The sequence below is a fragment of the Vibrio sp. VPAP30 genome (assembly GCF_001188205.1).
GTDB lineage: Bacteria > Pseudomonadota > Gammaproteobacteria > Enterobacterales > Vibrionaceae > Vibrio > Vibrio bivalvicida.
This window is the reverse complement of the sequence record NZ_LBLS01000013.1, coordinates 115343-229151: the sequence shown is the minus strand read 5'-3', so window position 1 is coordinate 229151 and position 113809 is coordinate 115343. Positions and strand designations below refer to the sequence as shown.

General features: G+C 43.7%; 119 protein-coding genes (2 of these 119 cut by a window edge). 66 read left to right on the top strand and 53 right to left on the bottom strand.

Going from position 1 to position 113809, the window contains the following annotated elements; genetic code table 11:
• Both ZX61_RS02965 and ZX61_RS02960 read left to right on the top strand, forming a co-directional pair.
• Nucleotides 1-639, top strand: partial view of a substrate-binding domain-containing protein gene (locus tag ZX61_RS02965; RefSeq protein ID WP_049843222.1) — the 3' portion only. The gene continues 366 nt to the left of window position 1, outside the view; only the last 639 of its 1005 coding nucleotides appear in the window; its start codon lies beyond the left edge, outside the window; its stop codon occupies nt 637-639.
• Nucleotides 640-763: 124 nt separating this feature from the next.
• A complete protein-coding gene (locus tag ZX61_RS02960) occupies nt 764-2308 on the top strand; it encodes a DUF3369 domain-containing protein (protein ID WP_049843221.1) in 1545 nt (514 codons plus the stop codon).
• Nucleotides 2309-2319: 11 nt separating this feature from the next.
• Here the strand turns inward: ZX61_RS02960 and ZX61_RS02955 are convergent, their stop codons facing one another.
• A complete protein-coding gene (locus ZX61_RS02955) occupies nt 2320-4263 on the bottom strand; it encodes a PAS domain-containing sensor histidine kinase (protein ID WP_200904207.1) in 1944 nt (647 codons plus the stop codon).
• A gap of 118 nt (nt 4264-4381) precedes the next feature.
• Between ZX61_RS02955 and ZX61_RS02950 the strand changes: the two genes are divergently transcribed.
• Both ZX61_RS02950 and ZX61_RS02945 read left to right on the top strand, forming a co-directional pair.
• The gene (locus tag ZX61_RS02950) at nt 4382-5347 is read left to right on the top strand and encodes an ABC transporter substrate-binding protein (RefSeq protein WP_049843219.1); all 966 of its coding nucleotides are present in this window, start codon (nt 4382-4384) and stop codon (nt 5345-5347) included.
• A gap of 148 nt (nt 5348-5495) precedes the next feature.
• Complete coding sequence (locus ZX61_RS02945) at nt 5496-6479, top strand: chemotaxis protein (RefSeq protein ID WP_049843218.1); 984 nt, start codon at nt 5496-5498, stop codon at nt 6477-6479.
• A 77-nt stretch (nt 6480-6556) separates the two neighbouring features.
• On the opposite strand, the gene ZX61_RS02940 is transcribed toward ZX61_RS02945, so the two are convergent.
• The gene (locus ZX61_RS02940) at nt 6557-8200 is read right to left on the bottom strand and encodes a methyl-accepting chemotaxis protein (protein ID WP_049843217.1); all 1644 of its coding nucleotides are present in this window, start codon (nt 8198-8200) and stop codon (nt 6557-6559) included.
• A 370-nt stretch (nt 8201-8570) separates the two neighbouring features.
• Between ZX61_RS02940 and ZX61_RS02935 the strand changes: the two genes are divergently transcribed.
• The 4 genes from ZX61_RS02935 (at nt 8571) to pstB (ending at nt 12141) form a co-directional block, all read left to right on the top strand.
• Complete coding sequence (locus ZX61_RS02935) at nt 8571-9392, top strand: phosphate ABC transporter substrate-binding protein (protein WP_049843216.1); 822 nt, start codon at nt 8571-8573, stop codon at nt 9390-9392.
• Between the two features lie 105 nt (nt 9393-9497).
• The gene (pstC, locus tag ZX61_RS02930; protein WP_049843215.1) at nt 9498-10427 is read left to right on the top strand and encodes a phosphate ABC transporter permease subunit PstC; all 930 of its coding nucleotides are present in this window, start codon (nt 9498-9500) and stop codon (nt 10425-10427) included.
• 50 nt (nt 10428-10477) lie between these two features.
• A complete protein-coding gene (gene pstA / locus ZX61_RS02925) occupies nt 10478-11341 on the top strand; it encodes a phosphate ABC transporter permease PstA (protein WP_049843442.1) in 864 nt (287 codons plus the stop codon).
• 50 nt (nt 11342-11391) lie between these two features.
• Nucleotides 11392-12141, top strand: coding sequence for a phosphate ABC transporter ATP-binding protein PstB (gene pstB / locus ZX61_RS02920; RefSeq protein WP_049843214.1), 750 nt, complete (start codon nt 11392-11394; stop codon nt 12139-12141).
• Between the two features lie 160 nt (nt 12142-12301).
• Here pstB and ZX61_RS02915 read toward each other — a convergent pair whose 3' ends face one another.
• The 5 genes from ZX61_RS02915 to ZX61_RS02895 all read right to left on the bottom strand — a co-directional run bounded on the left by ZX61_RS02915 (nt 12302) and on the right by ZX61_RS02895 (nt 16826).
• Entirely contained in the window at nt 12302-13411 is a 1110-nt protein-coding gene (locus tag ZX61_RS02915) for a GGDEF domain-containing protein (RefSeq protein ID WP_049843213.1), read from the bottom strand.
• Nucleotides 13395-13877, bottom strand: coding sequence for a molybdopterin-dependent oxidoreductase (locus ZX61_RS02910; RefSeq protein WP_049843212.1), 483 nt, complete (start codon nt 13875-13877; stop codon nt 13395-13397). The genes ZX61_RS02915 and ZX61_RS02910 overlap by 17 nt, the downstream gene beginning before the upstream one ends.
• 163 nt (nt 13878-14040) lie before the next feature.
• Complete coding sequence (locus ZX61_RS02905; RefSeq protein ID WP_049843211.1) at nt 14041-15411, bottom strand: YjiH family protein; 1371 nt, start codon at nt 15409-15411, stop codon at nt 14041-14043.
• A 239-nt stretch (nt 15412-15650) separates the two neighbouring features.
• A complete protein-coding gene (locus tag ZX61_RS02900) occupies nt 15651-16316 on the bottom strand; it encodes a YoaK family protein (protein ID WP_049843210.1) in 666 nt (221 codons plus the stop codon).
• Between the two features lie 102 nt (nt 16317-16418).
• A complete protein-coding gene (locus ZX61_RS02895) occupies nt 16419-16826 on the bottom strand; it encodes a GFA family protein (RefSeq protein ID WP_049843209.1) in 408 nt (135 codons plus the stop codon).
• A 71-nt stretch (nt 16827-16897) separates the two neighbouring features.
• On the opposite strand from ZX61_RS02895, the gene ZX61_RS02890 reads away from it, so the two are divergent.
• From ZX61_RS02890 to ZX61_RS02880, 3 genes are all read left to right on the top strand, one after another.
• Nucleotides 16898-17509: a hypothetical protein gene (locus ZX61_RS02890; protein WP_049843208.1), complete on the top strand. Its 612-nt coding sequence runs from the start codon at nt 16898-16900 to the stop codon at nt 17507-17509.
• Nucleotides 17510-17615: 106 nt separating this feature from the next.
• Nucleotides 17616-17915 carry an isoamylase early set domain-containing protein gene (locus tag ZX61_RS02885; protein ID WP_049843207.1) on the top strand — a complete coding sequence of 100 codons (300 nt, stop codon included), beginning with the start codon at nt 17616-17618 and terminating at the stop codon, nt 17913-17915.
• A gap of 204 nt (nt 17916-18119) precedes the next feature.
• Nucleotides 18120-19373 carry a peptidoglycan DD-metalloendopeptidase family protein gene (locus ZX61_RS02880; protein ID WP_049843206.1) on the top strand — a complete coding sequence of 418 codons (1254 nt, stop codon included), beginning with the start codon at nt 18120-18122 and terminating at the stop codon, nt 19371-19373.
• Nucleotides 19374-19434: 61 nt separating this feature from the next.
• On the opposite strand, the gene ppsA is transcribed toward ZX61_RS02880, so the two are convergent.
• Nucleotides 19435-21804 carry a phosphoenolpyruvate synthase gene (gene ppsA / locus ZX61_RS02875; RefSeq protein WP_049843205.1) on the bottom strand — a complete coding sequence of 790 codons (2370 nt, stop codon included), beginning with the start codon at nt 21802-21804 and terminating at the stop codon, nt 19435-19437.
• Between the two features lie 174 nt (nt 21805-21978).
• Between ppsA and ppsR the strand changes: the two genes are divergently transcribed.
• The gene (gene ppsR / locus ZX61_RS02870) at nt 21979-22812 is read left to right on the top strand and encodes a posphoenolpyruvate synthetase regulatory kinase/phosphorylase PpsR (protein ID WP_049843204.1); all 834 of its coding nucleotides are present in this window, start codon (nt 21979-21981) and stop codon (nt 22810-22812) included.
• Here ppsR and ZX61_RS02865 read toward each other — a convergent pair.
• Genes ZX61_RS02865 through ZX61_RS02835 form a run of 7 tightly spaced genes read right to left on the bottom strand, consistent with a single transcriptional unit; the run spans nt 22809 to nt 28170 of the window.
• Nucleotides 22809-23600 carry a substrate-binding periplasmic protein gene (locus ZX61_RS02865; protein WP_235431285.1) on the bottom strand — a complete coding sequence of 264 codons (792 nt, stop codon included), beginning with the start codon at nt 23598-23600 and terminating at the stop codon, nt 22809-22811. The genes ppsR and ZX61_RS02865 overlap by 4 nt on opposite strands.
• A gap of 17 nt (nt 23601-23617) precedes the next feature.
• Nucleotides 23618-24400, bottom strand: a complete 783-nt coding sequence (locus ZX61_RS02860) for a heme ABC transporter ATP-binding protein (RefSeq protein WP_049843203.1) — start codon at nt 24398-24400, stop codon at nt 23618-23620.
• Nucleotides 24400-25437: a FecCD family ABC transporter permease gene (locus ZX61_RS02855; protein ID WP_049843202.1), complete on the bottom strand. Its 1038-nt coding sequence runs from the start codon at nt 25435-25437 to the stop codon at nt 24400-24402. The genes ZX61_RS02860 and ZX61_RS02855 overlap by 1 nt, the downstream gene beginning before the upstream one ends.
• Nucleotides 25438-25449: 12 nt before the next feature.
• Nucleotides 25450-26295 (bottom strand): heme/hemin ABC transporter substrate-binding protein, encoded by an 846-nt coding sequence (locus ZX61_RS02850; protein ID WP_049843201.1) that lies wholly within the window; start codon nt 26293-26295, stop codon nt 25450-25452.
• 11 nt (nt 26296-26306) lie between these two features.
• On the bottom strand, nt 26307-26720 hold the full coding sequence (locus ZX61_RS02845) for an ExbD/TolR family protein (protein ID WP_049843200.1): 414 nt from the start codon (nt 26718-26720) through the stop codon (nt 26307-26309).
• Nucleotides 26717-27418 carry a MotA/TolQ/ExbB proton channel family protein gene (locus tag ZX61_RS02840; RefSeq protein WP_049843199.1) on the bottom strand — a complete coding sequence of 234 codons (702 nt, stop codon included), beginning with the start codon at nt 27416-27418 and terminating at the stop codon, nt 26717-26719. Before ZX61_RS02840 ends, ZX61_RS02845 begins: the two co-directional genes overlap by 4 nt.
• A complete protein-coding gene (locus tag ZX61_RS02835; protein WP_049843198.1) occupies nt 27418-28170 on the bottom strand; it encodes an energy transducer TonB in 753 nt (250 codons plus the stop codon). The genes ZX61_RS02840 and ZX61_RS02835 overlap by 1 nt, the downstream gene beginning before the upstream one ends.
• A gap of 170 nt (nt 28171-28340) precedes the next feature.
• On the opposite strand from ZX61_RS02835, the gene hutW reads away from it, so the two are divergent.
• From hutW to ZX61_RS02815, 4 genes are all read left to right on the top strand, one after another.
• Nucleotides 28341-29711: a heme anaerobic degradation radical SAM methyltransferase ChuW/HutW gene (gene hutW / locus ZX61_RS02830; RefSeq protein WP_049843197.1), complete on the top strand. Its 1371-nt coding sequence runs from the start codon at nt 28341-28343 to the stop codon at nt 29709-29711.
• Nucleotides 29712-29722: 11 nt separating this feature from the next.
• Complete coding sequence (gene hutX / locus ZX61_RS02825) at nt 29723-30226, top strand: heme utilization cystosolic carrier protein HutX (RefSeq protein ID WP_049843196.1); 504 nt, start codon at nt 29723-29725, stop codon at nt 30224-30226.
• A 40-nt stretch (nt 30227-30266) separates the two neighbouring features.
• A complete protein-coding gene (gene hutZ / locus ZX61_RS02820) occupies nt 30267-30797 on the top strand; it encodes a heme utilization protein HutZ (protein WP_049843195.1) in 531 nt (176 codons plus the stop codon).
• 84 nt (nt 30798-30881) lie between these two features.
• On the top strand, nt 30882-31403 hold the full coding sequence (locus ZX61_RS02815) for an ATP:cob(I)alamin adenosyltransferase (RefSeq protein WP_049843194.1): 522 nt from the start codon (nt 30882-30884) through the stop codon (nt 31401-31403).
• A gap of 45 nt (nt 31404-31448) precedes the next feature.
• Here ZX61_RS02815 and ZX61_RS02810 read toward each other — a convergent pair whose 3' ends face one another.
• Both ZX61_RS02810 and ZX61_RS02805 read right to left on the bottom strand, forming a co-directional pair.
• Nucleotides 31449-32000, bottom strand: a complete 552-nt coding sequence (locus tag ZX61_RS02810) for a DUF924 family protein (RefSeq protein ID WP_049843193.1) — start codon at nt 31998-32000, stop codon at nt 31449-31451.
• Nucleotides 31997-33436: an aminotransferase-like domain-containing protein gene (locus tag ZX61_RS02805; protein WP_049843192.1), complete on the bottom strand. Its 1440-nt coding sequence runs from the start codon at nt 33434-33436 to the stop codon at nt 31997-31999. The genes ZX61_RS02810 and ZX61_RS02805 overlap by 4 nt, the downstream gene beginning before the upstream one ends.
• Before the next feature lie 99 nt (nt 33437-33535).
• Here ZX61_RS02805 and ZX61_RS02800 point away from each other — a divergent pair, with 99 nt between their 5' ends.
• The 3 genes from ZX61_RS02800 to ZX61_RS02790 all read left to right on the top strand — a co-directional run bounded on the left by ZX61_RS02800 (nt 33536) and on the right by ZX61_RS02790 (nt 35645).
• The gene (locus tag ZX61_RS02800; RefSeq protein WP_049843191.1) at nt 33536-34450 is read left to right on the top strand and encodes a DMT family transporter; all 915 of its coding nucleotides are present in this window, start codon (nt 33536-33538) and stop codon (nt 34448-34450) included.
• A 98-nt stretch (nt 34451-34548) separates the two neighbouring features.
• Nucleotides 34549-34794 (top strand): hypothetical protein, encoded by a 246-nt coding sequence (locus ZX61_RS02795; protein WP_049843440.1) that lies wholly within the window; start codon nt 34549-34551, stop codon nt 34792-34794.
• 74 nt (nt 34795-34868) lie between these two features.
• Entirely contained in the window at nt 34869-35645 is a 777-nt protein-coding gene (locus tag ZX61_RS02790) for a substrate-binding periplasmic protein (RefSeq protein ID WP_049843190.1), read from the top strand.
• A gap of 27 nt (nt 35646-35672) precedes the next feature.
• Here the strand turns inward: ZX61_RS02790 and ZX61_RS02785 are convergent, their stop codons facing one another.
• From ZX61_RS02785 to ZX61_RS02775, 3 genes are all read right to left on the bottom strand, one after another.
• Complete coding sequence (locus ZX61_RS02785; protein WP_049843189.1) at nt 35673-36221, bottom strand: MSHA operon transcriptional regulator; 549 nt, start codon at nt 36219-36221, stop codon at nt 35673-35675.
• A gap of 282 nt (nt 36222-36503) precedes the next feature.
• Complete coding sequence (locus tag ZX61_RS02780; protein ID WP_049843188.1) at nt 36504-37103, bottom strand: hypothetical protein; 600 nt, start codon at nt 37101-37103, stop codon at nt 36504-36506.
• A gap of 126 nt (nt 37104-37229) precedes the next feature.
• Nucleotides 37230-37523: a YfcZ/YiiS family protein gene (locus ZX61_RS02775; protein ID WP_049843187.1), complete on the bottom strand. Its 294-nt coding sequence runs from the start codon at nt 37521-37523 to the stop codon at nt 37230-37232.
• A gap of 482 nt (nt 37524-38005) precedes the next feature.
• On the opposite strand from ZX61_RS02775, the gene ZX61_RS02770 reads away from it, so the two are divergent.
• Entirely contained in the window at nt 38006-38467 is a 462-nt protein-coding gene (locus ZX61_RS02770; RefSeq protein ID WP_049843186.1) for a TetR/AcrR family transcriptional regulator, read from the top strand.
• A 62-nt stretch (nt 38468-38529) separates the two neighbouring features.
• Here the strand turns inward: ZX61_RS02770 and ZX61_RS02765 are convergent, their stop codons facing one another.
• Nucleotides 38530-40086, bottom strand: a complete 1557-nt coding sequence (locus ZX61_RS02765; protein WP_049843185.1) for a methyl-accepting chemotaxis protein — start codon at nt 40084-40086, stop codon at nt 38530-38532.
• 225 nt (nt 40087-40311) lie between these two features.
• Here ZX61_RS02765 and ZX61_RS02760 point away from each other — a divergent pair, with 225 nt between their 5' ends.
• The 22 genes from ZX61_RS02760 (at nt 40312) to ZX61_RS02660 (ending at nt 58393) form a co-directional block, all read left to right on the top strand.
• On the top strand, nt 40312-41226 hold the full coding sequence (locus ZX61_RS02760; RefSeq protein WP_049843184.1) for a protoglobin domain-containing protein: 915 nt from the start codon (nt 40312-40314) through the stop codon (nt 41224-41226).
• 17 nt (nt 41227-41243) lie between these two features.
• Complete coding sequence (locus ZX61_RS02755) at nt 41244-41609, top strand: STAS domain-containing protein (RefSeq protein WP_049843183.1); 366 nt, start codon at nt 41244-41246, stop codon at nt 41607-41609.
• On the top strand, nt 41599-42021 hold the full coding sequence (locus ZX61_RS02750; protein WP_049843182.1) for an anti-sigma regulatory factor: 423 nt from the start codon (nt 41599-41601) through the stop codon (nt 42019-42021). The genes ZX61_RS02755 and ZX61_RS02750 overlap by 11 nt, the downstream gene beginning before the upstream one ends.
• 1 nt (nt 42022) lies before the next feature.
• Nucleotides 42023-42607 (top strand): SpoIIE family protein phosphatase, encoded by a 585-nt coding sequence (locus tag ZX61_RS02745; RefSeq protein WP_049843181.1) that lies wholly within the window; start codon nt 42023-42025, stop codon nt 42605-42607.
• Nucleotides 42600-45752, top strand: coding sequence for a hybrid sensor histidine kinase/response regulator (locus ZX61_RS02740; protein WP_049843180.1), 3153 nt, complete (start codon nt 42600-42602; stop codon nt 45750-45752). Before ZX61_RS02745 ends, ZX61_RS02740 begins: the two co-directional genes overlap by 8 nt.
• Nucleotides 45745-46875, top strand: coding sequence for a response regulator (locus ZX61_RS02735; protein WP_049843179.1), 1131 nt, complete (start codon nt 45745-45747; stop codon nt 46873-46875). Before ZX61_RS02740 ends, ZX61_RS02735 begins: the two co-directional genes overlap by 8 nt.
• A 127-nt stretch (nt 46876-47002) precedes the next feature.
• Nucleotides 47003-48007: a response regulator gene (locus ZX61_RS02730; RefSeq protein ID WP_049843178.1), complete on the top strand. Its 1005-nt coding sequence runs from the start codon at nt 47003-47005 to the stop codon at nt 48005-48007.
• A complete protein-coding gene (locus ZX61_RS02725) occupies nt 48007-48444 on the top strand; it encodes a PAS domain-containing protein (protein WP_049843177.1) in 438 nt (145 codons plus the stop codon). Before ZX61_RS02730 ends, ZX61_RS02725 begins: the two co-directional genes overlap by 1 nt.
• A 75-nt stretch (nt 48445-48519) precedes the next feature.
• On the top strand, nt 48520-50019 hold the full coding sequence (locus tag ZX61_RS02720; RefSeq protein ID WP_049843176.1) for a bifunctional ADP-dependent NAD(P)H-hydrate dehydratase/NAD(P)H-hydrate epimerase: 1500 nt from the start codon (nt 48520-48522) through the stop codon (nt 50017-50019).
• A 211-nt stretch (nt 50020-50230) separates the two neighbouring features.
• Nucleotides 50231-52159 carry a threonine--tRNA ligase gene (thrS, locus tag ZX61_RS02715; RefSeq protein ID WP_049843175.1) on the top strand — a complete coding sequence of 643 codons (1929 nt, stop codon included), beginning with the start codon at nt 50231-50233 and terminating at the stop codon, nt 52157-52159.
• Nucleotides 52160-52162: 3 nt separating this feature from the next.
• On the top strand, nt 52163-52714 hold the full coding sequence (gene infC, locus ZX61_RS02710; RefSeq protein WP_071881323.1) for a translation initiation factor IF-3: 552 nt from the start codon (nt 52163-52165) through the stop codon (nt 52712-52714).
• Nucleotides 52715-52820: 106 nt separating this feature from the next.
• A complete protein-coding gene (gene rpmI / locus ZX61_RS02705; RefSeq protein WP_004411425.1) occupies nt 52821-53015 on the top strand; it encodes a 50S ribosomal protein L35 in 195 nt (64 codons plus the stop codon).
• Between the two features lie 41 nt (nt 53016-53056).
• On the top strand, nt 53057-53410 hold the full coding sequence (rplT, locus tag ZX61_RS02700; RefSeq protein ID WP_004401084.1) for a 50S ribosomal protein L20: 354 nt from the start codon (nt 53057-53059) through the stop codon (nt 53408-53410).
• Between the two features lie 153 nt (nt 53411-53563).
• Nucleotides 53564-53770 (top strand): GDCCVxC domain-containing (seleno)protein, encoded by a 207-nt coding sequence (locus tag ZX61_RS24685; RefSeq protein WP_082173356.1) that lies wholly within the window; start codon nt 53564-53566, stop codon nt 53768-53770.
• Nucleotides 53771-53838: 68 nt separating this feature from the next.
• Nucleotides 53839-54336 carry a DUF2231 domain-containing protein gene (locus ZX61_RS02695; protein WP_049843174.1) on the top strand — a complete coding sequence of 166 codons (498 nt, stop codon included), beginning with the start codon at nt 53839-53841 and terminating at the stop codon, nt 54334-54336.
• A gap of 112 nt (nt 54337-54448) precedes the next feature.
• Nucleotides 54449-54931: a hypothetical protein gene (locus ZX61_RS02690; RefSeq protein WP_049843173.1), complete on the top strand. Its 483-nt coding sequence runs from the start codon at nt 54449-54451 to the stop codon at nt 54929-54931.
• Between the two features lie 3 nt (nt 54932-54934).
• A complete protein-coding gene (locus ZX61_RS02685) occupies nt 54935-55309 on the top strand; it encodes a nuclear transport factor 2 family protein (protein WP_049843172.1) in 375 nt (124 codons plus the stop codon).
• A gap of 61 nt (nt 55310-55370) precedes the next feature.
• Nucleotides 55371-55862 (top strand): GNAT family N-acetyltransferase, encoded by a 492-nt coding sequence (locus tag ZX61_RS02680; RefSeq protein ID WP_049843171.1) that lies wholly within the window; start codon nt 55371-55373, stop codon nt 55860-55862.
• A 60-nt stretch (nt 55863-55922) separates the two neighbouring features.
• Complete coding sequence (locus ZX61_RS02675; RefSeq protein ID WP_049843170.1) at nt 55923-56525, top strand: class I SAM-dependent DNA methyltransferase; 603 nt, start codon at nt 55923-55925, stop codon at nt 56523-56525.
• A 37-nt stretch (nt 56526-56562) separates the two neighbouring features.
• A complete protein-coding gene (locus ZX61_RS02670) occupies nt 56563-56976 on the top strand; it encodes a nucleotide triphosphate diphosphatase NUDT15 (protein WP_049843169.1) in 414 nt (137 codons plus the stop codon).
• Between the two features lie 102 nt (nt 56977-57078).
• The gene (locus tag ZX61_RS02665) at nt 57079-57561 is read left to right on the top strand and encodes a YbaK/EbsC family protein (RefSeq protein ID WP_049843168.1); all 483 of its coding nucleotides are present in this window, start codon (nt 57079-57081) and stop codon (nt 57559-57561) included.
• A 34-nt stretch (nt 57562-57595) separates the two neighbouring features.
• Nucleotides 57596-58393 carry a PhzF family phenazine biosynthesis protein gene (locus ZX61_RS02660; protein WP_049843167.1) on the top strand — a complete coding sequence of 266 codons (798 nt, stop codon included), beginning with the start codon at nt 57596-57598 and terminating at the stop codon, nt 58391-58393.
• Between the two features lie 56 nt (nt 58394-58449).
• Here ZX61_RS02660 and ZX61_RS02655 read toward each other — a convergent pair whose 3' ends face one another.
• A complete protein-coding gene (locus tag ZX61_RS02655; RefSeq protein WP_049843166.1) occupies nt 58450-59343 on the bottom strand; it encodes a cation transporter in 894 nt (297 codons plus the stop codon).
• Between the two features lie 189 nt (nt 59344-59532).
• Complete coding sequence (locus ZX61_RS02650; protein WP_049843165.1) at nt 59533-60411, bottom strand: LysR family transcriptional regulator; 879 nt, start codon at nt 60409-60411, stop codon at nt 59533-59535.
• Nucleotides 60412-60555: 144 nt separating this feature from the next.
• Here ZX61_RS02650 and ZX61_RS02645 point away from each other — a divergent pair, with 144 nt between their 5' ends.
• On the top strand, nt 60556-61134 hold the full coding sequence (locus tag ZX61_RS02645; protein WP_049843164.1) for a class I SAM-dependent DNA methyltransferase: 579 nt from the start codon (nt 60556-60558) through the stop codon (nt 61132-61134).
• Nucleotides 61135-61187: 53 nt separating this feature from the next.
• Here ZX61_RS02645 and ZX61_RS02640 read toward each other — a convergent pair whose 3' ends face one another.
• Entirely contained in the window at nt 61188-63188 is a 2001-nt protein-coding gene (locus tag ZX61_RS02640) for an acetoacetate--CoA ligase (protein WP_049843439.1), read from the bottom strand.
• Nucleotides 63189-63413: 225 nt separating this feature from the next.
• On the opposite strand from ZX61_RS02640, the gene phhA reads away from it, so the two are divergent.
• Both phhA and ZX61_RS02630 read left to right on the top strand, forming a co-directional pair.
• A complete protein-coding gene (gene phhA, locus ZX61_RS02635) occupies nt 63414-64205 on the top strand; it encodes a phenylalanine 4-monooxygenase (RefSeq protein ID WP_049843438.1) in 792 nt (263 codons plus the stop codon).
• A complete protein-coding gene (locus tag ZX61_RS02630) occupies nt 64198-64527 on the top strand; it encodes a 4a-hydroxytetrahydrobiopterin dehydratase (protein ID WP_049843163.1) in 330 nt (109 codons plus the stop codon). Before phhA ends, ZX61_RS02630 begins: the two co-directional genes overlap by 8 nt.
• A 61-nt stretch (nt 64528-64588) precedes the next feature.
• On the opposite strand, the gene ZX61_RS02625 is transcribed toward ZX61_RS02630, so the two are convergent.
• The 3 genes from ZX61_RS02625 to ZX61_RS02615 form a co-directional block, all read right to left on the bottom strand.
• On the bottom strand, nt 64589-64903 hold the full coding sequence (locus ZX61_RS02625) for a hypothetical protein (RefSeq protein ID WP_049843162.1): 315 nt from the start codon (nt 64901-64903) through the stop codon (nt 64589-64591).
• A 137-nt stretch (nt 64904-65040) separates the two neighbouring features.
• On the bottom strand, nt 65041-67368 hold the full coding sequence (locus ZX61_RS02620; protein ID WP_049843161.1) for a bifunctional diguanylate cyclase/phosphodiesterase: 2328 nt from the start codon (nt 67366-67368) through the stop codon (nt 65041-65043).
• Between the two features lie 174 nt (nt 67369-67542).
• Nucleotides 67543-68079, bottom strand: coding sequence for a hypothetical protein (locus tag ZX61_RS02615; RefSeq protein WP_235431284.1), 537 nt, complete (start codon nt 68077-68079; stop codon nt 67543-67545).
• 94 nt (nt 68080-68173) lie between these two features.
• On the opposite strand from ZX61_RS02615, the gene ZX61_RS02610 reads away from it, so the two are divergent.
• The 4 genes from ZX61_RS02610 (at nt 68174) to secF (ending at nt 72259) form a co-directional block, all read left to right on the top strand.
• Complete coding sequence (locus tag ZX61_RS02610; RefSeq protein WP_082173351.1) at nt 68174-68842, top strand: hypothetical protein; 669 nt, start codon at nt 68174-68176, stop codon at nt 68840-68842.
• A gap of 99 nt (nt 68843-68941) precedes the next feature.
• The gene (locus tag ZX61_RS02605) at nt 68942-69424 is read left to right on the top strand and encodes a hypothetical protein (RefSeq protein ID WP_049843159.1); all 483 of its coding nucleotides are present in this window, start codon (nt 68942-68944) and stop codon (nt 69422-69424) included.
• Nucleotides 69425-69506: 82 nt separating this feature from the next.
• Entirely contained in the window at nt 69507-71354 is a 1848-nt protein-coding gene (gene secD, locus ZX61_RS02600) for a protein translocase subunit SecD (protein ID WP_049843158.1), read from the top strand.
• A 2-nt stretch (nt 71355-71356) separates the two neighbouring features.
• Nucleotides 71357-72259 carry a protein translocase subunit SecF gene (gene secF, locus ZX61_RS02595; RefSeq protein WP_049843157.1) on the top strand — a complete coding sequence of 301 codons (903 nt, stop codon included), beginning with the start codon at nt 71357-71359 and terminating at the stop codon, nt 72257-72259.
• Between the two features lie 209 nt (nt 72260-72468).
• On the opposite strand, the gene yiaY is transcribed toward secF, so the two are convergent.
• The 4 genes from yiaY to ZX61_RS02580 all read right to left on the bottom strand — a co-directional run bounded on the left by yiaY (nt 72469) and on the right by ZX61_RS02580 (nt 75823).
• Nucleotides 72469-73617, bottom strand: a complete 1149-nt coding sequence (gene yiaY, locus ZX61_RS02590) for an L-threonine dehydrogenase (RefSeq protein ID WP_049843156.1) — start codon at nt 73615-73617, stop codon at nt 72469-72471.
• A 291-nt stretch (nt 73618-73908) separates the two neighbouring features.
• Complete coding sequence (gene elbB / locus ZX61_RS02585; RefSeq protein WP_049843155.1) at nt 73909-74559, bottom strand: isoprenoid biosynthesis glyoxalase ElbB; 651 nt, start codon at nt 74557-74559, stop codon at nt 73909-73911.
• Between the two features lie 69 nt (nt 74560-74628).
• Nucleotides 74629-74763: a hypothetical protein gene (locus tag ZX61_RS24640; protein WP_268808134.1), complete on the bottom strand. Its 135-nt coding sequence runs from the start codon at nt 74761-74763 to the stop codon at nt 74629-74631.
• Between the two features lie 127 nt (nt 74764-74890).
• Nucleotides 74891-75823, bottom strand: a complete 933-nt coding sequence (locus ZX61_RS02580) for a LysR family transcriptional regulator (protein ID WP_049843154.1) — start codon at nt 75821-75823, stop codon at nt 74891-74893.
• Between the two features lie 95 nt (nt 75824-75918).
• Here ZX61_RS02580 and yjjG point away from each other — a divergent pair, with 95 nt between their 5' ends.
• Nucleotides 75919-76593 carry a pyrimidine 5'-nucleotidase gene (yjjG, locus tag ZX61_RS02575; protein WP_049843153.1) on the top strand — a complete coding sequence of 225 codons (675 nt, stop codon included), beginning with the start codon at nt 75919-75921 and terminating at the stop codon, nt 76591-76593.
• 65 nt (nt 76594-76658) lie between these two features.
• Nucleotides 76659-76874, top strand: a complete 216-nt coding sequence (locus tag ZX61_RS02570; RefSeq protein WP_049843152.1) for a cold shock domain-containing protein — start codon at nt 76659-76661, stop codon at nt 76872-76874.
• A gap of 8 nt (nt 76875-76882) precedes the next feature.
• Here ZX61_RS02570 and ZX61_RS02565 read toward each other — a convergent pair whose 3' ends face one another.
• The gene (locus ZX61_RS02565) at nt 76883-77569 is read right to left on the bottom strand and encodes a helix-turn-helix transcriptional regulator (RefSeq protein WP_049843151.1); all 687 of its coding nucleotides are present in this window, start codon (nt 77567-77569) and stop codon (nt 76883-76885) included.
• A 72-nt stretch (nt 77570-77641) separates the two neighbouring features.
• Nucleotides 77642-77962, bottom strand: a complete 321-nt coding sequence (locus tag ZX61_RS02560) for a hypothetical protein (protein ID WP_049843150.1) — start codon at nt 77960-77962, stop codon at nt 77642-77644.
• A gap of 195 nt (nt 77963-78157) precedes the next feature.
• Here ZX61_RS02560 and ZX61_RS02555 point away from each other — a divergent pair, with 195 nt between their 5' ends.
• Complete coding sequence (locus ZX61_RS02555; RefSeq protein WP_049843149.1) at nt 78158-78751, top strand: DUF1294 domain-containing protein; 594 nt, start codon at nt 78158-78160, stop codon at nt 78749-78751.
• Between the two features lie 59 nt (nt 78752-78810).
• On the opposite strand, the gene phnX is transcribed toward ZX61_RS02555, so the two are convergent.
• The 3 genes from phnX to phnW are packed head-to-tail and all read right to left on the bottom strand — an operon-like array spanning nt 78811 to nt 82195.
• Entirely contained in the window at nt 78811-79626 is an 816-nt protein-coding gene (gene phnX, locus ZX61_RS02550; protein ID WP_049843148.1) for a phosphonoacetaldehyde hydrolase, read from the bottom strand.
• Nucleotides 79627-79686: 60 nt separating this feature from the next.
• Nucleotides 79687-81066 (bottom strand): aspartate aminotransferase family protein, encoded by a 1380-nt coding sequence (locus tag ZX61_RS02545; RefSeq protein ID WP_049843147.1) that lies wholly within the window; start codon nt 81064-81066, stop codon nt 79687-79689.
• A 25-nt stretch (nt 81067-81091) separates the two neighbouring features.
• The gene (gene phnW, locus ZX61_RS02540; RefSeq protein ID WP_049843146.1) at nt 81092-82195 is read right to left on the bottom strand and encodes a 2-aminoethylphosphonate--pyruvate transaminase; all 1104 of its coding nucleotides are present in this window, start codon (nt 82193-82195) and stop codon (nt 81092-81094) included.
• Between the two features lie 283 nt (nt 82196-82478).
• Here phnW and ZX61_RS02535 point away from each other — a divergent pair, with 283 nt between their 5' ends.
• From ZX61_RS02535 to ZX61_RS02505, 7 genes are all read left to right on the top strand, one after another.
• Nucleotides 82479-83489: a putative 2-aminoethylphosphonate ABC transporter substrate-binding protein gene (locus tag ZX61_RS02535; protein ID WP_150114952.1), complete on the top strand. Its 1011-nt coding sequence runs from the start codon at nt 82479-82481 to the stop codon at nt 83487-83489.
• 460 nt (nt 83490-83949) lie between these two features.
• Nucleotides 83950-84354, top strand: coding sequence for a GNAT family N-acetyltransferase (locus ZX61_RS02530; RefSeq protein ID WP_049843144.1), 405 nt, complete (start codon nt 83950-83952; stop codon nt 84352-84354).
• 156 nt (nt 84355-84510) lie between these two features.
• Complete coding sequence (locus ZX61_RS02525) at nt 84511-85623, top strand: putative 2-aminoethylphosphonate ABC transporter ATP-binding protein (RefSeq protein ID WP_049843143.1); 1113 nt, start codon at nt 84511-84513, stop codon at nt 85621-85623.
• A 25-nt stretch (nt 85624-85648) separates the two neighbouring features.
• On the top strand, nt 85649-87361 hold the full coding sequence (locus tag ZX61_RS02520) for a putative 2-aminoethylphosphonate ABC transporter permease subunit (RefSeq protein ID WP_443083315.1): 1713 nt from the start codon (nt 85649-85651) through the stop codon (nt 87359-87361).
• 8 nt (nt 87362-87369) lie between these two features.
• Nucleotides 87370-88074 (top strand): phosphonate utilization transcriptional regulator PhnR, encoded by a 705-nt coding sequence (gene phnR / locus ZX61_RS02515; RefSeq protein ID WP_049843141.1) that lies wholly within the window; start codon nt 87370-87372, stop codon nt 88072-88074.
• A gap of 79 nt (nt 88075-88153) precedes the next feature.
• The gene (locus tag ZX61_RS02510) at nt 88154-89056 is read left to right on the top strand and encodes an EamA family transporter (protein ID WP_049843140.1); all 903 of its coding nucleotides are present in this window, start codon (nt 88154-88156) and stop codon (nt 89054-89056) included.
• A 368-nt stretch (nt 89057-89424) separates the two neighbouring features.
• The gene (locus tag ZX61_RS02505; RefSeq protein ID WP_049843139.1) at nt 89425-89781 is read left to right on the top strand and encodes a DUF3316 domain-containing protein; all 357 of its coding nucleotides are present in this window, start codon (nt 89425-89427) and stop codon (nt 89779-89781) included.
• Nucleotides 89782-89863: 82 nt separating this feature from the next.
• On the opposite strand, the gene ZX61_RS02500 is transcribed toward ZX61_RS02505, so the two are convergent.
• Nucleotides 89864-91339 carry a peptide MFS transporter gene (locus ZX61_RS02500; protein WP_049843138.1) on the bottom strand — a complete coding sequence of 492 codons (1476 nt, stop codon included), beginning with the start codon at nt 91337-91339 and terminating at the stop codon, nt 89864-89866.
• 277 nt (nt 91340-91616) lie between these two features.
• Between ZX61_RS02500 and ZX61_RS02495 the strand changes: the two genes are divergently transcribed.
• The gene (locus tag ZX61_RS02495; RefSeq protein WP_049843137.1) at nt 91617-92741 is read left to right on the top strand and encodes a M14 family metallopeptidase; all 1125 of its coding nucleotides are present in this window, start codon (nt 91617-91619) and stop codon (nt 92739-92741) included.
• 911 nt (nt 92742-93652) lie between these two features.
• On the opposite strand, the gene ZX61_RS02485 is transcribed toward ZX61_RS02495, so the two are convergent.
• From ZX61_RS02485 to ZX61_RS02455, 6 genes are all read right to left on the bottom strand, one after another.
• Nucleotides 93653-94009 (bottom strand): hypothetical protein, encoded by a 357-nt coding sequence (locus ZX61_RS02485; RefSeq protein WP_049843135.1) that lies wholly within the window; start codon nt 94007-94009, stop codon nt 93653-93655.
• Between the two features lie 73 nt (nt 94010-94082).
• Entirely contained in the window at nt 94083-94253 is a 171-nt protein-coding gene (locus ZX61_RS24220) for a hypothetical protein (protein WP_160316782.1), read from the bottom strand.
• A gap of 50 nt (nt 94254-94303) precedes the next feature.
• Nucleotides 94304-95089, bottom strand: a complete 786-nt coding sequence (locus tag ZX61_RS02475) for a hypothetical protein (RefSeq protein ID WP_049843133.1) — start codon at nt 95087-95089, stop codon at nt 94304-94306.
• Nucleotides 95090-96155: 1066 nt separating this feature from the next.
• A complete protein-coding gene (locus tag ZX61_RS02465; protein ID WP_049843131.1) occupies nt 96156-96503 on the bottom strand; it encodes a hypothetical protein in 348 nt (115 codons plus the stop codon).
• 21 nt (nt 96504-96524) lie between these two features.
• Nucleotides 96525-96839, bottom strand: coding sequence for a hypothetical protein (locus tag ZX61_RS02460; RefSeq protein ID WP_049843130.1), 315 nt, complete (start codon nt 96837-96839; stop codon nt 96525-96527).
• Nucleotides 96840-97546: 707 nt separating this feature from the next.
• Entirely contained in the window at nt 97547-98917 is a 1371-nt protein-coding gene (locus tag ZX61_RS02455; RefSeq protein ID WP_049843129.1) for an L-serine ammonia-lyase, read from the bottom strand.
• 189 nt (nt 98918-99106) lie between these two features.
• On the opposite strand from ZX61_RS02455, the gene ZX61_RS02450 reads away from it, so the two are divergent.
• Complete coding sequence (locus ZX61_RS02450; protein ID WP_049843128.1) at nt 99107-99943, top strand: YdcF family protein; 837 nt, start codon at nt 99107-99109, stop codon at nt 99941-99943.
• Between the two features lie 61 nt (nt 99944-100004).
• On the opposite strand, the gene ZX61_RS02445 is transcribed toward ZX61_RS02450, so the two are convergent.
• A complete protein-coding gene (locus tag ZX61_RS02445; RefSeq protein WP_049843127.1) occupies nt 100005-100256 on the bottom strand; it encodes a putative hemolysin in 252 nt (83 codons plus the stop codon).
• 197 nt (nt 100257-100453) lie between these two features.
• On the opposite strand from ZX61_RS02445, the gene ZX61_RS02440 reads away from it, so the two are divergent.
• Nucleotides 100454-101386, top strand: coding sequence for an exopolyphosphatase (locus ZX61_RS02440; protein ID WP_049843126.1), 933 nt, complete (start codon nt 100454-100456; stop codon nt 101384-101386).
• A gap of 52 nt (nt 101387-101438) precedes the next feature.
• Here ZX61_RS02440 and ZX61_RS02435 read toward each other — a convergent pair whose 3' ends face one another.
• Both ZX61_RS02435 and ZX61_RS02430 read right to left on the bottom strand, forming a co-directional pair.
• Nucleotides 101439-102455, bottom strand: coding sequence for a GGDEF domain-containing protein (locus tag ZX61_RS02435; RefSeq protein ID WP_049843125.1), 1017 nt, complete (start codon nt 102453-102455; stop codon nt 101439-101441).
• Between the two features lie 192 nt (nt 102456-102647).
• Nucleotides 102648-103583, bottom strand: coding sequence for a chemotaxis protein (locus ZX61_RS02430; protein WP_049843124.1), 936 nt, complete (start codon nt 103581-103583; stop codon nt 102648-102650).
• A 195-nt stretch (nt 103584-103778) separates the two neighbouring features.
• Between ZX61_RS02430 and ppiC the strand changes: the two genes are divergently transcribed.
• Nucleotides 103779-104057, top strand: a complete 279-nt coding sequence (ppiC, locus tag ZX61_RS02425; RefSeq protein WP_045955815.1) for a peptidylprolyl isomerase PpiC — start codon at nt 103779-103781, stop codon at nt 104055-104057.
• Nucleotides 104058-104105: 48 nt separating this feature from the next.
• Here ppiC and ZX61_RS02420 read toward each other — a convergent pair whose 3' ends face one another.
• From ZX61_RS02420 to ZX61_RS02410, 3 genes are all read right to left on the bottom strand, one after another.
• Entirely contained in the window at nt 104106-104417 is a 312-nt protein-coding gene (locus ZX61_RS02420) for a c-type cytochrome (protein WP_049843123.1), read from the bottom strand.
• A gap of 68 nt (nt 104418-104485) precedes the next feature.
• A complete protein-coding gene (gene ltaE, locus ZX61_RS02415) occupies nt 104486-105493 on the bottom strand; it encodes a low-specificity L-threonine aldolase (RefSeq protein WP_049843122.1) in 1008 nt (335 codons plus the stop codon).
• Nucleotides 105494-105504: 11 nt separating this feature from the next.
• Nucleotides 105505-106029 carry an NUDIX hydrolase gene (locus tag ZX61_RS02410; RefSeq protein ID WP_049843121.1) on the bottom strand — a complete coding sequence of 175 codons (525 nt, stop codon included), beginning with the start codon at nt 106027-106029 and terminating at the stop codon, nt 105505-105507.
• Nucleotides 106030-106301: 272 nt separating this feature from the next.
• Between ZX61_RS02410 and ZX61_RS02405 the strand changes: the two genes are divergently transcribed.
• On the top strand, nt 106302-107966 hold the full coding sequence (locus ZX61_RS02405; protein ID WP_049843120.1) for an ATPase RavA domain-containing protein: 1665 nt from the start codon (nt 106302-106304) through the stop codon (nt 107964-107966).
• Between the two features lie 9 nt (nt 107967-107975).
• Nucleotides 107976-109421: an ATPase RavA stimulator ViaA gene (viaA, locus tag ZX61_RS02400; protein ID WP_049843119.1), complete on the top strand. Its 1446-nt coding sequence runs from the start codon at nt 107976-107978 to the stop codon at nt 109419-109421.
• A 44-nt stretch (nt 109422-109465) separates the two neighbouring features.
• On the opposite strand, the gene emrD is transcribed toward viaA, so the two are convergent.
• The 3 genes from emrD to ZX61_RS02390 form a co-directional block, all read right to left on the bottom strand.
• Complete coding sequence (gene emrD, locus ZX61_RS02395) at nt 109466-110674, bottom strand: multidrug efflux MFS transporter EmrD (RefSeq protein ID WP_049843118.1); 1209 nt, start codon at nt 110672-110674, stop codon at nt 109466-109468.
• A 210-nt stretch (nt 110675-110884) separates the two neighbouring features.
• Complete coding sequence (locus ZX61_RS23525) at nt 110885-111193, bottom strand: DUF1289 domain-containing protein (RefSeq protein ID WP_074181731.1); 309 nt, start codon at nt 111191-111193, stop codon at nt 110885-110887.
• Between the two features lie 80 nt (nt 111194-111273).
• Complete coding sequence (locus ZX61_RS02390; protein ID WP_193395095.1) at nt 111274-112209, bottom strand: DMT family transporter; 936 nt, start codon at nt 112207-112209, stop codon at nt 111274-111276.
• A 145-nt stretch (nt 112210-112354) separates the two neighbouring features.
• On the opposite strand from ZX61_RS02390, the gene ZX61_RS02385 reads away from it, so the two are divergent.
• Nucleotides 112355-112816 carry an Lrp/AsnC family transcriptional regulator gene (locus tag ZX61_RS02385; RefSeq protein ID WP_049843117.1) on the top strand — a complete coding sequence of 154 codons (462 nt, stop codon included), beginning with the start codon at nt 112355-112357 and terminating at the stop codon, nt 112814-112816.
• Here the strand turns inward: ZX61_RS02385 and ZX61_RS02380 are convergent.
• Nucleotides 112803-113809, bottom strand: partial view of a GGDEF domain-containing protein gene (locus tag ZX61_RS02380; RefSeq protein ID WP_049843116.1) — the 3' portion only. It continues 52 nt past the right edge of the window; only the last 1007 of its 1059 coding nucleotides appear in the window; its start codon lies beyond the right edge, outside the window; its stop codon occupies nt 112803-112805. The two genes, ZX61_RS02385 and ZX61_RS02380, sit on opposite strands and share 14 nt — an antisense overlap.

Sequence of the window (113809 nt, the reverse complement as noted above, 5' to 3'; positions counted from 1 at the left end):
TGCTCTTCACTCGAAGGTGAGCGTTTAGAAGTCTTTGAGCAATACCAAGACATTCCAGTCGTTGTTATGGATTGGGGGCCGATGCTGTTTACCAGTGACAAGATTCAAGACAACTCATTGCGCGGTGGTTATCTAGCGGCGAAGCATTTAATCGAGTCTGGTCATAAACAGATTGGTTGTATCACTGGTCCATTGGTCAAACACCAAGCTCAAATGCGTTATGAAGGATATAAACGGGCTCTGAACGAGGCCGGACTTGTGTTTAAAGCTAATTGGATCATAGAGTCGGACTTCGAGTGTGAAGGTGGCTATGATGCCTTTAACAAAATGGTGGCGAAAGGACCACTACCCAGTGCGATCTTTGTATGCAATGACATGATGGCGATGGGGGTGATCAACGCAGCTAACGAACAAGGTATTCGTATCCCCCAAGATCTCTCCATCATTGGTTATGATGACATCCACATTGCAAAATTTATGAGCCCATCTTTATCTACGATACATCAGCCCAAGTACCGCTTAGGGAAAGCAGCAGTAGAAGCTTTACTCAAGAAGCTGGATGGCAGCAGTACAGATACCCAAGTGGTGCAGCTAGAGCCGACCTTAGTTAAGCGATCTACGGTTGCTCAGCTTAGCTAACTCACCTATTTAGTTCCACTATACTGAGCAGTGGAATAATCATTTGCTTAGTGAGTAAGTAGTAAGTATTTGCAAATTTGTGCTAAACCTAAAGAATGAACTCATTTGCTATATTAGGTACTACATGGAGTTGTTTGCCGACAAAAGACAGCAAGAAAGTCCGGAGGATAACCCGGCCAATGAGACTATTCCCTCTGAACCGTGGCTAGTATTGTTGGTGGATGATGATGTTCAAATGCATCAAGTGACTCGTTTGGCATTGTCTGGCTTTTCGTTCGAAGGTCGTCAACTCAACCTAATCTCAGCGTACTCTGCGCAAGAAGCCAAGATTATTTGTCAACAGCATAACGATATAGCTTTAGCACTGGTTGATGTTGTGATGGAAACAGAGCATGCAGGGTTAGAGTTAGTGAAATACATTCGTGAAGATTTAGGTAACAGCTTGATGCGAGTTGTTTTGCGCACTGGGCAAGCAGGGCAGGCTCCAGAAGATATTGTTATCCGTGAATACGAAATTGATGACTATAAAGAAAAAACCGAATTGACGACCCAGAAGCTTAAAACCCTGCTTTATTCGATGCTTCGCTCATACCGTGATTTGTGTCTGATTAATCAGCAGAAGTCGGGTCTCAAAAAAGTCATCGAGTCCTCGGCGAAAGTTCAAAATACCACAACGTTACAAGCTTACGCTGCCTCGGTTTTGGAGCAACTCACCTCGTTACTTCAGCTTGAAAAGTCAGCCTTTTATTGTGTTGTTAAACCGCGTCCGAATGGAGAGGTCACACGCGCTCTTACGTTGGCGGCTACGGGCGATTATGTAGATTGTTACAGCGAATGTGCATTTAACAAGTTACCGGATGATGTCGCTGAGCGATGTCTGCAGGTATTGGACCAAGGACATTCGCAACATTTCGGTGACGCGTTTATCCTATATACTAGCGACGATCAGGGTGTTGATAGCTTATTGTATGTGAACTTCCATAAAGATTTGTCCGAGTTAGATGTTCAACTGCTCGAAATCTATATGCAGAATATCGGTTTGACCTTTGAGAACTTGAGCTTGCTACTGGATATAAAGGAAACGTCGAAAGAGTTGGTGTACAACTTGGCTAACGCGGTAGAGGCAAGAAGCCGAGAAACCGGCGCGCATGTTCAACGGGTTTCTTTAATCTGTGAAAAACTAGCCTTGCTGTATGGTCTAAATGAACATGAAGCCGGGATGCTTAAACACGCTTCTCCACTGCATGATGTGGGTAAAGTAGCTGTTCCTGATTCCATTCTTCATAAGCCCGGGAAACTCGATGCAGAAGAGTGGGAGATTATGAAGAAGCATGTCGATTATGGTGTTGAGATATTGAGCCGCTCCAAACGCCGCTTAATTGTCATGGCAAAAGAGATTGCTGCTTATCACCATGAAAAGTGGGATGGCTCAGGTTACCCCAACGGGCTTAAAGGCGAAGATATCCCCATTAGCGGACGTATTGCCGCACTAGCCGATGTTTTTGACGCACTTGGTGCTAAGAGAAGTTATAAAGAACCGTGGAGCGATGAGGACATTCGCGCCGAGATACTGAAGCAAAAAGGGGCACATTTTCAGCCGCAGCTTGTTGATTTGCTCATTGGCCATTGGGAAGAGTTCATCGAAATACGCAACTCCTTGCCTGATTAAATGGTGTAATCTCAATGGTGGTCAGGAACATCATTTGTTGGCAAATTTATTGGTAGTTTTAGCTCGAATCGAACCCCTTTGCCAGGTTCAGAGTTAAAGCTAAGTTCTCCCATAAGTTTCTGTTTCACTAGATTAAAGACTAAATTTAATCCCAAGCCAGACCCTCCTTTACCACGTTTGGTCGTAAAGAAAGGTTCAAAAATTTTCTGATGTAAAGACGCCTCTATACCACTCCCGTTGTCGCAGTATTCAATCATCATCATGTCCTCTTCTTGGTGGAACTGGATCGAAATACTTGGTGTGGTCTGTTCATTGAACGCGTGATTAATACTGTTCATAATAAGGTTTGAGATTACTTGAGTGAGCACTCCTGGGAGGCTATTCATCGCCAACTCGGTATCGCCTTTCAGTTCAGGAACCACAGGCACTTTTCGCGTTTCAGGATGTAAGCTAGCGATGAGGGCATCTAACACTTGATACACCTGAAAATGGCTACGACTTTCAGACACTTGATCGACAGCGGTTTGTTTGAAGTCTCTAATCAATTTCGCTGCTCTATTGAGATTGTGTTCGAGCATAGTGCTGCTGTCTGACATTCTTTCCATGATCGATTTAAATTGATCGGTTGTTAGGGTTTGATTGGTGAAGGCTTGGTTAGCTTCTTGGGTGATGTCACGAATCACCGAGGTAGCAGTGACTGCGATTCCCAACGGAGTATTGACTTCATGGGCAACACCAGCGACTAGCCCTCCAAGAGCGGCGAGCTTTTCTGATTCGACCAGTTGTTCTTGGGTATGCCTCAATTGCTCCATGCTTTGTTTTAAATCTAAGGTACGTGTGGCCACTGTGTGTTCTAAGTTCTGGTTAAGCTCTTCAAGTTCAATCTGAGTCAGCTTCAATTCGGTTATATTGATGGCAGTGCCGCGAAACCCAAGGAAACGATCACTTTCATAACGCGCTTTGGCTTGAAAAAGCAAATATTGGGTAATGCAGTTGAGTGTGATGGTCTCTTCACACATTGAAAAGGTGCTTCGTTGGCGGAGTTTTTCATGCAGTGACGCACAATGCTCTAAAGCCGAAAGCTGATTCATTACTGGTTTACTGATGTTGTCTATGCCAAGCGCTTCTCTCATGCTATCTGAACAATAAACAAGATGCCCTAACTCATCAGTCTCCCATAGCCAGTCTGAAGAGACGTGGGCGAACTCTTTAAGGCGCTCTTGCTCTTGCTTGATATTGTCATATAGACGAGTGACGTTACTGGTTATTTTATTGGCTTCTTCGGCAAGCCAGTCCAACTCGTCATCCTTTTCAGAGATCCAAGCTTGATGTTCAAGTTCCAAAGGATCGGCGGGGTGGCGCGGGTTGTATTTACGAAGGTACTTAGCGATTGCGAAGATCCTTTGATTGACACTGCGATGGAATACCATCAACACCAGATAACACACCAGTAACGTCTTACCTGCATTGAGAAGTAGGGTGTAAACTGCTTGCCAGATCAGGTAGTCGTAGATCTCTTGTGCATCAGACTGAACGTAAATATGACCGATTTCCTCAACGCGCGAAGTATTTGGATGCTTGTATATCAAAGGATACTTTTTGGTGATTGCGTTTTCGATGACTTCTGTGCCAGCTTCAAAAGTGTAGCCGCCACTTTCGACTCTGAGATAGTCCACTCTCGGCAAGTTCACCAAGCCATCAATCTCTTGCTGAAGAATTAAAAGGTCAAAGTCCCAAACTGAAGAGGCAATGATTGGAGCGTGTATATCGCGTATCTCAAATTGACGCTGTTTAACGGTATCGAACTCTTTCCTGTAGTCCCACGATAATTGCAGTAACGTGGTAAAAACAGTAATTAAGCCGCTAAGTAAAACCATGATAAGAATGATTCGCCGCCCGATCCGGCTGTATAAAGGACTGTTTTGGCTATCTTCTATGTCTTTACTACGAGTCATGGCATTAATTCGAAAGTTTATTTTTGAGTATAGACGTTCAAATGTTGTTTGATGCGGAAAGCGAGTGGAGAGTTTAGCTAAGGCAACTACACTAAAAGAAAAGCGAGAGGAAAGACTGATGCGATGGATATTGCTTTGCCTTATTTTTTCGTCCCCAGCATTTGCTACAAAAGTTTTACTGATTGAGAGCTATCACTCCGAGTATCCTTGGGATCAGAGCTATGTTGAAGGGATAACCTCGACACTGATCGACACCGTTGAGTTCGACACTTTTCAGATGGATACCAAACGTGTTCCTAAGGCTGACTACGCAGAAAAAGCAGACCAAGCGTATGTAAAATACCAAGAGTATCAGCCCAACATTGTCATCTTAGGTGATGATAATGCATTATCCTTTATGTTGCCGAAGCTATTTAATGAGCCGATTTCAATTGTGTTCTTAGGCATAAATTCCAACCCGAGAAAGTTACTGTCAAAATATCGTGGTCAGGCCAAAGTAACAGGGGTATTAGAGCGCCCTTTGTTTACCAAATCGTTAGGGGAGCTAGACAAACTATTTGATGTTCAGAACTTTAAAGTAAAGATTCTGTTTGATTCAGGAGTGACTTCTCAGATAGCCAAAAGCTACATCGACAAGCAATATACCTTGATAAGAGACAACCTCGGCATTGAGGTCGATAGCCAGGCGATTACCACCCAAGAAGAGTGGCAGGGTCAAGTTCTTGGGGCTAAGCAGGATGAGTTCACGGTGATCATCGTTGGACTATATCAAACGCTTGTTGATGCACAAGGTAATAATGTTCCCGCAGAGCAAGTGATTAATTGGACCAATCAGCACTCTGAGCTACCGATTTTTGCCTTTTGGGATTTCGCTGTGGGCAAAAACAAAGCAATGGGCGGTGTAGTGTTATTTGGCTATAGCCAAGGAGAGCAAGCAGCCAAGTTAGTGAATCAGATTATTGAACATGGACACAACAAACCAATCCCGATCGTAACAGGTAATCAAGGTAAAGCGATCTATTCTGAGCCAGAGCGAATGCGATGGGATTTGACTTTGCCTTCATATTGGGACTCAATTGATTAATTTGTCACTGGTTTGGGCATCTATGCGGAGAAGTTTGAACTGTGTCGGAGCAATTGATTTACAAATCACGGGATTACAGATAAAAAGAGCAAAAGAATTTGTAATTGATGACGATAATATAAAGTGATCAAACTAAGAAAGTAGAATTATGAGCGGATCAACCAGTACGATTTTAACGGAAAGTGGTACCAATGAACTTGAAATTATTGAGTTTCATTTGGTTAAGGAACTGCCTGATGGCAGCAAAAAGACGTGCTATTACGGTATCAACGTCGCTAAGGTGAGAGAGGTTATCCAAGTACCTGATACAACGGATTACCCAAATGCGCAGCCTCACATGGTGGGTGTGTTTTCATCACGTGACATCTTGACCCCGTTGGTCGATCTTGCTGGCTGGTTAGGTGTTCCGACTTCGAAAAACACAGATAAGAAGTTTGTGATTGTCACTGACTTTAACAACATGACTAATGGTTTTTTGATTGACAGTATTAGCCGTATTCACCGAATCTCTTGGAATGATGTTGAATCACCAAGCCAGTTCTTGGAAGCGGGAGAGCAAGATTGTGTTGTTGCTGTAGTACGTAAAGATGGCAACCTGATCATGATTCTCGATTTCGAAAAGATTATCGCAGATATCAACCCAGAGCTGAGTATGGAAAAATACGACGTTACTTTAGACAAGAGTGTCGATTTAAATCAGCGTATGGTGACTAAGCGAAATGCGAAAACGATCATGGTAGTGGATGATTCTGCATTTATACGTTCTATGATTCAAGATACCCTGAGTTCTGCTGGTTACAATATTATTGCTTGTAAAGACGGCGGAGAGGCTCATGATAAATTAATGAGTCTAATCGAGGTTGCCAAGGAAGAAGGGCTTCCAGTTAGCGAGTTCGTTGATGGTGTGGTTACTGATGTTGAAATGCCACGTATGGATGGCATGCACTTAGTTAAACGCCTACGTGACAGTGAAGCTTATTCAACCGTACCGATTGTGATGTTCTCATCTCTTATGAGTGAGGATAATCGTACTAAAGCACTGGCTTTGGGAGCGAACGATACGATCACCAAACCTGAGTTAGGTAAAATGGTGACCATGATGGACAAGTATATCTTTGGTAAAACCGCTTAGGTTAACCTTCTTATTTTCCAGTTAAGAATTAAGAGGCTCTTCAGGAGCCTCTTATTATTGTTAGTAGTCGTGAGTAATTAAACTTTAAAGAACCCCAGTTGCTGTTTTTGGCTCTCTGCTAAATTTGAAAGTTCTTGGCTTGCAGCAGCAGACTGAGTGATGCCCGTTACATTCTGGCTTACTAACTCGTATATATTGCCAAGGTTTTTATTAATGTCTGAGGTTACCTGACCTTGCTCTTCTGAAGCGACCGCGACTTGTGCATTGAGCGTTGTTAGCTCTGAAATAGAAGCGCTGATGTGACTTAAAGCTTCACTCACTTTAGCAGCCTGCTGTTGGTTTTGAGAAAGCATCGCAAGGCTAGAGTCCATACTGTCATTTGCGCTGCCTGATTGGCTTTGTAACTCTTCGATAATGGTTTGAATTTCTTTGGTCGACTCTTGAGTTCTTGCGGCGAGCATACGTACTTCATCTGCAACTACCGCGAAACCACGTCCGCTTTCACCAGCACGCGCCGCTTCAATAGCAGCGTTCAATGCTAGCAGGTTAGTCTGTTCTGAAATGCTTTCAATTACTTCGATAACTTTACCAATCTGCTCTGATTGGTCTTTTAGTGAATTTACGACACTTGCTGCTAGCGCTAGTTGGTCGGCCATTTTCGCGCTATCACGAGTGTTTTGTTCAAAGATAGCAAGGCTTTCACGCGCAAGTTTATCTGCATTACTAGAGGCTTGATCTGCAAGGTTGGCATTTTGCGTTACTTCACAGGCGGTACTTTCCATCTGGTTAATCGCAGAGGCAACTTGCTCGACCTCGTTTTTTTCTTGGTCAGAATTTGCACTGGATTGGGTCATTACAGCGGCGAGTTCAGTTGATGCAGATGCCACATCGACACTGATGCGAACCAGTGAGTCAACCGTCATTTTGAGTTGAGCTACCGTTGAATTGAAATCTTTAGATAACGCCGTGATTTCGTTATTACCTTCTTCGGCAACAGTCACCTTTAGATTACCTTGGGCAAGCTCTTGCATTGCGTTTTGCAGCTTGCGAATTGGAGTGACGATAATACCGGCTAACGCCCAGCTAATTGCGAATGCACCGAGTAAGACAAAGCCTAAACCAATAACAGAGTTCATCATTACACCAGAGTGAACCTGCTCATTGTATTTGACTTCAGCCATCGCAAGGGCGTTAAGTTTGTTGGACAGTGCTTCGATGGCTTTAACCATTAGGTTGCCTTTGTCACGGTACAGAGAAGATGCTTGATCGTACTGACGTTGAAAGTCCGCAGATATGCTCATCTGGCCGTGTTTCGAGTTGAGTAGTGGTACCATGGTGTTGATTGAGTAGCTCACGTAGCCTTCAATCGCTTCTTCCATTTGTTTTACTTCATTTTGTAACCCCTCGACCTCACGTAGTGAATCAAGTAGACGCAAATTATCGCTTTGTTTAGCAATGAGAGTTGATTGAAGCTGAGCGACATCTTCAGCACGGAACAAGCTATAAATGGCCTTGATACGCATGCCATAGGTGTTATCTATAATCTTGGTCAGGTTATCTTTGTGCTCTACCACGTTTTCGGTGGAAGTCGTCACCTGATTGAAAGCTGCTTTCAAGCTGTTAGTGCTGTATGTGATACCGATGATGAGTAATAGCAAAGTAAATACTACAGGTACGACAACCTGCAGCTTAATAGATAAGCCGTTTAGTAACTGGCGCATTTTGAGTCCTCTCCGATGAAATATTAATAGATTTATTATTGTTATAATGAGAGTGATTCTAATTCCTTTAGTTCATAAATCAATGATGAAATATCTTGCGCTTTTTCAAACTTTGAACAGGCGTTATGCAACTAAATATATCAATCTTTTCATCAGGTTAAAAACCAATCAATTGTGTTACATAATTTGTCAATCGCGAGTTACTGGCCGAAAAATATCTAAGTGGTATACCTCTTCCTATGAAGGAAAAGAAAAAATCATCTGTCATACAGGCTTCAACGAAGTGAAACACAACTGTCATATTCGAGTCCTAAAGTGGGCAGCGTTCAAGTGAAACACAACGGCAATAAAGCCACTTAAGGAAATTGTGATGAAAAAGACAGTAATCGGTGCAATCGCACTTCTAGGCGCAATGGCAGTGACTTCAGTTTCTGCTAAAGAAACGATCTCTGCTGTGGGTTCTAGCAGCGTAACTCCACTGATGGAAGTTTTCTCTGAAACATACATGAAGACGAACTCAAACGTATTTATCGAGGTGCAAGGGCCTGGTTCTTCGGCTGGTGTTAAAGCTGCGAAGAACGGCAGTGCCGACTTAGGTATGTCTTCACGTAACCTGAAAGACTCTGAAAAAGAGCCTGCGCTTAAAGAACTAACAGTTGCACTAGATGGTATCGCAGTCGTTGTTAACCCAAAAAATGGTTTAGACAAGCTAACGGCTGAACAAGTAACTGCGATTTACAAAGGCGACATCACTAACTGGAAAGATGTTGGTGGCGCTGATAAGCCAATCGTAGCAATCACTCGTGATACTGCTTCTGGTACTCGTGGTGCATTCGAAGACATCATGAAGCTTAAGAAGAAAATCTCTGGTAAGAAGGTTTCTGCAATCTCTCAACGTGCTCAAGTTGCAAACGGTAACGGTGCTCTAAAAACAATGGTTGCATCAAACCCTTACGCTATCGGCTACATCTCTTTAGGTACAGTTGATAACTCTGTAAACGCGCTTTCAATCGACGGTGTTGCTGCGAATGTAAACAACGTTAAGAACGGTTCTTACAAAGTTGCACGTCCATTCCTTGTTCTTTTCAAAGAAGGCAAGCCATCAGCTGAAGCTCAGAAGTTCCTAGATTGGATGGTTTCTGCTGAAGCACAAACGCTTGTAGACAATAAAGGCTACATCTCAGTTAACTAATATCAGTTAACCCTACTTACTAACTTTGCTCAGCCCACCTTTTCGGGCTGAGCGTTTTCAATCCATTTCGACTCTGCTTTGCAGCTCGAACTGTGAGATTTTCATATGACCATCGCAAATAGTGAAAAGCTTATGAATACTGAAGTGACTCAACTAAATAAGTCAGGTCTGCGTGCCCAAAAACGTGTAGATTGGAAAGAACGTATCTTTCACGGCCTATTTTTAACCAGTGCGGTTATCGGTATTGTCTCTCTAGCGGTTATCGCTTACTTCATTGTTAAAGAAAGTATCCCAGCGTTCCAAGAAGTGGGTGTTTCAGGCATCGTCTTCGGCCAAGATTGGTTACCGCCGGCGCTTTATGGTGTTGCTACCATGATTGTTGCCTCTGTGGTATCAACCTTAGGTGCGGTTGTAGTTGGTGTGCCAGTTGGCGTTCTAACTGCGATTTACATTGCTGAAATCGCGCCAAAACGTGTGGCAGACATTATTCGCCCTGCGGTAGAGCTTTTAGCGGGTATCCCATCGGTCGTATACGGCTTCTTCGGTCTGGTTATCATCGTTCCTCTGATTCAAAATATCTTCAATGTTCCGGCAGGTAACACGATTCTAGCGGGTATTATCGTGCTGGGTGTGATGATTCTTCCAACGGTTATCACGGTATCTGAAACTTCGATTCGCGCAGTACCAAGGACATATAAGGAAGGTTCGTTAGCACTAGGCGCTTCGAAAATTTTTACTATCTTCAAACTGTTAGTACCTGCTGCTCGAAGCGGTATTATGACCGGTGTGATTTTGGGTATCGGCCGTGCCCTTGGTGAAACCATGGCAATCATCATGGTAATGGGTAATGCGCCAGCGATGCCTGAAGGTATCCTTGATTCTGCCCGAACTCTAACGGCGAACATTGCGATTGAAATGTCTTACGCAAGTGGTGTCCACGCGAACGCACTTTACGCAACAGGTGTTGTTCTACTGGTGTTTATTATGTCTCTGAATGCGGTTCTGCTTTACCTTAACCGCGAGAAAGCGAGGTAATGACCATGTCTCAATTATCGCAATCACCTAGCCAATCAAAGGTCTCGCAAATGGATACAGCAAAGCTGAAAAAGGCACGTCAGACTAAAGACAATATCTTAAATGCATTTGTGTGGGCCTCTGCCGCACTAACGGTTGGATTTCTATTCTGGATTATTTGGTACATTTTATCGAATGGTCTTAAGCATGTAGATTGGGCATTCATTACCGATAACTATACAGCGACTGGAGAAGAAAAAGGCATCTTCCCAATGATTGTGTCGACCATATACATGGTTATCGCCTCAATTGCTGTTGCCGCACCTCTTGGCATCATGACGGCAATCTACTTAACCGAGTACGCTAAAGTGGGTAGTCGTTTGGTTAAGGTTATCCGTTTTTGTACTGAGTCACTGGCCGGTATACCATCGATCATCTTTGGCCTATTCGGTATGACTTTCTTTGTTGCGATTCTTGGCCTTGGTTTCTCGATTCTATCGGGTGCTCTAACACTAAGTATCCTTATTCTGCCAGTGATTATTCGTACCACGGAAGAAGCGCTTATGGCAGTACCACAAACTTATCGTGAAGGCTCTTATGCGCTAGGATCTTCAAAAATCTACACCATCTGGCGCCTTATCTTACCTAGTGCGACGCCAGGTATCTTAACTTCGGTCATTCTAAGTATCGGTCGTGTTATTGGTGAATCAGCACCAGTTTTTTTAACGGCGGGTATGGTTGCGCGAATTCCGGATTCGTTACTCGATTCAGGGCGCACGCTGACGGTTCATCTATATAAGCTAACAACCGAGCTGTTCACTATTGAAGAGTGGAATCAAGCGTACGGTACAGCAACAGTGCTGATTGTAGTGGTCTTATTGATTAATACGGCGACTAAGTTCATTGCTAGCCGCTTTAACAAAGCTACGTATTAAGCCTACTCAGCACAGTTAGACACGAATTATAGAATTAAGAGACTAAGAACATGAACAAGTTTAATATTGAAAACCTAGATCTATTTTATGGCGAAAACCAAGCACTTAAGTCAATTAACCTTCCAGTTCCAGAGCGCCAAGTTACCGCTTTGATCGGTCCATCTGGCTGTGGTAAATCAACGTTATTGCGCTGCTTGAACCGAATGAATGACCTGATTGAAGGTGTGAAGATAACGGGGCGTCTAGATATGGACGGTGACGACATCTACGGAAACATTGATGTTGCAGATCTGCGTATCAAGGTTGGTATGGTTTTCCAAAAGCCAAACCCATTCCCAATGAGCATCTATGAGAATGTTGCGTACGGTCTACGGGCTCAAGGTATCAAAGATAAAAAACACATCGACGAAGTAGTAGAGCGCTCGTTGCGTGGTGCCGCATTATGGGATGAAGTAAAAGATCGCCTTAAGTCTCATGCATTTGGTTTGTCTGGTGGTCAGCAGCAACGTCTGTGTATCGCTCGTACGATAGCGATGGAACCGGATGTTATCCTAATGGATGAACCCACCTCAGCACTTGACCCAATAGCAACTCATAAAATTGAAGAGCTAATGGAAGAGTTAAAGAAAAACTACACAATCGTCATCGTCACTCACTCAATGCAGCAAGCGCGCCGTATTTCTGACCGTACTGCGTTTTTCTTAATGGGAGAGCTTGTAGAGCACAACGATACTCAGGTGATCTTCAGTACACCGAAAGATGACCGCACTAAAGGTTATGTAAACGGTGACTTCGGTTAACCAGTTACTAAGAGAATATTATAACTATAAGCGATGGTACTTTGCCCCTCTTTATGAGGGGCTTTTTTATGTCTTTTAGAAGATGTATTCAGTTAGGGCTATCGCATTTGACTCAAACAAGAAGTGCTGCAAAGTATGCGCGTCAAATTCACCTAGTGTTTTAACCAACGGTGTTGGTAGCATCCACCTTCCTAGAAGCGTGCTTTTCTATGTACATTCGGCTGTCAGCGATGAGCATGAGTTCGTTGCTCTCTTCTGCGTCTTCCGGGAAATGCGCACTGCCAACACTCGAACTCATATGAATCGCGGTCCCATCCGTTACTATGATTGAAGCTCGCATTTTGTGGTGAATGTCATTGGTAATAGAGGCGATTTCGTTTTCATCGATTTTGTCACTTATCACAGCAAACTCATCTCCCCCTATACGGTAGCATATTGCATCTAAGCAACTTAACCTTTCAGCGAATGCTTTGAGTACCCTGTCTCCTGCTTGATGGCCGTGTTGGTCGTTCACTTCTTTGAAATCATTCAGGTCAAGCAAGAACAGGTGGAATGGGTAGTCGTTGTGAATTCTCCATTTCAGATCGTTAAACAACGCTAAGCGGTTTGCGATGCCAGTTAACGAGTCTGTTAGCGACTGTTGTCGATGGTATTCAGACTCTTTGTGGAGTATGAATGTGACTAGTACGACGCATACGATCAGCAAGAGCAAAGAAGTTAATTGGATCTGGTTTAAATTTTTTGCTGCTTGTTGTTGGTATTCATACAAAGGACTTTTAACACGAAAGTTGGTGTTCACATACTTAATCATCGAATGATAGAGGGCGTCTAACTCAACTGAAAGGGCATCTGCTTGTTGCTGTGAATTTAATTGCTCAAGCTTAGGCTCTAAAGATTGGAAGTGGGTAAATAGTGTTGTGAAAAACTCTCTTGCTCCTGGTAGCGAGATAAACGAGTCCGCTTCATCGCTTGTGAGTAGCAGATCAAAACGCGACCAAGTAAGCTCATATTTCAACAAAGCATTATCTAGATACTCATTATTGTTGGTCGAAAAGGGCACAATGGCTTTTAACTCGGTGAACTCTTTAGTCAACTGAAGCAAAAACCAGGTAGCTTGGTTTTGTTGTTCACTGTATGACTGGGCATGCTGTCGAGTTGCCGAAAGAAAGAATAGGTTGGCAGCAATCAACACAACGCTAAGGAGAAGCAGTAAATACTTTGCGCGTTTTAATAACGTAGAAGGATCACTTGTATTATTGAGTTTCCACATCTTCTTTTCTATGCACCATTATCTCATCAATTTGCCACACCATTTGTGAATGAAATACGGCATTATCGATCTCTGGGTTCTTATCTAAATCAAAGACCAGCCAATAAGGGCCTTTGTTTCGAACCTTCATTTTTTTGTCATTCATTTTGTATGCAACAATGGGTTCATATTGCAGAATATCTTCAATTTGAGAACTTGCGGCGTAATCGTTAAGTGCTATGAAAGAGATGGAGAAAGCATCGTCTATGGCTAGGTATTTCAATAGTTCGGTGACTTTGAAGCCGGTATATTTGTTTTTATTTGGATACCAAGGAAGATCGGTAGTGAATGAAGTTGGCTTTAAATGTGTGGTGATATCTGTATGGGAGAGAAATATGGGTTGTTGTTCTCCAACGCGGATAACGAGTGGGGCAGCGAGAATCTGAAAACTCGCGACTAGTGATAGAAATACTAGCAACCACCTCATAAGCACTCCTGCATCTAATATTATTATGCAATGTATCATTAATTATATGATGAGATGATTAGTTAGGTAGTTTTAATTTCTATTCTACCAATCAACTAGCCAATTAGTAGTAGAGGAATGTTAGGCACAAAAAAGCCCCCGAAGGGGCTCAAAGAAAAGTTGATTAGAATATGAGGTGAGCCACTCCGGCAATCACTGGTAAGGTAATCAAGGTACGCAAGATGAAGATTGCGAACAACTCAAAGATATTCACTGGAATACGGCTACCAAGCAGTAGAGCACCAACTTCAGACATGTAAATCAACTGTGTTACTGACATAGCTGCGATGACAAAGCGAGTCATTTCATTGTCAATTGAAGCGGCTAAAATTGCAGGAATAAACATATCTGCAAAGCCAACAACGATCGTTTCTGATGCTGCCGCCGCTTCAGGTACTCCTAGCAGTTCAAGGAATGGGATGAAAGGTTGACCAAGAACACTAAACACTGAAGTGTACTCGGCAATTACAAGTGCAATCGTACCTAAGCCCATAACGACAGGAAGCACGCCGAATACCATATCGACGGCATTACGTACTCCTTCACCAAAGACACCTTTAACCGACTTCACCTGAGCTGCTTTCTTTAGCGCCAGATCCAAACCCCATGAGAAAGCTGTGTGCCCTAGAGGAATCGCATCTGCATCTTTGTCTGGGGTTGAACCGTCGATGAAGGTGTTTTTCTTAAAGCTTAATGGCGGAAGGCGAGGGATGATAATTGCCGCAACTAAACCCGCTAAGCAGATAGCACCATAGAATGGCAGGAATAGGTGTTCTAGCTCTACCTGAGCAATGACGACTAAACTGAAGGTAATCGAGACTGCAGAAAAAGTTGTACCGACAACAGCGGCTTCACGTTGCGTATAGAACTTGTTTTCATACTGCTTACTTGTAAGAAGGATACCGACAGAACCATCACCAAGCCAAGACGCCATACAGTCAATGGCGCTACGTCCTGGTAGATTAAATACTGGACGCATCACTTTACTCAGTAATGTGCCGAATAATTCTAGCAAGCCAAAGTTAAGGAGTAGCGGTAACAGTAATCCCGCGAAAATGAAGACAGAAAATAGAGTAGGTAGTAGCCCTTCAAGAACAAGGCCACCTGTGTTTTCTTCCCATACGGCGTTTGGTCCTACTTGGAAAAATGTCATGGTGACAGCGGCGCCACCAATTAACCTTACGGCTAGCCAAAGTGGGCTTGGATTGAATAATCCATTTAGAAAGTCATTGCTAGCGATAAAAGCAGGTGTTTTGATCCGGCACAGTGCAGAGGCTACAGCCATAAATGCGATGATAGCCGTTATCATACCAACTAGGTGGTCACCAAAAATGGCTTGGATTGATTTCGCCAGTACTGCGACAGGAATAGTGATATCGCCTTCGTAGCTGATCGGAGCCATAAAAAGGAACAGACCGACTAATGAAGGAATAAAGAACATCCAAAAGTTACTTTTGCCCTTTGGCTGTTCTGTTGATTGAGCGCTATTTTGCATACGTTTCTCGAGTTACAACTAGTTAAATAGTATAGCCATTCCGAATGGCATATATATTCACTAAACATCCATATATTATCAAACTGGCGCAAGATTAATGACTTTTATGCATCCTTGCAATACTATTCAATAAATATCGTTAAATATTCACAATAAAGCGTTGAATATTTGTAATTTAGTGGTTGAATGTATCGAGGATGTTAAATTGTTTGCCTGTGTGTTTCAAGTGATGTGGCACATTATTTGTTCGTACTATGGTTGAAAAGGAAGCGCCAATAGGCAAGAGCGAGTATGAAAGCCAAAGCGACAGGTAGCAGTAATGCTGCTATTGAGTAAAGTGAAAACAACTTGGCGCCTAAAACACCACCGAATAAAAATCCACAGAAAATAAACATAAATAGTTTAGCTTTCCTATAGTCGAAGCTCTCCCCACGTAACTTTGCCCCAACCATCAGCCCTAAATCAGTGATGATCCCTGTCAGATGGGTAGTCCGAACAATCGCCCCGCTAAAAGTCGTGATCATCGCGTTTTGTAGGCCACATGCGGCTGAAGCGAAGTATTGCCCTGAAAGGTAGTTTCTATCAAGTAGCCAATACGCGCCTAGTAGTAACAAGCCCTCAACGCACAGTGCGACTCCGTATCTACGGCCTAGCTTAAGAGCAGTGCTCTCGATAAATAGCCCACTTAGTATGGCACCACATAGAAAACTGAATAGGATGAGAAACAGATGACTAGTTTGCGCATTGAGTTCTTTTATTGACGCCCCTAGTAAGGTTACTGTACCAGATATATGTGAAACCGCTTGGTGCTGGAAACCGAGCAACCCAATGGCATTGACAGTGCCTGCCAATAAGGCGAGTAGAAAAGCGCCATACTCTACCCAACGAGGAAGTTTGGTGATCAAAATTGGCTCCTTAGATTAGGGCGCAATTATAGAGCGACTATGCTTCCTTCGGTAGAGGGAAGTTACCGAGAAAATTGATCCGAAACAATGAAGCGAAAAGATCTAATGGTAGTGTTCCATCTGACAGTCAAACTTAACCCACCCATGTTTCTTCTCCTCATAAACTGAAAAACTTGGAGTGGGGAAATCTTGCTCGTTGAATACGCCGACAGGCACAACAATAAAATCGGGTGCAGCTTGTAGGCTGAGTAGCATAGTCGTACTGCATCTTGGACAAAAAGAGTAGGTCACTTGATTGCCAGAATCACTTATTCGAGTGTAATCCACCAGTTCACCGCTAAAGGAAACTTGCTCTTTTAAAAAGCGAGCTTGTACACCAAATACGCTACCAGTCCGTTTTTGACAGTCAAAGCAATGGCAAATAGCGGTACGGGTAGGCTCACCATGACAAACTAAGTTGGCTTGACCGCAACTGCAACCTGCTATTCGAACTTTCTTGTGCTGTACCATTTTAACTCCTATTTATACCCTGTTAACATGGTGGCGATTATTCTAAAGACTTCAACAAGACCTTAACTAAGATGAAAAAGCGCCTATTACCTGTTCCACTTATCCTTTTGATTCCTATCGTATTGCTAATAATAGTTTCTGTGGCAGGGGTTTACCGATTTAGCCTTAGTGATGAAGAAATTTTAGCCAAATTTCCTAGCCAAGTCTCGCAAACAGATCCCGTAATGCAAACCGTGTTTTCGATTAAAACTGCAAATCCTTGGACAGTCAAAATTCCTGAAAGTAGTGCCTTTACATTTATAGATGATATGGATCAGCTACCAATTGTTAAAGGAACATACGAAGACGGTGCTGAACGAGGTGTGGTTTCGACTAATACTGATTTTAATGTCCAGGTAAACGAGACGACCTATGTGTCCCCTTTTGCTGTGAGCAATCAAGGCTCCGGTACTTTCTATTATCTGCTTGTCTCTAAGTATGACGAATTTAGACAGCGCATGGTAACTAAGGGAGCAACTTACCTAGGGGACCGAATTCGTGTACAAGAGTTGTCGGTAGGAGGCTCTGTGGTGACCGTTAAACTCTTGGAACGTGATGAACATCAAGCCATGTCTGAGGAGCCTTCTAAATTAACCACTATACTTTTCAAGGTAACTGAGCAAGATAGCTTAGAAAAGCAATAGGGTGGAAGAACCCGATGTATCCGCATTGAATATGTGCGATAGATTGCTTATGATTTGACCTAGCAAGTTGTGAGATGGAATTGAATTGTCGTTAATGGAGTAAACTATGATTAATAAGCGTTTTTTTAAAACGAAAGATGAAGTTGAAGTTACCTTTGAACTTTCAGCTGATGAAGTAGGTCAATCAGTTGCAATTGTCGCTGACTTTCTAGACTGGCAACCTGCCGAAATGAAAAAAGTCGCGAAGTCTAAATCGTATAAATTCAAGACTCGTCTACCTAAAGATAGCCAGTTTGAGTTCAGGTATTTGGTAGACAAAGAAAAATGGGTCAATGATCCGCAAGCCGACCAGTATCGTCCGAACGGATATGGTGAAGATAACGGTTTAATCTCGACTTATCAGTAATACCGATAGGTCCAGAAATAAGCTCTAATCTAGATAAATAAAGGTGCATTCTGCGCCTTTTTTGATTTAAATCTGACAATTCGAAGGTGACAAGTTCTAGATAAATTCGTAACCTTATGCCTTTGTTTATATCAGGTAATAGGTCAAATTGTGCTAACTAGAAGTTTGAAGACTCGCTTCCAACAGTTGTCTAGACCCAAAAAGATGATGGTGGTGAGTTTACCTCTCTTGGCTGCAGTCGCTCTTTCAAGTGTTCCCAAGCATGGCAAATACCATCGCACTATTGATCTCTCCCTCCCTGAATCATCACTTGTATCAGATTTTCTGCTCGACAATGACGTTGTTCGTGATGTGCCTGATTATGAGTATGTGATACAAGCGGGTGATAACCTAAGTTCTATTTTCGAACAGTTAGGCTTCGGCTACAGTGAGCTTATGAAGATCATGGAAACTGATCTTAACTTCCTTGCCTTAGATACGCTAAAACCTGGAAACACACTTAGATTCTGGCGCGATGAAGAAACTGGTCATTTAGGCAAAATGGAGCTTGAGTTTAGTCTCGTTGAACGTGCGCTCTATAATAGGCTTGATGACGGTAGCTATGAGTTTGCAGATGTTAAGATTCCGGGTGTTTGGAAGTCGTTCCCTATGGTCGGAGAAATCAATGGTAGCTTTTCTCAGTCAGTCAACGCTCTGGGATTAGGCAAGGGTGAAATCGATCAAGTGGTGGGACTGCTCAAAGATAAGATCAATTTTGCACGTGATTTGCGTGCAGGCGATAAATTTGAAGTGGTTCAATCTCGTCAGTTTGTTGGAGAGCAGCTTACTGGTAACCAAGAGATTCAAGCGATTAAGATTTACAATCGTGGTCGTGTCCTTTCTGCGTATCTTCACAGTGATGGCCAGTATTACGATTACAGTGGTGACAGTTTACAACGTGCTTTCCAACGCAAGCCTGTTAATGGTCGATACCGGTTGAGTTCGAATTTTAACCCGACTCGTAAGCACCCTGTGACGGGACGAGTATCTCCTCACAATGGTACGGACTGGGCAACACCAACGGGTACTCCTATTGTCTCGACCGGTGATGGTGTGGTTATCATGACGCGCAAACACCCTTACGCGGGTAACTATGTGGTTATCCAACACGGGAGCCGCTACAAAACACGTTACCTTCATTTGAGTAAGATTTTGGTGCGCAAAGGTCAGAAGATTTCCCGTGGTCAGCGAATTGGATTATCTGGCGCAACAGGTCGTGTTACAGGCCCTCATATTCACTATGAGTTGATTGACCGTGGTAGACCTGTCAATGCAATGAAAGCCAATATCCCAATGGCAAGTTCAGTGCCGAAGAAGCAGATGGCATCATTCCAGTCTCATAGAGATGAGATGGATAAGATGCTCAAGCAAAGGGAAATCGAACTCGCTAAGCAACCGAGTGGTGCGAGTACCAGTTGAGTTTGACATGTGATAGTAAAAAGGCTTCCGTTATGGAAGCCTTTGCTCGTCATAAGTTTGATTACTTGTTTGCGTTGCCCAATTGTAACCAAGTATCGATAACTGTATCCGGGTTGAGCGAAACAGAGCTAATACCTTGCGCCATCAACCACTCAGCTAAGTCTTCATGATCCGACGGACCTTGACCACAGATCCCAACGTACTTGCCAGCTTTAGTTGCGGCATCAATGGCCATCTTGAGCATGGCTTTCACCGCAGGGTTACGCTCATCAAACAGGTGTGCAACATCCCCTGAGTCACGGTCTAACCCAAGAGTTAGCTGAGTCATATCGTTTGAACCAATAGAGAATCCATCAAAGTATTTCAGGAACTCATCGGCTAGTATCGCGTTCGATGGCAATTCACACATCATGATCACTTTTAAACCTTGGTCGCCACGACGCAAATCAAACTTGGCTAAAAGGTCGATGACCGAAGCCGCTTCACTTGGTGTACGAACGAATGGGATCATGATCTCGACATTTTTAAGACCCATTTGGTTACGAACGCGCTTGATCGCTTGCGTTTCTAACTCAAAGCAGTCTTCAAATACTGGCGAGATATAGCGTGATGCGCCACGGAAACCAAGCATTGGGTTCTCTTCGTGTGGTTCAAAGCTCTTACCGCCGACCAGGTTGCTGTATTCGTTAGACTTAAAGTCAGACATACGAACGATCACACGCTTAGGCCAGAATGCTGCACCAATTGTAGCAATACCTTCCGTTAGTTTACTTACATAGAAGTCGATTGGATCTTGGTAGCCACGGATACGCTGGTTGATTTCGGCTTTTAGCTCGTCACTTTGCTCGTCAAAGTTCAGTAGCGCTTTCGGGTGAATACCAATCATCTTGTTGATAATGAACTCTAGCCGCGCTAGACCTACACCTTCGTTAGGTATTTGTGCGAAGTCAAAGGCGCGATCTGGGTTACCTACGTTCATCATCACTTTAGTTGGAAGCATTGGCAGTTCATCAACAGCAGAGCGCTTCACTTCGAACTCAAGCTCACCCTGGTAAACGTAGCCTGTTTCACCTTCAGAGCAAGAAACCGTTACGGTTGTACCGTCATCAAGGCTAGTGGTTGCATTGCCACAGCCAACAATGGCCGGAATGCCTAGTTCACGAGCAATGATCGCCGCGTGGCACGTTCGGCCACCACGGTTGGTGACTATTGCAGACGCCTTTTTCATCACAGGTTCCCAGTCTGGGTCTGTCATATCAGTGACAAGTACGTCGCCATCTTGCACCAAAGACATCTGATCAAGTGAATCAACCAAGCGTACCGGGCCAGAACCAATGCGTTGACCAATAGCGCGACCTTCGACTAAAACGTCAGCTTTATTACTTAGCTCATAACGCTCAATCACGTTCTGCTCGCTTTGGGAACATACTGTTTCCGGGCGTGCTTGTACAATATAAAGCTTACCGTCGATGCCATCTTTTGCCCACTCAATGTCCATAGGACGCTGGTAGTGTTTTTCGATGATCATTGCTTGTTTCGCTAGCTCTTTGATCTCTTCATCGTTAAGAGAGAAGGCCTGACGCTCTTGCTCAGAGGTATCAATAATGTCGACCTGCTTACCAATCTCTTGGTTAGTTGAGTAGATCATTTTGATCAGTTTAGAGCCAAAGGTTTTCTTAACGATTGGGTAGTGACCCGCTTCGAGCATCGGCTTGTGGACGTAAAACTCGTCAGGGTTAACTGCGCCTTGTACAACCATTTCGCCAAGGCCCCAAGAAGAAGTAATAAAGACAACTTGGTCGAAGCCTGACTCAGTATCTAGGGTGAACATAACACCTGAAGATGCTTTGTCAGAGCGAACCATGCGTTGAATACCTGCTGAAAGCGAGATTCCGCGATGGTCGAAGCCTTGGTGAACACGGTACGAAATAGCACGGTCGTTGAACAGTGACGCGTAAACGTGTTTCGTTGCTTCAAGGACGGCATCGATGCCTTTCACGTTAAGGAAAGTCTCTTGCTGACCAGCGAAAGAAGCGTCTGGTAAGTCTTCAGCGGTGGCTGATGAACGAACAGCGACTGAAAGTTCATCATTGCCGCCAATAAGTTCTTGGTAATTTTCACGTATATCCTGCTCTAGATCAGCAGGGAAGGGGGCTTCTAAAACCCATTGACGGATGGTAGCACCTGTCTTACGCAGAGCGTCTACATCATCAACGTCCAGTTCATCCAGCAATTGGTGAATGCGGTCATCCAGTCCTTCAAAATCTAGGAACTGGTTAAACGCGTAGGAAGTGGTCGCAAAACCGTTTGGTACTGAAACGCCAGCATTGGACAGGTTTGAAACCATTTCACCAAGTGAGGCATTCTTACCGCCGACTTTGTCGACATCTTCCATGGATAGGCCATCGAACCAAAGGGTGTTATTTTGCATGTCTTTCTCCAGAAACATTGCAGCTTTGTAGGGATTGGGCAAACGATTACGTAAAAGCTTAAAAAAATTCGCAAGGAATTTTCAAAGCTGTGGGGGCCGTAACAGCAACCCGGGTTTTATTGTCTATATTATGGCTACTATCCTACTCAAAAGAATTTTAAAGTTTAAAATAAAATGCAAATTGATATTCAAAGTCGTGATGTATTCTATGTTTCTGACGGAACGGCCATAACATGTGAAACATTAGGGCACGTTGTTTTGGGTCAATTCCCGTTTAAAGCTAATGAAAAAACCTTCCCTTTTGTTGAAAGCCAAGACAAATTGACTGATTTGCTCAAGGAAATTGAAACTTCATACCAAAGCAATGGCATAAAGCCGTTAGTGTTTTTTTCGATGGTGATTCCTGAACTACGCCAAAAGCTCGTTGAATCAAACTCTTATAGTTATGACGTGTTAGAAAGCATAGTTCAGAAGGTGCAAGATGATATTCAGATGCAACCGAAACCAAAGTTGCAACGCTCTCGTAGTGTAGGCAGAGACTCTGATACCTACTTTGACCGCATTGCAGCTATCGAATATACCTTGGCGCATGATGATGGTGTTACCTTAAAAGGGCTGGAAGAGGCCGACATTATTCTGTTGGGTGTTTCTCGTAGCGGCAAAACACCAACCAGCTTGTACATGGCAATGCAGTTTGGTTTACGCGTCGTCAACTATCCGTTTATTGATGATGATTTAAAGAGAATGAAGTTATTACCTGAGTTTGAAATTCATCGCCATAAACTGTTTGGCTTAACAATTGACCCGCAGCGCTTAACCGAGATTCGTGAAAACAGACTGGCAGGGAGTGACTACGCGAGCAATGAGCAGTGTTTGCATGAGTTGCAAACGGTTGAAGCGTTGTTCCGCCGTGAAGCTATTCCTTACATCAACACCTCTTCTCTATCGGTAGAAGAGATTTCAACGAGGGTTTTGGAAAGAACGGGGCTAAGAAGACGCCTTCTTTAAATTTTAATTCGTTTCCGAATTTGGCGAAGGTGTTTATCTAAGTATTCTTTCAGTTGATGCCTTTGCTCTAACTGTCTCGAGATGAGCATATAGAATTTGGTTGCTTGCATATTCGGTACGGCGGTAGAAACTAACTCATCAGACATATAGTCGATACCCCAAATATCTTTCATAGCATGGATAATCTCCCGCCAGTTCAGATAGATATCGCACTCACCTTGTTTGACTTTCTCTAGGCAGTCATTAATAGAATGCCCCACGCGCACGATGTTGTTTAGCTGGAAACCAGAATAGTTATAGCCGTGATTGCCGCAGACATTGTACTGGGCAAGATCTTGGACATTTGAGATTTTCAATCCTTCAGGAAAACGTTTGGTGGAATATATATAGTGCGGTGTAATGGTGTAATACCAGTCAGTGTATAGGTAATCTTTGTTTCTTTGCTCGTTGAAAGATGCGCTTAGTGCTAAATCAAATTCACCATTTTTTGTGCCGCGCAGACACCGTGACCAAGAAGTCATAGTGATCTCATAGCTGATTCCCTTTTTAGTGAAAGCTTCGTTTAGTACATCGATATCATAACCCAAAGCTTTGTTATTATGTGTATAGGTGTAGGGAGGCCAGTCAATTGCATCTCCGCAAACGCGAATATGAGGTAGATTATCTTGAGGGGCTGCATGTCCTCCAAAACTGAGTAACAAGCTAAGAACAATAATTAAAGAATCAGTTATCCGAACCATCTTATAGCGTCCCTTAAGCACGATAACTTGAGTATAGCCAAGCTTCACCGCCCCATCTAAATTACCTAAGCTGCTGGATAAATGAGTGGGAAATCGAGCGTGGGATGTGGTGAAACAATAGAGTCGTAACCATATACACGCCTGATCATCTCGGGCTGTAAGGCTTCCCAAGGGGCATCGTCGCACACCAGTTTACCGTCATGGAGAACGATCAAACGGTCTGAGTATTGTGCTGCTAAGTTCAAGTCATGTAGAACCACAACAACTGCTGTATTGTGCTCATCCGCTAACCGACGAGCAATTTTTAATGTATTGTGCTGATGGGCAAGATCTAGCGCAGAAGTTGGTTCATCAAGCATGAGAATCTTATCCTCACCTGCGTGGTCAAGCTGTACTAAGACTCGTGCTAAATGAAGACGCTGCTTTTCGCCACCAGAGAGGGAAGGGTACAAGCGGTCACTTAAGTGAGTGACGTCCGTCATTTCCATGTACTTGTTAGCTAGCTTTTGTGCAGACTTGTTTGGCATGTTCAAAGGAATCGCCCCAAGTTCAACCACTTCATGGGCGAGAAATGGGAAGCTCAATGTACTGTGTTGTGGCAGCATTCCGAGGTGCTTAGCCAAATCAGCCGATTTCCATTGTTTTCGCGGCTGGTTGAAATAGCGAATGTCACAGCGTGACGGTATTTCTCCGCAAAGCAGTTTAAGCAATGTACTTTTGCCTGCGCCATTAGGTCCTAGAAGTGTGGTGACTTCTCCGGCTCGAATATCGATATTAATATCATCCAGTACCTTGCGAGCGCCGAACTTCATGGAAATATGCTTACCTGATAAAACAACTTTACTCATCAGATGATTTTTCCTTTTTGTTTGAAGAGTAGATAGATGAAGAAAGGCGCACCGATGAGTGCTGTAACAATACCAACAGGCAACTCCGCAGGAGCGACGGCAACGCGAGAGAACATATCGGCAAACGTAAGCAGTAAAGCGCCCATCAATGCCGAGATTGGTAATAGGGTTCGATGATCTGGGCCCGATAGTATTCTACCTAGATGAGGAATGACCAAGCCGATAAAGCCAATCATGCCAGAAACACTCACAGTGACACCAACACCAACCGCGGTTAACAGAATCAGCTGACGCTTCAAGCGTTGTACAGGAATACCCAGATGGTTGGCTTCCGCTTCACCTAGCAAAAGAGCGTTGAGTGACATCGCCTTACGCACAAATATGATCATCAATAAAATCAGCGTGATCGCACATAAGATGATGCTTGTCCAATTTGCGCCTGCCAATGATCCCATCGACCAGAGTGATAAGTCACGCAGCATTTGGTCATCGGCAATAAAGTTCATGTAACCGATCCCCGCACCAGATAGAGCACTAATCGCCACACCGGCTAACAGCATGATAGTCACAGATGTGCCCATCTTGCTTGTGCCTAGCTTATAGACAAGGATAGTCGTCAGTGCGCCGCCAAGAAAGGCGAATATAGGTACAGCGGCTAAATTCATGAACTGTGGGTATTGCTCACTGAGATCAGCAAACAGAACGATAGCTAACGCGGCACCCAATGACGCACCTGCTGAGACACCAATAATCCCGGGTTCAGCCAGAGGGTTGCGAAACAAACCTTGCATTACGGTACCGCAGATAGCAAGTATTGCACCTACCAGCATACATAAGATAGTGCGTGGAAAGCGTATTTCATGGATAACCAAATTCACATGTGGGGCTAATTGTTCTGAGCGGAACATAAGGCTTTGGACACTTTCCCAAAAGCCAATGTTCATAGGGCCAACAGTAACTGAACTGATCGCAGTAGCAACCAAGGCAATACCAAATATGGCAACAGCAGCGCTAAGCGGCAGGCGGCGTAAAAGCATAGTAGTGACTCGTTATTTGAGAATCTGGCTCAAGCGCTCAGCTTCAGACAGGCTTTTTAGTCCAAGCCCACCAACTAATGCGTGACCATCAATTTGAATAAACTGTTTGTTCTGTCCTGCTGGCGTTGCCGCGAGCATTGGCATTTTCTTCAATATTTCGTCGGCACCACCGAGTTTGTTGTAACTGCGCCCGCTGACCAAAATAATGTCTGGCTGCATTTCGACCATAGCTTCAGTTGAAAGCGGTTTATATGAACTTAACTGGCTAGCGGCTGGGTTTACACCACCTGCGAGTTCAATAATCGCGTTAGGTGTGGTATCACGCCCGGCAACGTTGGCAGGTCTACCTTCGTGAATAAGCAGGAACAGCACTTTTTTCGCTGATTTCCACTGGGATTTGTTCTTTTCTAAACGAGTAATCTGCTCTGTCACATGGTTTTTTAACTCGCTTGCTTGCTGCTCGGCTTGAGTCAGTGCAGCGATTTCGTCAATGCGCTCAATTAGGCCTTCTGGAGTTGGTTTTGTATTGACGATATCAACTTCTACACCTGCTGAGCGAAGCTGGCTGAGAGCCGTTTCTGGCCCCATCTCATCCGAGCCAATCAAGCGATTTGGGCCGAGAGCCAAAAGGCCTTCCGCTGATAAACGTCGGTGATAACCAATTTTAGGCAATTGCAATGAGCCTGGTAGTTCGCTAGTAACATCAACCGCGACCAGTTTATCTTGCTGATTTAAAGCGATAAGTAATTCTGTAACGGCACTTCCTGCACTGACAATTCTTTCGCTAGCGAATGATGTTGAAGCCATTAACGATAAAGAAATGGCTGTTACGGTTTTTAAAAAGGCTTTTTTATACATGTTGAACTCGATTAATTAGATTCTTCCGTGAGTAGCTGTGTCGCTTGAATACCGTTTTCTTGCAAAAAGGCGAGCAACTTCACTAGGTGCTGAACTTCGGCTGTTTTATCCGCACCTATCACGATGGGCTGTTTGTTAGATTTGTATTCTTCCAGTAACGCTAGGGTGAAATTCTCCCAGTCTATGTATTCTTTTCCATCAATTGCCCAGTGAGGTTCAGCCTCCAAGATATTGACGGTTAGGGATTTAGTATCCACTTCTGATACGACTTGAGAGTCAGTGGTCGGCAGGTCAACTTCAAGTGAGTCGAGCTTTACTGCTGCAGTGAGCATCAAAAACACCATCACAATAAAAATGATATCGAGAAGAGGTGTAAGATCAGGCGTTAATCCGAAGCGATTTTCTTCCTGCTTAACCTTGATCATGAACTCGCCTCAGTCGCTAAGTTCGATGATGGCTTTATTGTGGTTAAAGCGTTATCTGGCGACACATGCTGGAGGCTAATACCTTCCAACCATAGGTTTACGTAGTTAAGAGTGTGCTCTAATTTCGCCATGACTTTATCTGCCCATAAACCGAGAAGCTGGGCTCCGGCAATAGCGGGTAGTGCGATAAGTAGACCTGCGGCAGTGGTTCTCATTGCTAAGCCAAGTCCGTCTGCCAGATCATTAGGGGTAATGTTGCCTGTCGAGGCCGCGACGCCTTTAAACATCTCTATCAGACCTAATACTGTGCCTAGTAAGCCAATCAGTGGGCTAATTACCCCGATCAGTGTGAGCAGTCTTAGACCTGAATTTAGCTGGTGGCGTTTTTCCTGCAACCACATGCCCGCCGCGTCTTCACGCAAAGTCTTCGCAAATGAGTGGTGCGCAAGCAACATAGCCACACCTTTGTAGAGCAAAGGTCGGCGAGGTGAAAGTTTTTCAGCCAACGCCTCGATTTGATGGCTGTCTGTAGGACTAATTTGCTTTAGTTCGCTGCGAATGGCTCGTTTGCCAACACCTAGGCTAATCATGACTTGAAAAAGACGCTCGGCAATAATCATTAATGTTAGCGCTGAGCAGATGATCAATGGCCAAGCCATAAGACCTAATTGTTGTTGCAATTGCTGTAATTGTTCCATTATCGATCCAACTTAAAACGAACAGGGATTTGGACGCGATGAGCCATTTTTTGCCCATCGACAGAATGAGGTGAGAATCGCCATTTTTTGATAGCTGCCAATGCTGACTTGTCAAGCATGTCAGTGCCTGAAGATGAGATTAGGACTTGTTTAACCTGTTTACCATCTTCATCAAGCCAAATCTCATACAGGGCGATGCCTTCAATACCGCGTTTTCTCGCCAAGCGAGGATACTTGGGGGCTGAAGGGCGAGTGAGAAACGAAGGTCTGGTGACCATAACTGGTTGAGAACTTGCGCCCTGATTGACGAGTTGTGGCTGGGCTTTTGATTCGTGCTGTTTAGGCGCTTGTTTTTTTTCAACCACCTTTTGCGCAGTTTTTTCTTTTGGTTCGTCAGCCACAGGTTGTTTCTTCGGCACGGGTTTTGTTTTGGTGACCTTTTTTTCTACCTTGGGCTTATTCTTGACGATTTTCTTTTCAACTGACTTAGGTTGTTTTATTACCTTTTTAGGCTCATAAGGAGCTGGTTCTTTTTTACTCGGTTCTGGTTCAGCTTTTGGTTGTGATTGTGTTACCGGTTGTTCTATTGGCGTGGCAGGCTTTGTCGCGACTGCCTTAAAATTAATCGAAACAGAGCTTGATTGTGCCCCAGCTGGCATTGCAAAGGCTTTTGGCTCTTGTGCAACCAACACGAACGCAGCGTGGATAGCTAAAGAAATGCTACCTGCAATGGTGTATCGCTTGACGTTCACTAGAGTTCTCCATGATTCATATCGGTTACCAGACGGATTAGAATTATCACTCACAATGCAAATAAGATCAATTATCAATTGCATTATCATTACTGCCAATTTATGATCGCTACCAGTTTTTAAGAATTTAGCGTGAGGCTAGAGCTGACAAGCGCTGAGAGATTTATGAAATGCTAGATATTTATAAATTTGATGAATCAATTTTGGCGGCAGATACGCCTGATCCACTTCGATTTGCATTTGCCAAAAAGTCTTCCCCTCATGCAGGCGGTATGGCAGCCCCTTTATTGCCTGAACAGAAAGCTGAAATATTAAATAGACTCTATGCCTCACAAGGGAAAAAAAAAGATAAGCGCTGCTTATACATTCATATTCCATTTTGTCGAGTTCGCTGTACCTTTTGTAACTTTTTCCAAAATGCCGCTAGCCGAAAGCTTGTCGACGACTACTTCGAAGCCTTGATGGTTGAAATTAAGCACAAAGCAGCAATGCCTTGGACACAATCGGGGACATTTCACGCCGTTTATATCGGAGGTGGAACGCCCACAGACCTGTCGGCGGAGCAAATCGAGCGATTAGGCAAAGCCATTCGAGCGCATTTCCCTCTATCGACTGATTGTGAGATCACTCTAGAAGGACGAATTAATCGCTTTAGTAATGAAACGTTTGAGCGTGCTTTAGAGGGTGGTTTCAATCGGTTTTCATTCGGCATTCAGAGCTTCAATACTCAGGTTCGACGCAGTGCGAAACGCCTCGATGACCGAGATGCAGTACTAGAGCGTGTGAGCTCCTTAAGTGCCACTGACCAAGCGCCAATAATTTTAGACTTACTCTATGGTTTGCCTTACCAAACTTTAGAGGTGTTTGAGCAAGATCTGAACGATTTCATGTCGACAGGAGCTCACGGGTTAGATTTATACCAGTTAGTTGTTGGTGGTAACGCACCAATGTTAAACCTAGTGGAGAAAGGAAAGATCCCCGCGCCAGCAACAACGCCTGATAAAGCGTCAATGTACGAGCTAGGTTCCGCGTTTATGCAAAAACATCACATGCGACAGCTAAGCGTTAACCATTGGGCGGGAGACAGCCGTGAACGTAGCCAATACAACTCGTTAGCAAAAACCTATGCCGAGGTTTTACCTATTGGCTGCGGGGCAGGCGGCAACATCGGTGGCTACGGTATGATGAATCATCGAACACTAGAAACCTACATGACAGCAATGAAGTCTGGTGACTCACTAGTCGCGATGATGACTAAGCAGCACACGTTGGAACCGATTTTTTCTGTCCTGAAATCAGGCTTCGACCGCGGTGTTTTATCACGTGCGGCAATGCCACAATTCTTAGGCTTATCATCATTTGATTTCTTATTACCTTTATTCCACCACTGGCAAGAAAAAGGGCTAGTTCAAGTCGAAGGTGATTATCTCTCTTTAACTTTGGCTGGGCAATTTTGGGCAGTAAGCCTCGCTCAAGCTTGTATTCAAGTACTACAGTCAACGTATCAAGAAAAAAACGCGCTCGAATCAGTCGCGATGTAAACGGAAAAACTATGGAAGCACTAAAACAGCAGGTTGCTCAGCTTATCGAGCAAGAACCCACTCTATTACCCGCAGCCATTGCGGAGAAACTCAATGTCTCTGAATTTGAAGCGGTAGCGGCTTTACCTGAAGAAATGATTGCCCTAGTAGCTGGAGAGCAAGCTCAACATATCTTAGAGAGCTTGGTTGGATTCGGCCCTGTAACGACAATTGTTCATTCTTTTGGCTCAATCTTTGAAGTCAAAGCGCCGTTTCCTAAAGGGAAAGTAGCGCGTGGTTACTACAACTTGATGGGACGTGAAGGCGAACTGCATGGCCACTTGAAGCTAGATAATGTTAAGAACATTGCTTTAGTGAGCAAACCTTTCATGGGTAGAGAAAGCCACTACTTTGGTTTCTTCTGTGAAGCGGGAAATAACATATTTAAGATTTACCTAGGTCGTAATGAAAAGCGTGAATTGATTGAATCGCAGGTAGCGACATTCAAACAATGGCAGCAAGAGTTTAGAAAGTAATTCAGAATAATAATAGTAAGAGAAAGTTAGGAGCCTCAACATGGATCAACAAGTTAAACAAGAACGCCTTCAAGGACGTCTTGAGCCGGAAATTAAAGAGTTTCGCCAAGAGCGACGTACACTGCAACTGGCGACAGTCGATGAAAATGGTCGTCCAAACGTAAGCTACGCACCATATGTGCAAAACCAAGATGGCTATTTCGTGCTTATTTCTGAAATCGCTCGTCACGCGCGTAACCTACAGGTAAACCCGAATGTCTCGATCATGATGATTGAAGACGAAGACACCTCTAAGCAGCTATTTGCTCGTAAGCGTTTAACGTTTGATGCAGTGGCTTCTGTAGTCGAGCGTGATACCGAGCAGTGGACTCAAGTTGTTGCACAAATGCAGGGCCGATTCGGTGAAATCATCGAAGGTCTAAGCCAGCTACAAGACTTCGTTCTGTTTAACCTTAAAGCTGAGAAAGGCCTGTTCGTAAAAGGTTTTGGTCAGGCATATCAAGTTTCAGGTGATGACTTAGTAGATTTCGTTCATCTAGAAGAAGGGCATAAGAAGGTATCAAACGCTTAAATTTGTTTTAAATTTAAGAGCCTAGTAAGCTATTTCTATTCAAAGGAGCCACATTGGCTCCTTTATTTTTGCCAAGGATTTATAATGCGCCCTGTAAGTAAAGAGCATGGAGAGATCTGTTATCCGTTTATCTATGAAGATAGCCCTGTGTGTGATTTCGAAATTGCTGCTGATGAACTGTGTAGTCGAATCGGCTTAGTACTGACCATGGAATTAGACTCGCTGTGTCGTGATATTTTAAGCCGTATACAGCCAAATGTTTATCACTTGAACGGTTCTGTTCGAGGTAGATTAGCGATTGATGACCAGCAAGTCCAAGAGCTCTATCAAGACTATAACCTATTGCGAGATAAGTTAGATGGCGGGTTTCGAGGCTTTGTCCTTCCCGGCGGTCATCCCATTTCAGCAGAGCTGCACCTATGCCGAACTCAGGCAAAGAAAATAGTCCGCGCTTTGGTCGCTGTTGAACATTCCGGTAAAAAGTCCCCAGCGCCAATTTTATTCCGCTACGCTAACTTGCTCGCTAACGTGATGTACACATTAGCTTCTTACACCAATTTGCTTCATGAAGTTGAAGAAGTAGAGTTTGTCAGTCGCAGTTACTAAACGCAACATAAAGATAAGGGGAGGGGCTACACAGGCCCCTCATTGTTAGAAGCTAGAGCCTGGTTGTGTAAGGAACGCCACCTCTTCAGGACTGCTAGATCGCCCTAGAATGTCGTTGCGGTGAGGATAACGTCCAAATCTGTCAATGATCACCTTATGCTTCAGTTCAAACTCGTAATTGTTCTCCATTCCCGGGACGTTAAACAGCTCAACCGCTTGTTGATGGATGATCGCTGACTCACTGTGCATAAATGGCATATAGAGAAAGCTTCTTTGCTTGCTTTCTAACTCTTGGTCTAATCCGAGTGAGATTGCCTCTTGCGCGAGGGCGAGAGCCAAAGGATCTTGGGCAAATGCCCTGGGTGTATTACGATAGATATTGCGAGAAAACTGGTCTAGTACGATGACTTCAGCGAGTCGCCCTTGACTAGAGTCTCTCCACGCGAACAGTTCACTTTGGGCGGCACTATTAAGTAAATCTTCAAAGCGTGAAGTGATTGTCTTATCTAACTCTGAGCTGCTGACAAACCAGTCTTTTGGCTCTAATTCGTTGAACCAAAAATTTAGAACGTCTGTTGCATTGGGGAGTGTACTCATGATTCTATCCGTGTAATGAGGTGGGTCAACTGATGATGAATAAGAGTGGCGAGCTTTTCAACCCCAAGTTTCCAGTCTGGATTCGATAAAAAGTTGGAGCAGCTAAAGCGGATGCAATGTGAGTATTGTCCTGAGGTGTCAAAAATAGTTCCGGGTAAGATGCTGATTCCTAGCGATTTTGTTTGCTGATACAAGGCGTTGCTATCGAAACTACTTGGTAATGCGAGCCACAGTAAAAATGAACCTTGCGGCAAGAGTAACTTAAACTTTCCGTTTAAACTTGGGTATTGATTGAGGCAGTAGCTTAGCTGCTGATAAAACAGTTTAGTGTTACTTTGGTACAAACGCTTCATTCTTTGTACGTGTTGGCGGTACTTTCCTGAGCTAAGGAAATCAGCCACGGCAGATTGCATTAGATTCAGGCTGCCCATGTTGTCACACACAAGGAACTTTTCAATTTGCGCTTGGTATTGTCCTGCCAGTATCCAGCCGATACGCAAGCGAGAATCAAGCATCTTAGAAAGCGAATTCACGTAAATGACCCGATCTTGCGTATCAAGAGTCTTCAGTGGCGGGATCCCTTCATCAAATGCAAGTGCACCAAAAACGTCATCTTCAATAATGGGAATAGACCCAGTTACCTCTAGTAATTTCAAACGGTTGTCTAAAGGCATTCTCGCCCCGGTCGGATTGGTAAAGTTGGGGGTGACGAGCAGTGCTTTCACATCCCAGTTATCTAGTGCATCTTGCAATGACTGAGTATCGATACCAGTACGAGGACAGCTTGGAATCTCGACCACTTTCAGCCCTAATGATTCCATCAAAAGTAGGTTGCCAAAGTAACACGGTGACTCAACCGCAATGATGTCTCCTGCCTTGGTCAAAGCGCGAAGTGCTAAACTGATCGCTTGTTGGGCACCATGAGTAATGGCTATCTCATTTTTGCCAGCATTTACGCCGAGATCTTGGCTAATCTTAGTCAGGTGTTTGAGTAAAAGCTCGTTGCCAGGAGGCAGTTGATAGTGGCTTGGGGTATGGCTTTGACGTCGACTATGGCGACCTATTTCTGCATAAAGACTTTTAATCGCAGGCGTATCTATATTTGGATGAGCAGAACCTGTCGCCAAGAGCTCCTGTTGGTGTGAGTAAGTAAGGATCTCTTTGCAAACCGAAAGCAAATCAACGTTGTTCGGTGCATGTACCGACGGCGCTTGAGAGTGACGAGCAGACACGCGATAACCTGATTTAGGAACCGTATAGATCATGCCTTGTGCTTCGAGCTCTTGATAAGCACGAATGACGGTGTTTTTACTCACGGTTAATGTGTCGCTTAGTGAGCGAATCGAAGGTAGCTTATCTTCATCAGTCAACAAGCCAGTATCAATCTTCTGCCTGATGTATTGCTCAACCATCAGATACTTATTAGTCGCATTCATTAATCTGTACCCAAGAAATAATCCAAATCTGTATCTTTAAGCTTTTTCTGTACCTATTAAAGTAAACCTATATTAACAATTAGATCCAGAGGAAAGTTCATGTTAGTACGGCTCATCCCATTTGTGTTTGTTGTTCTTTGGGCTTCAGGCTTTGTTGGCGCAAGGTTTGGGCTTCAGTATGCCGAGCCCGCGACATTGCTTTCTTTACGTATGGTGCTGAATGTTGCCTTGTTCGCTGTTTTGATTGTGTTCTTACGTCGCCGATTACCAGCAGGTAAAGCTTTGCTGCATTGTGCTGTGGTTGGGGTACTTATTCATGGCTTCTATCTTGGCGGAACCTACCTCGCCATAGACCTAGGTATGCCTGCAGGGCTAAGTTCACTCTTGGTCGGTCTACAGCCAATATTAACGGCGCTAATATTAGTCTCTTTCGTTGGACAGTCGTTTAAGGCTTCTCAATGGTTGGGATTGGCGCTTGGCTTTGTCGGGATAAGTTTAGTCTTGATGGGCAAAGTAAGTTGGCAATCTGAAACGCACAAAACAGCGGCGATCATCCTTTGTTTGATCTCTTTGGTTGGTATCACCCTTGGCACCTTGTATCAGAAAAAATTCTGCCAAGGTGTCGACATGGTGGGTAGTGCGGCGGTTCAGTATTTTGCAGCGAGCCTGTTGTTTATCCCTTACGCGGTGGGTTTTGAATCCATGCAGGTGGATTGGAGTTTTTCATTTGTTCTTACCATGATTTGGCTAGTGGTCGTACTTTCATGTGTTGCGATTCTACTGCTGCTCTATATGGTAGAGCATGGGGCGGCATCCAGTGTGGCTTCCGTCTTTTACCTAGTACCGCCAACAACCGCAGTCCAAGCTTGGTTGATGTTTGGTGAGTCTTTCGATGGACTTGGTGTGCTTGGCTTTGCCTTTGCAGCTCTGGCGGTTTATTTGGTTGCCAAAGCGCCTGAGTTTAGCATCTTCAAGCGTAGAAAAGATAAAATCACTAATCCACACACTTTGTAGGTATTGGCAAATTTGGTGAAGGATCTATAATCCCGCTCCTTATTGTTGTTTGAGCTTTTTGTGTGAAAGAAAGTAGAAAACCAGGTCGAGTAGCTGCAATGAAAGGTATTATTGAGCAAGTAAAAAATACCTTACCTCTTTACGCGCCAGAAACGTTTGTGTGTGGCACCAAAGGTAATTGCGTCGGCTGTCCAAAGAAGTTGTTAGAAATGGTGGACTCTGAGATGAGTTATTGGGAGTCGGCGATAGATAGAGGTATCACTCCGCAGTTTGATGAGATTCGTCGATTTGGTAAAATGTGCTTAAGTGTTAAGCGCGGCTTAAGTCGAAACGGTCTAATTTAATTCCTCCTCCTCCTTTAGAACTGGCCATCCGTAGGCTAACTTTAGTATTAGATGGCAATTAGGGAGAGAACATTGTGAATCACAGTATCTCTATTCACCACTTGCTTGTGGCGCTTGCTGTTTGGTTATTTTCTCCAAGTGTGCTGAGCAACGAAAACGATCTGCGCGAAGTCTCGTTTTACACAGAGGCATATCCACCTGCCAATTTTCTGAAAGACGACATAATCACCGGCTACTCTGTCGAGATACTCATGGAGGCTAGCGCTTTAGTCGGAGAGCCTGTCACTTTGTCTCAGATGACGCTTCAGCCATGGGCGCGTTCTTATCGAACAGTATTGACGCACAAAAATTCCGTGTTGTTCTCCACGACGCGTTCTGAGCACCGAGAAAAACTGTTTCAGTGGGCAGGTCCAATTGTGGATATCAAAGTTGTAGTTCTGGCGCGCAAAGACGCCAATATCAAAGTTGATGACCCCCTTGATATGGCCCAGTACCGAATTGGTGTTATTCGTGATGATATAGGTGAGCAAAGCTTACTTGAGTTAGGCATTCCCCGTAACTCGATGCAAGAAGCCTCTTACGTAACCGTTCTTGCGGAACAACTAATGAAAAAGCGTATTGATTTGCTTGTATACGCTGAACGTGCAGCTTATTGGTGGTCGCGACAGGTGGGCGTAGATCCTGATATGTTTGAAGCCGTTTATGTGGTGAAAGAAGGGGATCTCTACTTTGCTGTCAACCGTAATACGGACAAAGAAATAGTCGATAAACTGCAAAAAGGGCTAGATCTGCTAAAACAAAAAGATGAATCAGGTAACAGCCGCTATCAACAAATACTCAATAAATATTAAGGACAGTATTTTGCTGTCCTTGCTCACTTAAACTTTGGCTTTTTTAACAAAGTATGGGTTATCGAATTTTTTAGGGTTTCCCAGCTCAGACAAGACCAATTTGTTCCATAGCTGAAGATCAAACATGCCTTTTTCAATAGAAGGATAGAGCGTTTCTGCTTCTTCAAGAGCAGAGCGAATAAACTGCTTCTTCTTAATTTGATTGTATTTGCGTGCTACTCGGTTGTGCTTAGCGATCCATTCTTGTTTGAACGCAATTAATCCTGGTTCAGCTTCTTCAAGTGGCAACCTCGATAGATAAATACGCTTGTACGATACCTTACGGTTCATCATGGTGCGCATAGCCGTTTGAATGTACTTACCATGATTGGTAATCGAGATATCGTTTTTATCAAAAAGTTGGACACTCCAACCCGACGGAAAAAAATTGGGCTTGCGGTACTGCTGGTTTCTAACTTCGATTGCTTGGTGCATGACAAGATCAGAAGTGCCGTTGAACGTCTGTTGCCATTTGCCGATTCGGATCTGTACAGCCGTTGGCAATCGATAAATATTGGTGAATTTATCTTGTTCCATATTAAGTACACTACTATACGTCTATGAATATGAAGACGGGAAAAAGGTGAACGCGTGGAGCACCTCGGACATTGTTCGATTTTTGTTCTGCCACAGTGTAAAGACTAGCAAGCAAGTAATCCAGTGTGTTTCGTCAACATTCAGTCAGAACTGTTGCGGCTTATTTAAGCGTTAGACTATACACGATAACTGCATGGTGTGCGAGAGTTGAGCAGAAGCAGATGTATCATTACGTTACACTAGAGCATAGCGTAACCGATACCTTATGTAATGTATCTAATACTATGGGGCTACAGCGCCACCTAGTGTTAAGTTGGTTGGCCACTTGGAAATTTGGTTTCCACCAAGAAATATATGACCTTTCACTGTCATTGTATCGGGAAACTTAGTGATCTTTGAACCGCCGATATATAGATTCCCATCTACGACTATTCCTTCAGGGAGCTGCTCTAGCGGGGTTCTTATAACACTAAGATCGCCTTTGACGCGTAATCTTGGAGGGAGCGAAGTGAGCGGCGTATCGGTTAAGTTGATGTAGCCGCCAACTTTTACACCCGAAGGCCAACGTGTCATTTGAGAGCCTAATAGGTTTGCATAACCCTTAATCTTCACCCCTTTATCAATTTTACTCAGGCTACAGTTTGTCGCAGTCAGGCTGCCTTGTATGTCTATTCCTTTTGGCAAGCGCTTGATAGAGGTTTTAGCGATGTTTAAATTTCCCTTAATCACTAAACCGCTCGGTAGCTCAGTGTAAGGTTTATTGCGTAGATCCAAGTTCCCGTAGTTATCTAGGTGATTCAAAATACGAAACTGATCAAGCACTACAGCATTTGCAGTCAGTGAGCAGGCGAGTATCAGAGTAGTAGCAAGTATACGCAGCATAACAATTGGTGTTGAGACGGTTGATACCTAGTATTAAGTCTAGGTCTTAATTGATCAATATTATTGAAAGGCTGAGAGCAAAAAACGGGCTGAATAGCCCGTTTTAGAGAAAAATCAAATAGTTGATTATCGTGCCAATGAACGAGTTTTTAGTTCAAAAATAAGCTTTTCAGCACTTACTTCAAACTTGAAACGAGCAGTCAGTTCAGTTGACTCTTCAGTGAATGGCGACACTTCATACTCAGCAGCCGCACAAACTTGCTTTGCTAGTTCGATGTATTTATTTAGCTCTGCTTCTAGTAACGTTTTGCCTGCCGCAAAAATAGTTACTTCAGCGACATCATCACCTTCTTTAATGATGAAACCCATTTCTCCTGCACAGCCACATGCTTCGCAAACTTGTTCTGGTTCGGTGCTCATCTCAAATCAATCCTCTTACAATTAATAGGGCTATATTAGCGACTATTTGACTGTGAATCCATAAAAAGCACTATGCTACCTTGAGCCGGAAATGCAGTATGAAATGTTGTTTGTTCAAAAAATACTCTAATAATAAGTGGCGCGAATGCTTCACGCTTAAGTGTGATTTAGATCAATAAATTACGAAAATTCATGTCACTCGCATGTTAGAATGCTATTCAGTTAGTTGTAAGCATCAACATTTTGTAAGATTATCGGTCGCTTATTATTATATAAACAAAAGATAACGCCCTTTAATTTCATAAATATCACCAATGGGATTTTATTGGGAATTAGCTTGCACTGCACTATAGTTAAATATGCCGTATTGTTTAATTGTGGCTGAGTCGTTTACGTTGATAGTTGACGTATAGTACTAGAGCAAAGTGAGCTATTAGGGCGTCAATAATTATAGACGGATATACAGAGAGAAGAGCCTAAACATGCCAAAGCGTAGTAAAGAAGATACCGAGATCACCATCCAGAAAATCATGGATGCGGTTGTAGACCAGCTATTGCGATTAGGTTACGACAAGATGTCGTACACAACATTAAGCCAGCAAACTGGTGTATCAAGAACGGGGATCAGCCACCACTTTCCTAAGAAAACGGACTTCACAGCCGCTCTTGATGGCCGAATTTTCAAAATGTTTGTTGAACATATTGAACTAGACAAAGGGCTAGATGCATTTTCATCTAGCTGGGTTGTTGCGTTAGATGACGAAGAGTTCCGCGCAATCTTGCGTCTATTGTTCCACCATATTGTTACTTCTCAAAGTACGCACGAATTTGCCACCAACGGTATCGAGCGCCTTTACAAGGTCTGCGAAGAGAAACTGGGTGAGGGTAGTGCGAAAGAGCTTGAATGGCTGATTGGTAAATCACTTATCCGTATGGCGCAATAGTCAAATAGAAAAAGCCTTCTTCGGAAGGCTTTTTTGAACTTGTCTTCATTAGCCTTGGCTAACTATAGCTTCCTAAATTGGGTAACAAGTTTCCCTTGTGAACCTAAGTTATCGACTAAACCTTCACACTCATCTTTAGTGTCACTTGCTAGAATATTCGTCGCCGCACACACATCACTGATCGACTGAACACTCGAGTTCATATCGTCTGTCACTCGCGCCATCTCTTCTATCGCAGTAGCGATTTGACTATTTCGATCCGAAATGTCAGTCACTTGATGAAGCAGTGAATCTAGCTTATCCCCTGATGTATTAGCGCAGTCGACACAAACATCCGAAAGCTGGTTGCCTTCGTTCATAGCCTGAACGGCTTTTTCGGTACTGACCTGAATCAGTTTGATGATGTTCTGGATCTCTTCTGTCGATTCGTGGCTTCGCTGGGCAAGTTGGCGAACCTCATCTGCAACCACTGCAAATCCTCTACCTTGCTCGCCTGCTCGTGCAGCCTCAATTGCTGCGTTAAGAGCAAGAAGGTTGGTCTGTTCAGCCACTCCCTGGATGATGACCAGTACTTCACCAATGGTTCGACCATGCTCAACCAGTTGTTGGATAACCTCTGAAGCAACGCCAAGCTGTTTAGACAACTCATTGATTGAGTCTATCGTTTGTGTGACAGAGGCTCTACCCTCATTAGCTGCTGTATTGGCTTGATCAGTGACGTCAGATGCGCTTTGTGCATTCTGGGCAATTTCATTGGCCGTAGAATGCATTTCGTTGATTGCAGCAGCGACTTGCTCTGTTTCGGAGGTTTGACCGACCAAATTCTCGGCGGTTGTTTCACAGTTTTTGGCTGAAGAACTCGCGGCCTTAGATATCTGTTGGTTTGAGTCTTGAATCCGACCCACGATGGAGTTGATTTCCGACTGGCGCATCTTAAATGCGAGTTGTATCTCTGATATGTCGTCGACCCGCTTGTTATAGACTAGTTCCATAAGTGGGTTGTCAAAAACTTTGCGCGCTTGCGCCGAGAGATCTTCTAAGCGCCTTGTTTGCGTATAGGCTGTTATGGTGCCGAGAATGAAGAAAAGCCAGATAGCCGCAATTGGGGAGTAAGCAGCGACACCACTGGTCACTAAAGCGGCCAATAGCAACACCGCAGACATACGTTGCCACAATCGGGTGCGAGGCAACTGGAGTTGAAGGGGGGTCTTTCCTTGGTTAAGTTGTGCGTATATTTTTTCGGCATTTTTTACATGTTTGCGATTAGGGGCCAGACGGACAGATTGGTACTCTACAGTTCTACCATTTTCTTTAATCGGAGAGGCAAAGGCATCAACCCAATAATGATCGCCATTCTTGCAGCGGTTTTTTACAAGCCCCATCCAAGAGTTACCCTGTTTAAGGTAACCCCACATGTTTTCAAATGCAGCAGGGGGCATGTCTGGGTGTCGTACAATGTTGTGTGGTTGATCCACCAGCTCATCAAGGGTATATCCCGCGACTTTGCAAAAATCCTGACTAGCATAGGTAATGTGACTGCTGGGCTTGGTTATGGAAAGTAGGTTGTATTCAGATGGATACGTGACTTCCTTCTGAGTTACCGGTTGGTTTACGCGCATAAGGTTCCCCTATTACTTCCTGTTCTAAAACGATTTCTATTGACCGAGTTTCATTCAGTATATGAACAAAATAAATACTTGACCTAATTACTGGGGATTATTTTGTTTTTTGATTCTTTTGTTATTTGTCAGAAAGATAATGTGGACTAAGCTTAATTGCATAATGAATGTTTAATGCTCTAGTTAAAGTGGGCAAATTCCGCGTATAGAAGCTAGGAGACAAGTATGTCGCACAGCACATCGGTTGGAACATACACAAGTGCAGCAAGCTTGCTTGAACTACACGACCTCAGTGAAGCTGATTTAGCGTTAATTCGGAAGTTTGGTGACCTAATGCTACCTAAGCTTCATGAATACGTGGGGCATTTTTATACTTGGCTAGAGAAACAACCCGAGTACCAACAGTTTTTTGCCGATGATAAGAAGCTCAAACGAGTTCAAAATGCACAAATTGAATATTGGAGCACTTTTTTTAAAGCTAAAGTTGATGACGAGTATGTAAAGCAGCGCCGAGCTGTCGGAGAGGTACATGCAAGAGTCGGGTTGTCCCTACCTACCTACTTCGCAGGTATGAATATATCAATGGTAATCTTTACTAAAAGGATGTACGACGGGAGTTTATATAGTGATGAGTACAGCTCGTTAGTTACGGCATTTACCAAACTACTCCATTTAGATACTACCATCGTAGTTGATACCTATTCGCGCCTTATTAATCGTCGTATTGCTGAACAAAGTGAAGCCTTGCTTGCGATGTCTACACCAGTCACTATGGTCTGGCAAGACATTTTGATGTTACCTATTGTGGGCATTATTGACTCGAAGCGTGCGCAAGACATCATGTCTGCGGTACTCAATAAAATATCAGAACACAGAGCCAAAATTTTCATAATGGATATCTCTGGCGTTGCAGTTGTCGATACCGCTGTTGCTAATCACTTTATCAAGATTACCAAAGCAACGAAATTAATGGGGTGTGATTGCTTAGTTTCAGGTGTTTCCCCTTCTATTGCTCAAACGATGGTCCAACTTGGTATCAATGTCGGTGAGGTACAGACCAATGCGACGTTGAGGGATGCGCTAGAAAACGCGTTTGAAATGATGGGGCTTAACGTTCAAGCACTTAAGACTTTTTCTTAGTCACGGCGTCGTACCGGATGAAAAAGTCTATTTCTATAAGCCAGCTACAGAATGTATTGGTGGCGACCATTCAAGTCGACCTAAGTCATAATATATTAGAGGACTTTCGCCATCATTTGCTGGAGAAAGTCGGTAGTCACTCAATCAGTGGGGTTCTAATCGACCTATCGGAAGTCAAAACATTAGACAGGGTCGACTTTGACCAACTGTATACGATAGCCAAAACCGTTGAAGTGATGGGAAGACGATGTTTGTTCGTCGGCATTAGGCCAGGTATTGCAATGGCGCTGGTCAATGTCGGTTACAACACAGAAAAGCTACCGTGCGCACAAAGTATCGATGATGGACTACTTGCGGTAAGAAGGGGGCCCCATGCTTGCTAGCTCTGTAGCCGAAAAAATACTTGAGAGTCATCATATCTATTCCGAAGCGGACGTGATGAGTGCAGTAATGGCAACCTATACCATCGCCCAGAAACTTGGATTCAGCGCTCCTTTGGTCAGTGAAATTGCAACATCTGTTTCTGAGTTGGCCACAAATATAGTCAAGTATGCGGGAGAAGGAGAGGTTTCCCTTCTTCAACTTGAGGTGAATGACAGCATTGGGATTAAAGTTGTTGCCGCGGACTCTGGAGGAGGGATTGCGGATGTATCTAGAGCTCTGACGGACAATTACTCTACCGGGAAATCACTTGGGTTGGGGCTTCCCGGAGTGGTCAGAATGATGGATGATTTTGATATTCAGTCTTCACCCGAACTCGGTACGACAGTCTCTATTACCAAGTGGAAAGATTAGTATGGGTTTTCAATACGGAGTGAAATGTATTCCATACCGAGATGAACCGGAAGCAGGAGACGGTTTCTATATATCAGAATTAGAGAACGGCTTGTTTGTTACCATCATTGACGTCCTTGGGCACGGTGTAAAGGCGGCAGCATTAGCGCGGCAACTAGAGAAACAACTCGAAGAAATAGCGAGTTCAGACATCGACTGGACAATGCGTCAAGCTCACCAGTATTTGCTGGGCACCATAGGTGCGGCAATGACGATAGTTTTTTTTGATGTAGAAGAACGAAAAGGTTACGGGTTGGGTGTCGGCAATACGCTGATACGGCAGTTAGGTGAAAATGGAGGAAGCTATCAGGCGCAAGCGGGCATTGTGGGTGAGCTGCTTCCCAACCTTAAGCACTTTGAATTTAACTTTGAGGGCGAAGATACCTTTTTATTCACAACAGATGGGGTGAAAGAGAACATATCTAGTTCCGAACTTGAAGATGCTAATGGGAAAGCCGTCGAGTACCTCTCTTCTTATTTTATCCACTCTTTTAGCAAGCCCTTCGATGATGCCACTGTAATTGTCGTGAGGTTCAGTGATGACTAGCCAGTTTCAAATTAGGGTTGCGAATAGTGATGTGTCCAGAATTGCTTTACGTCGAAAGTTTGCGTCTATTTTAGACACTCTCGGTTATCCAGCATTCGAGCGAGACCAATTGGTGCTTCTTAGCGGCGAAATTCCTCGCCATTTATTCAGCCTAACGGATCGCGTTAGCTTGGTTGCTAAGGTAATTGAAGATGCAATCGTACTCAAATGGCACTGCCCAGATATAAATGAACCGATTTCCAATCTTATTATCCCTTTGCTTGGAACTTGGGTTTCTGGACAGACACTGATATGGCGAATTGGACTGAGGTCACCACTTTCAACGCATCAGTTTTCTACTATCGCAGCCATACTTGAAGAGAAATCTCGCGACGAATTGCTTGAAGAGTTGCAACTAAAGAACCGTGCGTTAGCGGAGCATCAGCAAGGGTTAGAAGCGGAAATTGAGCGCCGAACAAAAGACCTTAAAGCGTCAGAGGCGTTGTCTAGTACCATCATTGATGGCGCACCCTCTAGTGTCGTTATTATTGATGTTATTCAGAAAATCATAATGTGGAATAAAACGGCTGAGCAGACGTATGGTTTTACTTCACAAGAAGCCGTCGGAAAAAACCTTTGTGAACTACTGAACATTGGGATTCCGACAGAGCTGCAAGAGGTACTGAGTGGTGAACTTTCGATAGATGATAAAGATAAAGTCAGTGGTGGCTTCTTTGAAGTAGAAACCTTTACCAAAACAGGAAAGATGATTCCAATTGACCTTGGGATAAGTATTTTTTGGTTTGATGAGCAGTGCTGCGCGGCGATGTTTTTACGTGATGTAACATCAAGAAAACGGGTGGAAGATGAATTAACGAAAGCGCGAGCCAAGGCTGAAGAAGCGGTTGAAGTAAAATCGATGTTCCTAGCCAACATGAGTCACGAAATTCGTACACCCATGAACGCAATCATAGGGATGTCACATCTTGCTCTAAAGACCGAACTATCTCCTAAACAACATGACTACCTAACTAAAATTCATAACTCTGCGTCTTTGTTACTCGGCATCATCAATGACATTCTCGATTTCAGTAAGATCGAGGCAGGGAAGCTGACCATAGAAGAAATTGAATTTTGTCTAGATGATGTTCTGCACAACGTTTCAATGGTTACGGGGCAAAAGGCCTTTGAAAAAGGTTTGGAGCTTCTATTTAAGGTTTCTAAAGATGTACCTAAAGTGATCAAAGGCGATCCTTTGCGCTTAGGGCAGATCATCATAAATTTGGTCAACAATGCAGTCAAATTTACAGCAGAAGGTGAAATTTCAGTTACCGTCACGGTCGAACCTGAAGCTACTGGCAGCGCCTATTTGTGTCTCGAGGTGCAAGATACAGGTATAGGAATGTCCAAAGATCAAACAGATAAACTTTTCAATGCGTTTACTCAAGCTGACGGTTCTACTACTCGTAGGTATGGCGGGACGGGGCTAGGGCTGTCCATATGTCGCAGGTTGGTGGAGCTAATGGGGGGGGAGATTCGAGTCGATAGTACGCCAAATCTAGGTAGTTGCTTCTCTTTCAGTGTGTTAGTGAGTTATGACGATTCCAACCAAGACAAATATTTGATCGTGCCTGACACGCTTCACTCAGTAAAAGCATTAGCTGTTGATGACAATGAACATGCCTTGCTGATCATGGAAGACATGCTCGATGTGTTGCCACAAAAGCCGAAGTTAGTTGATAGTGGAATAACAGCACTTAAAGAGCTTAAGCGTGCCTCAGAGGATGGAGAACCTTACAACCTTGTTTTTATGGATTGGAAAATGCCTGAATTGAGTGGTATTGAAGCGACACAGATGATTCGTCAGCAAATTAGCGCTGAACACCAGCCAAAAATGGTCATTGTTACTGCCTACGATAAAGATGATATCTCCGAACAATTTGACGACTTGGATATTGCAGGGTTCTTATCTAAGCCGATAGGACAATCTTTTCTTTTTGACCTGCTTGTGGACCTGTTTGCGCCAAATCGCTCAACTGCAAAATCTCACATAAAAAGCAGAAATTCAAAATATGAAAGTAGTTTTAATGGATTGAAGGCTCTTCTTGTGGAAGACAACGAGATCAATCAGCAGATCGCGGTTGAGTTAATGGAAGACAAAGCGATTCAAGTCACGGTTGCTAACAACGGATTAGAAGCATTAGAGACACTCGAGAAGGGTGAAAGTCACTTCGATATTATTCTTATGGATTTACAAATGCCGATCATGGATGGCTATGAGGCAAGTCGCCGGATACGCGCTAACAAAATATATGACGATATTCCATTAGTCGCCATGACGGCACATGCAATGGTTGAAGAGCGAGAAAGGTGCTTGAACTTGGGGATGAATGAACATGTTTCTAAGCCGATAGACCCAGAGGTATTGTACTCTACCATCAAACGTTGCTGCATCGACAAGATACAACAAAATGAGTCTAACGAGCTGTATATTGAAACCCCTGTCATAAGCCATGATGCAGCAATAGTGGGGGGGCATTCGATTTATGATATCGAATTACTTGATGCAAAAAGCGGTTTGATGAGAGTCGCGGGGAATGAAGTTCTGTATCAAAGGCTGCTCTCTCAACTAGTTGAGAAAGAGCACGATTTTTGCAAACGTTTAGATATTGCCCTAGAGAAAAACGATAACCAGCAAGCGAAACTTCTTATTCACACACTAAAAGGATCGAGTGGTAATCTGGGTGCTACTCGTCTCTCTGATATTGCAGCCAGATTAGAATTGCAATTTGAAGGGAGTGAGCCGAAGCCAGAACTGAAGAGCTTAACTGAGGAACTTAAATCTCACCTAGAGCCATTTTTCATGGAAATATGTAGAGGGTTAGGGAGACCTTATCCCACTGAAGTTAAAGAGAGTTTGGATGACGAGAGTATTGCACTAATTGCTCGTTTAGATATGTTACTTAATGAATTTGACTCAAGCGCAATTGAGTTTCTTGACGAGCACTACTTACGACTTAATACTTTACTAGAGTCAGAGAACTTTGAAGCCTGCTGTCGAAATATTCATGATTGTGATTTTCTTGCTGCGAGCAAGGCGTTAAAGAAGGCTATCAGTATCTACCCGTTAGATATAGATAAAGTGTTTGGAGAGTCAAGTGGCTGAATCGGTATCGAGTGTTCTTGTTGTCGACGACAACGCTGAAAATAGGGTGCTATTGAGTAGTTTGCTTAAGCCGCACCATAAAGTGGTTGTGGCGACAAGTGGGCAACAAGCGCTTTCTATTTGCCAAAAGCAAGCTCCGGATATCGTTTTACTGGATATTATGATGCCTGAAATGGATGGCTATGAAGTATGTGAAAAGCTCAAAGCCAACCCGAAAACACAGCACATTCCGGTTATCTTTCTCACTGCAAAAACCCAGATTGAAGACGAACAACGTGGATTTGAAGTGGGCGCGGTGGATTATATTTTGAAACCTATTAGTCCGCCTACTTTGTTATCTAGAATCAACACCCATCTGAAATTACGGTTTACGATGGAAGAGTTGTCTGAACAAAACGATCACCTTGAAGAACGGGTTAGGAAGCGGACCCGAGAGTTAGAGATGCTACAAGATGCCACAATCGGGGCGATGGCCTCATTGGCAGAAACCAGAGATAACGAAACGGGTAACCATATTCGCCGGACTCAGAATTATGTCAAACTTCTTGCAGAAGAGCTGCTATTGAATGGCTATTATACCGATGAGCTGAATCCAGAATCGATAGAATTGCTTTACAAATCAGCCCCTTTGCATGATATAGGTAAGGTTGGTATCCCCGACAGTGTATTGCTCAAACCAGGTAAGCTAACCGATGAAGAGTTTCAGCTAATGAAATTTCATACTACGCTTGGTCGTGCGGTACTGCTCACAGTTGAGGACTCTATTGACTTTAAGTGTGATTTCCTCCAGACCGCCAAAGAAATAGCCTATAGTCATCAGGAAAAGTGGGATGGTGGTGGTTACCCTGAAGGTTTGTCTGATTACGATATCCCTCTTAGTGCACGTTTGATGGCTGTGGCAGATGTTTATGATGCCTTAATCTCTGAACGCGTTTACAAGCCTGCTTTCTCTCATGACAAAGCAGTAAGCATTATTGCCGAAGGGGCGGGGACCCATTTTGAACCACTGTTAGTGGATACTTTTCTAGCGATAGAAGATAAATTCAGAGAAATAGCCTCGACATTTCGTGATGAAGGGTTTGACGAAGATTCATTTAACCAAAAAGCGAGTGGTGATGAGTAAGCGGATAGTCGTGTTAAGTGGTCTTATCTATTGTTTACTCAAAAGAATTTTCAGCCTGCCGTGCCTGGTGCGCTATCGTTCTGTTACACTCTAATAATAAACTAAAAATATAGGAGTAGGTGTACGCATGTCTTTTCCGGTACTTATATGCGATGACTCCGCTTTAGCGAGAAAGCAAATGGCTCGCTCACTGCCTGCTTCGCTAAACGCTGATATCACCTTTGCCGTCCATGGATTGGATGCTTTAGAGCAGCTAGAACAAAATGAATTTAAGCTGATGTTCTTGGATTTAACCATGCCAGAGTTGGATGGGTTTGGAACATTAGAAGAAATTGGCAAGCGAGGTATTGGTGTTCCTGTGGTGGTTGTATCAGGGGATATTCAACCTAAAGCTAAAGAACGAGTGATGACGCTTGGAGCAAAGGCGTTTATCCAGAAACCAATCGACAAAGATGCACTTAATCGAGTGCTTAAAGAGTTAGTTGAGCCCCCAACTCAACCAAGAATTGTCACCCCTGTTTCTGTTGAATTACCGATACTCCGCCGCCGCGACATTTATATGGAAGTGGCGAACGTGTCTATTGGGCAAGCCGCTGATGCGTTGGCTAGACACTTTGATGTGTTTGTCCATTTACCCTTACCAAACGTAAACATACTAGAAGTGAGTGAGCTTCACATGGCTCTTCGGGACCTAGCGGAAAACGACCAAGTCTCAGGTGTGTGCCAAGGGTTCAGCGGAGAAGGAATTGCTGGTGAAGCTCTGGTGCTCTTGAGTGATTCCAGCGTGTGCGACCTGAAAAAGTTAATGAAGATACCAACGGATAGTGAAGAGTTAGAAGAACTTGAACTATTAATGGATGTGTCAAATATCTTAGTGGGGTCATTCTTGAATGGTTTGGGTAAGCAAGCTGAGGTGCGTTTCTTTCAGAGCTCTCCAGTTTTGTTGGGGCAGCATATTTCTATCGATTCTGTTATTTCTTCAACGACGGGGGCGTTTAAAAAGACCATGACATTTGAAGTCAGCTATAACATTGATGGGACGTCGATACGCTGTGATTTACTGTTTATGTTTGTGGATGAATCATTGCCACTCCTAGACAACAAACTTTCGTATCTAATGGAGGACTTCTAATGTTATCTCTTCCAGCTGAGTTTGAGCAGTTCCACTGGATGGTGGACATGGTGCAAAACGTTGATTTGGGGCTAGTTGTTCTTGATACCGACCATAATGTTCAGGTTTGGAATGGCTTTATGACCCACCATAGTGGCATACAGGCGCATGATGCGATTGGTAAGTCTCTGTTTGAGCTATTTCCTGAAATTCCACAAGATTGGTTTAGACTGAAAACTAAACCTGTCTATGATTTAGGTTGTCGCAGCTTCATTACTTGGCAACAGCGTCCATATTTGTTTAAGTGCCGAAATGTGCGCCCAGTGACCCAACAAGCTGACTTCATGTACCAGAACATCACCCTCAATCCGATGCGCACCCCAACTGGAGAAATTCGTTCCATGTTTTTATCAATACAAGATGCGACTGCCGAGGCACTGGTTTCTAAGAATCAGTAATCTGTAATCAACGCCAAGGAAATCCTTGGCGTTGTTGTATATGCTTTTAGTATCAGTCATCAATCCTTCGTATCAATGAACTCAGCACTTCCTTTAGAACTCTATACCGGACAACAAGTCAAATTGGGTGAGCAGCAAGCGGCAAAGCTCGCTGGCGTTGAGATGTATACACTAATGCTTCGAGCTGGGCTGGCAACTTATCAAGTGATGAGAGACAAGTTTCCTCATGCAAAGAGCATTATGATCATGGTAGGTACAGGAAACAACGGAGGAGATGGGTTTGTCGTCGCCAAGTTGGCTAAATCAGATGGTTTAGAAGTTTCTCTTTATCTATACGGTGATGAGGCAAAAGTATCTGGCGATGCGGCTAAAGCCAAACAAGAGTGGACTGAGTGCGGTGGAAAGATTCAAGCGTTCGACTCGTCGGATTGGTCGAAAACCAGCGCGGATGTGTTGATTGACGGACTATTGGGCACAGGTCTTACGGGAGAGGTCAGACAACCACTTCAAGATCTAATCGCAAAGGTCAATGACAGCCAAGTTCCGGTTATCGCGATAGATACCCCTTCCGGTTTGTGTACCGACAGTGGTCAAATCTTGGGAAATGCGATCATTGCAAAACACACAATTACGTTTATTGGCGTAAAACAGGGTTTAACAACCGGACAGGCGAGAGCTTATACAGGTGAGCTTCACTTTGCGGGCTTAGGCGTTGAGAATGAATTTAGGCAGTGCGTCGAAGCCAGTAGCCGTTTTATCGATACGGAGCAATTTCGCTTAGCGATGCCGCCCCGTATCGCGACGGCTCACAAAGGCAATAATGGTCGATTGTTATGCCTTGGTGGTAATCAAGGTTACGCGGGCGCCATTCGTTTATGCGCAACGGCCAGTGCTCGGTGTGGTGCTGGCCTGATACGCTCGCTATGTCATCCAAGCTCGGCTCTACCATTACAGATTGCGTGCCCTGAAGTGATGACACTTGGTTGGTGCAGCGAAGTCAATTATTTGCAAGAGTCCCTAAGATTTGCCGATGTCATCGCTTTAGGGCCGGGATTGGGTACAGATGATTGGGCACATGTGCTCTACTCCAATGTAAAAAACATAGAAAAAAACAAAGTGATCGATGCCGATGGGTTGAATTTGTTAGCTCAGCAACCTCATGTTGATGATTTGCGAGTCATCACCCCCCACCCAGGAGAAGCGGCTCGCCTTTTGGGATGCAGCGTCAGAGATATTGAACAAGATCGCTTTCAAGCTGTGCGAAATTTACACAACAAATACGGTGGCGTTGTTGTGTTAAAAGGCGCTGGAACTTTGATCTATGATGGAGAAAGCGTCTATCTTTGTCAGGCTGGAAATGCAGGTATGGCGACGGGAGGAATGGGAGATGTGCTTACTGGTATTATTGCCGCTTTGCTTGTTCAGGGAATGTCGTTAGCCAACTCTGCGAAGTTTGGGGTTTTGATGCACAGTGTTGCCGCAGACAATATTGCAAAGCACAAAGGGCAAATCGGCATGCTCGCCAGCGATGTGATCGACGAATCAAGGAAAGTGCTCAATAGCTGGCTGAACTGATTGCTTTTTGAACTTTTCTCAACCAATTCTGTGACTTCGATTGTTATTTCACATTAATTCGTTACAATGCTCCTTCTTTCCTGAGTTGTGCATCCGTATTTGCGCAGAAAAGGACACGAACTCTCGTCTTTAATCTTTGAATTCTCATTAAAGACTCGTTTTAAATTGCATGTGTTGCTTGGTGTGCAACACCACTGTAAAGGATATTTTAATGCCTATTATTACTCTTCCTGACGGCAGTCAGCGTCAGTTCGACAACCCAGTTTCTACTCTTGATGTTGCTCAATCTATCGGTCCTGGTCTTGCGAAAGCAACCATTGCTGGTCGTGTTGATGGTAACCGTGTTGATGCATGTGATCTTATTGAACAAGATTCAAGCCTTGAAATCGTCACAGTAAAAGATGAAGTAGATGGTCTAGAAATCGTTCGTCACTCATGTGCTCACCTGCTAGGTCACGCGATCAAGCAGCTTTACCCTGAAGCAAAAATGGCGATCGGTCCAACAATCGATAACGGTTTCTACTATGATATCGATCTTGAGTACTCTCTAACGCAAGAAGATCTAGAGAAGATCGAAAAGCGAATGAAAGAGCTTGCCAAGACCAAATACCAAGTTATCAAGAAAAAGGTTAGCTGGCAGGAAGCACGCGATGCATTTGAAGCTCGCGGTGAAACATACAAGATGGAAATTTTGGACGAAAACGTCTCTCGTGATGACCGTCCAGGCCTATACCATCATGAAGAATACATCGATATGTGTCGTGGACCTCACGTACCACATATGGGTTTCTGTCAGCACTTTACGCTACTGAACGTAGCAGGTGCATACTGGCGTGGTAACAGTGACAACAAGATGCTTCAGCGTATCTACGGTACTGCGTTCCACGACAAAAAAGCGCTTAAAGCACACCTAACTCGCCTAGAAGAAGCGGCGAAGCGTGACCACCGTAAGATTGGTAAGCAACTAGACCTATTCCACATGCAGCAAGAAGCACCGGGTATGGTGTTCTGGCACCACAATGGTTGGTCTATTTTCCGTGACTTAGAAGTATTTGTTCGCGAAAAACTGACAGAGTACGGCTACCAAGAAGTAAAAGGTCCGCTTATTATGGACCGCGTTCTTTGGGAACGTTCTGGTCACTGGGACAAATACGCAGAAGCAATGTTTACGACTTCTTCAGAGAACCGTGAATACGCGCTTAAGCCGATGAACTGCCCAGGTCACGTACAAATCTTTAACCAAGGTCTAAAATCTTACCGTGACCTACCGCTACGTATGGCGGAGTTTGGTTCATGTCACCGTAACGAACCATCTGGTGCACTACACGGCATTATGCGTGTACGTGGCTTCACTCAAGATGATGCACACATCTTCTGTACTGAAAGTCAGATTCAAGAAGAGGTGACTAGCTGTATCAAGATGGTGTACGATACGTACCAAACATTTGGTTTCGACAACATCGTTGTTAAACTGTCTACTCGTCCTGAAAAGCGTGTTGGTTCAGATGAGATCTGGGATCAGTCTGAAGATGCGCTTAAGCAATCTCTTGAAGCGATGAACATCGCTTACGAAATTCAAGAAGGCGAAGGTGCGTTCTATGGTCCGAAGATTGAATTTACTCTTCATGACTGTTTAGATCGTGCATGGCAATGTGGTACAGTACAGCTTGACTTCAACTTACCAGGCCGTCTAGGTGCAACCTACGTTGATGAGAATAACGAGCGTCAAACGCCAGTTATGATTCACCGTGCGATTCTAGGTTCACTAGAGCGTTTCATTGGTATTTTGATTGAAGAATACTTTGGCTTCTTCCCAACTTGGTTATCGCCAGAACAGGCTGTAATCATGAACATCACTGATAAGCAGTCAGATTATGTTCAGGAAGTGGCACAAAAACTACAAAAATGTGGAATTAGAGCCAAAGCGGACTTGAGAAATGAGAAGATTGGCTTTAAAATCCGCGAACATACTTTGAAGCGTGTACCGTATATGCTTGTTTGTGGCGACCAGGAAATGGAAGCAGGCGAAATTGCAGTACGTACTCGTAAAGGCAAAGATCTTGGCAAGTTTAAAGTGGATGATTTTATTTCATACATCCAAGACGAGATCTCAAGCCGTAAGCTCAATCTGGAGGAATAAACTATTAAAGGCGGAAGACGCGGCCAAGTACCGGCCAAACAAAATGCTCATCGTTTAAACGGTGAAATTCGTGGCGTTCGTGAAGTTCGTTTAACTGGCGCTGATGGTGAATCAGTTGGTGTTGTCTCTATTCAAGAAGCAGTAGCAGCAGCTGAAGAAGCGGGTATGGATCTAGTAGAAATCAGTCCAAACGCTGAGCCACCAGTATGTCGTGTAATGGACTACGGTAAATTCCTCTTTGAGAAGAGCAAATCTGCTAAAGAGCAGAAGAAGAAGCAAAAACAGGTTCAGATTAAGGAAGTAAAATTCCGCCCTGGAACTGATATTGGAGACTATCAGGTAAAACTACGCAACCTGACGCGTTTCCTTGAAGAAGGCAACAAAGTGAAGGTAACAATTCGCTTCCGTGGCCGAGAAATGGCACACCAAGAGATCGGTGTTGACGTTCTAAATCGTCTTAAGGAAGACACTGTTGATTTAGCAGTAGTGGAATCTTTCCCTAAGAAGATCGAAGGTCGTCAGATGATCATGGTTCTTGCCCCTAAAAAGAAGTAATTAACGGCTTTACAAGTAATAGAACGCAGCTGCCGTAAGGTGGCTGGGTTTTGTTCGCCCTAATTACTATTGTTTAAAACAACTCAACAATGCGGAGTTATTCATCATGCCTAAGATGAAAACCAACAAAGGTGCTGCTAAGCGTTTTAAGAAAACTGCTGGTGGTATTAAGTTTAAGCACGCTACTAAACGTCACATCCTGACTAAGCGTACTACTAAGAACAAGCGTCAGCTTCGTCCAAATGCAATCCTTCCTAAGTGTGAAGTGGCTGCAGTTGCTCGTATGCTACCATACGCATAATTCTTTTTAGTTTATCAATCGTTTAGTTTAGGAGAAGCATAATGCCTCGCGTAAAACGTGGTGTACAAGCTCGTGCACGTCATAAGAAAGTTCTAAAACAAGCTAAAGGTTACTACGGAGCACGTTCACGTGTTTACCGCGTAGCTTTCCAAGCAGTTACTAAAGCTGGTCAATACGCTTACCGTGACCGTCGCAACAAGAAACGTCAATTCCGTCAACTATGGATTGCACGTATCAATGCTGCATCTCGTCAGAATGGTCTATCTTACAGCCGTTTCATCAACGGTCTTAAGAAAGCATCTATCGAGATCGACCGCAAGATCCTTGCTGACATCGCGGTATTCGACAAAGCTGCATTCGCAGTTCTAGTTGAAAAAGCGAAAGCTGCTCTTTAATTAGAGTCAGTGATTAGGATTAAGGAAAGGAGAGCTTCGGCTCTCCTTTTTTGTACCTATTGTTTAGTAGACGCCTGCCTTTATTTATAAACCGACAACGATGCTAGTAATTGTCGGCTATTATTCCTTTAATGATGTAGGAAGGCAGTATCTATGGTCATCGTGCTTGAATCAGAACTGGTTTGTCCGAAGTGCCAGAATAAACGCATTGAAGTAATGCCTACAGATCACTGCGTTTACTTTTACGAGTGTACCAATTGTGGTGAGCTGTTAAAGCCAAAGTATGGTGATTGTTGCGTGTTTTGCTCCTATGGCACCGTTCCCTGCCCACCAGTACAACGCCAAGGAAGTTGTTGTTAATTGCGCGGGCTTGGTTTTGCCTACCTATAATCATGTTTGATTGGAAAATCATAACCAAGGAGTGGGCAATGATCGAAGTTATCCCCAACTGGCATCCATTTGCGGTGCATTTTGTTATCGCCCCAACGGTTATTTCATCTCTGTTCTATATTCTTAGTTTGTTTCCTTTTCCTGCTAACTTACGCTCTGAGTTACTCATCGTGGCTAAGTGGAGCTTATTTGTAGCTACAATTTCTAGTCTTATTGCTGCCATTACAGGGTGGTATGCTTTTAATACCGTTGTACACGACGAGGCGGGGCATGCTGCAATGCTGCTGCACCGCAAGGCTGCCATTGTTTCCGTCGTACTTATGTTTGTCTCTCTAAGTGTATTACTAGTAATACGCAATAAGACAGTCAACGTATGGTTTATTGTCATCGCGCTAGTCTCGACCATGAGCGTGCTTGTCACCAGTTATCTTGGTGCAGAAAATGTTTATCGCCATGGCATAGGTGTGCAGCGGATTCCGGAGATAGTAAATGGAGTCGGTCTTGAGGATCATAGCCACCATGATCATGACCATTAATCGATGTTGTTGATTTGGTATAAATTCCTATTGCAAACATATTGAATTCACTTAATATTTTGAATCAAACTCATTATGCACCTGAGTTGGCAAAATAGGTATTAGGGGTAGTATGCAAGTAAAGGAAGCATTTGAAGCGACGAGTAGTGCAGAGAAAGCCGCGAGCTCGTTGTACAAATGGATTGCAGGTAATCGCGGGCTTAAAAGAACAGTTGCAGTTGAACTGCAAGAAAACACCGAGCTAATTCGTTTGTATGTAGAGACGCGTTCTGGGTATGAACAACTCATTCCACAAATTAAAGAATCCGCCTATCGACAAGCCCTACAGCAAGGGTTTAACTTTAACTCACTCAATCGCTCTAAAATTGATGCTGCTAGTACCAACGGGATCAAGCAACTTGAACGGTATCACGGTTGGGAAACTCAGCAAGTGATTGAAAATATCTACGCTAAAATCTCTGTTATTAAAGTGGCGGTCAATATTAATGATAACGCAAAGCCCTTGCGGCTAGGGGTAAGGCTGCACAATATCTTTAAACTTCTTGTGATGTTATCGAACCATATTGGTCAAAATAAAATAAGCGAACAGGGTTAGGACATGGATATACTGATTGAACAAGAAAAAGCGCTACATCAGTTTTCAGTTAGACAAGATAATACTGAGCGAGAGCGACTAATCCACCCAACATTTCGTGAAGTGGGGAAGTCGGGTACCAGTTTTGACTTTGCGACCATCGTTGAAATGATGGAAGGTGAAGAAACTTCTGAGGTTGTCATTCATTCACAGGACTATGAATGTATCCAACTCGAACCTTCTGTTCAGCTTCTCTTGTATAAATCCGCACTAATCTCTGTTGATGGCGAAGTGAGCAATTATGCCAAACGCTCTTCGATTTGGGCATTTACTGGGTGCAATTGGCAACTTAAATATCATCAAGGTACGCCTTGCCCTGCTTTTGAATTCGAATCTTAGGCTTATCTCCAGGCTCAATCGAGTGTACGATGAGTAGCCAGCTATTCGTCAAGGAGGACAAATGGAACTAAGACAAGTACAGCTCACGGATGCTCGATGGATTGTGGGTATCTACAATCACTACATTGCTACTACTGCGATTTCCTTCGAAGAAGAACCAATTTCTGTTGAGGAGATGGAGCTAAGGATCGATGCTGTTCTCACCGCAGAGCTTCCTTGGATAGTGCTCGAAGAAGAGGGGCTGCCTCTTGGGTATGCCTATGCAGCTAAATGGAAGTCTCGAAGTGCTTATCGATATACGGTTGAGCCATCCATATACCTATCCAGTGATGCGAAAGGTAAAGGGGCAGGTCAAAAGCTATATCGCTCTCTCATTGCTCAATTACGCGAACTAGGCATTAAGAATGCGATAGGAACGATTGCACTTCCAAACCCCTCGAGTGTGGCACTACATGAGAAGTTGGGCTTTAGAAAGGTCGGTGAGTTTGCCAACATTGGCTTCAAGTTTGATCAACATATTTCCGTAGGTTATTGGCAGTTGGAGCTTAACTAAGTTGACTAAGAGAACCTGTAATAGCCACTACGACGAACAAAGGGAACGATAGATACTGATATGAAGCCAGAACAAATAGGCAAGGCATACGACCAAATTACTCACATTTGGCAAGGTGAAAGTTTCAACTTAGAGAATGGCATTGAGCAACACAAGCGTGCCATTTCGTTTACGGAGAAACGCGGAAAAGCACTCGATATTGGTTGCGGTTGTACTGGGCGATTTATTGATTTGTTGTCTAGGGAAGGATTCACTCCTTCAGGTATGGATATATCGAGTGAGATGTTGGCGCTAGCCAAAGAGAAACACCCAAAGGTAGAGTTTATCAATGCTGATATCTGTCAGCACGAATTTGATGACAAATATGACTTTATAACCGCTTGGGACAGTATTTGGCATATTCCTATAGATCAACAGCGCCAAGTTATGACAAAGATAGTCGATATTCTTAATATCGGTGGTATCTTTATTTTTTCATTTGGCGGAACAAGTGAAGAGGGCTTTCATACTAACAGCTTTATGGGGCCTGAAGTCTATTACTCGTCACTAGGAACCAACGGTTTTCTAAGCTTGTTTATTGAGTTGGACTGTATGGTTCGACACCTCGAATTTGACCAATATCCAGAGTTTCATACCTATTTGATTGTAGAGAAGCTTCAATGAGCTTAGATTTTTCCAACTGCCAGATTAAAGGTTAAGCATGAGTCAAGAAGTACGTGTTGGCGTAGCCGCCATTATTAAACGAGATAATCGGATCCTTTTGGGTGAGCGAATTGGCGCTCATGGGGCTAATACATGGGCGACACCAGGAGGGCATTTAGAGTTTGGTGAGTCAATTGCAGAATGTGTTCAGCGTGAAGTACTTGAGGAAACCGGGCTACAGATTAGCGCTACCACGAAACTGGGTTTCACCAACGACGTGTTCGAACAAGAAGGTAAGCACTATATTACTTTGTTTGTTGTGGCAGAAAACGCGATTGGTGACGCAAAGGTTATGGAGCCGAATAAGTGCAAGCAGTGGAAATGGTTTGCAGTAGATTCACTTCCTGAGCCATTGTTTTTGCCGATGAAAAATTTTTTGGCTGAGAACCCAAGTTTAACTACTAAACCTTGAGTCACAAAGGCAGCTTTTTAAGTTATACAGGATACGAAAGCAGGCAAAGGTGTGAGTTGAGTTTATATACAGCTATAAGAACGAACAGTTAGAGGGAATACCATGTCAACGGAGCTGAAAGCGTCTTCAATTAAAGTTCAGGAATTTCTATTAAGTCGTGACCATGATTTTGTCATTCAGAAAATGCCTGCCTCGACCCGTACCGCACTCGAAGCGGCTGATGCGATAGGTTGTGGTGTCGCCCAAATTGCCAAGTCGCTAATTTTTAAAAACGGCGAAACAGGGGAGGCTGTGCTTGTTGTTGCTTCAGGGACCAACATGGTTTGTGCAGACAAAATTAAACAGCAAACGGGGATCCCACTTGAAAAGGCAAATGCGACATTTGTTCGTGAGAAAGTTGGATACGCGATTGGCGGCGTCCCCCCCGTTGCTCATACGTCGAAGGTCCAAACCATACTCGATCAGGATTTAAAGCAATACGGCGAGATTTGGGCCGCAGCGGGAACGCCAAATACGGTATTTAGGCTTAAGGCGAGTGACTTAGATAGTTTGACTGGCGGCCAGTGGCTTGATGTTGCTAAGTAAGCCCACCTTCTATTATTTACGCTGAAGAATTAGTATGGAACTAGACATTTATCAAGTTGACTCATTTACCTGCCAGCCTTTTAAAGGAAACCCGGCAGGCGTTTGTATTACCCAAGAGCCTCTCGAAGAGTCAGTGATGTACTCGATTGCTGAGGAAATGGCCGTATCAGAGACTGCATTCCTTACTTTAAGCAACATGCAATTGAGATGGTTTACGCCAAAAGTCGAGGTTGTCCTTTGTGGGCATGGAACACTTGCAGTCGCACATATTCTTCAGCAGAAAGGTAAACTTAGCGTTGGCGAGAGCATCAGTTTCAATACTCTGTCTGGCCCTTTAACTGCCAAAGTTAATGAAAGTTGCATTGAACTTGACTTTCCTATCGCGAGCTTATCTTGTTATGAGGTTTGTAGTTCGCAGCTGTTTGAAGCTTTGGGTCTCAACCTGAATCAAGTTAATGCAGTAAAGCAGTTTGATGAAAAAGTGTTGATACATGTATCGGATTCAGAAGTGCTCTGTCAATTGAATCCTAATTTTGATGCATTGAAGCAACTAGAAGGTCGTGGAGTTGTTGTTACTGCGCAAAGTAAGAATACTGGAACTGATTTTGTTTCTCGCTACTTTGCGCCATGGGTGGGGGTCAGCGAAGACCCTGTCACTGGTTCTGCTCATTGTGCATTAGCCGTGTACTGGCAGCAGGAGCTAGGAAAAAGTAACTTTTATGCTTACCAAGCCTCCCCTCGGGGTGGGTATATTGGTATAGAGATAGAAGGCCAGCGAGTGAAGTTAAGCGGTAAAGCACGTACTACCATTTCTGGGATACTGCACTTGTAACGCGAAACAGTTAATACCAATCGGGATAACTAGATATTTATTTTGGTTGGTATTGATTAGCTCGCAATATTCATGGTTATATTCAAGTCTAACGAAAGCTTCGACAGTTTATCTTTTAACACTCGACGGGTTTTATCCAGCTCTGCAACTTCAACTTGTTTGCCTTTTGAATGGACATCAAGGTTAACCCTCAACTCACGTCCAACCTTAGTGACGGCTGCTACTTTTAGCTGCTGAGACACTTGCTTGTCTAATGCGGAGACTTCTTTGTCAACTGCGTTACAAATGGCTTCCTCCGGTTTCATCATCAGTAGTTCTCGAAGAGCCCCCAGCAACATATCAAGTGGCACCTTGATGAAGTAAAAAGACATTAGGATCATCATCATTGGGTCAGCATAAACCGCGTATTGCGCAAAAGGAGAAATGGAAACTAACCAAGCGGCTACAAAACCTAACGTGACAGCAACACTTAATAGAGTATCCATTTGCCACTGTTTGCTCTCTGCTTCAATGAGCCCAGAAGAGAAGCGTTTTGATTTGTTGGCGATATGCCACCAAGCATAGCCACAACCTAGTACGTTCACTATGCCAAACAGTGTCGCAATGCTCGCGTCAACCTCTCGGCCGCCAGTGAACATGGCCGTTACTGCTGAGTATAGAGAAACGCTAACAATAGCGAGAATGACACTACCTTTAACGGCAATCACAACAGGTTCTAATACCGCTTTACCAAATGGAAATTGGCGGCTTGAAGGACGCTCAATAAAGCGTGAAACGGCCAGCGACAATAAAGTTAACAGCAAGCTGACCAGAGAGTATACACCGTCAAAGACGATAACTAATGAGCCGACAAGCAATCCGAGTACTAAACCTGCACCTGCAAAACCTGATGCGAGTATTGCAGAGAAGGTTAGAATTCGTTTTTCATTTAAGCTTGTCCTAGCACACATACTGAAATCTCTTGTTTATAGACACTTACAGTGTTCTCAAAACTAGAGCATTTCACAAACATTATATACGTTTTAAGTATGGTGTATTTTTGTTCTATTTTGCTTTGTCATTAAAATTCAACAAGATAGAGTAGATTCTTGGTGTCATGATTATTGACGCTCACTGATGGTTGTTTCTTGAGCAAGGCGCTAGAAATCAAACAGGTACTCGTTGAGCTTGTCGGCTAGCCAAGACATTCCAGGGTGCTCTGTCATACCTGCTGCGGTAAACATACAATAGTCTTCCTGTGTTAAACCGTAAGTATGCTTAATGACTGCAAGATCTTGTTTTCTCAGTAAATGGCGGATAAGAGGTTCGGGTAGCACGCCCCAAGCGTCTTCTTCCATAATCGTATTGAGCATGTATTCAAAACTTGAGAAACCGATATAGCGAAGAGAAAAGGGTTGTAGCTCAGGGTTATCTTTCTCATTAAGGTAGACCATGACAGCTTGCATGGCGTTGCGTAGTACATCGTCGGAAACGCGGCGCAACCGGGCTAACGGGTGGCTGGTTCGACAAACCGACATTAACCTTATCTTTCCGAGTGGCTGATACGTTACTAGTGGGTCGTCGAGGCGTTCATAATCAACACCAAAAGCAAAGTCGACTTGAGAGGTGGCAACGAGATTGGCTAGGTCACCGCTGGACGCAAGCACGATATTGAAAGTCGTGGCTGGAAAGTGATTGTTTAGTCGATGGGATAAATCGTGCCACAGTTCATCTGGTAAGGAATCATCCCGTGCTATCCATACTTCCGCGTTAAACTCTCCTGAAACTTGAGCGCAAGTCTGACGAATACGCGAAGCCGTTACCAAAAGATTGTGGCAATCTTTGTAGATGGCTTTGCCTGCTTCTGAGAGCACAAGGTTATTCCCGCTGCGAACAAATAGTTCTACATCAAGATCTTTTTCCAATGCCTTGATTGCCATACTTAATTTAGTACGGTTACATTCAAGTTGGCGTGCGGCTTCCGAGACAGAACCGGTATCAGCAACCGTACAAAAAGCTTCGACTTGAGTTAAGTTCATCTTTTGTTCAATTTGATTAGCTTAAAATCGATATTATATTAATCCTAGGCAGTTGTCTGTTTTCAGCATTGAAATGCTATGAATTTCATGCAGTTTTGATACTCTTGAGCAGCGCCAAATGAATGTAGTAACAGGGAGATCATGATGGCTAAGAGTTGGGACGATGTCGCAGCGAATTGGGATGCGGAAACCGCGACCAATGATTACGCAGACAAGGCGTTTGAATCGTTACAGAAAGTTGTCGATATTAAAGGAATGCATATTCTGGACTTTGGTTGTGGCACGGGTTTGCTGAGTCAGCGGTTGTCACCATTTGCAAAAGATATTGTTGCATTAGACAGTTCAGAAGCCATGATCGAACAGCTAGATATGAAAGAGCTAATTAACGTAGAGCCAGTGGTTGATATCTTAAGCCGTGGTCTTGTGGCTATGCACCCAGCATTTCGTGCTCAATTTGATTTGGTAGTTGCATCCTCGGTGTGTAGTTTCTTACCAAGTTACTCTGATACTGCAGACATTGTCTTTAGCTTGCTTGATGAAGGTAGCTATTTTATCCATTGGGATTGGCTGTCAGATAAAGACCAAGTTGGTGGTATGACTATTACGCACGCGCAGCAAGTGTTGTCTAGCGTAGGTTTCAGTGAAGTGGTCGTCACGACGCCGTTCGATATTGAAACACCCGATGGTTCACTAAAAGTTTTAATGGCTGTAGCTAAGAAATAATAGCCCTTGATGAGATTATAAAAGCCCGATGGAATGTGTCGGGCTTTTTTTGTTTATGTAACTGGGGTGTTTTGGTGCTTTTTGACTTCTTCCAACACCCACGGGTTGGCGATAGCACCTTTGTTTTTGATCTCTTGGCCATGGAGAACTTGTTTCACGGCGAGCTCTACCAGTTTGCCTGATTTGGTCTTTGGTATTTCACTTAAGGTATAGATTTCTGATGGTATGTGACGTGGAGAACATTGCTCTCGCAGAGTTTGTTTTATTACTGACGTTAACTGATCAGTCAGAATCTGATCGGGATTCAGTTGGACAAACAATACGATTTTTTCATCCCCATTGACGCGTCTTCCTACTGCGATTGAGTCTTGAATTTCAGCTAACTGGTTTACTTTCTGATAAATTTCAGCGGTACCAATTCGCACCCCCCCAGGGTTGAGAGTAGTGTCACTTCGTCCGTAGAAAATCATACCATCTCGTAGCGTTATTTCGACATCGTCCCCATGGTGCCAAGTATTAGTAAATTTGCCCCAATAGGCGTGGTGATAGCGTTCACCATTGTCATGCCAAAAGCCGATCGGTTGATTGGGAAAGCTGTTGCGGCAAACCAGTTCACCTCGTTCTGCAATCACCTCATTTCCCATTTCATTAAATACAGTGACATCCATACCCAAACCGGCACCTTGGCATTCCCCCCGATAAACTGGCGAAATAGGGTTACCCAAGACGAAGCATCCGCAGATATCAGTACCTCCAGAGATAGAGGCAAGATGGAGGTCGACTTTGATGTTAGCGTATACATAGTCAAACTGTTCGGGATACAAGACAGAACCTGTAGAACACAATGTGCGAAGAGACTTAAGCGAATAACTGCTACTTGGATTGAACTGTGTTTTCTCTAAGGCTTCGAGGTATTTCGCTGATGTTCCAAACAAAGTCACCTCGGCGTCTTCGCATAACTGCCAAAGTGTATTGGGATTAGGATGCATAGGACTGCCATCATAAATGACTAAGGTGGCACCGCTTGCCAGTGCTGAAACATGCCAATTCCACATCATCCAACCACAAGTCGTATAGTAGAAAACCCGATCCTTAGGCTGAACATCACAATGAAGTTGATGCTCCTTTAAATGGTTTAAAATGGTTCCGCCAACGGAGTGAACAATACACTTTGGTTTTCCTGTAGTACCAGAAGAGTAGAGCACAAACAAAGGATCATTAAAGCTGATTCTTTGGTATCGCATACCACGTGGCAAGTAGCTGGCTAAAATGGCCTCCCAATCGGAGAAAGAGTCACTATGCCCCTGATTGCTAGATTGGGAAGATAAATAGTCGATTTGACAGGTATTGATCAAACTAGGTATTGCATCGACGATTTGGCGGTTTTTTTCCTCCATATGAAAGGTTTTGCCGCTGAAGTCGTAGCCATTGCAACAGAACAGCACTTTAGGTTGTACTTGGCCAAAGCGTTCAATGACGCTTTCTGCACCAAAGTCAGGAGACGTTGAAGTCCAAATTGCCCCTAAACTGGTTGTCGCTAACATGGCAATGATGGTTTCTGGCATATGAGGTAAATATCCAGCGACAACGTCGCCTTTTTCGACACCATTTTGCTTTAGCCATTGCTGAAGAATGGACACCTGATCACACAACTCCTGCCACGAAAGTTTACGGCAGTCTCCACGTTCATTCTTAAACCAAATGGCGATATCGTCAGGGGCTTGAAATGCGTAGGCGAGTAAATTTTCAGCATAGTTAAGCTGCGATTGTGGAAACCATATGGTGTCTCTGCTCGGGCTAAATGTGTCCCACTTTGCTAATCCTTCGCCTAAAATACAGTCACCTTTGTAGCCGATGACATCACAAAACTGCCAAACTTCTAACCAAAAATCTTTTTTGCATTCGACAGACCAACGGTGTAAATCAGCGTAATTTTCTATCGCATCGCCTTGAATATTAATGTGTTTTATAAATTGTTTTAAGTTTGATGATTCAATTCGTTCGAGACTAGGCGCCCAGATAGGGGAAGGGAAGGTTGGCTCTGAATTAGACATGACATCCTCGTCGTATTGTTCTCCGTTATTCAGATAAGCTTTGATGAAAATATAGCCAAAGTCAAACATATAGACTGACTTCAGATACATGAAAAATAAGCAAAAAGCCGTTAAATGTAAAATTTATGTTACAGGTAAGTTCGGAGGGAGAGTTTACTTGGAAAATTGTCAGCGTCCTAGCATGAAGATAGGCTTAATGTAACGGATTTGTTAATGGAGCTAGGTATGGCACGGTATCATTCTAAACCTGTGAATGAACACGGGATTGTGGAGTGGAGTTCTGAAGAGAACGCTGTTTGGCGTGATTTGGTTGAACGGCAGCTTCATTTGGTAAAACAGCGCGCATGCAAAGAGTATTTGGCGGGGCTCGAATTGCTCGATTTACCTATAGATAGAGCGCCACAGTTAGTTGATATTAACCGTGTCCTTAAAGACACGACAGGGTGGCAGGTAGAACCTGTTCCTGCATTGATCAATTTCGACCGTTTTTTTGCGCTTCTATCTGAGAAGAAGTTTCCAGTTGCCACTTTTCTTCGCAATCGAGATGAATTCGACTACCTACAAGAGCCGGATTTCTTTCATGAGATCTTCGGTCATTGTGCCATGCTGACCAATCCCGAGTTTGCTGAGTTTACTCATACGTATGGTGCGTTGGGTTGCAATGCTACTGATAAACAGCGAGTGTATCTCGCAAGGTTATACTGGTTTACTGTCGAGTTTGGTTTGGTGAAAGAGGGCGATCAAACCAAGATTTATGGTGGTGGTATCTTATCTTCCCCTGGTGAAACGGTGTACGCACTCGATGATCCAAATACACAACGAGTAGAGTTTGATATTCATACTGTGCTTCGTACTCCTTACCGAATCGACATTATGCAGCCTGAGTACTTTGTTTTGGACAACATCCAACAACTGTACAAGCTCAGCAAAATGGATTTGATGTTTCATGTCAAACAAGCCATGCAGGCGGGACTATTACCCCCATTATTTGAACCAAAGGAAGTGACACATGCTTGATGAATTACGTTGTGAGTCTTGTACTAGTAGTGCAGTGGCATTAGGGGCAGAAGAAAGACGGCTATTACTTACTGAGTTACAAGGCTGGCAGATATTGGAACGTGATGGTATTCCTCAACTTGAAAAAGAGTATAAATTTAAGAACTATAAGTTGGCGTGGGCGTTTGCTAATAAAGTTTCTGAACTTGCTGAAGACGAATTTCATCATCCGTCAATTTTATTGGAATGGGGTAAGGTGACCATTACTTGGTGGAGCCACTCGATCAAAGGGCTGCATCAGAATGATTTTATATGTGCTGCCAAGTGCGACAGATTAGACTAGTAAAAAACAAAGCCTGAGTAGCAGTACTCAGGCTTTCGCATTATAAACTCATTCTCAGTGACTAGAACGATGAAAGATAGCGTTGCTCACGGATAATGTCACCGTTGTCATCAATAATTTCGAAAGTAAATGTGCGTCCATTGTCCAGCAGGTTTGCGGCCATGAAAGTGCCTTTTTCACCTGTTGTGAAGTATTTTACCCCATTGCCTAAAACCCTAACTTTTACATCGCTGACCGGAGTTCCACCTTCAAGAATTGTCACGATAGCTTGGTTTTCAATCGTTTTGATTCTAATTGACTGCTCTTTCGCTGGCATTGCAAATGCTACTGTAGAAGTTAGAGCTGTAAGTGCGATGGCTTTAAGTATTGTTCTCATAATCTATTCCTCTCAACGCTTGGTTAGGTTTAAGTTTGTAAACTGCGTCTTGTGCGCTTGAGAGAAATAATATGTGTGAATTAACTCACAAAAAATAATATAAATTCGTTATTGTTGTTCAGAATTTTCGAATAAGGTTAGGCTGACACTTTTGTTTGGCTATTGAGCACACTTTCTAACCCACATACTGTAAGAGGTTTAGACTTTAAATATCCTTGAATGAAGTTACAGCGATGCTGAGTGAGAAAAGCGAGCTGTTCTGGTGTTTCTACGCCTTCTGCGACGACTTCAAGGTCAATGGTATGAGCCATGTTGATAATTGCCTGGCAAAGGCTGTCGGCGTTGTGTTGGCCTAGTGCAATGCGGCTAACAAAGCTGCGGTCAACTTTAAGGACGTCGACTGGGTAATCATTCAGTACTGAGAGAGATGAGAACCCGGTGCCAAAGTCATCCAAATAGAGCGATACGCCCAGATCCTTAATCCGCTGTAGCTGAGTTGCCGTACACTCGTCAGCCAAAAGCATAGACTCTGTTATCTCAATACCAATTAGGTGGGCTGGAAAATTGTGCTTGTCTAGAAGGTGTAATAGCGTGTGGTAAATATGTTCAGACTCAAACTGTTTCGCTGAAACATTAATGTTAAAACGTGGGACGTGCTTTGCTGAATGCGTGTGCCAAAGTCTGTCTATTATTTTACAGCACTCTTGGGCTACCCAATCTCCAATTAATATGATCTGTCCTGTCTCTTCTGCAATTGGAATGAATTCTTCAGGTGAGATAAAACCAAGTTTAGGGTGGTTCCATCGGAGCAAGGATTCAAATGCTACGACGGTATCGCTGCTGGTCGAATAAATGGGTTGATAGACCAAAGACAACTGCTTGAAGGCAAGGGCTCCTGTCAGCTCTTGCTCTAACGTAAAGCGCTTTTTGGCTTGGTTAAACATTTGCTCGTGGAAAAATACCACTTTTTCATTGGAAGAGTTTTTGGCTCTATACATAGCGGTGTCAGCTTCACGCAATATGCCTGCCAAGGTTTGATTGGGGTCGGTTACCACAGAAATCCCGATACTCGCGCCAATATGACACGCCTGATCCTCAATAACATATGGTTGGCTCAGTACTTTAGCATAGCGATGACAAATGTGAGTGAGTGCACCACGTGACGTTAAGCGAGGTAAGCAGATGATAAATTCGTCACCGCCGAATCGGAAACTCATATCATCATCTCGGCAGTGGCTTGTTAATCGTGAAGCGACTTCCATGAGCAATTTGTCGCCATGTAGATGTCCCATGGAATCGTTAATGACTTTGAATCGGTCAAGATCAATAAAGAGTATTGAAAAACCACAAGATGAGGCTTGTCGTAGCTGTTGGAGTTGATTCTCCACTTCTCGGTTGAGTGCAGTTCGATTACTTAATCCAGTTAAGTTGTCCCTCACCGCTTGGATTTCAAGTGTTCGAGTCTTCTCTTCGATTAGTTGGTCAGAGACTTTCAGTCGGGTGGCGTAAAAGTTAGCTGCTATGCTGATGGTGCCCGTTAACAGAAAAATAAGAAGTACAGATGCGGTGCTGTAGAGTACTGTGCTTCCGCTATTGTCCATTTTAGAAACTGAGACTATCCACTCCTGATTAAACAGAGGGACTTGTATGTTCTGAGTTAGAGAAACAAGTCGAGTTGTTAGCCCCTCTTCTTTCAGCTTAGTATTGATGTGTGATTCGAACGCAAGCTCATGGCCGGGCTGGGTGTAAACTTCAATCTCTGACGATGCGGAGTTGACTTCTCTTTGCCATATTTCGCCAAGTAGTTCATGGAAAACTACCTTAGCAACAATAAATCCGTCTAACTTTCCATTGTTCGAAAACTTAGGTAAAACAAGGTGTGCGCCCAACTGTCCCTCTTTAATAAAGTCGACAGCACCTATTCGCTTGGTGGTAATGGAGCGTGACATGGCGTTAACCAATGTGTCTTCACTCTCTAATCGAAAGCCCAGGTAATCACTTCCTTCAAAAGAGGAAGAAAGGTAAAACACTGGAAGAGTCTCGTTGTCTAAAAACCACGCCTTGGAGCCGTTACTCGATAAAGGGGGCGCGAGCTTGAAGCCCAAAAATCCATTTTTTCGTGCGACTTGTTCAAATTTATCGACATCATTTATTGAAACGACAGGGGCCCAAACAACGGATTGAATGGTTGAAAGTTGAGTCGATTGTTCTGAAAAATAGGCTTCAAATTGCTTAGGGGTTGGTTGATTCCCATGGGATAGAAATGCCCTAGTTGAATAGAGTAGATTTTTAATAGTGTAGAGTGACTGCTGGAGAGTTTGTACCTGGTTATTCAATTGCCCTTCAAGCTGAGCATTGAGCTTTTGGGTTTCGTAATGGTGAACAGTCAGGTAGGTTGCTGCTGCAAAGGAGGTACCAATCAACCAAATGAGTGCGAGATGTTTAAGAGACAAAGCGAGTTTCAAGGTAGTTTCAGCGATAGTCTGTTACGTGTACATAAATGGTAACTGCAATTGATATTAATGCAAATGATAATTGATATTGAATGGGCTAAGTTTTAGGGTGACTGTGAGAGTTGATTTAATTGTCATTGCGAATGAGTTGGTTTCTGTGCTTGTTGTGGATTTGCGTACATCGCTCTAGTTTTCGGGCCGAGTATCGTGAGGTTTGGCGTTTTCTAAAGCTTCGATTTCTCTCCCATAGCGAGATTTGAGCACATTGAGCTTACTAATCAGGTCTTCAATATCGACATTTAGTGCTTGGTTGAGCTGTGAATACTGCCAACTGTTAATGACGTTCGGCTGGTTTCCGGTATCTTGACAGTGCTGACTAATTGTAATCCAACGCTGCTCCAATGCTCGGGCTTGGTTGCTCAAAGGAATAAGCAGACTCTGTTCTTCTTCAATCCTCTCTATTACAGCCGCGGAGGCCTCAGCCTGAGAGCGCATTTGCTGATGAAAGGCTTGATTACCACTTTGCCAAAGGCTGCTCAACTCTTTTGCAGTGAACTCTTGATACAAAAAAGGTTGGATCTGATGTATTTGCAGGAACTGATTGAATCGATTGGAATGGAAGTTATATAGCTGCTCTAACTCATATTGCAGTTTGAGGGCACGATTCCAAGATTTAGCGTCACAGTGAGCACTATTTACCCCTGAAGGTAAAGTGATCAGCATTGCTGCCGCTATAGTTATATTAATACTGTGCCATTTCATTATCATGGTTGCGAATTTTGTCACCTCATAAGTATAGGAAAAGAATTAAGGCGATATGAAAAAGGTTATAATGATCCTTTTGCTGCTACTTGGAATAGGCTGCGCAGCGGGTGGCTATTACATCTTCTATTACAAACCTCAGCAAGACGCATTGGCGATGAAAGGGGCAGAGGAAGAAGAACCAATAACGCCGATTCCTTTAGTCGAAGAAGAGGAAGAAGTTGAGCCACTGCCGTCTATCACAGACTATTACGTTAGCCCACCTAAACTGGGGGTTCGAGAAGCACCAGACTATTCTGCGTTTGTTGAAAATGTGGTCTATCGTGGCGACAAGCTTCATATCCTTGAAAAACGCGATGGCTGGGGAAGAATCTCTCCTTACTATGTGTACGAAGAGGGGGGGCCTGAAGTTGCAGAATGGGTACCGATGGAAGCACTTTTAGAGGTAGCCCCTACCATTACTAAGCAAGAGCGTGTTGAAACCGTTACTACTTATATTGAAAATTCAGATGACTTTAAGCTGCATTTTGAGATATTCATTAAAACAACGGATAGCTTACTGAAAGAAGGGACCTGTACGCCAGAGGACTTTGAGGAAACGCAGGGCTGGATACGCTCAGTGACGTTTGAGGATATTGATGCGTACTTTGTTTATTGCGGTGGTTTAAAGCAAGCCAATAAGATCTATTTGGATGTGCAAACGGGTAAGATTTTCTATCGCTAATGCTTATCAAATTTGGAATGTTAGCTTTTAGATTATTTTAGTTGTGTGAGTTAGAGGTTAGATCTACTATCTCGTTGCTGATTATTATTTGGTTCATCAATGCTTCAACGAATTGTTTCTTATATATGGCTTTGTATTCTTGCGATGGCCTTGCCAACGCAGGCTTTTGCCTATTTACAGCAAGCTGAAAATGAAGCATCTGCACGCCTAAACTATCGTGCAAGCACCTTACTTCCACATTCAAAAAGTGACGAACAAGCTTTATTTGATAAAGTGAAGCAAGAGCGTCAATCCGAGCCTGCCACCAAAGCTGACTTTTCCCAAAACTGGCTTGCTATTGTTAATGCTAACCGTGGCATAAATGTTACTCGTTATTTGGATGATGGAGATTCAGCCTCTGAGTTCAATCTACTTGATTTCGACCCCGTCGCAATTGCGTTGTTTAGGCTCTATAAGTTACCAAAAGTAGAAGCCAACTTTGGTTTAACAAATCGCTATTGCTCTCCTTATCGAATTTCCGGTTGGAAAGACTCGAATACCCTTTATGTTGCGCTTAATGGGCAATACCTAACCATTTCCTAACTTATTCTATCGAAGTGCTTTCGCCTTCATTGTTTATTCCTAGGCACAGATCCGTCTGTTCCCAGTTAAGTTAAGAAATTTTATGAAAAAAATTCCTGTAAAACAGGCGAAGTCTACTCGTCTGATGAACCACTATTCAGCGTGGAAATACGTGGTTCTTATTGCCACTGTGGTTATGTTAACCCTGAGTGCAATCCCAACCTGGTATGGTGAAAAACCTTCGATACAGGTGACAACGTCACCAGATGTCCAAAGCAGTATTCTTAATAACGTCACTGAACTGAACCAATATCTTGACCAACGCGACATTCAAGTAGCCGAAATCGAGCAAGTAGGTAGTAAAACGACACTTGTATTTGAAAATGAAACTGAACAAACTCAGGCACGTCAGGAGCTAGATAAACTGCTCGGTAAAGCAGACACCATTACCTTTTCGTATGTGTCCGTTGCGCCGAAATGGCTAGGTGAGATGGGTTTTAGTCCAATCCAGCTCGGTTTGGATTTACGTGGTGGCGTGCAGTTTTTGCTAAATGTCGATATTGACAAAGCATTTGAAGACCAGCGTAACAGCTTAGTAGATGAAGTAAGAGACTTCTTGCGTCAAGAGCGACTACGTGGAATCCAAATTTCCTCTGTAGGTTCTGAAGCTTTTGATATTAAAAGTGACACTGATACTGCGCTAACTAAGGTCAACACCTTCCTAAAACAGAACTACCCAAACTGGGATGTGAAGCGTCACTCTGACTACCTAGCAGTTAAGCCAACGCCAGTGAGCAAATCTGAATTCCAGTCGGTCACCATCAAGCAAAACTTGAAGATCATGCGCGATCGAATTGAAGAGCTCGGTATTACAGAAGCTCTAGTTCAGCGTCAAGGTGAACACAGTATACGTATTGAGCTACCGGGCGTACAAGATCCATCATTGGCTAAAAACGTGATTGGTGCCACTGCGACTCTCGCTTTTCATGAGTCACGTACGCCGTCAGAAGGTAAAGCCTATGGTGATGTGGTACTAAAGAATAACGATGGCCATGATGTTACGTTAGCTAAACACCCTGTTTTGACAGGTGAGCACATTATCAATGCTCGTGCAGGTGTCGATAAAATGGGTTTTTCTGAAGTGAACATTTCGCTTGACCACGCAGGTGGCAAGATGATGAGTGACTTTTCCGCCGGACATATCGGTAAACCAATGGCGACGGTGTACCGTGAGTATACAACCAATGTGAAAGGTGAGACTGAGCGTAGTGAGCGCGTCATTAGTGTTGCGACGATTCAATCTCAGCTAGGCAGCCAATTCCGAATCACAGGAGCAGGCTCAGTGGAAGATGCGCAGAACCTTGCGCTACTGCTTCGTGCGGGCTCATTGACAGCTCCGGTTACTATCGTAGAAGAGCGCACAATTGGTGCCTCATTGGGTGCTGAGAATATTCAAAATGGTTTTGCTGCACTGGCACTTGGCCTGGCGATGACTCTGACTTTCATGGCACTTTGGTATCGCCGACTAGGTTGGGTGGCAAACGTCGCACTTATGGTCAATATGGTGAGCTTGCTAGGTTTAATAGCGCTACTTCCTGGTGCAGTACTGACTTTACCAGGCATCGCTGGCCTTGTTTTGACCGTTGGTATGGCCGTCGATACCAATGTGCTTATTTTTGAACGTATCAAGGATAAGCTGGCTGAAGGGCGCTCGTTTGCCCAGTCAATTGATCTTGGCTTCGATAGTGCACTCAGTACCATCCTCGATGCCAATATCACCACCATGATCACTGCGGTCGTACTTTACTCAATTGGTAATGGTCCGATTCAAGGCTTTGCCTTAACGTTAGGTCTAGGTCTATTAACCAGCATGTTTAGTGGTGTGTTTGCGTCACGTGCAATCATCAATTTAGTTTGGGGACGCGATGCGCGTCGCGATGTGAGGGTGTAACCATGGTTGAATTTTTTAAACAGCATATTCGTCGAATTCGCTACATTACCAACTTTGTCTCTTTCGCGTTGATGATAATCTCGTTAGTTGCGCTTGGATTGAATGGCCTGAATATGGGCTTAGACTTTACTGGCGGTATGGTGACTGAAGTTAAAGTAGACAACAATGTTACTCATCAACAACTCGTTGATGTGCTGCAGCCAGAACTTGGGCAGTTCACCAATGTGACTCATTCAGATCAGGATGGTCGCTGGGTGATTCGTTATCCGATTCCTGAGCAAGGAGAACAATCTGCGAATCTTGCTAAAACGCTTTCGCCTATCTCTCATCAAGTGGATGTGATCAGCAATAGCATGGTGGGTTCTCAAGTAGGTCAAGACTTGGTAGACCAAGGCGGCTTAGCATTGATGATCTCTATGATGTGTATCTTAGGTTACCTCTGTTTCCGCTTTGAATGGCGATTAGCAAGTGGCTCTTTGTTAGCTTTAATTCACGATGTGGTATTGGTGTTAGGTTTTTTTGCTGCGACACAGATGGAGTTTAACTTAACTGTATTTGCCGCGATCTTGGCGATTTTGGGCTACTCACTGAATGACTCGATTATCATTGCAGACCGAATTCGTGAGTTGCTTGTTGCGAAACAGTCGCAGCCAACAGAAGAGATCAATGATCAAGCCGTAATAGCTACATTTTCGCGTACTATGGTGACATCGGGTACCACGCTAATGACGGTATCAGCATTGTGGATTCTCGGGGGCAGTGCGCTGCAAGGCTTTGCAATTGCGATGTTCATAGGGATTTTGTCTGGTACTTGGTCGTCAATATCGATGGGAACCGTGTTACCAGAATGGCTGAAACTAGAGCCTAAACATTATCTACCCGTTGAGATAGATACTGCGCCCTAATAGCAGAACTTAAAATTAAGGCCCCAAGATGATTTTTTGGGGCTTTTTTGCTTTCTAAGCCCCGTAATTAAGGCCCTTTACATTGTAAATTCTCCAATTAGGTAACGCACTTCAGGCCTGAAATTGAGTATACGATCTTGACTAATGTCCCAAAAAGGCTGTAAAAAAACCTCCCGAAGGAGGTTTTGACTGTAAGAAAATCAAGCGGTTTACATCGCTGCTTCAAAAATGGCAGAGATCTCTTCGTGAGTGGCTTGTTTCGGGTTAGTGAAACCACAGGCATCTTTTAGTGCGTTGTCTGCAAGCGTAGGGATATCTTCAGATTTTGCCCCTAGCTCTTGAATACCTGCTGGAATACCTACGTCTTTTGCCAGTGCAACAATCGCGTCAATTGCCGCTTCAGCGCCTTGCTCGTCTGTCATACCCTCAACGTCAACACCCATTGCTTTGGCAACATCACGTAGGCGCTGAGGACAAACTTGTGCGTTGTAGCGTTGAACGTGCGGAAGAAGAATGGCATTACACACGCCGTGAGGTAGGTCGTAGAAGCCACCTAGTTGGTGTGCCATCGCGTGTACATAACCCAAAGAGGCATTGTTGAAAGCCATACCAGCCATGAATTGGGCGTAAGCCATTTGCTCACGAGCTTCGATATCGTCGCCATTTTCTACGGCTTTGCGAAGATGTACTTGAATAAGTTCAATCGCTTTGATTGCTACCGCGTCAGTGATTGGCGTAGCAGCGATAGAGACATACGCTTCAACCGCGTGCGTCAAGGCGTCCATACCAGTTGCGGCGGTTAGTGAAGCCGGTTTAGCAAGCATCAGTTCAGGATCGTTTACCGAAATTAGCGGAGTTGTGTGCTTATCGACAATCGCCATCTTAATATGACGCGCTTCATCAGTAATGATGCAGAAGCGCGTCATTTCAGAGGCGGTACCCGCAGTGGTGTTGATTGCAATCAGTGGCAGCATTGGTTTCGCTGACTGGTCTACACCTTCATAGTCGCCAATTTTACCGCCGTTTGCAGCCACCAGCGCAATGCCTTTTGCACAATCATGAGGTGACCCACCACCTAGAGAGATAACAAAATCACATTCGTTGTCTGCGAGCAAAGCTAAGCCGTCATTGACGTTGCCAATTGTAGGGTTCGGCTGGGTGCCATCAAAGACTACAGTCTCAACATCACGTTCGGATAGCAAATTCTGAACCTGTTTAACCATACCAATTTGGCTAAGAATTTTGTCTGTAACGATAAGGCCTTTTTTAAAGCCTTGAGATTGGATGCTATCGGTAGCGTCTTTTAGGCAGCCAGCACCCATAAAGTTAACTGTAGGGATGAAAAATGCACTTGTCATTGGATTGCTCCATATTCTTATAGATTTAAAAAGTGCAATTAGGTTCGCATAACTATCCCGTCGAAAATTTTGATCTCAGACAAGTAATTAACCCAAAAGTAGTATGATCGGCCGTGAAGTGTGAAGTTAGTCTTGTTGCCTGTTTTTTATATGTAAAGTTGTTAAATATTAGTGAGTTATAGCAATCGTTTAATCAACACATATGGGGATTAACTAAGGTTCATATCTCCGATTAAAAACAAAAAAGCCCCCACTCACATAATGTGGGTGGGGGCTAAGAATGACTGAAATTTATGCGAGTTTGATTAATTGCATAACTAGTTTTTCGATACCACTTGCTGCCTGTGAAATGCTTTCAGCCAGCATGTAAGCAGGAGTCGATAACACCTTGTGTTGTTCATCAACGACAATCTCATCCACTGTGCATTCAACATGTACACCGCCCAATGCGTTGAAAGCCGCGGCTGTGGCTTCATCATTGCCGATAGTACCTATCACACCGTGATCGTAGATCATAGGAATAATAACCGGTGCAATACATATGTAACCCGCAGGTTTTTTCGCTTGCGCAAACGCCCGACATGCCGATGCGACATGAGTGTTAATACTGCATTCCGCACCATTTACCGCGAAATCAGTAAGATTTTTAGCTGCGCCAAACCCACCAGGGACCAAAAGTGCGTCAAACTCTTCAACATTAAGCTTAGCGACGTCTTCAATCTTACCACGCGCAATGCGTGCAGCTTCGACAAGAACGTTGCGAGTCTCATCCATTTCTTCTCCCGTTTTATGGTTAACGGTATGAAGCTGTTCGATATTGGGGGCAAAGCAGTGCCATGTTGCGCCGTGCTTTTCAACTTCATGTAGCGCGAGTACGGATTCGTGAATTTCTGCGCCATCAAATACTCCCGAGCCGCTGAGAAGAACTGCAATCTTTTTCATTTCATTTTCCCTTATAAATATGCGCTATTAGGGTAGTAAAAAATCTTTTGAGACGATCTGATGGACATCTCATTCTTCTAGTTCGAGTTCAGGGTTTGATTCAGATTCTTGTTCCAGCTTTGAGCTATCTTCTCGATCTTCTTCAGAATAGTTTTTAACCACAAACGGAATAAGCATGACACTTGATGGGAAGAATCGTTTCATTGGCAATGTCTCCTAGAGAAGCAGTGATAAGACCATTCTGAACGGATGATAGGCGCTATAACTTGTCTCAAGTCATAAACTGGCTGAGAAACTATCTCAGTATAAAATTATGAGCTTAGTGTCACACTCACTTTTTGTGAGAATGTAAGATCAGACCGCTATCCCAATAGGGGGTTTCAGTGCCTAGTTTCTGATTGATAAAGTCAATGAATACTCTTACTTTATGCGGCATATTTTTGCGCTCGGGGAACACCGCATAGACTGCATGGCTAGGTAGAGCATAGTCTGTAAGAACCACCTGTAAGTTGCCAGCAGCAATATCTTTGCCTGCGATGAATGTAGGCAAGTTAGCGATACCGCTTCCTCCGAGGACGGCTCTGCGTATCGCTTCACTGTTGTTGACAATCAAGCGACCTTTGGGAATGACTTTAAACTCGTTGCCTGAAGAGCTAAGAGACCATTCGCTCCCCCCGCGGTAGTAGCTGTATTGTAGGCAGCTATGGTTAGATAGATCGTTGGGTTTCAATGGCACCCCATTGTCAGCCAAATAGGCTGGTGAGGCACACAAGACACTTTTGCATGGAGCAAGACGTTTTGCGACAAGGTTTGATAGAGGTAAGTGACCAATTCTGATCCCCACATCAACGCTTTCTTCAACCAGATCCACCATGCGATCCTCAAGGTTTAGGTCGACCTCCATATCAGGGTAGAGAGCCAGAAATTCAGAGATAAGTGGCGCGATATGTAAAACACCAAAAGACATTGGAGCAGTGACTTTGAGAGTTCCCCTTGGGTTACCTTGCAGTTCAGTGACGGCGTCAATACCTTGCTGGGCGAGGTCAAGCGCTCGAACAACATAATCATAATATCGCTGTCCTGCTTCGGTTAGACTGAGTTTTCTTGTGGTACGATTGAGGAGCCGAATACCTAGTTCATCTTCAAGTTGCGTGATGCGTTTGCTTACTGCAGATTTCGTGATGTTGAGTTTACTGGCTGCGGCAGAAAAACTGCCACGTTCTACGACAGACACGAAGATAGGGATGGCAGAGAATGCTTGCATGGTTGAGCTCCAGTAAACAATAAGTTTCTAATAGGCAGTATTATCATCTAAAAGAAAACAATTTACACTAGCAGCAAGATTTTGAGGAGATAATAATGAAATACGATTGGATCTTGTTTGATGCTGACGAAACCCTGTTTCATTTCGATGCCTTTAAAGGGATGCAGCTAATGTTCTCTCGTAAAGGAATAAACTTCACTCAAGGCGATTTTGATTACTATCAAAAGGTCAACAAGCCGTTGTGGGTGGATTATCAAAATGGAGCGATAACTGCGCAAGAGTTGAAGCACACGCGATTTCAAGAGTGGGCAGACAAGCTTGAAACGACCACATCTGAGCTAAACTCTGCGTTTTTGGAGGCGATGGCTGATATATGCACGGTATTGCCAGGTGCGAAAGAATTGATGGAAGCCCTACATGGTAAAACGAAGATGGGCATCATCACCAATGGCTTTACAGACCTTCAGGCGATCAGACTTGAGAAAACGGGGATGAGCCAATACTTTGAGCACGTGATTATCTCAGAAGAAGTTGGAGTGGCAAAGCCAGATAAGGCAATTTTTAGTCATGCGTTAGAAAAAATGGGCATGCCTTGCAAGAGTAGGGTTTTGATGGTGGGTGATAATCAGCACTCTGATATTCTGGGTGGGATCAATTTTGGTATTGAAACTTGTTGGCTGAATAGTAGTGATGTTGAAAGTGATGATTCAATTTCACCATGTTACACAGTAAGTTCGTTGCATGAGTTGAAAGATATATTAGTTGCTTAATGAGTGATCCCATTACGCGAATTTCCAGTACTTAATATTAAAGTTTGTGTTGAAGGGGCTTAAAGATGTCGGTATTGGGAAAAATCGTTGATCTAGATGAAAGTCATGGCTACGGCTTTATTAAACAAGAAAATGAAGATGGGAAAGTATTTTTCCATGTCAGAGATATAGCGGAATCAACAATTGATCCCCATGTAAATGAGTTGGTGGAGTTTGATGTTGAGTGTGATCTGAGCGGCTGTCGGCTCGCTCTCAATATATTGCCAACCCTGACAAAGTAAAACTAGGTTTAAGCATCTGGTGCATGCTGTTTAATATAGTGTTCGAGGCATTTTTCCGTTGATGTCTCGAATACCTCATCAAGAATATTGAGTTTCTCAATTCTATCAATGCGAAAATGCCGATAGTCATCTCTTAGCTCACACCACGCAACCAATGTCCAAATTTTCCCCCAAAAGATCTGTCCTAGCGGTTGTAACTTGCGTACAGTTTTATCACCTTTTTGATCGCAATAATCAATTTCGATTTTCAATTTGGCGTCAGTTGCATGGCGAAGCATTTTACCGCGGGTGGCGTTTCTTGTTGAAGCATGGATTTCAGGAACTAAGATAGGAAAGCGTTCAATTTGCTGCTTAAGTTTATCGGGTAGCACCGAGAGGATCTTTGATGATGCAGATTTAGAAGCGGCCGCGAGTTCATCGTCAGACCAAGCGCGAACCATGCGCATTCCAAGCTCTAGCGCTACCATCTCTTTATCAGTAAACATAAGAGGGGGCAGGTGAGAGTCAGCTTGAAGTATGTATCCAACACCGGCTTCTCCTTGAATGGGAACCCCAGAGTTAAGTAGAGACTGAATGTCACGATAGATGGTCCTCTCACTGACTTCCATCTGCTCGGCAAGGTGAGCGGCTGTTACCGCATAACGCTTGGCTCGAAGCAAGGTTAAAAGTTCAAATAGTCGTTCTGATTTACTCACATTTCCTCTCAACAATAGAGTTTTTTTGATTAGGTAGAGGCCAACTAGGACACCCTACCTATCGATGCGAGACTATTGGTATTTTTCCGCAAGGTCACTCATCATGATTGTTTGATGTTGCATGATGACCGACTCCGGGTCAATTAATGCCATTAATGGTTGGCAGTCTTCACATGACATAAATTTTTTGCCAGCTGCTTGTGCATTTTCCATTGAATTCCAATAGACAACATCTGTCCAAGTGTTCGAATCTTTGTCAAAGCTTAGTGAGCGATATTCAAACCCTTCTAGGGATGAAACAAACTTTTGGCTTTGTTCGCTAGCTGATACGAGTTGTTCTGACGTTGCGGATTCTAATAGCTTGAAGCGAACGATTTCGATGACACTTTTCATAATCATATTCCTTATTTTGTGTTTTAGGTTCGGAATAAGAATAGGCAAAGCTTGTGTCAGAACTTGTCAGTAGTGTTTCATGTCAAAAAAAATACAGAAAATTGCAAGAATATGCACATGGTGGATTATGTGTGCTATAGCTTATTTAACAATATGAAAATCTAATTAACGTTGTTGCTAGGGCGAGGGACTTTCATGTCAATTCAAGGAACGATTGCTTGTTGGGATCAGAATAAGGGGTATGGCTATATTTCGGTTGAGAATCAAGATACTCAGATTCGATTTCATATTAGCGATTTAGCCAATGCATCTCAGATACCCAGCGTAAGTGAACCCGTAATATTTAGGCTTGGTGCAGATAGCAATGGAATGATGCGCGCCATTGAAATTAAAAGACCAGTCGTATTTAACTTTTCATTGGCTATTGCTATTTGGTTTTGTAGCGCTTTGGTTGGTAGTGTTGTGCTGCTCGATTTTCCAGTTGTCGCTTGTCTGTTTTATTTTGCTGTAAGTACTGTTACCTACACCGTTTATGCGTTTGACAAACATGCTAAGCTGACAGGTAGTTGGCGCATTCCTGAATCAAGTTTTCACGCGCTCAATCTATTGGGTGGCTGGATTGGTGCTTTATTTGCTCAGTCGTTTATGCACCACAAGTATCATGATATTGGCTTTAAGTTCTTGTTTTGGACAACACTCGTGATCAACATCCTACTTTACTGCTGGATGATTACCGACGAAGGCGCGATGATACTGCAACAGGTGATTTATCAGCTTCGGTTGTATTAACGCAGACATACAGCAAAGGGCTCCCGTGAGCCCTTTGCTTTGTTTAGTCGCCTAATAAATTACGGCCGTTCGCCGGCTTCTAGGCGGTGTTCGATATCAGCGATGACTTTTGGAAAATCAGCAATTGTGTCGATTAGATAATGTGGTGAGCTTTGAATAAGCTTGGTGCGCGCCTTTTCACGAGCGGCACTTAGCGTTACTTCATCGGCTGCTTGGTACTCTTCAAACGTCAATCCAGCTTCGTTACCAGAAAGCAACAGACCAACTGTCCACATACCGGCGTTGTGACCCTCATCGATGCCCGGTGCTGCATCATCCACCTTGATGCACGCATTAACGTCGGTTACATTCAGCTCAATCACGTTCTTCAGTGCCATAAATGGTGCAGGTCGACCACCTTGAGGAAGATCATCTGTTGCCACTACGTAATCGGGCTTGTAGCCGTAATCAGCCGCAACAGGAACCAGTACGTCCATCACCTCACGAGGGTAACCAGAACAAGAGCCAATCTTAATGCCTTTATCTTTGAGGTCGTTTACCACTTCAATTGCATTGAGGATTGGTTCTGCGTGGTCTGCCACTTTTGCTTTTTGCAGAGGCATAAACGCCGCGTAGATTGCGTCAATGTCTTCGCTAGTCATCGAGCGACCAAACTTCTCATTCCAGCGTTTATCTACCGCAGGAATTCGGCCCACTGCCTGGATGTGGTCCCACTTACCAAGGCCCATTGGTTCACGCGCTTCTTCAAGGTCGATATCGAAATCAAAGCCTTGTTTGAATGCTTCAACAAAGATGCTGGTTGGCGAAAATGAGCCGAAGTCGACGATAGTGCCTGCCCAGTCAAAGATGACTGCCTGAATTGGTGAGTTGTTCATATTTAATCCTTTTGTTTTGCTACAGCGCGTATTTACGCTCCGGATATAATGGGTTTCGTATTACGAGTAGTTAAAGTCTTTGCATACATTGGCGATGGCTTCTTCGAAGATGGCCAAGGCTTCTGTCAGTTGTTCGCGAGTGATGATCAGCGGTGGGCTAAGTTGGATTACATTGCCTTGTGACACCTTAAAGCTCATACCATGGTTGAGGCATTGGTAGAGCACGGCTTCGGCTTCGTCATAGGCGCGCTGCTTGCTCTCATGGTCGGTGACCAGCTCAATACCCCACAGCATGCCGATGCCGCGTACATCGCCAATTACTGGGTATTTGGCTTTCATTTCCAGTAGCTTGTCACGTATGAACTGGCTGTCGGCCATGGCTTTGTCTAGCAAGCTGTCTTGCTCTATCGCTTCCATGGTTGCCAGTGCCGCCGCGCAGCCGATTGGGCTTTTCTCATGGGTGTAATGGCCCATCGATATTTGCTCAGCGGTGTTGTATTTATCTTTGGTGATCATAGCGGCTATAGGCACTAAGCCACCGCCTAAACCTTTACCAATGCACAGAATGTCTGGCTCAATATCGTAAGCTTGGTAGGTAAACCATGCGCCACTGCGACCCATTCCGTTGGGGATATCGTCGATAATCAGCATGACATTGTGCTTATCACAGATTTCACGGATGCGTTTCCAATAGGCTTTACTTGGCACTTGTACATCTGTGTTGCGAACTGCTTCGGCGATAAACGCTCCGACACCGCTTTCTTTCTCAATCACGTACTCAAGGTAGTCGGCGTAATGCACGTCACTGCCGTCTGGTGAAGGAATGGCGCCTCGGTAAGATACTGCTGGTGGTATGCGTTCTACGCCTGCCATTAGTGGGCCCATACCTTGACGGAAGCAGGCTTCACCACCAACAGAGATAGCATCCAGTGATGCACCGTGAAAAGAGTCCCACAAAGAGACGACTTTGTAATTGCCTGTGATGTGACGCGCTAGTTTTAGCGCCATGCCAACCGCAGATGTGCCACCTGGTGCAAATAACACCCGATTCAACTCACCACCACAGATTTGCGTTAGCTTCTCAGCACATTCAATAGCAGTTTGGTTAGTAAAACGGCGTGGTGAAAACGGCAACTTGGCAATTTGCTCTTGCACACGTTTAATCACATGTGGATGTCCGTAACCCAACTGATGAACATTATTGCCATGGAAATCCATGTACTTTTTGCCCGTCGAATCTTGGATGTAGATGCCTTCTGCTGCCTCTAATGTATCGAGACAAGGCGTCGACATTGCCTGATGAAGAAACACATCAGAATCTCGCTTTAGTAAGGCTTGTGTGCGCTTGTCATCCATAGATGCGTTCCATGCTTGGCGCGCTGCTGTGGTGTTGACGTCCCCTTCGCTACGGAAATGGGTCGGTTGTACATTTTCAGTCATAACACTATCTCTTCCTGAAGGCTATTTAAGTAACTTGCCAGTACATGGCTTTTTTAATCGCACCGATTAGGCGCTCAATATCCGCAGGGTACACTTCGCCAATGTTGCCGATACGGAAACAGTCTGCGTTCGACACCTTACCCGGATAAATCACAAAACCTTGCTCCTTCAAACGGGTGTAGAACTCTTTGAACTGATAGTCACTGTGCGTAGGAGAGTAGAAAGAGGTGATGATTGGTGAATGAAGCTCATCATTTAGTAGTGGTTCAAAACCCAGAGAGCGCATACCCGCAACCAGTGTTTTCTGGTTAGTTTGGTAACGGTTGTGACGCGCTTCGACACCGCCTTCTTGCTCAAGCTCTAATAAAGCTTGGTAGAAAGCGCGAACCGTGTGCGTTGGAGACGTGAAACGCCATTTACCGTGGTTCGCTTCCATACAGTGCCATTGATCGTATAGATCAAGGCTTAAAGAGCGTGCCTGACCTTGGCATTTTTCTAGCTCAGTTTGCTTTGCGATTACAAAGCCAAACCCCGGTACGCCTTGAATACATTTGTTTGCTGAGCTGATCATAAAGTCGATGTTGAGCTTTGCAATATCGATAGGAATCCCGCCAAAGCTCGACATTGCATCGAGAATCACCACTTTGCCGTGCGCTTTTGCCATCGACGCAAAAGCTTCAATTGGGTTAAGCATGCCTGTTGTGGTTTCGCAGTGAACAATCGCAACATGGGTGATGCTAGGATCCGATGCCAATGCAGTTTCCACCTCGTTCAAGTGTGGCTGTGATGTTTCGCCAGGGGAAACTACATGGCATGGAATATTTAGATACTCAGCAATTTGAGCGATACGTGCGCCGTATGCGCCGTTGTCAACAACCAACAATTTGCCATCTTTGCCAATCGCGCTGCCAATCGTTGCCTCTACCGATGCTGTACCACTACCTTGCATCAGTACGCTAGTGTAGCCATCCTGCTCTGTTGCAAGTTTCACCAGCTTAGTGCGGATAACTTCTACGATGTCTTTGTTGTAGTCATCATCCCAAGTACACCAATCTTTAAACATGGCTTCACGAACGGTTTCAGATGTCGATAAAGGACCCGGAGTCAGCAGTAGGTATTCGTTTTTCATCTCGATTTCCATTTTAACTATATTTGGTCTACACCAAAATTTGAATTTACTTTAGCAAGAGGAAAAAACAACAGTAAAGGTCAGAAAGTCGAATTTAATAAAACTTTCATATGAAAAATTCGTTGGCAGAATTCCGCACAGTTTTTCGTCAATTCTTTAAAAAAGTGCCATTTTTTGTTCATTGAATCGTAATAAAGCGCTTTTAGGGTGTATTACGTCAACTGGTACAGACCAATGCTAATTCGGCAAGGTTTAACAAACGTAATAGTCTTAATTGGAGAAGATGATGAAAAACCGTTTGATGAAAGGATCGCTAGCTGCACTTGTTTCTCTGCTGGCAACAAACGCAATGGCAGCACAGGAAGTGACGGTTTACACGGCTTTCGAAACTGACATTCTGGCAAAGTACAAAAATGCTTTCGAAAAAGAAAACCCTGATATCAAAATCAAATGGGTTCGTGACTCAACAGGCATCATGACTGCTAAGCTACTTGCAGAAAAAAACAACCCACGTGCTGAAGTTGTTTGGGGTCTGGCAGGTTCTTCGATGGCGTTACTAAAAGAAGAAGGTCTTCTACAGCCATACACACCTAAAGGCCTGGATCAGCTGAATGCCAGTTTGAATGACCCGCAATCAAACCAAGCTTGGTTTGGTAACGACGCATTCTTTAACGCGGTATGTTTTAACGAAGCGGTTGCTAAGCAGCTGAACCTGCCAAAGCCGACGTCTTGGCAAGATCTGACTAAACCTGTATACAAAGGTCATATCGCAATGCCTAACCCAGCTTCTTCAGGGACTGGCTATATGCAAGTTTCAGCTTGGCTGCAGAATATGGGTGAAGACAAAGCGTGGAACTACATGCGCGATCTTGATAAGAACATCGCACACTACACGCATTCCGGTTCTAAGCCATGTGTACAAGCAGGCATGGGTGAAGTTGCGATTGGTATTTCAATGGCAAGTCGTGGCGCTAAGCTAAAAACACAAGGTGCTCCTTTAGCGGTGATTACACCTAAAGGCATCGGTTGGGAATCAGAAGCGGTGGGCTTAGTCAAAGAGTCTGACGCAGCGAAGCGTGTAGTTGATTGGTCTATTTCGAAAGCGGCAAATGAGCTTTACATAGAGATGTACCCAGTAGTTGGACATAAAGATGTGAAAGCAACAGTGTCTAACTTCCCGAATGTTGAAGCGAACATGGCTAAGATGGACTTTGCTCAGATGGGCAGCAAGCGTGCGGATATACTAGCGGCTTGGTCAGCGAAATTCGACTCTAAATCAGAGCCTAAATCATAAGCTGATTAGGGTCTGTTGACCTTTTGAGCTGATTTTTGCAGCAGTTTGTGGGTTCTTTATGCAAGGCAGAGGCTTTGAATTGTAGTTGCTCTACCTGATAAGCCGATAACACAGCAGAAAGGAGCCACAAACGCTGCCCGAAGGGTTCGGCTAAAAGCGTTTTACTCTTTGTTGAGAGGTGTTTTGCTTAGAATGACTAGGCGACAAACCTCTCGCCGCGATTAAAACGCTTTTATCTCGAACAAAATTTAACCGCAAAAGGTCAACAGACCCTAGTTATTGAGATAACAAAGGAGAGCAGGGTTGCTCTCCTTTTTGCTTTTCAGCAAAGTTAAGGGCAAATTAGGATAACTGGATAACTGGATAACTGGATAACTGGATAACTGGATAACTGGATAACTGGATAACTGGATAACTGGATAACTGGATAACTGGATAACTGGAGGGCAAGGAAAGCATTATGAGGGTAGAAAGAATTACGGCTAATCAAACACTCGCGTTGAGGCATGCGGTGCTATGGCCGGCAAAGAGTCTGGAGTTTTGTCGTGTGGCAGAAGATGAATTTGGCTTTCATTACGGAGGCTTTATCGGAGATCAGTTGGTCGGTGTCGCATCGGTCTTTGTTGAGCAGGATGAAGCTCGACTACGCAAATTTGCTGTTTTGCCTGAGTATCAAGGGCAGGGTATAGGCTCGATGATGTTGGAAACCATGCTGAGCGAAGTTCGAGATTTTCAGGCGATACTTTTTTGGTGTGATGCACGCGAATCAGCACTGGGTATCTATCGCAAATTCGGTATGAGTAAACGAGGTGAGCGCTTTTACAAAGGGGAAATCCCGTACTTTAAAATGTCTCTTGAGCTGTGAACTTTTGGGACGCAGATTGACCTCGCTAATCATTCGGTCACAGATAATAGGCCAATCGAGTGAATTCATTTTATTGTCATCTTTGCTCTATAAATTTGTCATGCCGCTGAAACAAACCAGATTTAAGGTTGGTATATACCATTTGGAGAGTGTGTTATGTCAACTAACCAACCTTACTTACAAATTGAAAATGTAGTGAAGCAATTTGGCCAGTTCACTGCGTTAAAGCAAATTTCACTGGCAATAGAGAAGGGCGAGTTTGTCTGCTTTCTTGGCCCTTCTGGCTGCGGCAAAACGACCCTACTACGAGCTATCGCTGGCCTTGACCTACCGACTTCAGGTGGCATCTATCAAGACGGACAAGATACGACCTTCCTTCCTCCGGAAAAACGCGATTTTGGTATTGTTTTTCAATCATACGCGCTATTTCCAAACCTTACCGTGCAAGAGAATATTGCCATCGGATTAAAGAACCAAGGGATGACCAACCAAGAAGCCTTAGAAAAGGTTGATTATTGGCTTGATATGATTGGTTTACCGACTTCTGGTGAAAAGTATCCTAACCAATTGTCTGGTGGTCAGCAGCAGCGTGTTGCCCTTGCGAGAGCGTTAGCCTTGTCCCCAGGGTTATTGCTTCTTGATGAACCTCTTTCTGCACTTGATGCCAAAGTTCGTGTTCACCTTAGAGATGAGATTTGCAAACTTCAGCGCAAACTGGGTATTACCACAATCATGGTGACTCATGACCAAGATGAAGCGCTATCTATGGCTGATAGAATCGTTGTGATGAATCATGGTGTCATTGAGCAAGTGGGCACGCCACAAGAGATCTATCAACACCCTGCTACTCGTTTTGTTGCTGAGTTTGTTGGCAGTATGAATTTTATTTCTGCCTCCGCAGCGACTGATACTCAACTACGTATCGCTGAGTCGCTTATTCCCGCTCCTGTTATTGAAAACAAGCAAGTAGTGAGAGGGGATTGCTTTGATCTGGCAATACGCCCAGAAAGTATCCGCTTTGCTGAGCAATTTAATAATGCTCTACCTGTGAAGATCCGAGACAGAGAGTTCCTCGGTGCGTTTTATCGCTTTGAATGTGAACTTCAGCATGACAAACAAGCCGCGCCGATCTTCATCGATGTCGCTGGCGAAGTGGTCACCGAGCAGAAGCTGCGTATTGGCGATATTCGATACATTCAGTTCTCAAAACAGGGGGTACGTGCATACCCAACGCTAAGCCCGAATAGCACTAAAGCAATTGCGGCTTAAGGTATCACTAATGGAAAGCAGAACTATGTACAACTCTGGAGTTAACTCTCGCTCATTGCGTCCTTCATCTCTTTTGCACAGGGTCAGTAAAGATAACCTAGTGCTATTTGGCTTATTGGCATTTTTATTTTCAGCACTAACGATTTTTATTGTGATGCCTCTATGGGCGATGCTGACAAAAAGTGTTCAGAACAACAGTGGCGAATTTGTTGGGCTGGAGAACTTCGCTACCTATTTTGCCAATGACAGCCTTTGGTACTCTGTTGGCAACACATTTACATTAGGACTTCTGGTGACTGCCGTTGTAGGTGTGCACGCTTTTGGTTATGCCTACGCATTGACGAGATCGTGCATGCCAATGAAAGGCGTGTTCCACATGTTAGGGACGGCTCCTATTTTGGCGCCGTCACTGCTTCCTGCCATCAGTCTTATCTTTTTGTTTGGCAACCAAGGTATCGCTAAAGAGTTGCTCGGTGGTCACTCAGTCTACGGCTTGGTGGGCATCTCGCTAGGTCTCATCTTTTGGACCTTCCCTCATGCCCTGATGATACTTACCACCTCATTGAGAACCTCGGATGCGAGATTGTATGAAGCGGCGCGAGCTTTAAAAACGTCACCGTTCAAGACTTTCTTTGTCGTCACTCTTCCGGCTGCCAAGTACGGCTTGATCAGTACCTTGATTGTCGTGTTCACTTTGGTTGTGTGTGATTTTGGTGTACCTAAAGTGATAGGCGGAAATTACAATGTTCTGGCGACAGATATTTTCAAGCAAGTCGTCGGGCAGCAAAACTTCTCTATGGGTGCGGTGACCAGTATTTTACTGTTAATGCCTGCCTTGCTCGCGTTTGTTGCCGACCGCTGGGTACAAAAGAAACAAAAAAGCCTATTTGATACCCGTTCTGTCCCTTATCAGCCAGAACCCAATAAAGTCAGAGACGGGATCTGTTTTGCCTATTGTTTGGTGATTTCTGCCGCGGTGATTGTGGTACTTGGGATGGCAGTATATGGCTCATTGGTGACCTTCTGGCCTTGGAACAAGGCGCTGACTCTGAACAACTACAACTTTGCTGAAATGAGTACCTATGGTTGGTCTCCATACTTTAACTCGCTAACACTCGCAACATGGACAGCCATTATCGGTACAGCAATTATTTTTGTTGGAGCGTACTGTATTGAGAAAGGGCGGGCGTTTGCGCCTGTTCGACAAGCCATGCAAATGCTCAGCGTTGTTCCTATGGCAGTACCGGGAATGGTATTGGGGCTGGGGTATATCTTCTATTTTAATGATGCCAACAACCCACTCAGCGTTTTATATGGCGGCATGGCGTTTCTTGTTATCAACACCGTGGTTCACTATTACACCGTAGGTCATATGACAGCGGTAACCGCGCTTAAGCAAATTCCGAGCGAAATTGAAGCGACAGCGGCATCGGTAAAGCTACCTCAGTACAAGTTGTTTTTAAAGGTGACGCTACCAGTTTGCGTTCCTGCGACTCTAGATATCGCTACCTATTTGTTTATTAATGCATTAACCACCACTTCTGCGGTAGTATTTATCTACTCTACGGAAACTATCCCTGCTTCTGTGTCAGTATTAAATATGGATGATGCAGGACAGACAGGTGCAGCCGCAGCGATGGCAGTGATGATCATGATCTCTGCTGCTGTCGCCAAGTTAGCACACATGACGTTAGGCAAATGGTTAGAAAACAAAACGCAAGCATGGCGTAAAAGGTAAGGACAAGGGTGCAGTACGTAAAAATTAAAGATTCGATTGTTGAGCAAATTGAATCAGGCATGTTATCGCCAAGGCAGAAATTGCCAGCAGAAAGGAAGCTTGCTGAGTCGTTTGATACCACACGAGTCACGCTCAGAGAGGCGTTATCCTTGCTTGAAGCAGAAGGGCGAATCTACCGAGAAGACAGACGTGGTTGGTTTATCTCGCCACTGCCACTTAAGTACGATCCGACGCAGACTCTCAACTTTACCAATATGGCGACCGCGCAGCAGCGCACACCAAAGACGGAGTTGATTACAGCAAAAGGTATTCTTGCCAATAAGCAAGCGGCTAGCTTACTTGGGTTACAGCCATTTTCTGATGTGTATCGGGTAGATAGAGTACGATACTTAGAAGAGCGCCCAGTGGTGTATGTCACAAACTATATTCGTCCGGAGCTGTTTCCAAACCTTCTCGATTTTGATTTGTCGAAGTCATTAACTGACATTTATCGTGAACATTATGGCGTTGTTTACGAAAAGATTCGCTACCGCATTAGTACCAGCACTTTACTTGGTAACACTGCTCAAGCGCTTCGCGCTACCTCAGGGACACCTGCCATGGTGGTTGAGCGGATTAACTACAATCAAAATGGCGAGTTAATTGATTGCGATATCGAGTATTGGAGACACGATGCAATCAGCATCGAGTCAGTCGCGCAGCTTCAACGTTAAATTGAAACCTCTATTTAGGCTTCTGTTCGGTGACCAGAAGCCCTTTATATTCCAGCATCTCTAAAAATAAGGAATGACTATGTCTGTATGGGCGATATGTCTGGTGGTCGTATCTGCTTTTCTGCATGCGGGATGGAACCTTCTAAGCAAAAGCAATAAATCGTCAGGAACGGCATTTTTCTTGTCCAGTAGTGCAGCCGCTTCGTTAGTGCTAGCCCCTTATGTCATTTGGTATTTAAGCCAGGTTGGCGTCACTAATATTCCTTCGACATTTTGGTGGATGTTGCTCATCAGTGGGGTGGCTCAGTTTGTTTATCTGATTGGTTTGGGTCATGCCTATAAACATGGTGATATTGGAGTAATATATCCTATTGCACGTGCGTTGCCAGTACTGATGGTGGGAGCAGGAACGGCGATTCTCGGCTACCAATTGACGACGCTAGTCTGGGGGGGATTCATATTGATTACCATCGGTTGCCTACTTGTACCGCTTACTTCAATGAGACAACTGAGTGTTTCGGATTATATGAATACTGGTGTTTTATGGGCGGTGATCGCAGCAGTCGGAACAACAGGTTACTCGATCTTAGATAAAGAAGCGCTACATATTGTTGATGTCGAGTTGTCAGCGATTATTTCGAATCTACAGTCAGCCATCTTTTATCTAGGAATTCAATTTTGGACAATATTTTTGGTCATCACCATCTACGTAATAGGAACACGGCAGTGGAATGAGTTCTCGCAAGCTTGGAGCATTAAGAAAACCTCTGCAATGGCGGGAATTATGATGTCGACCACTTATGGTTTGGTGCTGTACGCCATGACAATGACGGAGAATGTCAGTTATGTTGTGGCGCTTCGACAGTTAAGTATCGTGTTTGGCATGATTTTCGGGGTTGTATTTCTAAGAGAACGGTTAGCGCTAACTCGAAGCCTAGGGACGGGGTTGATTTTCGCAGGACTTATCTTATCGGTTGTATAGATCATACTGGTGACAGTATTCGCGGAAAGTTCATAAAATTTATATGATATTTGCGCTCAGTATTATAACAAATCACTCTAAAGTATGATGTGGATTCTCTTTCTTCGTTTGTGAATCGAACTAACAACATATTGAAGAGGTTGAACTTTAATATCAGGCATAAAGCAAGCCAATATTTCCCTACATTTAATGCGATAATTTTTGTGTCGCTTATTTCAAATTCTTCGAATAAGAAGTGCAATTATTTCTAATTCAAACTGGTCTTTTGTTACGTACTATTAATGTACTCGGGCAATGGAATAACGCCTGATTATTAAAACTATTTAAGTAAGTTTAAGGTAAGAAAATAGGTAGCTAAGGAGTCAGTTATGATTAAAGTAGTGAGTTTAGCAAGCGTAATGTTGTTTAGTTCAGTTGCAATGGCTGGTTTGGGTGGGGCGTACAATACCGTGATTCAAAGTGAAACTATGAATGGTAACCCTATGGCCTCAAAAGAAGCCGCTCTTGCCGCGGGTAAAACAATGATTATGGAAATCAACGATAAATCTCCATATGAATTGAGCCGCGCGGTTTCATACCCAAGCAACGACCTTGTCGATGTTAATTCATTTGAACTTCGGGGTTCACACGTAACAGTAAATGAAATTGTAACCAGTGAAGGTGAAATTGCTTTCCAACCTGTTATTAATGTCAGCTACGAGTTCAGAGCTCGTGATCGAGATTAATTATAGAAATACCGTTTTGCTAGCAAATAATAAAAAACCCAAGCTTGTTGCTTGGGTTTAATTTGTTAAACGTGTTTAGAAATTAGCTTTCCGCTTCAACCATTTCAGGTTGTTCATCAGCGCGCGCAGCTTCTAGCATCTTGCGAATAATCACAGAAGCAACTAGAGCAATCGCCACCATAACCACGGCAAGAACAGTCAGTAGTTGGAAGTAATCGCCATAAACGGTTTGAACGATCTCTTGCGTGATCTCTTGACCTTTCTCAAGTGCGATAGAGGTAGAAAACACTGCGCCAACAATGCCACTTAATGCCATAGCTACTGAGAAAAGTGACACCGAGAAACCTTCGATATGCTTAGGCGCGACCGAAAGAATAAAGGCGACCACTAAGCTGCCAACAATCACTTCAGCAAAAGCTTGGAAGAAGTGAATGGCTAAGAAAACTTCAGGACGAATCACGACGTCTTCACCGATACTCATAACAGCCATGGTTAAGATACCAAAGGCAATCGCAGTAAAGATAAACGCAAACCCGATTTTAGTTGCTGTTGAAAAGTTAATGCCTTTCTTCTCTAGGGAAGAAAAAGTCATCGCAATAACAGGACCAGCAACAATACACCATAGAGGGTTCATCGCCATTGAAGCTTCAGGAGCAATTGGGATCAGGTTAAACAGATCCCCGCGCATGGTGTTGATGGTGACCATCGTCATTGATGTCATCATTTGACCGTAGTAAACGAAGAAGCAGGTTGTCAGTACCGTCATAATGAGAATAGTGCCCATCTTAAGTGCATCTGACTTACTGGATTTAAACATCAGAGAGATGAAATACAAGATCGCTGCAGCGCCGATGGCGTAAACGATATTCTGACCAATATCCATGTTAGAGAACATGAAGAACACTAGGCCAATCATCACGGCAGAGACGGTTAAGAAAGCTGCCCAGTTTTTCGCGCTCACTGGCTGTTGGTCAATTTCTGCCCCTGCACCAACTAGCTGCTTGTTGAAAATAACAAGTACTGCAAATGCGAACGCGGCCATGACTGCTGATAGGGTGAAGCTGCCGTGGAAGCCAATCACCAATACAAACATTGGGAAAAGATATTGGCCTAATAAAGCGCCGACGTTGTTGACGGAGTAGTTGACGGGGTAGCCGTTCTCGAATTCCTCTTCTGAAGCAAAGGTACGTTTGTAAAGACTTGGGTAAGAAGGGGACATCAATCCACGAGCATAACTAGCAAGTGCGATACCTGCCAAGCTCATTGGAATGTTGGTTGTTGAAGCGCCTAGAACCAGTAGTGTATAGCCAGTTGCAAATGCACCATAAGCAATAGTTAAAGAACGGTACGCTCCAAGAAACTTGTCGACGATAAAGCCACCGGCAATCGCAAAAAGTGGGCCAATGGATGAGAATGCGCCGACAACCATCATGGTATCTGCTTCACTGTACCCTAGATCTTCTAAGAAGAAACGGGTCAAAATTACCATCACACCATAGAATGACAGGCCAAACATTGCTTGGCAGAACATCATTGATTTATTGAGTTTATTCCACATAATAGTCTCTTCTTGTTGATATAACACAGAGTTAATATCTGATTATCTTATCATTTGCGCTATGTTATAAATTGAAACAATTATCGCAGAATTACTATTCTATGCACGATATTTTCTCAAGTTCGCATAATTTTTTATAATGAGTTTGATCCAAAACGTTTGCGTGGGATATTTTTCAGCAATACCTGTACGAGAAAGTATGGTAAAGAGACTTATTATCGACTGAGAACTGTGCTAGCCTCCTACTTTGCTCTTTAAATAGTTAAGGAATGTAAGCATGAAGATTTTTAGTAACTTCGATAGTGGCAGCATAGAAGTCGTGAGTATCGATAATAAAGATCAGATTCAACTCAAGGTTCCCAACGACAATCAGTCAGAGTTCTATCAGTGGTTCCACTTTCGACTAGAAACGCAAGCTGAGCAGTCACATACTATTCAATTGCTCGATCTCAAGAATTCAGCTTACCCGGAAGGGTGGAGTGGCTACGACGTCGTAGCTTCATACGACCGTGAAGAATGGTTCCGTATTCCGGCACAATTTGATGGTGATACGCTGACCTTTCAGGTTATTCCAGAACGTGGTTCTATCTATTTTGCTTACTTTGCCCCTTATACTTACGACCGCCATCTAGACCTGCTTCATATGGCGCAGAGTGCTCATCATTGTCGGCTTGAAACACTAGGCGGTACGCTAGATGGTAATGATATGAGTCTACTGACGTTTGGTGAATTTGAAGAAGGGAAAAAGAAAATCTGGCTGATTGCCCGCCAACACCCGGGTGAGACTATGGCGGAATGGTTTATAGAAGGCTTAATTCAACGTCTGCTCGATGATGATGACACCACAGCGCGTGCTTTGTTAGAAAAGGCTGTACTTTATATCGTACCTAATATGAATCCAGATGGTTCGATTCGTGGCCACCTACGCTGTAATGCAATTGGTGTTAACCTCAACCGTGAATGGCAAACACCGTCTATGGCACGTAGCCCAGAAGTCTATTTGGTACGAGAGCGAATGCTGGAAACGGGTGTTGATATGTTCCTAGATATCCACGGTGATGAAGCGATCCCATTTAACTTTGTTGCTGGCTCTGAAGGCATTCCTTCTTATGACGAGCGTTTAGCGAATTTAGAGGCTGCGTTTAAGCAAGCGCTGCTTACGGTTACCCCAGAGTTTCAAGATGAGCAGGGTTATGACAAAGATGAGCCAGGTAAGGCAAACCTAACAGTAGGCTCAAACTGGGTTGGTGAGCAGTTTAAGTGTTTGTCTTATACGGTAGAGATGCCATTTAAAGACAACAATGAGTACCCAGACCCTTTATACGGCTGGTCACCTGAGCGCAGTGTTAAGTTCGGGCACGATATGCTGACGGCAACTCTCGCAGTGGTCGATAAAATCTAACCCTTCAAGTTTCTTCGATGATAAGCGCTGATTTTCCGCGCTTCAGAGTGATGACGAACCCCACTTTTCGAGTGGGGTTCTTTTTTGGCTAGCGGGCGTAGGCAGCGATCGCGATTTTTTTTCGTGATAGCTTACCAATGACCCTATCTTCTTGATGTTTTGAGTTGCTGAAGTCAATCAACACTGTATTTGTACCTTAACCAGATTACGGAAGCACACATAGCGATGATCATGTGTAACCCTCCCCGTTAAGCGTTCTGACACAGGTTGTCATCTCAAACTTGGGGAACAAAAAACGCCTGAGTTCAGTTAAGAAAGGGGCGCATTTAAGTAATAAATCATAGATAAAAGAAACCCCGCCGAGGTGGGTGAGTTTTTTCGTGGATGATTGCGCACCATCTTATTGGGGAGGATTGTCAACACTCACCCACTAAATATGGCAGTAATTTATCTAATGACGATAAATTCTGCTACGGATAGACTTCAATAAATTCATTAACTAGCCCATAGCCATTGGTATCAACACAGTAACCAATCCTTACTTTCTTTGAAGCAGACTTTGCGGCCAATAGCGTAGAATATGCTCTATTGAATGTGTCTTGATTACCTTTCAATTGACAACCAGAAGACTCTCCACTACCAGTTCTAACATAAAACAACTGAGAAACATTAGCGGGCATCGGTTTAAGACTAAAATATACAGTTTCACTGTTGTCAGTAGTCGTGCGTAGAGTAGTAATGTCCCCAATAGAAATCGGAGAAAGGGCAGAAAAGCTCGCGATTAGTAGAGCAAAGCAAAGATTTCATAGCTCCAACTATCCTTTTATTCATATGTTTCCAATTATTATTTAATTACATTATAGTCAGATGCCGCTAGACGTTTTGGACCTCCCTCAATTTTTACCACGTCTTTAGTAAAGAAAATACCTCACATTCGCTGACTTCCAATCTCCCCAAGAAGCACAGTTATTTGGAACGTCATCTCCATCAAACCACAAAGAACCGATTACAGTGCTAGTTGACTTAGCATGCATTAGCATCGAGAGCATTGATTTACAAGTTTCCGCACTAGTTTGATAGCCTGCACCAGGTGGAGTCCAATTTGAATTTGGGCTACAAATAAAAACTGCTCTATTCATATTGCTTAGCTTGAGCATTATTCTGTCGTTTGCATGTAGCCCCAATCTTTCTACTGTTCCCGAACACTGTAATTCACCCGCTAGAGTGGTAGTTGAAATCAACCACAAAATAATCAGAATATTCTTCACTGCTAATTCCTTATTGTAATTTTAAAAAATAGGTTCTGATGCTTGTTAACTAGTTATCAATGGCTCAACTGCCTCAAAAGTAACCCGAATTATCATCGTCATCATGTGACCAGTCTTTATCATCATCTCCGCCATAACTCGGTCCGTGATCATCATCATGCCCCCAGCGGTCATTATCGGGACTCCAATCGTTACCGCCATTGTCAGAACCACCATTACTTGAGGAGCCGTTGTCACTATACAATCCTACAAATGTTGAGTTGGATATTAAGTAATTAACAGTATTTGTGTATGTTAGCTGCAACCAGGTTTATTTACGTAACCTCCAGCTGCTCCCCAAGAAAAGACAAGACCAGAACCGAGTGGAGAACCCGAAGTAGGAGTTACAGTTTTAATCGCAACCATACCAGCCGGAACATCTACATCTGCCGTTAAACCCTTTAGATCAGCTAGTTCACCACGAAAAATACCAGCATCAACCGTCAGTGCGAAGTCAGTACTGCCTGCAGTGCCAGAATAATACCCACCTAGCCCTTCATGATCGCCAGCTAAGCCAGCAGAGCCGCTAACACCCAATCCCGAAAATGACATGCCAACAGTAATGGTATGATCTGAAAAATCAAAGTTAGTGAAATCAAGACTTCGCGACATTCGACTAATACCAGCAGACGAACCTTCTTTGCTACCAAACAGAGAACCTTTATACTGATTAATTATCGTTACGTCTTGATATGGAATATGTTTACCAAACAACCGTTTAGGGATAGCTATTTCAGTAACGAGTTTTCCATTAAAAACTGCATGTTTATAGTTAATTTCATTCAGATATCTGGGTTCAATTGATGAGATAAACTTAAAACTAGGCTTTCCATTTTGTAACACAATTCTCAAGTCTGCATCTGACTCGTGATCGTTGGATCCTCCTTTAGTAATAGAGCTCCCAAAATGCACATAAGATGTCCAATTACTTGCGGGAATAAAAAATGTTATATCTCCATTAACAATAGGTATAAATTGAGAACCTAGGGGTTGGGAATAAGCAATATATAAGTAGTCATGTTCATTATATGCCTGTGTCATGTATGAGTTATTAACATCAAACAGTCTATCCCATTCATTAAAATTTCCATCAATTGATACAGCGGAAGCTACCGAAATTGGGGAAACCAATATCAGTAGTAGTAGTATTTTTTTATATTAATCCTTTATAATTATGTAGCCGATACTGTTGGCCTGACTGTATTTGTAGTCTTCATCATACAACCAGTACTTCCCTTTTCTGAGATAGTCTCTATATATAGACAATTGCTTTCTGCTTTTATCGGTAACTATTTTTATAGGGATTTTCTTTCCAATAGGATGCGAGTTTTCACTCAGTATAAAATGTAAAGATTTCAACTCTCTTAACACTACATCATCATTAAATGGGCCTGAAACCTCAAATATCAGTACATTTTCATGTAGAACGTTTTTTATATTCTCCCTAGCTAAGTAGGGAAAGAAAAAAGTCGTAACTGAAAAGAGAAAAAATGGAAAGCAGAGTATGATTTGATACTTGTTAAAGCCTTTCCTCAGGATCCAAACGGCCAAAATCGCCATCATGGGTAATATAGTCACTTGAGCAACAAAATAAAAAAAATCTAGTAATTCTAACAGCAAAACGAAAACCCAATAAAAACGGGAAGTATACACGAAATGAATATCTTGTAAACAGCACGTGATTATTAACTAATAAGTACATCACAAACAATCTCGTTCCATTAACTATATGCCAACCTTCTAGATAGATACCTGAGTTTTGAACTACTTAATCATTTGCTAAAGTAACTACTTATTTGAGCACTTTAATTAGAATTCAATCCATCTACATATAAAACGCCCCTTTCGGGGCGCTTCAGATTGATGGCGAACCCCACTTTTCGAGTGGAGTTCTTTTTTGGCTAGCGGGCGTAGGCCGCGATCGCGATGACCATGATGTTGTTTCGCGTTATAGAAGCTATGTTCTACCACTTCACTTCTTCACCTATAAGCATTCTTACTATAGGAAGCGTTTTGGGTTGTATCAATGTATAAAGTCGTGACTTGGTAAACTGTTTATCGCAGACGTTTACGGTATAGCTTCAAAAACACATGCAAATAAGAGGTTTTACCAGTTCCCAATATGTGTTACTTCAGCTGGCGCGTCACTAGTTGGTGGATTGCTTTCAGAAACATAGAGATAAAGATTTTTTTGAGATGCCATCTTCATTAGCATTGTTGACCATGCTGATTTACCATAATCAGTTGTGATATCTAAGTAAAATGCGTAGCAACACCCAGTTACGGAGGGGTTGAACTCATTGAGGTTTCTAAAGAATACGCGTCCACCTTTATCAGACACCACTTGATACTTTATTTTGCTCATGTCTGATACATGAACATATTTTCCTGCTGCATTCACCGTAGCGGAAAATAATACGGTTGATGCTAGTAAATAACCAAATAATTTACTCATTTTCGATTCCTTTATTTATATTTAACGCTCTTCTAGGCCGGTTATTACGCAAGTTGTTTGCTGATCATCTACTACATACCTTAACTTCTTTCCTCTTGCTTTTGCAGATAACGCGTACGAGTATAGCGCTTTGTTAAATTCGGTCCCATCCATATTGATTTGCCCCCTAGAATATTGGCAATGCTTCGCAAACTGGGGTGATTGTATGTACGCAACTCCATTGTTTAGATATAAATTCCAGTTGCTTAATATTTCTGTTGGCCAATAGCGATTAGCGATCGCTTGATTGCTACTTAAAAGAGTCAAAGCAATCATTGCTGTAAGAGTTTTTTTCATTTATTCACCTGTTTTACTTTGTTTGTTACACAGAGTTTCGTTGTGTTGTTATTTAATGGTTTCTACTTGAATAAACGCATGCCGCTTATTTTAGAGGGCTGATAACACAGCCAGCAATGCTTAATCCAATTGGCTTTCCTGCCGTAAGAATAGTTATTAATGTTGCCATTTTTGCGTCAACACCTACATCACTTACTAGATTAATCCTATAAAAGTTTTTGGAGCCACAACCTTCGGGGTCTATCGCTGTTGCAACCATAGTTATACCAACATGAGTTGGCTATGGGGCAATACAATTTATTTGTGAAACTAGAACTTCTGCCGCGCTAGAACTCAAGGAAAATAATATAGTAAGGGTTATAAGCTATATTTTCATAATTTCTAATCTATTTCATACGTAGAAAAATTCACAATATGATAATACATCACGATATTAAATGCTAGATGCCTTTGTAATAGGTACAATAAATGTTTATGTGTTTCTTAGGAACTAGTTGTTCTCTAATCACCATTTCAATTTCGTATTGCTGAGGGGAAGGTTCTTGAAGCATATCGGAGGATTCATATTTCGATGCTCCTATTAGATCAAAGGTCTGAGGCGCGGACTTTCCGCGCTGTTCACTACATTCTGTGCCATAACCCGTCAAACTCAAATGCAATTCAGTTTTTCGACTGGCTAAAGCACAGCATTAAGTAGGCATTAGTCGCTACTCACAAGGCGGAGACATATGGATAACAGCGAGACCTCCGAGTGATGTTTCGCGGTACTTCTTATTCATATCCTTACCTGTTTGATACATGGTCGCGATGACCTTATCAAGAGAGATTAAACATTTGCTGGTGCGTTTGAGTGCCATGCGGGATGCATTGATTGCTTTCATAGCGCCCATCGCATTGCGCTCAATACAAGGTACTTGAACTAATCCACCGATCGGGTCACAGGTCATCCCCAATGAGTGCTCCATAGCAATTTCAGCTGCAATACAGATTTGCTCGTTGCTGCCACCGCGAAGCGCTGTTAGCCCTGCGGCTGCCATCGATGATGACACGCCAACCTCTCCCTGACAGCCAACCTCAGCCCCCGAGATTGAAGCGTTGGTTTTATATAAAATACCAATAGCACCCGCCACAGCAAGGAAGTCTTTGAGCTGCTTAGTGTCGAGTTCTTTAACAAATCTATGGTAATACATTAATACCGCAGGAATGACCCCAGCAGCACCGTTGGTTGGCGATGTGACGACCTGCCCACCGGCAGCATTCTCTTCACTTACGGCAAATGCGAATAGGTTAATCCAATCCATGATTTCCATAGGATCGTTTTCAATTGAGGCATTGGCCTCAAGTTTCTTTAGTAAGTTTGGCGCACGTCGAGTGACATTGAGGCCGCCTTCCAAAATGCCTTCGGTTTCAAAACCGCGCTGCATACACAACGACATGACTTTCCAGATTTGCTCTGCTTTGCGGGTAATTTCATCGTCTGAAAAGAAGTTTTGCTCATTTTTCAGAATCATTCCGCCAAGGCTGAGGCCACTGTTTTCTGCCATTTCTAGCATTTCGTCAGCACTGGTGAAAGGAAATGGAACATCCACTTTGTTGGCCGAGCCACCTTCTTCGAGCTCTTTTGCCGTAGCAATAAAGCCGCCACCGATTGAATAGTAGGTTTCAAGTGCAAGTTGATGGCCGAATGGATCATAAGCGGTAACGGTCATCCCATTTTCATGCAGGGGTAGGTTGTCGTCATGAAACAAAATATCGCTTTCATAGCTGAAATCTATAGTGTGGGCCCCAGCAAGAACTAAGTTGCCTTCTTCTAATGTTGTTGCCAGTGTTTGTTTCGCACTGCCCATTTTAATCGTGTCGGGCTTGTTGCCCAGCAAGCCTAAGATAACCGCTCGGTCTGTGTGGTGACCTTTGCCAGTCAGAGATAGTGAACCGTAAAGATCAACCTGTACGCGACTGACTTTTGTGATTGATGAGGCGAGATAGCGCGTAAAATGATAACCTGCGAGCATTGGCCCGTTGGTATGAGAGCTTGAAGGCCCCACTCCCACCTTGAAGATATCAAATATCGACAGCATAAACTTTACTTCCTGTTGTAGTGGCCTGTCTTTCAGGCTCTTTTAATTACAAGTATGGCACGCAAGTGGAGATAACGTCTCGCATGCGGCCTGTTAACAAAATATTAACCTCTGATAAGCTAGCGATAAAGTGGATGCTTGTACAGTTTAAGCGTTACTCAGTAGGAATAATTGAGACATGGATAAATAATGAACATTATTAATGTTGTACTGATACTGGGTAAGCGGCTCGTCAACAATGTGCTTACGTTAGAGGGTAGATCAAGAGTCCAAGCGTTAAGCGCAACGTTAAATACATTAAACCTCGATCAAACGGCAGTCATTTTCTGTGGTGGTGCGACGGAAGGGCAAATGCAAACTGAAGCTCAAGCTATGTTTGATTGCTTCAAGTCTTTTCATCAGGGGCAAATGCCGCCTCATATTATCCTCGAAGACCAATCGACCAATACGATTGAGAACATCTGTAACGCAGCAGATAAGCTAGTCGCGAGTAAGTTGTGTCGGGTAGGGCAGGTAATCAACGTGTTGCTTGTATCAAACGATTATCACCTTAATCGAATTTTTGAAATACAGCGACTCATGGATGAACAGGGTCTACTGACCACATTGAGAAACCAATGTGCTCAAAGTGGTTTGGATTTGGCTATCTCCCCAATACTCGACAAGCATACCGCAGTTCCTTACCCACATCACAATACTCTAGGTCGGATATTCTTGTTACTTGATGAGCTGACGACTTATCGCGTTTATCTTGAAGGGGTGAAAAACCAAGCCTTTGCCAGACCTTTGGAGATAGTCAGGGAAAAGCCCTACGCAGCAGCGCGTAAAGCACTGGAAGCGCTGAAAGATCTTATTTCTGACCCTAGTGATCTGTATTCGTTGAGCACGATAGAGAAAGCGATCAATAAGACATGCGTTGAAGCTTTACCTGAAGATTTGATACAGCAATTAGCACTTCTGGATAAGCATTTAACCAAAATGAACCGCCGCTATGATCCCGAAAGACAAAGCCTAATAGATGTCTAAATTGCGAGGTGATTAAACGAAGACTACAAAGTCGCTAACTTACTCTCTCCTTCGTTGGCGTTTACTGCTCTTTATGGTTTTGGCGGTAATAATCCCACTCTTCGATTCGCTCATCGTTTGGCAACAAGCAGTAGGTCAGACGTTGTTCATTTTCAGTGACCGTTTCTAGTGTACCTCCTTGCTGGACACAGTACACCGAAGCAGGGTTTGCCATCGAAGTGTAGCCTTTGACTTCGTATTCGTCTGTTTTGGTTGCACAACCAGAGAGTATTGCGACACTAGCAATAGAGACGGCAAAACACGTTTTCTTCATAATAAAACCTATATTGAATCAATGAGTAGCATATCGATTATAGGGTAAGGTATGAAAAACTCTGTCTAGAATTTGTTAAAAAGTTAGTGATGTCTAAAATTAAAAGAAGTTATACAACAAAGCTATATAACTTAGCTAAATGCGTTTGTATGACCAATGAGTATTAACATAAGAAGACTAAGCATAGGAAGTGCCAGATGTCCGAGCAAAAATATCGACTTGTTACGCGAAGCGACTTTGACGGTCTAGTGTGCGCCGTTTTGTTTAAGCAACTTGACCTAATTGACGATATTAAATTCGTCCATCCTAAAGACATGCAAGACGGAATCATTGAGATTACTTCTAATGATATTGTGACTAACCTGCCTTATGTAAAACAGGCACACCTTGTCTTTGATCACCACTTGTCTGAATTGTTACGCAACCCTGAACGGTATGAAAATCACATCATCGACCCCGATGCTCCTTCAGCCGCGCGCGTAGTTTGGGAGCATTATGGCGGGAATAAGGTTTTTCCAACCGAATGGGACGATATGATGGAAGCGGTAGATAAGGGGGATTCTGCGCAGTTTAATCGTGATGAAGTGTTGGACTCGACAGGTTGGAACCTATTGAACTTCCTGATGGATGCAAGAACTGGACTGGGGCGTTTCCGCGAGTTCCGTATCTCTAATTACGCTTTGATGATGGACTTAATTGAGTATTGCAAAAATCATACGATTGATGAATTGCTTGCGCTACCTGATGTCAAGGAACGCATCGAGCTATATCGAGAGCATGAAAATTTATTTAAAGCGCAGATTCAACGATGCGCGACAGTGTATGACAATCTTATCCTGCTCGATTTAACCGGGGAAGAGGTTATATACGCAGGTAATCGCTTTATTGTTTATGCTCTGTATCCGCAGTGCAATATATCTATTCACAAAATGTGGGGTTTTCAAAAGCAAAATACGGTGTTCGCCACTGGGAAATCCATTTTTGACCGCAGTTCTAAAACCAATGTAGGAGAGCTAATGCTCAAGTATGGAGGTGGAGGGCATAAAGCTGCGGGGACTTGTCAGATCGACAATGATAAAGCCGACATTGTTCAGCAGGAGCTGATTACCGCTATCACTGCTGATGGATAAAAAAGACCCTAAGAGTATGTCTTAGGGCCTTGTCAATTTTTTGCTTTGTGACTTATAACGGCATTACACGATTTCGCCCTAGTTCTTTGGCCTCATACAGAAGCTTGTCTGCGCGCTCGATCAGAGACTCTGCTGCTTCACCTGGTTGAAGCTCAGCAACGCCCATAGAAATCGTAATATTGCCAACCTGCTGCGAAGTGCGACGATCTTTGATCGAGAGCTTCTCTATTGTGCGGCGTAAGCTCTCAGCAAACTGCCTTGCAATGCGCAGTGACTTATTTGGTACTATCAAAGCGAACTCTTCGCCACCAAATCTATAAGCTTGGATACCGTCTCGGCAACCTAGCTGAAGTCTACGTGCAATCCCCTTGATGACGGTATCACCAAACAAGTGACCATAGGTGTCGTTGAATGATTTAAAGTGGTCAATATCTGCCAGTACTAGACACATCTTCTGCTCAGAGCGGCACAAGGTGCTAATATCATTATCGAAGGCGCGGCGGTTGTACAAGCTCGTTAATGCATCAAATAGCGCGTCTTGCTGAACCTCTGCAAGCTGAGTTTTTAGTAGGCTGATCTCTTTGGAAGCCGTTTCGAGCTGGTTATTCAGAAAACGGGTTGAGTGCCTGATTTCTCGTGACTCCGCGACCAGTTGACGAATTACAGTCATGACTTCATCCATTGACATCGCTTGATCTTCCACACGCTCTAGGTTGTCGAAGCTTTTGTCAATCATTTGTGAAAACTGTGAAGTGTCTGAAAGGGTGTCACTCATCGAGCTAGCAACTTCGTTCACTAGGATTTCTATGCTGTTGCGCAGTTCACGCATATCTGTTTCTGAACGACTGGCAACATAGTTGTTGTATAGCTGCTCGCCTGCTGCTGGTGGGCAGATACCGTAATTCTCAACGACACTGTCTAGCTCACGATTGAGCTGGGGAATCGCGTTGTCCACATAGGTATACCAGAGTGCATAGTTTGCAGGTGTGGCAGCCACATGGTTTTTCATCATTAATGGGACGGCTCTTTTTAAATTATCCGTCGATTTTTTGAAGTCGTTGTCAGTCATTTCTTAGGAATATTCTTATCTCGACACCTGTACATTAAGAGTAGCGGATTTCTACTCTGGATGTATGCTTTGTATCACTTTTGGACGATTAATTAATAGTTTATATAAACTTTATCACATGTATATGTTTATATTGACAAAATATAGCGATAGCAAGGTCAGAATCACGATACAACTAGCTATCACATTGCGCTAAACCCCTTGCGGTACTTCTTCGCGAACATTACCTGACTCAAGTTTGCTTGCTCCACGCAACATCGCTTGAATTAACTCTCCGGCATTAAACTTTTCGAGTGCTTCATGAGCACCGACTTGTTGGGCGCGATCAACACATATCTCACTGGAAAGTGAAGTATGCAGAATTACATAACTGTTTTTTAGGGCAGGGTCATTCTGAGTCTCGAATGCGAGTTCATAACCATCGAGCCCTGGCATTTCGATATCGCTCACCAGAAGATCGATCGCCCGATCAGCAGATGCTTCTTTTCTCATCAGCTCAAGTGCATCAAGGCCATTGTTGCAGATTTGGTAAGAAATATTAATGCTATCTAACGCATCGGATAGCTGTTTTCGAGCAATAGAAGAGTCGTCTACCAACAGAATATTGAGCGCTTTTAATCGCTCACGTTCAATGTCTGTAAGCATTGGGATACTGGTTGATTCGTACTGCGGATAGATTTTAGATAATAACAGCTCAACATCCAACATCTGCACGATGTGATCTTCAAAGCGAGTAATGCCTGTCACGAATACATTAGAGCCAGCACTTGCAGGAGTAGACTCGATCGATTTCCAATCACACTCAATGATTTTTTCAATTGAACGCACCATAAAGGCAACAATGGTGCGTAGACAGTCCGTGACAATCAAATAGCACGAATCGTACTCGTCGGGTTGGATTGGGCGAAAACCAATCGCGGCGGGCATATTAATTACCGGAATCGTCTTATCACGAATCGTAACCGTTCCAAGGACATGGTGATGCGAGTAAGGGATCTGAGTCGTCGGTTGAAATGGCACAATTTCTCTGACTTTTAGAGTGCCAATTGCGAACAACTGTTTACTGCTGGTTAAAGTAAACATCAGCATGCCTTGAGACTGATTCGCTTTACTAGCTGGTTTGGCCATGGGCTTCTCGTATGTGCGACTATATTTATAAATGGTAACGGATTTACCCCGATGATCAATGGATGCAAATCAAATTTGCTTCTAAACGCTGATAAGATAGACATTCGTTATTTAGAACGACAATTGCTTGGGTGAAGATCTCGTTTTATTCGGGTACAATTCCCGCAAAACAGAGTCATTATCAGAGGCATCATTATGGCTAAAACAGCGCACGCACTTCATATTTTAGTTAAGCATAAAGAGCAAGCAGAAGACATCATCAAGCAACTAAAGAAAGGCGCAAAGTTTCAGACCCTTGCGAAGAAATACTCAACGTGTCCGTCGGGTAAAAAAGGGGGGGACTTAGGTGAGTTCAGAAAAGGCCAGATGGTACCACAATTCGATAAAGTGTGTTTTTCTGGCGAAACTCTGGTTCCGCATTTAGTTAAAACCAAGTTTGGTTGGCATGTAGTGAAGGTGTTATACAGAACTTAAGTTAAACGAGAACTACCGCGATTTATTTTCCGAAGCGTTTCGTGTTCTTTATTCTTGGCTAGAAAAGTAAGCAGAAATGTCTTTCAAATCTTGGTTATTGAGCCTAGAAAGCTGGACCTTCATCATCTCGGCCAGTGCACCTGTCCGATTGCCATCTTGATAGTCTTTCATCGATTGAAATAGGTATTGGGCGTTTTGCCCTTTTAGGTGAGGGTAAGCAGGATTGGATGCAGTGCCGTCCTGACCGTGACAAAATACGCAGCTAGGTGATTTGATTTTACCTAATTCCGGATCGCCAAATTGGTTGCTTGCTAGGGCGAGTGAAGGAATTAAGAGCAGTAAGGGAAGAGTGCGTATCATTGTTGCCTCTCGTTTAGCCGTCAATACGCAAACAATAAAGCTTCCCCCTAGGGGAAGCTCAAAGTCTATTATTTGATGTATTGCGCAAGTTTCGCTAATAAAAGCTCAATATCATCGCTTGATACATCTTTATGGGTCACGAAACGAATCGGATTCCCCGGAGATACGGTAATACCGTCATCAGCCAATTGGTTGGCAATCTTTTCGATTTGAACGGTTGCATCCAGTTTGGCAAACACGATGTTGGTTTGTACAAAGTCTGGGTTGACATGAACGCCTTGCAACTTACTTAAACCTATTGCTAATTTCTTAGCGTTTTGATGATCGACGTCTAACTGCTCAACTTGCTCGGTTAATGCCAGTTTACCCGCTGCAGCAAGAATACCTGCTTGACGCATACCACCACCCACCATTTTACGCAGTCGGCGAGCTTTGGCGATGAAGGCTTTACTGCCTAGAAGGAGGGAGCCAATGGGTGCACACAATCCTTTTGATAAACAGATGGTCATTGAGTCGAAGTGTTGAGCTATCTCTTTTACGTCAACATCGAGTGCGGCGGCAGCGTTATATACGCGAGCACCATCAAGGTGAAGTGACAGGCCATGCTCGTCAACGAACTTTCTTGCCTCAGCTAGGTATGAAAGTGGTAACACCTTTCCATTGATGGTGTTTTCTAGGCTAAGTAACTTAGTGCGAGCAAAATGTGAATCGTCAGGTTTAATTGCCGCTTTGAGTTTGGCAAAGTCGAGCGTTCCATTTGGATTGTTTTCAATCGGTTGAGGCTGAATAGACCCCAACACAGCTGCACCACCTGCTTCATACTTGTAGTTGTGCGCTTGTTGACCGCAAAGGTACTCTTCGCCACGCTCACAGTGAGCCATCAAACCTAGCAGGTTAGCTTGAGTTCCTGAGGTGGTAAACAGTGCTGCTTCAAATCCGTGTCGCTCTGCCGTCCATTGTTCTAATTCGTTCACGGTTGGGTCATCGCCATACACATCATCCCCTACAAGCGCTTCCGCCATTGCTTTACGCATTGCTTCAGTTGGCTTGGTCACTGTATCTGAACGAAAATCCATAATCTTAACTCCTAAATATATCCACACAGCTTTGCTTTGCTCAAACACGCGATGGTTTTTGCATCGGTGATTTCGCCATCAATAATCTTTTGTTCGAGTTGTTGTACTGACAAAGAAAGTACTTCTATGACTTCATCGTCATCGCACTGGTAACGTTTTGTTTGGGTCAGTTGCTTAGCGACGAACAAATATTGAATTTCATCACAAAACCCGGCCAATGGTGTTACTTGCCCAAGAGATATCATTCTTTTCGCGCTGTAACCAGTTTCTTCTTCCAACTCACGGTGCGCACAGAATTCAATCGGCTCATCAGACTCTAATGTACCTGCTGGAAGTTCCAATAACCATTTCTTTAGGGAGGGGCGGTATTGATTGATAACAATGATATGGCCATGCTCGTTGATGGGTAGAATCACTGCAGCGCCCGGATGAGATATCGTTGTATGGGTGATCTCTTGGCCGTTAGGTAGAGGGATTGACTCTTCGATAAGGGAGATACGCTTCCATGAATGGATCGTTTTTATACTGTTTTCCATTTGATATTTGTTAAGTCCTAGCTCCTGACAGGAGGTACATTAACGTCTCAAGCTTTGGAGATAAAGCTCAATCTCGAGAATGGGTCGCAAACTATGTGCACCTTAAGTGATGAATATCTCAAAAGTGCAAACATTGTTTTCAGCCAGTTACGTAAAAACTCCATCTGATATAAAGATTTGTCCAATTTGCAAATCGCACTTGTAACAAAGTGATAACAAATGTATAAAATTATACATACATACCATCCAGTTAGCCTTAGGAGAGCGCGAATATGATTAGCCAGAATCGAGTGTCTCACTCACAAAAAGCGTTGCTCTCTGAACGAATCAACAAGTTGGCGCAAGCATTATCTGACGGCGTTTATGAGCGTGAAGAAACCATCAAATTGTGTTTGCTTGCCGCTTTGGCCGGAGAGAGTGTTTTCTTGTTAGGGCCTCCAGGTATAGCAAAAAGCCTTATTGCAAAGCGCCTTATTCAAGCGTTCGATAATTCTTCTTACTTTGAATACCTAATGACCCGCTTTTCAACACCGGAAGAAGTGTTTGGCCCTTTGAGCATTCAAGAGCTGAAAGATAACGGCCGTTACTTACGTTTGACCAAAGGGTATCTACCTACGGCTCAGGTGGTGTTCCTTGATGAGATCTGGAAAGCGGGTCCTGCGATTCTTAATACGTTACTGACAGTGGTGAACGAGAAGACCTTTAAGAATGGTAGCGATATTGAGCGCGTACCAATGAGGCTGTTAGTTTCTGCATCTAACGAGCTACCAGATCAAGACAGCGGTCTAGAAGCTTTATACGATCGTATGCTAGTGCGCGTGTTCGTCAATAGAATCCAAAACAAGCAAAACTTCAAATCCATGCTGACGGTAGGTACACCTCAAGAGGCAGTAATCCCTGAGGGGCTAGCAATTACCGATCAAGAGTATCATCAGTGGCAATCTGAGCTGGAACAGTTGGAGCTATCTGATGAGGTATTTGAAAAGCTGTTTGAGCTTAAGAGTATGCTAGAAAGTGCCGCAACAGCAGAAAGTGGTGTCGATGTGGCAGATACCGACATGTATGTCTCAGACCGCCGCTGGAAGAAAGCCGTAAAGTTGCTCAAAGCAAGTGCGTACTTTAACGGACGAGATTCGATTAACCCACTTGATCTCCTTTTGCTCCAAGACTGCTTGTGGAATAGCCCCGAATCGCGCGATGTCGTGCGGAGTGTGATCAAGCAGTTTGCTCTCAACCACGCTTTTGATCAGCAAGAAGTCGAGCAACAGATTACATTGTGTCGTGAAGAGCTGGGCGACATTCAAGAAGAGCTTGAATCAGAGTTCGGTATCATGCTCTCGATGGAGTCGACGACAGGCTTACTCAAGAAGCAAATCAATAGCTATGATCTTTCCAATGCTAAGAGCTACAAAGTGGGTAGTACTTTTGGCCTTGTGAAGCTCGTTCTATTACAAAGTAATATGTCGGTTTCTGAATCAGAAAAAGGTGATAGCCGCTGGGTATATGTTCCGAAAAATGAACTTGAGCGGGTGATAAAAGATGGGCAAGGGGATGTTTATGGCTATGTTAACCAAAATACCAATATGTGCCGTTTAAGATTTGATGTCGATGCGGCGAACAACTTAGTGATCAAGGATATCGCGAATCGTGGCGTATTGGTGTCAGTGGTGACTAACAAGGGTCTAGACGACTCAATCTATCAAGAGTGGTTAACCAAGTCTGAACAAGCAATGGTGCAGTTGGAGCACGCCGAGCATCATTTACGTAAAGTGCGTTCGAATTTTCATGGTGCATTGCCACATGGCTTTATAGATCAAGAACTTCCACGAGTCATGGAAGCAAGCCTACAAAATCTCCAGCAAGTGTTGGAGTCTGCTAAAACCGAGTGTGAGCGTACGGTTTTCCGTTTTAAGAACTTAAATCAGTTCTTCTCATAAGGAGCCGACATGTTAGGAGCAGACGGTTTAAATCTAGCGTTAGCGGTGGCAGATTCAGGGATAATAGACTCTGCGGTGAATGATCTGTTAGCGCGTACGCAAGTGATGGCGATGGCGGAAAACCGTGGTGTCAAAAGCTCGGTAAAAAATCACCTGCTTAAATGGCGTAGTAGCGTTAAAAAGCGCATTACTAAGGTGTGTGAAACCGACCGGTTCCAGCAAGAATTAGCCTTGTATCAAGAAGTGATTCATTGGGATGAACCTCGATTCTTTAACGAAATATCAGATGTTATCAAGAAGCTAGAATGGCATTCTGCTTTCTACTTGCAAGCTCGCCGTCTAATAGAGAAGAACAAAGGGCTAAATAACCCCATGTTCCCACACTACTTCTGTGACCAGTGGTATCAAAGTCTCTCAGATGCTATTCGTCAAGCTCAGGTGACTGAGTTGGAAGCAAACAAAGAAAAAGTACTTAAAGACCTCTACCAACGAATGGAAACCATGAAAAACATGGATAAGGTCGCCGAAGAAGGTGATGAAAGTAGTGTTGGTCGTTTGTGGGATATGGCATCTGCAAAATTAAGCAAATCTGACCTTAACGTAATGAAACGTCACGCCGAGTTTTTGAAAAAGAACAAAGGTTTGCAAGAGATCAGTGAGAAGCTAGGTCGGATGGCGGGCCAAGTCAATGACCCTGAACTAAATCGCACTCCAGCTGAAGAATTGCAAATGGTTGAGGAGAAGTCAGACGAAGCGACTGACGACATAGTGGGTATCCATGAAAGTGATGATCTCAATAAGCTTCTACCTAATGAAACCATGTTTCTTGCTTATCCAGAACTTGAAGTCGTGTTCTATAAACATCTAGTAGATAAGCGTTTGATGAATTACCGAATGCAGGGTAAATCAAGAACGCTACGTAAAATTCGTGCTCAGCAACCAGATAGCAAGCAAGTTGATGTAGAAAAAGGGCCGTTTATTATTTGTGTAGATGCTTCAGGGTCGATGAATGGTTTCCCAGAGCAGTGTGCTAAAGCAATGGCTTACGCCTTAATGCAAATTGCCTTAGCGGAAGACAGAGACTGTTATGTGATGCTGTTTTCCACAGAGCAGATTACCTATGAGCTAACCAAGCAAGATGGTTTACGTGAAGCGAGTGACTTCTTGAGCTATAACTTTCACGGTGGTACGGATATTGGCCCTGTGATCATGAAATCGATTGATTTGATGTGTGGTGACAAATACAAGAATGCTGACTTGGTGGTGATTTCTGACTTTATCGCCCCTAAGCAGTCGGATGAGATACTTGTCAGAGTTGAAGAGCTTAGAGCGAGGAAGAACCGCTTTCATGCGATTTGTTTGTCAAAGTATGGTAATCCGGAGCTTATGGCCATGTTCGACCATAGCTGGGCGTACCACCCGAATTTGGTTGGCCGATTAATGAAGAAATGGTAATCGCTAAACGATAAAGGAGCTCAGTGAGCTCCTTTATTTATTGGCTAAATCGCTAGGGGCATTTCGTCGTTGGACGGATCTTTCTTACGGTAAACGCGAATTAAACCGATTAACGCCAGTACAGACATCACCAGCATTAGAACGCCAAGTGGCATTTGGTCTGGAGTTGGGATTAATGATGCGCCTAATGTTGCCAAACCTGCGCCAAGGTTTTGCATACCACCTAACACAGCACCACCAGTACCTGCGTGGTAGGGTAGCGGAGATAAAGCTCCTGTGGTTGCCGCCGGAAACAGTATGCCCGCGCCCAAGAAGTAAATCGTTGCCCCACCAATTAAGCTCATGGCATTGGTATCACCAAGTAACCCTGGCAACAAAATAATGATGGAGCCAAGCATGATGGCAACTAAACCAACGATCAGTGCGCTTTTCTCATTGCGCTTACTTGCGATATAGCTCGATAACCCTGCACCTAATAGATAGCCTGGAATGGGCAATACAAACAATAGGCTTACGGTTGTCGCAGGAAGCTGTAAAACACCCCCGAGCAGAACTCCAGCGGCTGCTTCAAAAATAGCGATGCCTGAGAACGTTGCAACCAAGCAGATCAAATAGCCTTGAAAGCGACGATCTGACAGAACATATCGGTAGCTGTTGGTGACTTTCTCATAGCGACGTTTTTCACGTGGCAATGTCTCCATAAAGCTTGTCATCATAGTGATAACCACGGCGATGCCAAATAGTGCGAGGAATAAGTAACTCGAGCGCCACCCTAACGTTTCTGTTAGGTATCCCCCCAATACTGGGGCTACCAAAGGTGAGAAGATCACACACATGCTAATCAGGCTGTTTACTTTGTGCAGCTCAGCTCCTTCAAACAAGTCGCGCGTTAGTGTGCGTGACATGGCGCCACCACAGCCAATACCTAAACCCTGAATAAAGCTACCTGCTAAGAACCAATCATAGCTGTGGGCGAATAGGGCAATGATGGTTCCAAGAATATAGATCAGTAGACCAACGACAATGATTGGCTTACGTCCAAGTCGATCTGACAGTGGCCCATAAACAAATTGCGACAAACCGTACGGGATCAAGTAACACGCCATGACTGCTTGCAATGCGGCTGGTGACACCAAAAACTCACTTGCCATATGACCAATCGAGGGTACATACATGGTTTGAGTCATTTGACCAACCGCGGTCAAAATTGCAATCAAGAAGGTTAACTTCATCACTTGAGAAGACGCAGACATTTCTTAAACACCTAAAATCAACGCGTAAAAAACACTAGCATTGCGTAAGCAAAGCTAATAACTAGAATAAATAAAGGGAGCTTTCAGGCGCGAGATATTAGAGTGAGTTGGGCTATGTGGCAATCGAAAAGTGTGATCTTAAGCAAGATAAAATTTTCGGGTTTGGATTAGAAAAACTTATCCTTATTTGTGTGTTGTTAAAGCCTGGGTTTATGCGGTAGGCAGCTTAGATAAACACTGGCGACACAAGCAGGTTCCAGTGTTTGGTAGCAGGGAGGTATCGCGCTTTTCAATCTCAAAACACCAGCAGTTAGACTTACCTTGGCTGATATCACATTGAGCAGGCTGACTGCACGAAGGGCAGGTATGCGTAGACGTCTCGCCACTCAGGTTCGCCATAAGTTCATCCCGTTTTTGATCAGACAGATGACACCAGTTTACTATCTCAACCATGGTGCGGTGACATCCACTACAGATCCCTTCGTTATTTTTGCAAGCCGCGATACAAGGTGTCTTCAAAACGTGTTTCCGTTCAAGTTAGGTAAAGTAGAACTATACCCAGTTAACCGCGCAACTTCAAAAATACCCGTATTATTGCCTTACTCGGTATCGCTCTTAAATGACGGTGGTTGATACTGCAGAGATGTATCTTTTTTCAGTAGAACATTACTGGCAATTAAACTGCCGATGCAGATTAACGCTAGGGCCGCCCAGCTTAGTGGCGAAGGGCTCTCATTAAATACAGGTATGGCCAGTAGCGTTGCAATACCGGGTGTGGCTGCACCAAAAGCTGCGGTTCGTTCCGCCCCCAAAACTGAAATCGCGTGGAGGTAGGTAAAGGCGGCAATGAGACCAGCACCGACACCTTGAAGCAAGATATGGCCACTGAGTTCTCCCCACGGCCAGTCACTGACGTTTTGCTGATAAAGGTAGCTGTTCAAAGCCCCAGTCGCGATGAGAATACACAGAGCAAGCATAGACATCAGTGAAACAAGTCCTGAAGCAGCTAAAGGATTTAAGTTTGAAACTCGCGCACAAATGGTGAAGGTTGCCCACATGCTGCTACCGAGTAGAAACAGTAAGTGGCCTTGCAATAGTTCAGAATCTGCGTTGCCAAAACTATGCATGAGAAAGAGTGCAATTCCTCCTATTACCAGGAACAAGCCCCCAATTCTGTGTGAGCTAAGCGGCTGTTTAAAAAGTACCACTGCTATTCCTGAGACAAATAAAGGAAGGGTTCCAGGTATCAATGCACTGCCATCAGAAACGGGCGCGTAACTCATTCCAGTGCCTGCGACAAGCAGGTAGGGCAAACCACTACCAATAAACATGCCCAGCAGATATCGCTTTGGAACAGTCAATATTGCGTCTTTGGCTTTAACAACTAAGGGCAGAAGGATCACGCAGGGGATAATAAAACGAGCCAGCGCGATATCAGCGGTGAGCAATTCTGAGTGTGCGCCGCTTCTGAGCGAAAGGAAAAAACCTGACCAAAGTAATAGGGTGGCAATCATTGCCAAGTATCCAGAAAGCATATCCATATGTGACCAAAGCGAAAGTTGTAAACATTATGGAACGTAATTGGAGGTGATATCTGGCAATATTTATTATGTTTACTAATAGTATTGGTTAAAACAATTAATATACCTAGATATTGAGCTAGAAACTAGCGTTAAAGTTATGGATAGAATTGATAAACATATTTTGCGTTTGCTGCAGCAAGACGCTCGTCAGTCAACTGCAGACATTGCAGATAAAGTCGGCCTATCTGCCTCGCCTTGTGCTAGGCGAATTAAACGGCTAGAAGAGTCAGGCATCATAGCCAACTATCGCGCCAGACTTAATAAAGATCTGATTGGTGTGGGTATGACGGTGTTTGTAGAAGTCAGCCTAAACAATCATCAAGCATCAAGCATTGAAGACTTTGAACTGGCAGTCCAAGAAATGGATGAAGTGATCAGTTGCCACGTCGTGTCTGGCGCATACGATTATCTTCTGGAGGTGGTAAGTCATGATTTGGCAGGATATGAATCATTCACCCGCAAGCTTCAACGTTTAGAAAACGTCAAAGATATTCACACCCATTTAGCGATTCGCCAAGTGAAAGGGGGCAGTGAATTGCCAATTTTTAACGGAGGTTAGTGCGACGAGAGATTTCTACTTCTCGCTGCTCAAACTGCGCTGACATAGAGGGGGTATAGCAAGAGACTCTATCGCGCCCCAAACGTTTGGATTCGTACAGGGCCAGATCTGCTCGTTTCATCCACTCTCGGATATGTTTAAAAGGCTCGGACTCGGCGATACCTACGCTAATGCTTACTCCTGTAGAGTTGGCGTGAACTGTATGTCTGATTTCCTTAGCAATGTAGTTCATGATTTCTTCTGTCAGCACACGTTCTCTACCATGGAATAGCAATAGAAACTCATCACCACCAAGACGAAATAGTTTGTCTGTAGGTCCCGTAAAGCGATTGAATGTTCTTACAATCATCATAAGCACGTTGTCACCTTCATCATGGCCATATCGATCATTGATGTATTTAAACCTATCGACATCAATAATGGCGATGGTTGAAGTGGTGTATTGTTGAATGGCCTTTTCTAGCGAGATATTAAGCTCATGACGGTTAAATGCTCCCGTCATGGGGTCGCGCACTAGCAGATTATGCATGTCGACTTGAAGTTTACGCACTGCTTTAACAACAACATGAACTAAAATAGCAGTGACAATTAGCGAGATGACATATCGAGCGCTAACCGAATAGTCTACATGCATCGTTGTCGCATACCCAGACGCGCTGATGACTATAGCGTTTGAAATGATAGCTTCTCGCTTACGTAGAAGAAATATTATGCCTATCACGACCGGATAGAGCCAATATGTACCAAGGGTACCAAATATGCCCACCGTCAGTATGGAAGAGGTGACTAGTAGGCAAAGAGGTAAATAGTAGCTGAAAAAAGTCTGCTTGTTATAAACAATGGCAGCGACTTCTAATAACAGTGAAATCTCAAAGGCGAGTAATACAATGCCTAGCATTAGCTCGCCAACAATAATGTTTTTTATACCAAGTGGTACAAACACAAGCAGGGTGATGGTAGCGATGACTTTCAATAGCTTCTTTTGCTGTGTTA

Coding starts and splice junctions, on each gene's coding strand:
- ZX61_RS02810 (WP_049843193.1), bottom strand. CDS start 32,000: ATGAGTACACTCCCCAATGCAACAGACGTTCTAAATTTTTGGTTCAAC.
- ZX61_RS02510 (WP_049843140.1), top strand. CDS start 88,154: ATGTCTGTATGGGCGATATGTCTGGTGGTCGTATCTGCTTTTCTGCAT.
- ZX61_RS02670 (WP_049843169.1), top strand. CDS start 56,563: ATGAGTCAAGAAGTACGTGTTGGCGTAGCCGCCATTATTAAACGAGAT.
- ZX61_RS02625 (WP_049843162.1), bottom strand. CDS start 64,903: ATGAGAACAATACTTAAAGCCATCGCACTTACAGCTCTAACTTCTACA.
- ZX61_RS02770 (WP_049843186.1), top strand. CDS start 38,006: ATGCCAAAGCGTAGTAAAGAAGATACCGAGATCACCATCCAGAAAATC.
- ZX61_RS02750 (WP_049843182.1), top strand. CDS start 41,599: ATGCTTGCTAGCTCTGTAGCCGAAAAAATACTTGAGAGTCATCATATC.
- ltaE (WP_049843122.1), bottom strand. CDS start 105,493: ATGGATTTTCGTTCAGATACAGTGACCAAGCCAACTGAAGCAATGCGT.
- ppiC (WP_045955815.1), top strand. CDS start 103,779: ATGGCTAAAACAGCGCACGCACTTCATATTTTAGTTAAGCATAAAGAG.
- ZX61_RS02885 (WP_049843207.1), top strand. CDS start 17,616: ATGATTAATAAGCGTTTTTTTAAAACGAAAGATGAAGTTGAAGTTACC.
- ZX61_RS02435 (WP_049843125.1), bottom strand. CDS start 102,455: ATGACTGACAACGACTTCAAAAAATCGACGGATAATTTAAAAAGAGCC.
- rpmI (WP_004411425.1), top strand. CDS start 52,821: ATGCCTAAGATGAAAACCAACAAAGGTGCTGCTAAGCGTTTTAAGAAA.
- ZX61_RS02410 (WP_049843121.1), bottom strand. CDS start 106,029: ATGGAAAACAGTATAAAAACGATCCATTCATGGAAGCGTATCTCCCTT.
- ZX61_RS02890 (WP_049843208.1), top strand. CDS start 16,898: ATGAAAAAGCGCCTATTACCTGTTCCACTTATCCTTTTGATTCCTATC.
- ZX61_RS02385 (WP_049843117.1), top strand. CDS start 112,355: ATGGATAGAATTGATAAACATATTTTGCGTTTGCTGCAGCAAGACGCT.
- hutX (WP_049843196.1), top strand. CDS start 29,723: ATGGAAGCACTAAAACAGCAGGTTGCTCAGCTTATCGAGCAAGAACCC.
- ZX61_RS02940 (WP_049843217.1), bottom strand. CDS start 8,200: ATGCGCCAGTTACTAAACGGCTTATCTATTAAGCTGCAGGTTGTCGTA.
- ZX61_RS02535 (WP_150114952.1), top strand. CDS start 82,479: ATGATGAAAAACCGTTTGATGAAAGGATCGCTAGCTGCACTTGTTTCT.
- ZX61_RS02880 (WP_049843206.1), top strand. CDS start 18,120: ATGATGGTGGTGAGTTTACCTCTCTTGGCTGCAGTCGCTCTTTCAAGT.
- ZX61_RS24640 (WP_268808134.1), bottom strand. CDS start 74,763: ATGAAACGATTCTTCCCATCAAGTGTCATGCTTATTCCGTTTGTGGTT.
- ZX61_RS02795 (WP_049843440.1), top strand. CDS start 34,549: ATGAAAGGTATTATTGAGCAAGTAAAAAATACCTTACCTCTTTACGCG.
- rplT (WP_004401084.1), top strand. CDS start 53,057: ATGCCTCGCGTAAAACGTGGTGTACAAGCTCGTGCACGTCATAAGAAA.
- ZX61_RS02895 (WP_049843209.1), bottom strand. CDS start 16,826: ATGGTACAGCACAAGAAAGTTCGAATAGCAGGTTGCAGTTGCGGTCAA.
- ZX61_RS02675 (WP_049843170.1), top strand. CDS start 55,923: ATGAAGCCAGAACAAATAGGCAAGGCATACGACCAAATTACTCACATT.
- ZX61_RS02945 (WP_049843218.1), top strand. CDS start 5,496: ATGAGCGGATCAACCAGTACGATTTTAACGGAAAGTGGTACCAATGAA.
- ZX61_RS02910 (WP_049843212.1), bottom strand. CDS start 13,877: ATGAGGTGGTTGCTAGTATTTCTATCACTAGTCGCGAGTTTTCAGATT.
- ZX61_RS02555 (WP_049843149.1), top strand. CDS start 78,158: ATGTCAATTCAAGGAACGATTGCTTGTTGGGATCAGAATAAGGGGTAT.
- ZX61_RS02955 (WP_200904207.1), bottom strand. CDS start 4,263: ATGACTCGTAGTAAAGACATAGAAGATAGCCAAAACAGTCCTTTATAC.
- hutW (WP_049843197.1), top strand. CDS start 28,341: ATGCTAGATATTTATAAATTTGATGAATCAATTTTGGCGGCAGATACG.
- ZX61_RS02860 (WP_049843203.1), bottom strand. CDS start 24,400: ATGAGTAAAGTTGTTTTATCAGGTAAGCATATTTCCATGAAGTTCGGC.
- phnW (WP_049843146.1), bottom strand. CDS start 82,195: ATGAAAAACGAATACCTACTGCTGACTCCGGGTCCTTTATCGACATCT.
- ppsR (WP_049843204.1), top strand. CDS start 21,979: ATGCAAATTGATATTCAAAGTCGTGATGTATTCTATGTTTCTGACGGA.
- ZX61_RS02495 (WP_049843137.1), top strand. CDS start 91,617: ATGAAGATTTTTAGTAACTTCGATAGTGGCAGCATAGAAGTCGTGAGT.
- ZX61_RS02475 (WP_049843133.1), bottom strand. CDS start 95,089: ATGACACAGGCATATAATGAACATGACTACTTATATATTGCTTATTCC.
- ppsA (WP_049843205.1), bottom strand. CDS start 21,804: ATGCAAAATAACACCCTTTGGTTCGATGGCCTATCCATGGAAGATGTC.
- elbB (WP_049843155.1), bottom strand. CDS start 74,559: ATGAAAAAGATTGCAGTTCTTCTCAGCGGCTCGGGAGTATTTGATGGC.
- pstC (WP_049843215.1), top strand. CDS start 9,498: ATGACCATCGCAAATAGTGAAAAGCTTATGAATACTGAAGTGACTCAA.
- ZX61_RS02905 (WP_049843211.1), bottom strand. CDS start 15,411: ATGCAAAATAGCGCTCAATCAACAGAACAGCCAAAGGGCAAAAGTAAC.
- ZX61_RS02745 (WP_049843181.1), top strand. CDS start 42,023: ATGGGTTTTCAATACGGAGTGAAATGTATTCCATACCGAGATGAACCG.
- ZX61_RS02785 (WP_049843189.1), bottom strand. CDS start 36,221: ATGGAACAAGATAAATTCACCAATATTTATCGATTGCCAACGGCTGTA.
- ZX61_RS02695 (WP_049843174.1), top strand. CDS start 53,839: ATGATCGAAGTTATCCCCAACTGGCATCCATTTGCGGTGCATTTTGTT.
- ZX61_RS02725 (WP_049843177.1), top strand. CDS start 48,007: ATGTTATCTCTTCCAGCTGAGTTTGAGCAGTTCCACTGGATGGTGGAC.
- ZX61_RS02655 (WP_049843166.1), bottom strand. CDS start 59,343: ATGTGTGCTAGGACAAGCTTAAATGAAAAACGAATTCTAACCTTCTCT.
- ZX61_RS02775 (WP_049843187.1), bottom strand. CDS start 37,523: ATGAGCACCGAACCAGAACAAGTTTGCGAAGCATGTGGCTGTGCAGGA.
- ZX61_RS02960 (WP_049843221.1), top strand. CDS start 764: ATGGAGTTGTTTGCCGACAAAAGACAGCAAGAAAGTCCGGAGGATAAC.
- ZX61_RS02525 (WP_049843143.1), top strand. CDS start 84,511: ATGTCAACTAACCAACCTTACTTACAAATTGAAAATGTAGTGAAGCAA.
- ZX61_RS02665 (WP_049843168.1), top strand. CDS start 57,079: ATGTCAACGGAGCTGAAAGCGTCTTCAATTAAAGTTCAGGAATTTCTA.
- ZX61_RS02780 (WP_049843188.1), bottom strand. CDS start 37,103: ATGCTGCGTATACTTGCTACTACTCTGATACTCGCCTGCTCACTGACT.
- yiaY (WP_049843156.1), bottom strand. CDS start 73,617: ATGACAAGTGCATTTTTCATCCCTACAGTTAACTTTATGGGTGCTGGC.
- pstA (WP_049843442.1), top strand. CDS start 10,478: ATGGATACAGCAAAGCTGAAAAAGGCACGTCAGACTAAAGACAATATC.
- ZX61_RS02465 (WP_049843131.1), bottom strand. CDS start 96,503: ATGAGTAAATTATTTGGTTATTTACTAGCATCAACCGTATTATTTTCC.
- ZX61_RS02615 (WP_235431284.1), bottom strand. CDS start 68,079: ATGCTGATCACTTTACCTTCAGGGGTAAATAGTGCTCACTGTGACGCT.
- ZX61_RS24685 (WP_082173356.1), top strand. CDS start 53,564: ATGGTCATCGTGCTTGAATCAGAACTGGTTTGTCCGAAGTGCCAGAAT.
- phnX (WP_049843148.1), bottom strand. CDS start 79,626: ATGAACAACTCACCAATTCAGGCAGTCATCTTTGACTGGGCAGGCACT.
- ZX61_RS02660 (WP_049843167.1), top strand. CDS start 57,596: ATGGAACTAGACATTTATCAAGTTGACTCATTTACCTGCCAGCCTTTT.
- yjjG (WP_049843153.1), top strand. CDS start 75,919: ATGAAATACGATTGGATCTTGTTTGATGCTGACGAAACCCTGTTTCAT.
- ZX61_RS02430 (WP_049843124.1), bottom strand. CDS start 103,583: ATGGCCAAACCAGCTAGTAAAGCGAATCAGTCTCAAGGCATGCTGATG.
- secF (WP_049843157.1), top strand. CDS start 71,357: ATGGTTGAATTTTTTAAACAGCATATTCGTCGAATTCGCTACATTACC.
- ZX61_RS02650 (WP_049843165.1), bottom strand. CDS start 60,411: ATGAACTTAACTCAAGTCGAAGCTTTTTGTACGGTTGCTGATACCGGT.
- ZX61_RS02505 (WP_049843139.1), top strand. CDS start 89,425: ATGATTAAAGTAGTGAGTTTAGCAAGCGTAATGTTGTTTAGTTCAGTT.
- ZX61_RS02455 (WP_049843129.1), bottom strand. CDS start 98,917: ATGCTGTCGATATTTGATATCTTCAAGGTGGGAGTGGGGCCTTCAAGC.
- viaA (WP_049843119.1), top strand. CDS start 107,976: ATGTTAGGAGCAGACGGTTTAAATCTAGCGTTAGCGGTGGCAGATTCA.
- phhA (WP_049843438.1), top strand. CDS start 63,414: ATGGCACGGTATCATTCTAAACCTGTGAATGAACACGGGATTGTGGAG.
- ZX61_RS02950 (WP_049843219.1), top strand. CDS start 4,382: ATGCGATGGATATTGCTTTGCCTTATTTTTTCGTCCCCAGCATTTGCT.
- hutZ (WP_049843195.1), top strand. CDS start 30,267: ATGGATCAACAAGTTAAACAAGAACGCCTTCAAGGACGTCTTGAGCCG.
- ZX61_RS02560 (WP_049843150.1), bottom strand. CDS start 77,962: ATGAAAAGTGTCATCGAAATCGTTCGCTTCAAGCTATTAGAATCCGCA.
- ZX61_RS02800 (WP_049843191.1), top strand. CDS start 33,536: ATGTTAGTACGGCTCATCCCATTTGTGTTTGTTGTTCTTTGGGCTTCA.
- ZX61_RS02640 (WP_049843439.1), bottom strand. CDS start 63,188: ATGTCTAATTCAGAGCCAACCTTCCCTTCCCCTATCTGGGCGCCTAGT.
- secD (WP_049843158.1), top strand. CDS start 69,507: ATGAAAAAAATTCCTGTAAAACAGGCGAAGTCTACTCGTCTGATGAAC.
- emrD (WP_049843118.1), bottom strand. CDS start 110,674: ATGTCTGCGTCTTCTCAAGTGATGAAGTTAACCTTCTTGATTGCAATT.
- ZX61_RS02545 (WP_049843147.1), bottom strand. CDS start 81,066: ATGACTGAAAATGTACAACCGACCCATTTCCGTAGCGAAGGGGACGTC.
- ZX61_RS02760 (WP_049843184.1), top strand. CDS start 40,312: ATGTCGCACAGCACATCGGTTGGAACATACACAAGTGCAGCAAGCTTG.
- ZX61_RS02850 (WP_049843201.1), bottom strand. CDS start 26,295: ATGTATAAAAAAGCCTTTTTAAAAACCGTAACAGCCATTTCTTTATCG.
- ZX61_RS02690 (WP_049843173.1), top strand. CDS start 54,449: ATGCAAGTAAAGGAAGCATTTGAAGCGACGAGTAGTGCAGAGAAAGCC.
- ZX61_RS02630 (WP_049843163.1), top strand. CDS start 64,198: ATGCTTGATGAATTACGTTGTGAGTCTTGTACTAGTAGTGCAGTGGCA.
- ZX61_RS02720 (WP_049843176.1), top strand. CDS start 48,520: ATGAACTCAGCACTTCCTTTAGAACTCTATACCGGACAACAAGTCAAA.
- ZX61_RS02450 (WP_049843128.1), top strand. CDS start 99,107: ATGAACATTATTAATGTTGTACTGATACTGGGTAAGCGGCTCGTCAAC.
- ZX61_RS02730 (WP_049843178.1), top strand. CDS start 47,003: ATGTCTTTTCCGGTACTTATATGCGATGACTCCGCTTTAGCGAGAAAG.
- pstB (WP_049843214.1), top strand. CDS start 11,392: ATGAACAAGTTTAATATTGAAAACCTAGATCTATTTTATGGCGAAAAC.
- ZX61_RS02845 (WP_049843200.1), bottom strand. CDS start 26,720: ATGATCAAGGTTAAGCAGGAAGAAAATCGCTTCGGATTAACGCCTGAT.
- ZX61_RS02815 (WP_049843194.1), top strand. CDS start 30,882: ATGCGCCCTGTAAGTAAAGAGCATGGAGAGATCTGTTATCCGTTTATC.
- ZX61_RS02520 (WP_443083315.1), top strand. CDS start 85,649: ATGTACAACTCTGGAGTTAACTCTCGCTCATTGCGTCCTTCATCTCTT.
- ZX61_RS02420 (WP_049843123.1), bottom strand. CDS start 104,417: ATGATACGCACTCTTCCCTTACTGCTCTTAATTCCTTCACTCGCCCTA.
- ZX61_RS02805 (WP_049843192.1), bottom strand. CDS start 33,436: ATGAATGCGACTAATAAGTATCTGATGGTTGAGCAATACATCAGGCAG.
- ZX61_RS02530 (WP_049843144.1), top strand. CDS start 83,950: ATGAGGGTAGAAAGAATTACGGCTAATCAAACACTCGCGTTGAGGCAT.
- ZX61_RS02935 (WP_049843216.1), top strand. CDS start 8,571: ATGAAAAAGACAGTAATCGGTGCAATCGCACTTCTAGGCGCAATGGCA.
- ZX61_RS02765 (WP_049843185.1), bottom strand. CDS start 40,086: ATGCGCGTAAACCAACCGGTAACTCAGAAGGAAGTCACGTATCCATCT.
- ZX61_RS02445 (WP_049843127.1), bottom strand. CDS start 100,256: ATGAAGAAAACGTGTTTTGCCGTCTCTATTGCTAGTGTCGCAATACTC.
- ZX61_RS02390 (WP_193395095.1), bottom strand. CDS start 112,209: ATGCTTTCTGGATACTTGGCAATGATTGCCACCCTATTACTTTGGTCA.
- ZX61_RS02440 (WP_049843126.1), top strand. CDS start 100,454: ATGTCCGAGCAAAAATATCGACTTGTTACGCGAAGCGACTTTGACGGT.
- ZX61_RS02840 (WP_049843199.1), bottom strand. CDS start 27,418: ATGGAACAATTACAGCAATTGCAACAACAATTAGGTCTTATGGCTTGG.
- ZX61_RS02605 (WP_049843159.1), top strand. CDS start 68,942: ATGCTTCAACGAATTGTTTCTTATATATGGCTTTGTATTCTTGCGATG.
- ZX61_RS02500 (WP_049843138.1), bottom strand. CDS start 91,339: ATGTGGAATAAACTCAATAAATCAATGATGTTCTGCCAAGCAATGTTT.
- ZX61_RS02570 (WP_049843152.1), top strand. CDS start 76,659: ATGTCGGTATTGGGAAAAATCGTTGATCTAGATGAAAGTCATGGCTAC.
- ZX61_RS02685 (WP_049843172.1), top strand. CDS start 54,935: ATGGATATACTGATTGAACAAGAAAAAGCGCTACATCAGTTTTCAGTT.
- thrS (WP_049843175.1), top strand. CDS start 50,231: ATGCCTATTATTACTCTTCCTGACGGCAGTCAGCGTCAGTTCGACAAC.
- ZX61_RS02680 (WP_049843171.1), top strand. CDS start 55,371: ATGGAACTAAGACAAGTACAGCTCACGGATGCTCGATGGATTGTGGGT.
- ZX61_RS02855 (WP_049843202.1), bottom strand. CDS start 25,437: ATGCTTTTACGCCGCCTGCCGCTTAGCGCTGCTGTTGCCATATTTGGT.
- ZX61_RS02460 (WP_049843130.1), bottom strand. CDS start 96,839: ATGAAAAAAACTCTTACAGCAATGATTGCTTTGACTCTTTTAAGTAGC.
- ZX61_RS02755 (WP_049843183.1), top strand. CDS start 41,244: ATGAAAAAGTCTATTTCTATAAGCCAGCTACAGAATGTATTGGTGGCG.
- ZX61_RS02740 (WP_049843180.1), top strand. CDS start 42,600: ATGACTAGCCAGTTTCAAATTAGGGTTGCGAATAGTGATGTGTCCAGA.
- ZX61_RS02610 (WP_082173351.1), top strand. CDS start 68,174: ATGAAAAAGGTTATAATGATCCTTTTGCTGCTACTTGGAATAGGCTGC.
- ZX61_RS02580 (WP_049843154.1), bottom strand. CDS start 75,823: ATGCAAGCATTCTCTGCCATCCCTATCTTCGTGTCTGTCGTAGAACGT.
- ZX61_RS02915 (WP_049843213.1), bottom strand. CDS start 13,411: ATGTGGAAACTCAATAATACAAGTGATCCTTCTACGTTATTAAAACGC.
- ZX61_RS02645 (WP_049843164.1), top strand. CDS start 60,556: ATGGCTAAGAGTTGGGACGATGTCGCAGCGAATTGGGATGCGGAAACC.
- ZX61_RS02405 (WP_049843120.1), top strand. CDS start 106,302: ATGATTAGCCAGAATCGAGTGTCTCACTCACAAAAAGCGTTGCTCTCT.